Origin of the sequence: Aminobacter sp. HY435, assembly GCF_027568395.1 — a bacterium.
Classification (GTDB): domain Bacteria; phylum Pseudomonadota; class Alphaproteobacteria; order Rhizobiales; family Rhizobiaceae; genus Aminobacter.
The window spans coordinates 1-111,532 of the sequence record NZ_JANKZL010000003.1 but is presented as its reverse complement, the minus strand read 5'-3'; the positions used below and the strand labels follow the sequence as shown (position 1 = coordinate 111,532).

Below are 111,532 nucleotides of genomic sequence, written 5' to 3'. Positions count from 1 at the left end.
CAAGCCCCATCCGGGGCGGGCTATCAGAGGCCTCCAGAGGGAGTGCGGCAATGATAATCAAGGAAATGTCGCGGCAGGAATGCCTCGAATTGCTGGCCGCCGGGCGGCTCGGCCATCTCGCCTGCAGCCACGACGGCCAGCCTTACGTCGTGCCGGTCTATTACGCCTTCGCCAACAACAATCTCTACAGCTTCTCCGTGCCTGGGCAGAAGATCGACTGGATGCGAAGAAATCCGCGCGTCTGCCTGCAGGTGCAGGTGCGCGACGACAACCGGGGCTGGCGCAGCGTCGTCGTCGACGGCTTGTTTGAGGAACTGCCGGACCGCATCGGCTCCAAGATCGAGCGCGACCATGCCTGGTCGCTTCTGGAAAAGCATGCCAACTGGTGGGAGCCGGGCAGCCTGAAGCCGATCAACGAGGCGTTGCCGGGAGGCTCTGTCTTCTATCGCATCCGCATCGAAAACCTGACCGGCCGGCAGTCCGTCAACGAACAGGCCTGACATGGCTGCGACGGGCACAAGGTGCGGAGATCGCGGCGACCCGTAATCTTCTGTGATTTCATGGCGATGCGGCGACTTGTTGACTCGGTGTCGGAGCCCGCTGCGGTAGAACGCGCCGTACGTCGCCTCGCAGGGACAACCGGCACGCAGCAGTAGACTAGGACTTCGCGGGTTCGTCCGGCTTGGCCGCCGACGAAGTGCCGTCCAGCGGCAGCAACGGTGCGTCCGCGGATTTGACTGGCTTCGCCGCCTTGCGGGTGGTTTTGCGAGCCGGCTTCTTTGCCGTTTCCTTGGCGTCCGTCTCCGAAGCCTCCACGGGTGTCTTCGGCGCTGCCTTGGCAGGCGCGGTCGGGGCGGCGCCGGGCGCCTTTGTGGTGAAACGAATTGCCATGGGGTCCGCCGTGCAAGTGATCCGCGAGTCGCGGCTTTGGACCTTCCATACACCATTTGGTCGCCGGACAGCTGGCAAGTGCGTGTTTCAGCTTTGCCTTGTCGCGCAAATGTCAACGGGCGGAAAATCCGCCCGTTGCATGCAGTCCGACTTTGTTCGACGCTCTCAGTCTTCCTCGACGAAGACCTCGTCGCGCTTCTTGCGCACCGACGGCAGCAGCACGACGATCAGCACGCACGCAGCAAGCCCCAGCAGCAGGGCGCTGATCGGCCGCGTCACGAAGGTCGTGGGATCGCCGCGCGACAGGATCATCGCCCGGCGCAGGTTTTCCTCAAGCAGCGGGCCGAGCACGAAGCCGAGCAGCAAGGGCGCAGGCTCGCAGCGCAGCTTGAGCAGCAGGTAGCCGACGAAGCCGAAGAAGGCGACGGCGTAGAGGTCGAAGACGTTGGAGTTGACGCTGTAAACGCCGATCGAGCAGAAAGCCATGATGATCGGGAACAGCACGTAGTAGGGCACCGTCAGCAGCTTCACCCACAGCCCGATGAGCGGCAGGTTGAGGATGATCAGCATCAGGTTGCCGATCCACATCGAGGCGATGATGCCCCAGAACAGCGCCGGCTGTTCGGTCGCGACGTTCGGGCCCGGCACGATGCCCTGGATGATCATCGCGCCGATCATCAGCGCCATGACCGGGTTGGCCGGAATGCCGAGCGTCAGCATTGGGATGAACGAAGTCTGCGCACCGGCGTTGTTGGCCGATTCCGGTCCGGCGACGCCGGCAACTGCACCCCTGCCGAATTCCTCAGGGTTCTTGGAAACGCGCTTTTCGACCGTATAGGAGGCAAAGGCGGCGAGGATCGCGCCGCCACCGGGCAGGATGCCGAGCGCCGAGCCGATTGCCGTGCCACGCAGGATGGGCGCCGCCATCTGCTTGAAGTCTTCGCGCGAGGGCAGCAGGCCGGTGACCTTGGCCATCAGCACCTCGCGGGTCTTTTCGCTTTCCAGGTTGCGCAGGATTTCGGCGATGCCGAACACGCCGACCGCCACCGCCACGAAGTTCAGCCCGTCGGCATATTCGCGGATGCCGAGCGTGAAGCGTGGCGTGCCGGTGTAGATGTCGGTGCCGACAAGGCCGAGCAGCAGGCCCAGCACGACCATCGCCAGAGCCTTGACCACCGAGCCGTGGGCAAGCGCGATGGACGAGACCAGGCCGACGACCATCAGCGAAAAATACTCGGCCGCGCCGAATTGCAGCGCGATCGCCGTCAGCGGCGGGGCGAAGATCGCGACCAGGAAGGTCGAGACCGTGCCGGCGAAGAACGAGCCGATGGCGGCAATTGCAAGCGCCGAGCCGGCCCGGCCTCTGCGCGCCATCTGGTAGCCGTCGATGGCTGTCACCGCCGATGAGGATTCGCCGGGCATGTTGATCAGGATGGCGGTGGTCGAGCCGCCATATTGCGCGCCGTAATAAATGCCGGCGAGCATGATCAGCGACGACACGGGATCGCCGATCTGGAAAGTGATCGGCAGCAGCATGGCGATGGTTGCGGTGGCGCCAATGCCGGGCAGCACGCCGATCAGCGTGCCGAGCAGGACGCCGATCAGACAGAAGCCGAGATTGGCGATGGTTGTTGCGGTCGAGAAGCCGAGCGCGAGATTGCTGAACAATTCCATCTCATCCCCCTCAGAACGGCAGCCAGGGGCCGAAACGCTGGAACGGCAGGCCAAGCGCGTAGCTGAACACGATGACCGAAAACAGTGTGACGCCGGCGGAGAGGATGACCGCCGCCAGCGGTTTCATGCGCGTGCTGGCAAAGGCTGCGATCAGGCAGGTGAAGAAAAGCGATGGCACGAAGCCGAGCCCGCGCACGGTCAGCCCGAAGAAGACCGGTGCCGGCAGGATGAAGGCCATGCCGCGCCATGCGATCGGGCCGATGGGCTCGCCCTCGACGCGCGTCGCCTGGACGATGATGACCAGGCCGAGCAGCACCAGCACCAGCGAGAGCGCCAGTGGAAAGTAGCCTGGCCCCATGCGGAAGGCGGTGCCGAGCTCGAGGCCAAGCGACTGCACGGCGAAGAAGCCGCCGGTCGCCGCCAGCAGCGCGCCGCAGGCTCCGTTGGTGGGGTCTATGGATAGCTTGTTCATGTTGCCCTCTCTGGGGATCCATCAGGATGCGCCTCTCGTCCGACCACTGCGCCGCGGCCGTTTCCCGTGGGGCAGAGAGGAAGGCGCCTGCGCCGGCAGTGCTCTTCTGGGAAAGGTCGACCGAGCAAAGCGGAGGGTCGGGTGAAGGGGCCGGGTCGAAACCCGGCCCCCCATGACCGTTCAGCCCTCAGTCGGCGTATTGGCCGGCTGCTTCGATGATCGGCTTCCAGCGGCCGATCTCGCTTTCCAGCTTGGCCTTCAGCGCAGCCGGCGTGGCGTCGGCTTCCGACGACGGGATGGTGCCGAGTTCGGCGAAGCGGGCAACGACGTTGGGGTCCTTGAGCGCGACCTGCAGGGACTTCGACAGGCGCTCGGTCACCTCGGCTGGCGTGCCCTTTGGTGCGTAGAGGCCGTGCCAGATGCCGACTTCCATGCCGTCGAGACCGCCTTCCTTGGTGGTCGGAACGTCAGGCAGGACGTCGAGGCGTGCGGGCGAGGTGACCGCATAGGCCTTGATGGTGCCGCCCTTGATCTGCTTGGTGGTGTTGGTGGTCTGGTCGCACATGATGTCGACCTGGCCGCCGAGCAGGTCGGTCATCGCCGGGCCGGTGCCCTTGTAGGGAACGGTGACCAGCGGGGTGCCGATGGCGCTCATGAACAGCATGCCGCACAGGTGCGATGCCGCGCCGATGCCGGCATTGGCGACGGTGACGGTGTCCTTGTTGGCCTTGGCGTATTCGACGAGGCCCTTGAGGTCGCTCGGCGCCAAGTCCTTCTTGGCGACGATGGTCATCGGCACTTCGGTGACCAGGCCGACATATTCGAAGGCGTTCAGCGTGTCATAGGCGAGCTTGCGGTACAGCGTGGCGCTGGTGGCCATGCCGATGTGATGCAGCAGCAGCGTGTAGCCATCCGGATCGGCAGCCGCGACGCGCCCGGCGCCCAGCGTGCCGCCGGCGCCGCCGACGTTTTCGACGATGACCTGCTGGCCGAGGTCCTTCGACATCGATTCGGCGACGAGACGGGTGACGGTATCAGTCGGGCCGCCTGCGGCGAACGGAACGACAACGGTGATGGTGCGCTCGGGAAAGGCCTGCGCATTGGCGGCGAGCGGGAACAGCGCAAGCGTTGCGGCAGCCGTCAGCGTGGCGAACAGTGTCTTCATGAATTCCTCCCAGGGTCTGTGACTTTGACCATTATCCGCGCCAGACCTGTTCAGGGCGGCGCGGATGATGATGCGGACAATAGGAGGCAGCCGATTGGGCGACCGCAACGCCGTTGCCGGCCCAACGAAGCGGCAATTCGCTTTGCTGCGCTGCAAAACGGGTGGAAATCGTAACATTGCGGTTGCTGCGTGTGTGTGTTTCCACACACGGCCCGCGCCGGTCAGCCCCCGGTGCCTTCGAGATCGCCAAGCCTGTGCTTGTCGAGGCCGTAGCGCTGCATCTTCTCGTAGAGCGTCTTGCGCGAGATTCCGAGCGTTTCGTAGACCGGTTTCAGGCTGCCGCCATGGGCCAGAAGCGCCGCCGAGATCGTCTTCCTCTCAAAGTCGGCGACGCGTTCGGCAAGCTTCTCGCCGGTGCCGTTTGCGGCCTCTTGTTCCGTGTCCAGTTGCAGGCCGATGCCGAGCACGAAGCGGTCGGCTGCGTTGCGCAATTCGCGCACGTTCCCCGGCCAGTCGCGGCGGGCAATGTCCGAGACGATCTGCGGCGGCACGGTGACGTCGTCGCGCCGGTAGCGGGCGGCGGCCTCGCGCACCAGCTGGAGGAACAGCAACGGCACATCCTCGCGCCGCGCGGCGAGCGAAGGCATGCGCAGCGTCACCACGTTGAGCCGGTAGAGCAGGTCGGCGCGGAATCGCCCCGAGGCGGCCTCGGCGTCGAGATCGACCTTGCTCGTCGCGATAAAGCGGATGTCGAGTTCGATTGCTTCATTGGAACCGAGCCGGGTAATCACCCGCTCCTGGATCACCCGCAGCAGCTTGGCCTGAAGGTCTGCCGGCATCGAGCCGATTTCATCGAGCAGGACCGTTCCGCCGCGCGCATGCTCGAACTTGCCGTAGCGGGCGCGCAGCGCGCCGGGAAAAGCGCCGGCCTCGTGGCCGAACAGCTCGCTTTCGATAAGCGTGCCGGGCAGGGCGGCGCAGTTGATCGCGACGAAGGGCTTCGAGCCGCGTCCGCTGATGTCGTGCAGCGCGCGCGACGCCACTTCCTTGCCGGTGCCGGTGTCGCCGATGACCAATACGTCGGCGTCGGTTGCTGCGACCGCCCGCAGCTTGTAGCGCAGGTCGACCATCGATTGGCTACGGCCGGGCAGGCGGGCCTCGATGTCGTCGCGCTTGCCGGCAACGGCACGCAGCTCGCGATTTTCCAGCACGAGCTTGCGGCGGTCGATGGCGCGCGCCGCCATTTCGGCAAGGTGCTGGCCGACGAACGGCTTTTCGACGAAGTCGTAGGCGCCTTCGCGCATCGCCCGCACCGCGAGCTGGACGTCGCCATGCCCGGTGACCAGGATGACCGGGATGTCGGAGTCGATGTCGCGGATACGGCCCATCAGCGTCATGCCGTCGATGCCGGGCATGCGGATGTCGGAGATGACGACGCCATTGAAGCCCTGAGTGATGAAGTCGAGCGCGCGTTCGCCCGAAGCGCAGGCTTCGACCTTGAAACCGGCCAGATCGAGCGACTGGGCGCTCGATCTGCGCAGCTCGTCATCGTCTTCGACAAGCAGCACGATCGGCGGCTTCATTCCGCCGCCTCGCGCACCGTCATGCGGGCCAAATCGAGTTCGATGGTGAACAAGGCGCCGCCTTCCGGATGATTCACTACCCCAAGACTCCCACCGAAGTCCTTGACGATGTTGTATGAAATGGACAGACCCAAGCCAAGCCCCTTGCCCACGCCCTTGGTCGAGAAGAACGGATCGAAGATGCGGTCGGCGACAGCCGCCGGTACGCCAGGGCCATGGTCCCGCACGGTGATCGAGACCTTGCCGCCGCTGCGGCGGGCGATGAGTTCAATGCGGCGGTCGGGCAGCGTTTCGACCGCGTCCGCGGCATTTGTGATGATGTTGACCAGCACCTGCTGCAGCCGCACGGAGCCGGCCTTGACCGCGAGTGGCGTCGGGCCGAGGTCGATGATCAGCATCGCATCCGCCGCCTTGAGCCGCCAGGCGACGATTTCCTCGGTATCGCGTACCACTTCGTCGAGCGCCACCGAGCCGAGCTTCTGGTTGGGCTTGCGGGCGAAATTCCTGAGATGGCGGCTGATCGCGGCCATCCGGTCGGCCAGGCTTGAAATGCGGCTGACATTGTCGCGCGCCTCCTCGATGCGGTTCCGCTCGATCAGCAGGGCGGCATTGTCGGCGTAGGTCTTCACGGCGGCCAGCGGCTGATTGAACTCGTGCGAAAGGGCGGCCGACATCTGGCCCAGCGCCGCCAGCTTGCCCGCCTGGATCAGGTCGGCCTGGGTCTGGCGCAATTGCTGCTCGGCCGTGCGCCGTTCGATGACCTCGGTTTCGAGCCTGGTGTTGACCAGGGCAAGGTCCGCCGTGCGTTCCTCGACGCGCCGCTCGAGTTCCTGTTGGGCCGTACGCTGCATCAGCAGGCGCTCGGCAAGGCGCCCGCGCCGCTGCAGCACGATCGCGCCGCCAAGTGCAGCCAGTCCAAGCGCCAGAAGAGCGGAAACGACCGCCGTCAGCGCCTGCGCATGGGCCGACGCGGTGTCGGCCAGAACGCGCACCGTCCAACCCTCCGCGGGCATGGCCTCGGCGAGTTCGATGAACTCGCGCGAGTTGCCCTGGTCGGCAATGCGCATCAGCACGCGACCGTCTTCGCTGGTCCTTGTGGCCGACAAGGTGTGCAGCAGCGCGTTGGCGTAGCGGCGTGACGCTTCGGTCTTGTCGATGTTGGCATCGGTCAGCGGCCGAAGGCTGGCATACAGCCATTCCGGGCGTCCGCTCATGAAGATGATGCCTTCCGGGTCGGTGACGATGATTTCGTCCTCGCCGCCCTTCCAAGACGCCTCGATCGCGTCGATGTCGACCTTGAACACGACGACGCCACGGATCTCCATGCCGATGCGGATGGGGGAAGAGAAATAGTAGCCGCGCTTGAGCGAGGTCGTGCCCAGCGCAAAGAAACGTCCGAGGTCACCCCGGATCGCGTTCTGGTAGTAGGGCCGGTAGGCAAAGTTCTCGCCCACGAAGCTGATCGGCAGGTCATGGTTGGAGGCGGCGATGGTGTCGCCCCCCGGGATCATCACGTAGATGTCCGAAGACTTCAGCAGTGCGTTGATTTCCTTGAGGTAATCGTTGGCGCGGGCGCGCAGGGCAGGGTTGTCCGGGTCACTGACCAGGTCCTTGATGTCGTCGTGATCGGCGACCAGCTGCGGCAAGGGCTCGAAGCGGCTCATGTGTCCCGACAGCGCCGCGACCGCAAGGCGCAACGTCGTCTGGCCTCGCGCCGCCGCCTCGTCGAGATAGATGCGCGAAGCCAGCCGTCCGCCGAACACGGCGATCGCCAGCGCCAATGCCGCCAGGACAAGGCCCGGCAGCATCCAGCGGCGACCTCTGAGAAACTTCGACATCGATGTGGACCGGCCTCGAATTGCATGACGAGTATAGCGCTCGGACAAACTCAAACAACCAAGGCGCTGTTTTCCGGCGCGGCTTTCGCTAAAGTCGGGCAAACCACACAGGAATCTGAGAATGCCCGCCAAGTCCGTCTTCGCCAAACCCCGTCCCTGGACCGAAACCGCGCCGCAGCTGGTCGACGTCGCCATGGGCCGTCGTCCGGCCGATCTCGTCATCCGCAACGGCCGCTGGGTGAATGTGCATTCGGGCGAGATCATTCCGGGCACCGACGTCGCTGTCGTCGCCGGCCGCTTCGCCTTTTGCGGCCCGAACGCCAGTCACGCCATCGGCGAGGGCACCAAGGTTGTCGACGCCGGCGGCCGCTATCTCGTGCCCGGCCTGTGCGACGCGCACATGCATGTCGAAAGCGGCATGGTCACCGTCACCGAGTTCTCGCGCGCCGTCATTCCGCACGGCACCACCTCGATGTTCATCGATCCACACGAGATCGCCAACGTTCTGGGCTTGCCGGGCGTGCGACTGATGCACGACGAGGCCCTGGCCATGCCGATCAACGTTCATGTCCAGATGCCGTCCTGCGTGCCCTCGGCGCCAGGGCTGGAGAATGCGGGTGCTGTGCTGACCGTCGAGGATGTTGCCGAGGCAATGACCTGGGAGAACATCATCGGCCTGGGCGAGGTGATGAATTTTCCCGGCGTCGCGGCCAACAACCCCGTCATGTCGGGCGAGATCGCCGAGACGGTGAAGGCCGGAAAGACCGTCGGCGGCCACTACGCCTCACCCGACCTCGGACTGCCGTTCCACGGCTATGTCGCCGGCGGACCGGAGGACGACCATGAGGGTACCCGCGCCGAAGACGCCATTGCGCGCGTCCGCCAGGGGATGAAGGCGATGCTGCGGCTGGGCTCGGCCTGGTACGATGTCGCCAGCCAGATCAAGGCGGTGACCGAAATGGGCATCGACCCGCGCAACTTCATTCTGTGCACCGACGACAGCCACTCCGGCACGCTTGTCCATGACGGCCACATGGACCGCGTCGTCCGCCACGCAATCCAGCAGGGCCTGAAGCCGGTGACGGCGATCCAGATGGCGACGATCAACACCGCCCAGCATTTCCGTCTCGAGCGCGAGATCGGCTCGATCGCGCCCGGCAGGCTGGCCGACGTGCTGATCGTCTCGGATCTTGCCGGGATGAAGATCGACGAGGTCTATGCCCGCGGCGTGCGCGTCGCCAAGGCCGGCAAGCTCGACATCGACATTCCTGCCTATGCCTACCCCGCAGAGGCGAAAAGCACCGTCAAGCTCGGCAAGCAACTGGCCTCCGCCGACTTCGACATCAAGGCGCCGGAAGGCGCAAACGAGGTCCGGGTTCGCGTCATCGGCGTAATCGAGAACCAGGCGCCGACACGCGCTCTGGAAGCCGATCTCGGCGTGGAGGACGGGCTCGTCGCCATGGATCGCCGCAACGATGTCTGCCAGATCGCGCTTGTCGAGCGGCATCGCGCGACCGGGCAAGTGACCAATGCCTTCGTTTCCGGCTTTGGCTACATGAAGGACTGCGCGCTCGCCTCGACGGTGGCGCACGACAGCCACCACATGATCGTCGTAGGCACCAACAAGACCGACATGGCGCTGGCCGCGAACCGGCTGGGCGAGGTCGGCGGCGGTGTCGTGCTGTTTTCCGGAGGCAAGGAACTGGCGCTGGTCGAGATGCCGATCGCCGGCCTGATGTCGGATGAGCGCGCCGAGATCGTCGCCGCAAAGGCCGACAAGCTCGTCCAGGCAATGCGCGACATGGGCTGCAGCCTCAACAACGCCTACATGCAGCACTCGCTGCTGGCGCTGGTGGTGATTCCCGAACTGCGTATCTCGGATGTCGGGCTGGTCGACGTCAGGACCTTCGAGAAGGTCGACCTGTTCATCTGAGCGGCATTGCCGCCGAAAATGAAAGGGGCGCCGCGGGCGCCCCTTTCTTGTCCGATTGCCGGCTGGCTTACATAAGTCCGCCGCCGAGCATCTTGATGCGGTCGGTGACGTCGCGGTCGCTGGCGAAGCCGTCGTCGGCGCGCAGGCGCTGGCCCAGCAGCTTCACCATCTCCGGGTTGTCGGCGAACTTGGTGTGGTTGAAGGCGTCGCCGCTCTTGGCGTTCGACAGGTCGACGACGATGACGCCATATTCGGCGAGATCGGCGGCGTTCTTGTAGTCGCCGAGGCGCGGCTTCGAGCCCGCGATGATGCCCGAAAGCTTCAGCGCGCGGTCGTCGCCCGACATCATCAGGAAGAACGGCTTGGTCGGCTTGCCGTAGCGGCGCATCTGCGCCTTGAACACGTCGACGTCGATATCCGGCGAGGCGAGCACGACGTCGCCGAGCTTGCCGCCGAGGTCGCGGTCGCCGGTCAGCGCCAGCTGCCGCAGCGCCTCCATGGTCACCCAGGTGCCCATCGAATGGGCGACGATGTCGATGCGGCGCGCACCCGACTGGGCGAGCATGCGCAGCGTCACTTCGAGCTGGTCGCGGGCGGCAGCCGCACTTTCCTTGTCGTAGACATAGTCTGTGGTGCTGCCGCCGGAGGCCCAGGAAAACAGCACCGGCGTGCCGGTGTAGCCGCTGTCATGGGCGATCTGGGTGGCGCGGTACACTCCTGCGTCGAACGACGTGTTGTAGCCGTGCACGAACAGCATGGCGCGGCCACCGCGCGCCGCGATGTCGGCGCTCAGCGCCTTTGAGAACTCAGGCTGCGTCTGGTACCCGACAGCGTCGGTGGCGGTGAAATACTTGGTCGGGTCGGCATCCTTGCGGCTCTTGCGCAGTTCGATCTGGCCGGTCTGGTGGACCTTCGGCACCGTCACGTTGACGCGCGCAAAGTTGAGCGTGGCCGAGCGGCCGCGATCGAAGACCTGCTTTTCATCGGAGGCGTGTTCGCGTGTCGAGGCGATGAAGATGGCGTGGTTGCCCGCGATCTCCGACACCGGAACGTTCACGACCGCGCCGGTCAGCAACTCGCCGGAAGGCTGGTTGATGCAACCGGAAAGCAGGAGGGCGGCAATGGCTATGCAGTATTTCGACGGGGACACTTTGATATCTTCCTGACGGTCTAGGCGTGCAGCGTGCCTATCTCGGGACCGTCTGATAGTGGCGGAAGTAAGTCGGGTCCAGCCGAAAAGGCGATCTCCCTGGTCAGTCCACGTCCGACTGTTGCCCGAATACCAAAATCGTGGCGGAAACAGGCACTTCGCCATTCCTGTTCACGAAGTTAGCGACCCCAGAAAGTTGGCGTGAAGATCACCAGCACGGCGAGGATTTCCAGACGCCCCAGAAGCATCGCAGCCGAGCAAATCCACTTCGCGGTGTCGGGCAGCGAGGAGAAGTTGCCGACAGGCCCGATCACCGGGCCTAATCCGGGGCCGACATTGGTCAGCGAGGTCAAGGATCCGGTGACGGCGGTGATGAAGTCGAGCCCGGTGGCGCTGAGCAGCACGATGGTGATGGCCCAGAGCACCAGGAAGGAGGCGATGAACAACACCACAGCGCTTTGCATTTCCAGGCCGACGGTGCGGTCGCCGTAGCGGACCGGCGCCACGGTGTTGGGATAGATCAGGCGGCGCAGGCCGTTCGATAGCAGCTCGAACAGGATCAGGAAGCGATAAGCCTTGATGCCGCCGGTCGTCGAGCCCGAACAGCCGCCCAGGAAGGTGGCGACGAAGACGCAGCCGACGGCGAACGGCCCCCACAGGCTGTAGTCGTCGCTGGCAAAGCCGGCAGTGGTGATGATCGACAGCAGGTTGAATGTCGAATGCGTCAGCGCCTTGAAGAACGGCATGTCGAGGTGGACGCGGAGGTAGATGGCAACGGCGATCGAAAAGACGATGCAGTAGCCGGCATAGACCCGGATCTGCGGATCGCGCAGGGCATCGAGCCTGCCGCGTACGGCAAACAGGATCATGATCGAGAACGGCAATCCGCCGATGAACATGAAGATGATGCCGGTCCACAGGATGGCGGGATTGTCGGCGTAGCGCAGGAACGACGTATCGTGTGTCGAGAAGCCGCCGGTCGCAACCGTCGACATGGCATGGTTGATGGCGTGAAAGCCTTCCATGCCGGACGCCGTGTAGGCGATGGCGCAGGCCACGACCAGGATGCTGTAGATGCCGATCAGGCTCATTGTGAAGGTCTGGAAGCGCTCGAACGGGCGGTCTTCGATGTCGGACGATTCGATCTTGAAGTAGGTCACGCCGCCGATATTGAGGAAGGGCAGCAAGAACAGGCCGAGCGCGATGACGCCCAGGCCGCCCATGAAGCTCAGCAGCGAGCGCCACAGGATGATGCCGGGCGGCGCCGCGTCGAGGCCATTGATGACGGTGGAGCCCGTGGTCGTGACGCCCGACATCGATTCGAAAAAGGCGTCCGTCACGCTGAGATGCAGCGATGAAGTCATGAATGGCACAGCGCCCGCGATCGCCAGCGTGATCCAGAGGAAGTTGACCAGAAGGAAGGCAAATCGCGTGTTCGCTGGTGGCGTCCGCCCTTGGGTGGCGAGGGCGATGGCAAGAGCCAGCCCGCCCATGAACAGCGCAGTGAACGCGAACGAACGCCAGTCGTCGTTGCCGTAATACAGGTCGACGGCTGCCGGAATGAGCATTGCTACAGACAGGTAGATGGCAAAAACCGCGGCGACATGGATCGCTGCGCGGACGGCAATTCTGTTCACCGTGACGTATCCCCAAATGTATCGCGGCGAGCTGGCGCGGAAAGCCAGACAGTGGCTTCCCGGCACTGAATATGCAATAGCGGCCAGAAGCGGCAAGCAGCGGCGCCAGCCGCGCTGCGCAGAGCCGACGCGCGCCAACACACTGATTCCTGACACATCCTTGCGCCGGCATCGTTTAACATTGGCTGACTTGCACCAGTTTGGCATGAGCAGACCCAGGAGTAGCATCGCCATGACAGGTTTTGCCGAAAAGGTTGCGCGGGCGGCCGAAGCAGTGCGGCAGCTGTTTCCCGAAACGCCGCTGCAGGAGAACGACTACCTGTCGCGCAAGACGGGTGCCCGGGTTTTCCTCAAGCGCGAGGACCTGACGCCGGTTCGCTCCTACAAGATCCGCGGCGCCTTCAATTTCTTCCGCAAGGCGCTTTCCGCCGGCAACCAGGCCGAGCTGTTCGTTTGTGCTTCCGCCGGCAACCATGCCCAGGGTTTCGCCTTCGTCTGCCGTCATTTCGGGAAGAAGGGCGTCATTTTCATGCCGGTGACGACCCCGCAGCAGAAGATCGACAAGACCAGGCTGTTCGGCGGCGAGTTTGTCGAGGTGAAACTTGTCGGCGACTTCTTCGACGAGTGCTATCGCGCCGCGATCGAGTTTTGCGAAAGCTCGGGTGGCCACATGGTGCCGCCCTTCGACCACAAGGACATCATCGAGGGCCAGGCGACGGTCGCCCTGGAGATTGCCGCGCAGCTTCCGGCGGGGCGCGCGCCTGACATGGTGCTGCTGCCGGTCGGTGGCGGCGGCCTGGCGGCGGGGGTGACGCGCTACTTCGCCGAAACCGGCATGACATCGCGCTTCGTCTTCTGCGAGCCGGCCGGCGCGCCCAGCCTGCGCGACAGCCTGGCATCGGGCAAGTGGGTGAAACTGGCCAAGGTCGACAATTTCGTCGACGGCGCCGCCGTCGCCGAGATCGGCCGCGAGCCGTTGCGGCTGCTCAAGGAATTTCCCGCCGATGCCGTGCGGCTCGTGCCCGAAAACCGGCTCTGCGCGACGATGATCGAAATGCTCAATGTCGAGGGCGTGGTGCTGGAGCCCGCCGGCGCGCTGGCCATCGACGCGCTCAAGGATTTCTCCAGGAAGGAGCTCAAGGGCAAGACCGTCATCGCGGTGGTTTCCGGCGGCAATTTCGACTTCGAGCGCCTGCCTGATGTCAAGGAGCGCGCACTGCGCTTCGAGGGGCTGAAGAAATACTTCGTCATTCGCTTCCCGCAGCGCCCTGGCGCGCTGCGCGATTTCCTCGAGCTGCTCGGCCCCGACGACGACATCAGCCGTTTCGAATATCTCAAGAAGTCGGCGCGCAATTTCGGGTCTGTGCTGCTCGGCATCGAGTCCAAGGACAAGCGCAACTTCGATCTGCTCAAGGCGCGTTTCGATATCGAGGGCGTGCAGTACCACGATATCACCGACAACGAGACGCTCGGCGGCTTCATCATATGACGGTCTTCGTCGCGCTGTTTTCGGGCATCAATGTCGGCGGTAACCGCATCGTGAAGATGGCCGAGCTGAAGACCTTCTTCGAAAAGCTCGGCTTCACCGATGTCGCCACCTACATCCAGAGCGGCAATGTCGTGTTCAGGGGTGAAGGCGATGCGGCAGGGGTGACGGCGAGGCTGGAGCAGGCCTTCGAGCAGCACTGGGGATTTCGTTCGCGCATCATGGTGCGTGATGCCGAATGGTTCGAACGGCTGGTGGCGGAAAACCCGTACCCCGAGGTCGCAGGCGACCACACCAAGCTGCACGCCTATGCGCTGGAGCGTGTGCCGACGGCCGAAGAAGTGGCGCCGCTGACTGCGCGCGGCACCGGACCGGAGCGCTTCACGGTCAGGGGCGACGTGCTCTATCTGCACGCGCCCGACGGTCTCGGGAAGTCGAAACTAGCGGAAGTGCTGCCGCGAGTGCTCAAGGTCCCCGGCACGGCGCGCAACTGGCGCACCGTGCTGACCTTGCTTGAGATGGCCGCGAAGCTCTGAAGCCTTTCAGCGGCGCACCCTCCATTCCGCGACCGTCCGGTCGCGGACACTGGCTTACCAGCTGCCGGTGTTGGGCATCGACAGCCAGGGCTCGGCAGGGGCCTTGCGCTCGCCCTTCTGCAGAAGCTCGATCGAGATGCCGTCCGGCGACTTGATGAACGCCATGTTGCCGTCGCGCGGCGGACGGTTGATGGTGACGCCCTTGTTCATCAGGTCCTGGCACGCCGCATAGATGTCGTCGACCTCGTAGGCGAGGTGGCCGAAATTGCGCCCGCCCTTGTAGTCTTCCGGATCCCAGTTGTAGGTCAGCTCCAGCAGCGGTGCCTGCGCGGCGGTGCCGCTGGCGACATCTTCGGAGGCGGCGAGGAAGATCAGCGTGTAGCGACCCTTCTCGTTGGTGCTGCGACGAACTTCCTTCATGCCGAACTTGTTGCAGTAGAAGTCCAGCGATGCGTCGACGTCGGCGACGCGGACCATTGTGTGCAGATAGCGCATCTCGGTTCCTCGAAACGGTTTTGGGGTTCGCGCCGATACATAGGGCGTGCGGTACGGGCTCGGCAACCACCCCGGCCGCTTTTGGCCGTAACTGGTGCGAAGCTTGTGCCTATCTCCGGGCGAAGTTGAAAAATGGCCGGGCGGCCCTTGCGCAAGTCCAAAGTCGAAGTGTTAATCTTACGTCAAGAATCAGTAATGGCGTTTGCAAGGAAAGGGGGCGTTCCATGGGAGAAAAAGCCTCTCTCTTGGTGCAGGACAGCACCGGGCACGAAGCCTTCGAACAGGATGACGGCGTTGGCCTGGTCGAACTTGCCGGTGCCATCAAATGGTTCGATGTAGCCAAGGGCTACGGTTTCATTCTTCCCGATGGCGGCAAGACCAGCGACGTGCTTCTGCATGTCACCTGCCTGCGCCGCGACGGTTTCCAGACAGCACTCGAAGGCGCCCGCATCGTGTGCCTGGTCAAGCAGGGCGAGCGCGGCCTGCAGGCGTTCCGTGTGCTTTCCATCGACAATTCGACCGCAGTGCATCCCGCTGAAATGCAGGAGCAGCGCACCCATGTCGCCGTGACCGCCGAAAGCGGGCTCGAGCGCGCATTGGTCAAGTGGTTCAACCGAACCAAGGGCTTCGGCTTCCTGACGCGCGGCGACGGCACCGAAGACATTTTCGTGCATATGGAAACCCTGCGCCGCTACGGCGTCACCGAGCTGCGGCCCGGGCAGGTTGTCCTCGTGCGTTTCGGCAAGGGCGACAAAGGCCTTATGGCTGCCGAAATTCACCCCGATCTAGGAACCTTGCCGGTCTCGCACTAGGTCGAGGCCCAAGCAGGGGAATTCATGACCAGATATCGATCATTGTTGGCCGGGCTGACCGGCGTCGCGTTGCTTGCGGCGGCGGCGTTTGCCTTTGCACCGTCAGGCATCGCACCTGCCGCCGCGCAGGAAAAGGCGATGATGCTGCCGGCCGATCCCGAGCCGCTGATTGCGGTCACGGCGAAAGGCGAGGTGCCGTTTCGCATCGAGATAGCCGACGATCCCGGCGAACGCGCCATGGGGCTGATGTTCCGCAAGGACCTCGCGGCCGACCACGGCATGCTGTTCGTCTTCGAGGAAACCCGGCCGCTCGGCTTCTGGATGAAGAATACGCCCTTGCCGCTGGACCTCGTCTTTGTCGGCCGTGACGGCAGGGTGCTCGACGTCCAGCCCGGCACGCCGTTTTCGGAGGCGGTGATCGCCGCCGACGAACCGGCGCGCTTCGTGCTAGAACTCAACGCCGGCACCGCAGCAAGGTCGGGCATCGTCGACGGCGTCGTGCTCAAGCACCGCGCGATCGCAGCCGTTGCCGGCGAACCGGGCTAAGACGCGCCGCTGGCCTCAGACACATTCGGAGCGACGATGGCTATCGACCATTTCACCCATGACGGTTTCGATTTCGCTTTCCTCGACCAGCCGCCTGCCGCCGCCGGTTCCGGCGACCCGGTGCTGATGATCCACGGCTTCGCCTCCAGCCATTTCGTCAACTGGGTGTCGCCGGGCTGGTTCAAGACGCTGACCGAGGCCGGCTATCGCGCAATCGCGTTCGACAACCGCGGCCATGGCGGTACCTCCAAGAGCTATGAAGAAGCGGACTACACGCCATCCAAGATGGCCGGCGACGCGATCGCGTTGCTCGACCATCTCGGCATCGAGCGCGCCCATGTCATGGGCTACTCGATGGGCGCCCGGGTGTCGGCCTTTCTGGCGCTCGAAGCACCCCAACGTGTGGCGACCCTGGTTTTTGGCGGATTGGGCATCGGCATGGTCGATGGCGTCGGTGACTGGGATCCGATCGCCGATGCGCTCCTGGCCGAAGACCCCGAAACCATCACGCATCGCCGCGGCAAGTCGTTCCGCGCCTTTGCCGACCAGACGCGCAGCGACAAGAAGGCGCTCGCCGCCTGCATCGCCACCTCGCGCGAACTGCTGACCGAAGCCGACATGTCCCGCATCACCCAGCCAACTCTGGTGGCGGTGGGCACGACCGACGATATCGGCGGCTCGGCTTCGGAACTTGCCGCGCTTATGCCCAAGGCGGTGAGCTTCGACATCGAGAAGCGCGATCACATGCTCGCAGTCGGCGACCGCACCTTCAAGAAGCGCGTCCTGGAGTTTTATGCCGAGCATCCGCTCTGAGCATCAGCTTCCCAGCGTTTGCAGCGACCGCTCCATGTTCGCCCGCGCCTGTGCCTCGAAAAGTGCGGCGAAGGTATCGCTGAAATAGATGCGTGGCCGCGCCAGGAAGGTTTTCAGGACGGCAGTGCGGCCGGCGCGCCAGTCGGCTTCGCTGACCCAGCCATATTCGCGCCTGACAGCCGCCTCGTAGGCCTCGAAAGCGCCGGCTGGTGCGCCGAGGATGGAAAGGTCCATATCGAGGAACAGCGCCGCATCCTGCTCTGCCGCCCCGTCCGGCAGGCCGGGCAGATGGTGCGTGGCCGTCGCCTCGATCATCGCCGTGATGCGGGCGAGGCGAGTGGGATCGACCTTGCCGCCTAGCCTGTCGGCGGCGAGCGCGGCACTTTGCGCCTCGTTGTCCTTGGCGCGACTGTCGTAGATCGCGTCATGGAACCAGATGGCGGCCTCGACCGCCTCGGGATCGGCGAATTGGGCGCGGTATTCCGCAAGCAGGCTCAACGACGCCTCGATGTGACGGATGCCATGGTAATGACGGTCGCCGGCCCGGTAGAGGCCGCTCAGCTCCGCTTTCATTGCTGCATCAAGGAGAGACATCGCTACCGTCCCTTGAACACGGGCGTACGCCTGTTGGAAAAGGCCGCGCGGCCCTCCGCGTAGTCTTCGCTCAGGAATGTGGCGTCGCCGAATTGCTGCGCAAGCGCGACTTCGCCGGCTTCGTGGCTCAAGGCGGAGCGGATCGCAGCCTTGGACGCCCGCACCGACAGCGGCGCGTTGCGGGCGATGGTGCCGGCGATGTCGGCGATCCGGGCATCAAAACGCTCGGCCTCGACGATTTCGAGCAGGAAGCCGGCCGACAGGGCTGCCTGCGCGTCGATCCGGCCGGCCGTGTAGGCGAGATAACGCGCCGTCTGTTCGCCTGCCGCCCAGACGATGTCGGCCATGGCATCTTGCGGATAGGCCAGGCCCAGCCGGGCGACGGGCACGGCAAACTGCGCGTCGTCGGTGGCGATCCTGAGGTCGCAGGCGGCGGCAATTCCGAAGCCGCCGCCGAAGCAGATACCGCGGATCGCGGCGACGACAGGGACGAGGCAGTTGCGCAGGGCGGCGAAGGCAGCCGAATTGGTGGCTTCGTAGGCGCGGGCGCTTTCGGCCGTGCCGCGCAGGCTGTCGAATTCGGAAATGTCGGCGCCGGCGGAAAAATCCGCACCCGCGCCACGCAATACGATGACGCGCGTGCCATCGTCAGCGCCGAGTTCGTTCACGCGCTGGGCCAGGTCGACCCACATTGCCTGGGTGATGGCGTTTTTTCGTGCCGGGCGGCTGATGACGATTGTCGCGACGCCATCGGCCGTTGAGACCAGCAAGGGTTCAGTTTCCATGGCGCCTTGAATATCCGCGAACCAAATCCACTTGATCGAGCACTAAGGAAAATTGAGTTCAATCGTGCTAACATCTGGCTTATATGTCCCGCGCGGGATTGCACAAGCCGGCAGTGAACGGAGACCGTCGATGAATACCATATCCGCAGCGCGCCCGAGCTCGGTGAAGCCGGTCGATCCGATCTGGCGATCGGTGCGCGACGAAGCGACGGACGCGGTGGCGGGCGACCCGCTGCTGGCGGCGTTTCTCTACGCCACGATCCTGAACCAGGACACGCTGGAGGAGGCGGTGATCCATCGCCTCGCCGAGCGGCTGGCGCATCAGGATCTCGGCGCCGATCTCATTCGCCAGACTTTCTACGCGATGCTCGAGGACCGGCCGGACTGGAGCGACACCGTGCGCACCGACATCCAGGCCTATTTCGACCGCGACCCGGCCTGCGACCGCTATCTGATGCCGGTGCTGTACTTCAAAGGCTTCCATGCCATCCAGACCCATCGTCTGGCGCACTGGCTGTGGAACCGAGGCCGCAAGGACTTTGCGCTCTACCTGCAGAGCCGCTCGTCCTCGGTCTTCCAGACGGATATCAATCCAGCCGCGCGGATGGGCAAGGGTATCTTCATCGACCATGCCACCGGCCTCGTCGTCGGCGAGACCGCGGTCATCGAAGACGATGTCTCGATTCTGCATGGCGTCACCCTTGGCGGCACCGGCAAGGCTGGTGGCGACCGCCATCCCAAGATCCGCTACGGCGTGCTGATCGGCGCCGGCGCCAAGATCCTCGGCAACATCGAGGTCGGCCATTGTTCCAAGATCGCGGCCGGTTCGGTGGTCCTGTCGCCCGTGCCGCACAACAAGACGGTCGCCGGAGTGCCGGCGCGGGTCGTCGGCGAAACGGGCTGCGATCGCCCGTCGAGCCAGATGGACCAGCTGTTGCCGTCGCAGAGCATGGATCATGTCGTCAGCTTCGACATCTGACGCCGGAATTTCGCCGCCTTGCCCCTGACAGGGCCGCCGCCTCGCGCGAATTGCGCGGGGTAAGTATGCCTCGCCTTTACATCGCCCTGTTTGCCGTGTCAGAAGCGCGCCTCTAACTTGAAGCCGGAGAAGCCAGTTGAAGCCGGAAGAAATCCGAAAACTCGACGCTTATTTCAAGCGCCAGTTCCAAAACCCCAAGATCCAGGTCAAGGCGCGTCCGCGTAAGGACGACTCGGCCGAAGTCTACGTCGGCGACGAATTCCTCGGCATCGTGTTCAGGGATGAAGACGACGGCGACTACAACTTCTCGATGGCGATTCTCGACATCGATCTGGGCTGATTTCAGCCTGCGGCACTTTGGTGTCTGGATGCCGTGCCTGGCGCGGCATCATCACATGTGCAGCAGTGCGGTCGCCTTGGCCACTACGGCCTTGTCAAGCGACCGCCAATCCGCCAGCAATTCGCGTGGAAACCTGTAGGTCAGGCTCAGGTCCTTGCCCACGAACACGTCGCGCTCGCACGGCGCGAGCGATTCTTCCGCCGGTTCGCCGGACAGGCAGCGCGCGACAAACGGTGGTTCACCTGCCCGCGCCCCCACTGCCAGCACCTCGTTGAGATAGCCCGATGTTTCGGTGAAGCCGAACAGCGTCACCCCCTCGGGGCCCGGAACGCCCGGCTTGATCGTCAGCGCGTTGTAGATCGGGTCGAGACGATCGCTCATGTCGCGTGTCATGACGCGCGGTTCGAAGCTCAGGAAGACGATGCGCTTGTCGCCGTCGCTGTTGTTGAAGGCCGTCCGCCCCGCCTCGCTGTAGCCGTCCTGTTCGGGCCAGCGCATGTAGAGGTCGAGCCGGCTGGCCACGCCATTGCGCCGCGCCTTTTCGAACCGGATCATGTTGGCTGGCGCGGAAATGACGTCATTGTCGATGACGATTTCCTTGAGCGTGGTGTCGTCGGTGTAGCCGGCCATGGCAATGGTGTGACCGAACCAACGGCCGCCAAGGCTGATCGAGGCGGACAGCAGGGCGAGCGCCGCGAAGGCGCAAAACACCTTCATCATCATCGCGGAATTGACGATCTCGAAGTCGGGGCTTTCGCTCGCCTGTCGTGGCATGTCATTTCCCCTGGATCTCGGGCAGCACAACCTGCCCAAAAGGCACCGCGCCAACGCGCAAAAGGCCGCCAATGGTCGGCGCTGTGTGCATGTAGTCGCCCGACATTGCGCGAGCATGGTTAATGGTGCGTTAAGCCGGCGGGCGCTTGCCTTGGCGTCGTCGTCTCCATAGTTTGCGGCCGACCACACCGGAGGAGACCGACATGCCCCTATACGCACTCAACGGCGTCCAGCCGCAGTTCGAGGACCGCGACAGCGCCTGGGTGGCGCCCGATGCAGCCGTCATCGGTGATGTCAGGATCGGTCGCGATGTCGGCATCTGGTTCGGTTCGGCCATTCGCGGCGATCGCGAGACCATCACCATCGGCGCGCGCTCGAACGTGCAGGAGCACACGGTGATGCACACCGATCCGGGCTATCCGCTTGTTATCGGCGAAGGCTGCACGATCGGCCACCGTGCCATCCTGCATGGCTGCACGGTGGGCGACAATTCGTTGATCGGAATGGGGGCCATCGTCCTTAACGGCGCGAAGATCGGCAGGAATTGCCTTGTCGGGGCAGGTGCGCTGGTCACCGAAGGCAAGGAATTTCCGGACAATTCGCTGATTGTCGGCTCTCCGGCCAAGGTGATCCGCACGCTCGACGATGCCGCGGCCGACAGGCTGCGCAAGTCGGCTGCCGATTATGTCGCCAACCAGAAGCGGTTCAGCGGCGGGCTGGTGAAGGTGCCGGAGCAGGCGAGGTAGCCTGCCGCGAAAGGCAGCGCGAGCAGCAACGCCGTCCGCGCTTCTCGACGCGGCCGATCTTCGAGCCGCAACTCGTCAAGCGAGCTCTGTCGTCCCTTTTGCCCGACAATCGTGTTTTCCGCAAAACTGTCTCCGCCAGAAAGGCGGAGCCGGCCCGGGGACTTGGGCCGGCTCCTAGACCCGGTCGTTGGGGACGGGGAGGGTGGGGACGCGACCGGGTTTTTGGGTGGCGCACGACCCGGAGAAAGGGTGCGGACCGTGCGCCGGTTCGAAGCGCTGTGCGCGCCGGGAGGGCGCTGCGCTGCTAGCGGACCGAGGCGACTGCGTCGGCGCGGCCGTCGTTGATGGCGATCCATACGCCCGAATTCCGCTCGGACTGGCGCTTCAGGTAGGTGTACTCGGTCTCGTTCCAGGCGAGCACGCGCGTCTCCAGATTGTCTAGGATGAATTCGCCGAGGTTGGTGCGCATGGTCAGCACTGCGTGGCCTTCGCCATTGGCCTGGCGCACCACGGTCAAAAGCAGGTCGCCGGCCGGCACGCCGAGTTCCATCAGGCGGCGACGTTTTTCAAGCGCATAGTCCTCGCAGTCGCCCGCGCTGTTGGTCGGATACGACCAGTATTCTTCCTTGCCCCACATCTCCATGTCGGTCAGCGGGGTGACGGAGGTGTTGACGTCGTTGTTGATGGCGACGACCTTCTGCCACAGCGAGCGCGTCAGCTCGACGGGTGCGCGGCTGGACGTCTTCTGGGCGCATTCGACCGGCGAACGCTTGCACAGCTCATAGTGTCCGACGGGCTGCGTCGTGCGGCCGTTGGTCTGCATCACTGCCGGCGCAGCCACGGCGCTGGACAGCGCTGCAACCTGAACCGTCGCCGCCAGAACCAGCAGCCATCCCCGACGCTTGGACATGTTCTTGTCTCCCCGTTTGAGGTGACAATGACAGGTCCAAATTTATATCACGCAAAATGACGAAGTAGATGTTGAGTAAAAACCGAAGTGCATTTGGCAAAATCAAGAGTAAAACAAGAATAAAAGTTGAGGAAAATTCGACTACAATTTTATCGAAATGGTACAATGCCAGTTTGCGGCATGTGCCGTTCTGGCGCAGGGGCTTGCGAGGGTGTGCGAAAGTGGGCCAGCGGAAATCGGGACCGAATGGCCCTGTCGAACTTGTTGCGACGCGATGGCGCGCAAAAAGGAGCTGACTGGCGGAGGTGAGGCGGCAAAAAGAAAAAAACCGCATCGCCGGCGCGACACGAGGCTGTCTTCGGGATCGCCGAGGCTAGCGCATCGGCCCGAAAATCGGACCCGATTCTCGGAAAGCACGATGCGCCAACTCAATAAGTTAGAGCGCCGTGCGTCCATTCGGACGCACGGCGCTCTAGGTGCGCGGGCGGTTGAACTCGTTGTCGAGCGTTTCCGGGCGCTGCACGACGGCGAATTCGATGGCGACGCCGTCTTCGAAGTGGCGCACGATCTGGCCGCGCATGGTGCCGAGCGTTACCTGGACGCCGATTGCCGGCTTGACCTCGATCTCGATCGCCGCGCCCGAAAGCGACAGGTCGATGATGCGGCAAGGATACTGGCGGCCATCGGTAAGCTGCAGGGCGCTGATCGGGTTGCGCGGCGCGACGCGTTCGTGGCGGCGGTCTTCCGGCAGATCGAGTTCGTGCTTGTTGGCGAGCCAGGTCAGCTGCGCCGCGAGCTTGTCCTTCTTGCGCTCGGAGGCGATTACCGTCATGGCGAAGCCGTCGGGCAGGGTGCGGGTAACCACGCCCTCGACGCGGCCGATGTGGTCGATATACGCGATGACCTTTTCGCCGGGGGTGCCGGAGCGGTCGGCGCGGAAGGCGACGTTGCCGGGGGACATGTCGACCACCTGGCCGGCATGTTCGCTGCGGTCCTCAAGCATGAAGCGACCATAGATCTTCACGCGGACGCGCTGGAAATTGCGCCTCTCCGCCCGTGACGGCGCGTATTCGATCGCCGCTGGCCTCATGCTACCCTCATAAATTGACGGCTTCCTCGAACCGCACCGGGAAGCGATTGGAGAAAAATACCGCCAAACAGGTTAACAAAACGCGTAGTGGTTGCCGGAACGGCAGGCGAGGACAACTATTCCTCTCGCCCGCCTTCCAGGACAAACAGGTGGCGTATCCGGCGCGCGCCGTCGAGCGGGTTGGGCTCGCCATGCAGCGCGGAATCGCTGGGCGCGAGCGATGGTACGGTGACCTCGGGCCGGTTTGCCAGGAACACCGGTTCAAGGTCGGGATCGATCACCCGGACGCTGTCGATCGAGGCGTCGGTCAGCGGGTCGGATCCGAGCCAGAACGGGCGGTCGGCGCTGGACAAGACGCCCAGGCTGCGCGGGTTTTCGATACCGCCGTCGAGCGGCAGCAGCAGCATTTCGAACCTCGTCGACCGCAGGCTTGCGGTAAAGCCTTCGAAGGCGATGACGACGACCGACTTCTGCTGAAACACGCCGTAGGCGAGGCGGGCGATCAGTCGCTGGTCCTTCTGCCGCCACAAGGAGGGATACGAAAAACCCTTCAGTTCGCGGCCGAAGGTGGCGCACAGGCGCGTGCCGGCGAGGCGAAACACCGCTTCGCCGCGGCTGTCGCGTTCGAGGATGAAGGTGTCGGCGAGCAGGCCCTTGATGTCGGCGGGCTCTACCTCCGTGCGCTTGGGCGCGGGCCGACCGTTGCGTAGGCGGTTCCAGTACTGGAACAGTGCCAACGATCCTTTCTGTTTCATATTGCTCCGCTCCGAGCGGTTCTGCGCCTGATGTGCCATCGCTGGACAGAATCGCTTCAATCTTGAGGACTACATGAGGCGCGGAGCAGGATGCGTGCCAGCGACGGTAACAGTTGTTAACGGGTGGGGTCAGTTAAGGTTAACAAAGGGTTTACGTTGCCGCCCGGCGCGAACCGTGGCAATTTCACGCTACTTCTTGAAGTGGCCGCCGAGCGGTGGCCTGCAGCACTTCAGTCAAGGTTTTCGGGAGGGCATGGGGGCTCGACCAGCCGTTCAGGGGCGACCCTGGACGGCTTTCTTTTTTGCGCTTTGTGCGGCGCTGCTCTAGATGGGGCATGGGCTGGCTGTGCCGGTCGCAATCCGGATCAGAGGCGCAATGACCGAACCAGCAGGGCAGTACGACGAAGACAACCTGATGCCGGACGCCGAGCCCGAGCGGCGCGAGCCCGTCTTCAACCTGCCGGCAATCGTCATAGCCGCCATCGGTGCCTGCGTGGCAATCCACGTCGTGCGCGCCTATCTGTTGACGCCGGATCAGGATGTCTGGCTGCTCATTCGCGCAGCCTTCATTCCGATCCGTTATTCCGGGCAGTTCGATCTCGACGTCTACGCCTTCACCAGCCCTGTTACCTATGCCTTTCTGCATGGCGATTTCATCCATCTGGCAATCAACATGGTGTGGCTGGCGGCATTCGGTTCGCCGCTCGCCAATCGTCTCGGCGCGCTGCGCTTTTCGATCTTCTTTGCCGTCACCTCGATTGCCGCTGCCGCTCTGTTTTATGCTCTGCATCCGCTCGGCCAGGCGCCGCTGGTCGGGGCGTCTGGCGCAATCTCGGGCATGATGGGAGCTGCCGCACGCTTCAGCTTCCAGATCGACCGCTCGCACGGCAAGCCTGCCTTCGCCGGTCCGCCGCTGCCGATCGTCGATGTTTTCCGTTCGCGCACGGCGATTACCTTTCTCGGCGTCTGGATGATCGTCAACATCGTCACCGGGGTCGTCGGGTTCGTCCCGGGGATGGACAGCCAGATCGCCTGGGAAGCGCATATCGGCGGTTTCCTGGCCGGCTTCCTGGGCATCCGTCTGTTCGATCGCATGCCAGTCTACAGATGAGGTCTGCGCACTTGAAATGCGGCCTGATGCAGCGCACCATGCCCCGGACCGGAAGGAACTGCGCAGACCGATAGCAGAAGGAGCACCCCATGACTGTGAAGGCTATTCTGGACAAGAAGGGCCACGACGTTTTCACCATCGGGCCGAACATCAAGCTCTCGGAAGCTGCGCAAATCTTGGCTGAAAATCGCATCGGCGCACTGGTCGTCACCAATGGCGACCGCAAGATCGTCGGCATTCTTTCCGAGCGCGACGTCGTGCGGGTCGTTGGCAAGGAAGGCGCTGCGGCGCTCGACAAGGCTGTCCGCGAAGTCATGACCCCCAAGGTCAAGATCTGCAATGAAAACCATACCGTTAACGAAGTCATGCAGATCATGACCAACGGCCGCTTCCGCCATTTGCCGGTCGAGCGCGACGGCTATCTCTTCGGCATCGTCTCGATTGGCGACGTGGTCAAGCGGCGCATCGAGGATGCGGAGCGCGAGGCGGAAGAGATCAAGGCCTACATCGCCACGGCCTGAACTGAGACCGGCGCGCCGGAGACGCCAAAGGCGTATCCGGCGCGTGTCGACATCACCTGTTGTCGAGTTCGGAGCGGACCAGCATCAAGCCGCGTCTGGTGATCCGGTAGGGGCCTCCCTGCGATGACGATACGGCCTTTTTCCGCTTCAGTTTCCTGAACAGTTCGAGATCGAAGCCCGGGTAGCGCCAGCCGTCGCGGGTGAGGCAGACCACTGTCTCGATCTTCTTGTTGTCGTCTTTTTCGATTTCGATGCGCCCGCCTTGGGCCAGCAGATGCAGGATGCGCTGCTCTATGCGCGAGATGTCCATTTTTGGATGAGTCCCAGAAAACCTGGCCAGCCGCAAAAGCAGTTGGCCAAAACAAAAAGCCGCCGCCACGAATGCTCGCGGCACGGGGTTTCAGGTTTTCATGCCCCGCCTTCACAAGAAGGTCGGGGCTTTAGCGGGACTCACACGAGTGGAACATCCAAACTCCATAGGGATGACGCCGATATAGGATAGTCTGTTGGAAAGTGCCAGCGGTCGCAACTCGGGCGCGGAATTCCAACGGGAAGGTTGCAACGCGGCAACGATTGATCTAGCGAAACCATACGGTTTGTCGGCCGACATGGCTGACGAGACAGACAAACGATTCCGGATCACCATGACTCTCATCGATACCCGCACGCCCGACGCAAAGCGTCTCATCCCCGGCGCCACCGGCGACTGGGAAGTCATCATCGGCCTTGAGGTTCATGCCCAGGTCACCTCGGAGGCCAAGCTGTTCTCCGGCGCGTCGACGGCGTTTGGCGCAGAGCCCAATGCCAATGTCAGCCTCGTCGACGCGGCGATGCCCGGCATGCTTCCCGTCATCAACGAGCAATGCGTGCGCCAGGCCATCCGCACCGGCCTTGGCCTCAAGGCTCAGATCAACCTGAAGTCGGTCTTCGACCGCAAGAACTACTTCTATCCAGATTTGCCCCAGGGCTATCAGATCTCGCAGTTCAAGCAGCCGATCGTCGGCGAGGGCACCATCACCATCTCGGTCGGACCCGACCGCAAGGGCGAGTTCGAGGACATCGAAATCGGCATCGAGCGCCTGCATCTCGAGCAGGACGCCGGCAAGTCGATCCACGACCAGCACCCGACCATGTCGTATGTCGACCTCAACCGTTCGGGCGTGGCGCTGATGGAGATCGTCTCCAAGCCGGACATGCGCTCGTCGGATGAGGCCAAGGCCTATGTCACCAAGCTGCGTACGATCGTGCGCTACCTCGGCACTTGTGACGGCAACATGGACGAAGGCTCGATGCGCGCCGATGTCAACGTGTCGGTGCGTCGTCCCGGCGGCGAGTTCGGCACCCGCTGCGAGATCAAGAACGTCAACTCGATCCGTTTCGTCGGCCAGGCCATCGAATACGAGGCGCGCCGCCAGATCGCGATCCTCGAGGATGGCGGCAAGATCGACCAGGAAACGCGCCTGTTCGACCCCAACAAAGGCGAGACGCGCTCGATGCGCTCGAAGGAAGAAGCGCACGACTACCGCTACTTCCCCGATCCCGACCTCTTGCCGCTGGAGTTCGACCAGGCCTATGTCGACGAACTCGCCAAGGATCTCGTCGAACTGCCCGACGACAAGAAGGCGCGGCTGGTGTCGACGCTCGGTCTCTCCGTCTACGACGCCTCGATCCTCGTCTCGGAAAAGTCGATCGCCGACTATTTCGAGAAGGTCGCCGAAGGCCGCGACGGCAAGGCAGCCGCCAACTGGGTCATCAACGACCTGCTCGGTGCACTCAACAAGGCCGGCAAGGACATCGAGAGCGCGCCGGTTTCGCCTGAGCAACTCGGCGCCATCATCGACCTGATCAAGGAAGGCACGATTTCCGGAAAGATCGCCAAGGACCTGTTCGAGATCGTCTGGAACGAGGGCGGTGACCCCAAGGAACTGGTCGAGAGCCGTGGCATGAAGCAGGTGACCGATACGGGCGCCATCGAAAAGGCTGTCGACGAGGTCATCGCCGCCAATCCCGACAAGGCCGATCAGGCCCGCGCCAAGCCGACCATGGCGGGCTGGTTCGTCGGTCAGGTGATGAAGGCGACGGGCGGCAAGGCCAACCCCCAGGCGGTCAACGACCTGGTCAAGGCCAAGCTCGGCATCGAGGAATAGGCGATGTTTGTCCGCACGGCGAGCGAGCGCGATCTTGAGACGATCAAGGCGCTGCTCGCCGAGACATGGCACGCGACCTACGATACGATTTACGGCGTCGAACGAGTCAACGAGACAACGGCCGAGTGGCATTCGGTCGCCTCGCTCAAGGCGCGGCTGACGCGGCCGAACTCCGAATTCCTGGTTGCCGACGACGGCAAGCTGATCGCCGGCATGGCCTTTGCCGCAGCGACCAGCGACCCCAAGGTCGTGATGCTGCACCAGCTTTATGTGCGACCGGGCAAGCAGGGGGGCGGCATTGGCCGCATGCTGATCCAGGAAGTCGAGCAATGCTTCCCTGAGGCGCGCAGGTTGCGCCTCGAAGTCGAGGCGGCGAACGATCAGGCGATCCGCTTCTACCTTGCAAACGGCTTTGTCCGTGTCGGCGAGACGGCCAATTGCGGTGCCGAACAGTCCGGCATACCGGCGCTGATCTTCGAGAAGAAGCTGGGCTAGGCCCGGCCAGGCCGGCTTCTGCGGAACTGCCCCCTCATCCGGCCGCTTCGCGGCCACCTTCTCCCCGCTGGGGAGAAGAGCCAAGCGCCAGCGCCTCAGACCTCCTCTCTCCTCGGGGAGAGGTCGACCGAGCGAAGCGGAGGTCGGGTGAGGGGGTGTTAACGCGCCGCCACCTCGACATTGTCGATGAGCCGCGTCTTGCCGAGACGGGCCGCAACGAGCACGCGGCCTTCGCGGTCCTTCTGCCATGGCGCCAGCGTTAGGCTTTCGCGCGCCTCGACATAGTCGACGACATCGAAGCCGGCGTCGAGAACAGCCTGTCGTGCCGCAGCCATCGTCGACGCCTCGTCGGCGCCGCCTTCGAGGGCGGACGCTGCCTTGCGCAGGATCTTGTTCAGCTGGCGCGCGATGTCGAGTTCGTGGGCGCTGAGATAGGCGTTGCGCGACGACATTGCGAGGCCTTCGGCGTCTCGGATCGTCGGCGAACCGAGTATCTCGACTGGCAGGTTGAGGTCCCGGCACAGCTTCTTGACGACGCAAAGCTGCTGATAGTCCTTCTCGCCGAACACCGCGAGACCCGGTTCGGTCTGGATGAACAGCTTTGCCACCACGGTGGCGACGCCATCGAAGAAGGCGGGACGAAAATCGGTTTCAAGGCCGGCCGACGGCCCGCCGACCGAAATGGATGTGGCGAAGCCCTCGGGATAGACCTCCTGGACATCAGGCGTGAAGGCGAGGTGCACGCCGGCTCGCTCCAGCTTTTCGAGGTCGAGCGCCAGTTGGCGCGGGTATTTGTCGAGGTCCTCGGTCGGTGCGAACTGGCGCGGATTGACGAAGATCGAGACGACGCAGCGGTCGGCGCGGTTCAGGGCTGCCCGCATCAGCGAGACGTGGCCTTCATGCAGGGCGCCCATGGTCGGCACCAGCGCGACCTTCAGGCCTTCGGCGCGCCAGGCCCGCACCTGTGCGCGCAGTGCGGCGATGGTTTCGACGACAGCGGTCATGCCTTGTCCTTGGGGATGAAGAGGTGTTCGGGGGCGGGAAAGGCGCGGTTGCGCACGTCTGCCGCGTAGGCTGCCGCGGCCTCGGCGACGATGTCGCGCAAGTGCGCATATTCCTTGACGAATTTAGGCACACGGTCGACAGTCAGGCCGACTGCGTCATCTATGACCAGTACCTGGCCGTCGCATCTGGAGCTTGCGCCGATGCCGATTGTCGGAATGGCCAGCATGCGCGATATCTCGGCGGCGACCGGCTCCATTGTGCCTTCGATCACGACCGAGAAGGCGCCGGCGGCCTCGACGGCGCGCGCATCGGCAAGCAGGGCCGCGATGTTCTCGTCGGAACGGCCCTTGATCTTGTAGCCGCCTTCCTTTTCGACCCACTGCGGCAAAAGTCCGATATGGCCCATGACGGGGATGCCGGCGGCGACGATCGCTGCGATCTGGGCGGCGACGGCGGTCCCGCCTTCGAGCTTGACCGCATGGCAACCGGTCTCGTCGAAGATGCGCTGCGCCGAAGCGACGGCGTTTGCGACGGTATCCTCGTAGCTGCCGGCCGGCATGTCGACGACGACGCAGGCGCGAGCAGAGCCGCGCATCACCGCCTGGCCGTGGGCGACCATCATGTCCATCGTCGCACCCAGCGTGTTTGCATGGCCGTGCAGCACCATGGCCACGCTGTCGCCGACCAGGATCAGGTCGACATGCGGATCGAGCAGCCGGGCGATCGGGTATGTATAGGCTGTAAGGCACACGATAGGGACACCGCCCTTGCGGGCCAGAAGCTCGGCGGGCGTGATGCGGCGTGCGGCCACAGGCGCGTCGGAAGCCATGCTGTCTCCTCCCTCGGCACAACTGGCTTAGGCCAGTGCGCGTGCCCCGTAAGGCCAGTGTCCTTTACGGAGCGGCAATCCGTTTTGCAAGTGCGAGATCAAGGCGTGAGCAGCTGCAACATGGCATCGTCCATCAGGACGATTGGCGCCCTGCTTCCTCGTCCGCCAGGCGGCGGATATAGACCGCGAATGCGGGGTCTTCGCCGGGCAGAAGCTTGGGCAGGGCAGCCCGGAAGTCCGCGCGACGGCACCATTCGCGCATGAAGTCCTCCCACGAGGCCCAGCGCCGCCGCCTGCGCTCGGGCATGTCCGGCTCGTAGGCGACGAGATAGGCGCGTTCGAACAGCGAGATCAGGATCGAAAACATCGCCAGCAGCCTGTCGCGCTGGTCGCCGTCGAGATTTGTGGTGGCGTCTTCCGATTGGAGGCGCAGGTCGGGATGGTCGAGCGACAGCGTCAGGAAGTTGGTGTAGCCGTCGGCGAGCATCTGGTAGATTTCCTCCTCCTCGTTGATGCGCTCCTTGCGTTGTTCGAAGACGAAAAAGAAGATGGCCAGCGGCAGGCCGAAGATGGTCACCAGATAGCTCAGCATCTCGAGAATCTGCATCAATGGCATGGCCGTCGTCCCTGCGGGTGCACATCGAGACACTAGGTTGTGATTGGGCACCTGCCAATCGTCGCAGATGGCGCGTTGGGGCGTCTAGACCCTTGCCATTGGAGAAGGGCAGCGCCATAAGCAGGTAACATTCGACGCGCCTGTCGCGAGGACCCGATGAAGACTTTTTTTGTCCAGTTTTTCACCTGGTGGAACGGCCAGACCCTTGGAACGCGCTTCCACACCTGGCGCAAGGGCACCAAGGTCGGCCAGGACGAATTCGGCAACACCTACTATGAGGGCGGCAAGGATTCCGAAGGCCGCACCCGCCGCTGGGTGATCTACAACGGCTATGCCGAGGCCTCGATGATTCCTTCGGGCTGGCACGGCTGGATGCATCACCGTGTCGACGTGGCACCGCCGCAGGACAACTATATCCCGCGCGACTGGCAGAAGCCGCATCAGCCAAATCTCACCGGCTCCCCGGCGGCCTATCGCCCCAAGGGTTCGGTTCTCGGCAACAGCCACCGTCCGCAGGTTACCGGCGACTACGACGCCTGGACGCCCGGCAACTGAGACGTCCGTCGCGCTCGACGGACTTTTCTCGCCACAATTGGCGGCTAACTGCTTGCCCATCGGCGTCAGGAAACTAGCCTTGTCGCAAGGGGAATCACCGGGTGAAGGACGCTTCGGGCGCAATGGCGGTAACGACTGTATGACAACTCCAGGCCGTGTTCCGTCGAACCGACGTTTGAAGGCAAAGGCGCTGCTGACCGCCGTGGCGCTGTGCGCCGGGCTCGCGCAGGCCAGCGCCCAGGACAGCATCGAACGTCTGCCGCTCGACCAGCAGGTGGAGCAGGGCGACGATCTTCCCGCACTCGACGTTCAGCCGTTGCCGGGAGAGGCTGCACCGGCGCCTGAGCAGGCCCAGGCCGCGCCCAAGGTTGCAGCGCCGCCGCAGCGCATCAAGAACCCGATCGCCGAGTTCGCCGGCATCGACAAGATCACCGGCCGCATCATCACCTTCGACGTCTATGTCGACGAAACGGTCCAGTTCGGCGCGCTGCAGGTGACGCCGCGTGTCTGCTACTCGCGTCCGGAGAACGAGGAGCCGAAGACGGATTCTTTCGTCGAGGTCGACGAGATCACGCTCGACCGCAAGATCCGCCGCATCTTTACAGGCTGGATGTTCGCTGAAAGCCCGGGCCTCAATGCCGTCGAGCACGCGGTCTATGACGTCTGGCTGAAGGGCTGCAAGCAGAAGTCCGAAGTTCCCTCGCCGGAAGCCACCAAGACAAACTGAGCGTTTTTGCCGGAACGGTATCGGCCGCCTCACGTTGACCCATGGACAACGTGACGGAGGATGTTGCAGTGAGCGTCAATCGTGATGAACTGCTCGAACTCGAGCGTGAATTCTGGTCCGGCGATGAGGCATTTTTCGCCGAGAATGCCGACCGGGAGTGCCTGGTGGCGTTTCCCGACATGGCCGGGGTGATGAGCAACGCCGATCTCGCCGCCACCGCAAGGAAGCCCAACCGCTGGAAAAACCTCGAGATGAAGCTGAAAGGCATCGTCGAGCCCGCCAGCGACTTCGTCGTGCTGACATACGAGGCAAGGGGCGTGCGAGCCAATGGCGACCCCTATGCCGCGCTTGTCAGTACCGGCTACGTCCACCGCCTCCAGGGCTGGAAGATGATGTTCCATGCGCATGCGCCAATGCCGCCAGCCATCGGCAAGGGCTGAGCTTTCAGGCGAAGGCAGCATTGCCTTTGATCGCGGCGGCCAGCATCTTTTCATACTTGTCACGCGGCACGTCGAGGGCGCCGAAGCGCTTGAGATGGTCGGTGGTGAACTGGGTGTCGAGCAGGACGAACCCGCGCACGCGCAGCCGTTCGACCAGATGCACCAGGCAGACCTTTGAGGCGTCGGTCTCGCGCGAAAACATGCTTTCGCCAAAGAAGGCCCGGCCGAGCGACACGCCATAGAGCCCTCCGACCAGCTGTCCGTCGCGCCAGGCTTCGACCGAATGCGCATGACCGATCCTGTGCAGGCGCGTGTAGGCTTCGCGGATTGGACCGTTGATCCAGGTCGACATGCGGCCCGAGCGCCTTTCGGCGCAAGCGTCGATGACGCCGGCGAAATCGCTGTCGATACGGAGTTCGAAGCGGCCCTGTCGGATCACCTTGGCCAGGCTGTGCGGGACATGGAACGCGTCCAGTGGAATGACCCCGCGCGTTTCGGGTCTGACCCAGAAGACTTCCGGGTCAGAGGCGCTTTCGGCCATCGGAAACACGCCCGACGCATAGGCCTTCAGCAGAAGGTCCGTAGGTATGCTGTAGCCGGGCGCATAGGGACGGGTCACGTGACCGCCAGTCTACTCGCCTTTCGCGAGGTATTTTTCCAGCCAGTGAATGTCGTAGTCGCCATTGGCGACGTCGGGATTGCCGACGAGATCGCGGAACAGCGGCAACGTGGTCTTCACACCGTCTACCACGAATTCGTCGAGCGCGCGCCTGAGCCGCATCATGCATTCGACGCGGTTACGGCCGTGCACGATCAGCTTGCCGATCAGGCTGTCGTAGTAGGGCGGGATCTTGTAGCCGGAATACACGCCCGAATCGACGCGGATGCCGAGCCCGCCGGGCGTGTGGAAGTGCGTGATCGTGCCGGGCGAGGGCGCGAAGGTGCGCGGGTCCTCGGCGTTGATGCGGCACTCGATGGCGTGGCCGTGGAAGCGGATGTCGTCCTGTGTGACCGACAGCCCGCCGCCCGAGGCGACGCGAATCTGCTCATGCACCAGGTCGATGCCGGTGATCGCCTCGGTGATCGTGTGCTCGACCTGCAGGCGGGTGTTCATTTCGATGAAATAGAACTCGCCGTTTTCGTACAGGAACTCGATCGTTCCGGCGCCCGAATAGCCGAGATCGGCAATCGCCTTGGCGCAGATGTTGCCGATGCGGGTGCGCTCCTCGGCGTTCAGGGCCGGCGAATTGGCCTCTTCCCAGACCTTCTGGTGGCGGCGCTGTAGCGAGCAGTCGCGTTCGCCCAGATGCACGCCCTTGCCGGCGCCGTCGCCGAACACCTGCACTTCGATGTGGCGCGGCTTCTGCAGGTATTTTTCGATATAGACCGCGTCGTCGCCAAAGGCTGCGGCTGCTTCCGAGCGCGCAGTGGCCAGTGCCACGTCGATGTCCGCTTCGGTGAGGGCGACCTTCATGCCACGGCCGCCGCCGCCGGACGATGCCTTGATGATGACCGGGTAGCCGATCTCGGCGGCGATGCGCTTGGCTTCCTTCTCGTCGGTGACGCCGCCGTCGGAGCCGGGGACGACCGGGATGCCCAGGCGCTTTGCGGTGCGCTTGGCCTCGATCTTGTCGCCCATGATGCGGATGTGGTCACCCGACGGGCCGATGAAGGTGATGTTGTGCGCGGCCAGGATGTCGGCGAACTTGGCGTTTTCCGCGAGGAAGCCGTAGCCGGGATGGACAGCGTCAGCGCCGGTGATTTCGCAGGCCGCGACGATCTGGTGAATGTTGAGATAGCTGTCGCGCGACGGCGGCGGTCCGATGCAGACGCTTTCGTCCGCAAGCCGCACATGCATGGCGTCGGCGTCGGCCGTGGAGTGCACGGCAACCGTCTGGATGCCGAGTTCCTTGGCCGCGCGCAGAATTCTCAATGCGATTTCGCCGCGATTGGCGATCAGGATTTTTTGAAACATTGCGCCAGCCTTCCGGCTTATTCGATGACGACGAGCGGCATGCCGAACTCGACCGGCTGCGCGTCTTCGACCAGGATCGCGGTGACCGTGCCGCTGCGGGGTGCGGGAATCTGGTTCATCGTCTTCATCGCTTCGATGATCAGCAGGGTCTGGCCCTCCTTGACCGACGCGCCGACCTCGATGAACTGCTTGGCGTCGGGCGACGGCGCCAGATAGGCCGTGCCGACCATGGGCGAGGGCACCGCGTTCTTGGAGACGTCCACGACGGCAGGGGCGGCCGCAGCCACAGGCGCAGCGCTCGCTGCCACTGGCGCAGCCATCTGCATCGGCGCTGCCACGGCATGTACGGCCTGCGTCTGGCGCGACACGCGCACCTTCAGATCGCCGAGTTCGACTTCGATCTCGGTCAGGTTGGTGTCGTTCAGAATTCCTGCGAGGTCGCGGACGATCTGCTGGTCAAAACCATCGTTCTTCTTCGTCGCCATGTTCAAACCTTTTCTGTCTGTTGCCGGTCAGAGCCGGGCAGCCAGCGCTTGCAGCGCCAGCGTGTATCCGAGTGGGCCGAAGCCGCAGATCATGCCCACCGCCACCGGCGCCACCAATGACTTGTGGCGGAACGGTTCGCGGGCGTGGATGTTGGAAAGATGCACCTCGGCGACCGGCAAGGGCGAGACCGCGCGAATGGCGTCCTGCAAAGCGATCGAGGTGTGGGTATAGGCGCCTGCATTGAGCACGATGCCGGCCGCTTTTTCGCCAGCCTCGTGGATCCAGTCGACCAGATCGCCCTCATGGTTGGATTGGCGAAAATCGATCGCAAGCCCGAGCGATGCGCCGGCTGCCTTGCAGTCGGCGTCGATGTCGGCCAGCGTCTTGCCGCCATAAATGCCGGGCTCGCGTTTGCCCAGCATGTTAAGGTTCGGACCGTTGAGGACGAAAATCGTTTTCAATCTACAGACCTTTCCACCCGCCAGATCCTTTCTGGCGCGGCGGACCCTCTATAATCGGCATAAGCCGCCGCGAAAAGAGCGCAAGCAACTTCTTGCGCTGTCCACAGCGGTCGCGGCCGAACCATCCTGTTTAGCAGCTGGAATCGGCCAGGCAGGCTTTGGCGGCGGCGATCTTCTCGGACAGCACATCCTTGCCGAGCGCGCCGAAGACAACCTCGTTGCCCACGACGTAAGACGGTGTGCCGCTGATCTGCAGGCTGTTGGCCAGTTCGTAGGTGCGGTTGAACACCTCGACGATCTCCGGGGCCTTCATCGCTTCGCGCAGCTTGGCTTCGTCGGCGCCGAGTTCGAGCGCCAGCTTGATGGCGCTGTCTTCGCCGGCCCGGCCTTCGCCCGCCATCAGCTTGTCGTGGAACGAGCCGTATTTTTCGGGCATCAGGCTGCGGAAAGCCATCGAGACGACGTGGGCCTTCTGCGAATCCGGTCCGAGGATCGGAAATTCCTTGAGCACGAAGCGCAGGTCGGGGTTTTCCTGCGTCAGCGCATGCATGTCGGCCTGCGCGCGTTTGCAGTAGCCGCAATTGTAGTCGTAGAACTCGACGATGGTCACCTTGCCGTCGGGGTTGCCGACGATACCGTCGTACTTCGAGTTGAAGATCTCGTCCTTGTTCTGCTTGATCACCTCGAGGTGGGCGACGCGCTGCTCTTCCTTCTGCTTGGCTTCGAGCGCGCCCTGCATTTCAAGCAGCACCTCGGGGTTGTCGAGCAGGTATTCGCGAACGATCGTCTCGACCTGCTTGCGGTCGAGCGGCGCTGCGCCTTCGGCATGGGCGGTCACCGGAGCGGCGGCGAGATAGCCGAACGCAACCATGGCCATGGCCGCGGCAATCCCGCTGGTGCCAAGAAGAAGTGCTTTTTTCATTGTCTGGTCTCCGGCTTTCGGCTTGTGCGTGGCGCGAGAAGTTCGATCTTCCCGGACGTGCGCAAAATCTCAAGTTTCGTGGCGCTTTGCGCCTGCATCTAGGTGTTTGGGTCTGGCTTGGCCTTGAGCCGGGCGAAGCGTCACTTCTTCTTGCCCGGCTTCTTGTAGTTGATGATGTCCTGGGCGCGCACCCAGCCCGGCGAGCCGGGCTTGAGCTTCTGCTGCGCGCGCATCGCGAAGATCTTCGCATCCTGATAGGCGCCGCTGTAGTAGTGGCCATCGGCGGTGGCAAGGTCGGCGTCGGCGACATCGCCCTGCATGCCATAGGCCTGCGCCAGATAGCGGTAGCCGGCGGCGTTCTCACGGTCGCGGTCGAGGCCCTTGCGGATCTCGGCAACCGCCTTCTTGAGGGCGTCTGGCGTTCCCATGGCGAGATAGGCCTGGCCGAGCTGGATCGGCAGGATGCCTGACTTCGCCGGGTCGAGCCGAACCGCCGAAGCATACGCTTCCGCCGCCGCCGCAGGCTTGTTCGACTTCATCAGGATATCGCCGCGCAATTCGTGGAAATAGGGGTTCTTCGGCTGCGCCTTGACCAATGCATCGGTCTTGCCCAGTGCCGAGCGCAGGTCGCCGAACAGATAGGTCGCCTGGGCGTCGCCGTAGCGCGCAGCAGGGCTGCCCGGATTCTTACGCATCAGCCGCGACGCTTCGGCCTGGCCTTGCGTGTAGACGGCAATCTTGACCCGCATCATGTCGTGGCGCTGCTGCAGCGCTTCCGGATCGGCTTTGTTGAAGTACGGGCTTTCGTGGGCCAGCGTTTCGAGATTGGCGATGCGCTCGCGCGGCATCGGGTGGCTGACCTGGTAGGGATCGACCTTCGCGCCCGAAAGCGACAGGGCGCTCTGGAAGCGCTGGAAGGTCTTGATCATGCCCTGCGCCGACTGGCCGGTTGCATTGAGATAGGTCAGCGCCGAACGGTCCGCGGTGGTTTCTTCCGAGCGCTGGTAGCCGAGCAGGCCGCGCCGCGCCATTTCGGAGCCGCCGGCGACGATGCCGGCGCCAGCCGCACCAAGGCCGCGCGTATCGGTGGCAGCGCCTGCCACCATCGCGCCGGCGCCCAGCAGTCCGGCGACGATCGCCATGGTCTGCGCCCGCGCCAGCTGGTCGCGCAAGCGCTCCTGATGGCCTCCGGCGATGTGGCCGGCCTCGTGCGCCAGGACGCCGATGATCTCGTTTGGCGTTTCCGCCGTCATCAGCGCGCCGGTGTTGATGAAAATGCGCCGTCCCGCAACGAAGGCGTTGAACGCCGGATCATTCACGAGCACGATGTTGATGCCGGAGTTGCCAAGCCCGGCGGCCTTCAGGATCGGGCGGGCATAGTCGCGCACCAGCGCTTCGATCTCGGCGTCGCGGACGATCGGCACGCTTTGCGCATGCGCGTTGCCTGCCGCGCCGATGGTCAAACCGGCGGACAAGGCGGCTGCCGTGACGGCGCGCGCCGATCTTGCGATGAAACGCGAAAGACTATTTTGGCTCTGCATGGCAGGAAACACTCGTAAACGAGCCGTCGGGTTGTGAAAAGGCCGGTCCTTTGAACTCATAAACTTGTGATCCCCATATCAATCGGGCATTTGTGCGGCGCATCGGCGGGCGGACGACAAGGGAAGGTGACTGATATGGCTGTTGCGATTTCACGGCGGGGCGAGGTCGAGCCGTTCCATGCGATGGATGTTCTGGCGGAGGCCAACAGGCTCAAGGCCTTGGGAACGCCGGTCATTTCGATGGCGGTGGGCCAACCGTCGGACCCCGTGCCGCAGCGTGTGCGCGACGCAGCCGCAGCCGCGCTGAAGCTCGGCCGGATCGGCTACACCGACGCACTTGGTCTGGCCGACCTGCGCAAGGCGATTTCGGCGCATTATGCCGAACACTACCGGATCAAAGTGCCTGTTTCGCGAATCGCCGTGACCACCGGCTCTTCGGCTGCTTTCAATCTTGCCTTCCTTGCCATGTTCGATGCCGGTGACAGGGTGGCGATCGCCGCACCCGGCTATCCCGCCTATCGCAACATCATGGCGGCGCTTGGCCTCGACGTCGTCGAGATCGAGCTGGAGGGGGCAGCCTACCTTCATGCCGAACATCTGCGCGCCGCGCACAAGCAGAAGCCGCTGAAGGGCGTGCTGTTTGCGAGCCCGGCCAACCCGACCGGCGCGGTCGTGCCCGCCGGCGAGCTTAAGGCGTTGATCGACGCGGCGAAGGAACTTGGCGTCGCCGTCATTTCCGACGAGATCTATCACCGCTTGGCCTATGGCGCGCCCGATGTCACGGCGCTCGCCTTCGACGAGGACGTCACCGTCATCAACTCGTTTTCGAAATACTACTGCATGACCGGCTGGCGCATCGGCTGGATGGTGCTGCCGGAGCGCCTGGTGCGTCCGGTCGAGCGCATCGCACAGTCGCTGTACATTTCAGCTCCCGAGCTTTCGCAGGTGGCTGCCATCGAGGCCTTCAACGTCACGGACGAGCTCGAGGCGATCAAGGCGCGCTACGCCTGGAATCGCGAACTGCTGGCCAAGCGCTTGCCGGAACTCGGCTTCAGCTTTGCTGCCCCGATGGATGGCGCCTTCTATGCCTTCTGCGATGTGTCGCGGCTGACCAACGACAGCATGGCGTTTGCGGGGCGAATGCTGGCCGAAGCGCATGTCGCGGCGACGCCCGGCAGGGATTTCGATCCGCTCGCTGGACATCGCTACATGCGGTTTTCCTATGCGGGCAGCCATGACGAGATGATCGAGGCAATGGACCGTATCGAGCGCTGGCTGCGCTGACATTCACACGCCCGGTCCCAGGGCGCGACAAACCATCCGCCCCGCCGGCATGCCGACGGGGCGGGCAAGGGCAAGGGGAGGATGGCTTGCCCTTGACAGTCGAGACACGCGCCCCCCGGCCCGCATCCCGACGCTGCAACCAATGACTACGGTCCAAGCACTGCCGCGACGGCCTTGCCCGCGTCGAGCAGGCCGGCGCCGAAGAAATACGCCTTGCCTTTGGCGGGTTCGTCGTCGGCGTTCATCGGATCGGGCGTCAGCGGCGTCGTTCCCGGTTTGACGGCCGCGTCGTCGTCACAGGCGCCGACGAGAATCGCCTTGGCCGCCAGTCCGTCAAGCTTGGCTGACGGCCCGAGCTTGGCCTTGTTGGCGCGCGCCATAAGCGCCGCAACCCCGGCCACCTGTGCCGCCGCACCGGAGGTCCCGCCGAAGGCCGTGTAGTAGCCGCCGCCGATGCCGGGATTGTCGTAGGGCGGCAGGATCGTCGAGTAGGGGTCCGAACCTCCGGCATATCCGAACGTTCCGGGCAAGTCGGTGGTCAGCAGCGAGTAGTGACTGTGCGGAACGACCTTTCCCGACCCCGGCTGATAGCAATGCTGTTCGACCAGCGGATCGGTGCGATCGATGCGGGTCTGGTGGCGCGTATGGATTTCGAAGTCGTCAGAGGGTGCAACCAGCGTCAGCTTGACGCCGTAGTTGCTGTAGCCGGAGCGATAGCCGTTCGGCGTCACGGCGCCGACCGCGATGACGCCGTTGTTGGCAGCGGCAAGATTGGCCGGATAGATCAGTTGGCTTTCGCCATCGTTGCCCGCGGCGCAGACAACCGGAACCTTGCGGCTGATGGCGACGATCAGCTTGGCCAGCACATTCCACCCGATTTCGCGATTGGCGGTCTTGCCCACCGCATGCGGGCGCAGTTCGCTGGTCGGTGGCGTGGCTTCTTCCAGCCGTGCGAACAGGTCGGCCCGCTCCCAATTGGTGCGGTCATCCAGATCCTGTGACAGCTCCGCCTTCGGACCCAGCGCGCCCCTGACCGGATCCGGGATGCCGCGCGGCAAAAGGATGACATCGGCGCCGTTCGACCATGCATAGAGGAAGGCGGTGATGAACTGATTGGCGCATTGCTCGAACCCTGTCCGGATCGAAATCAGCTTCGACAAGGGGTCCACGCCGAAATAGGGAATGGTGTTGCGGTTGCGATTTGGAACCGCATCGCTGTCGTTGCCCAGCAAAGTCTCCGGCGGTGCTGCGGTCGGGTCGCCAGGTGGGGACGCCGCCGGCTCGCCAACCGCGAGGCCCGCGACGGCGGTGCCGTGGCTGCCAAATGTCTCGTCGCCCTCGATCAAGGTGCGCAGCACGCCTTCGGAGGGCACCAGTTCGGCGACAAGGCTGTTGAGGTAGTTCGCCTCGGCGGCGCTGAGGTTCATGACGCCGAGCCCATTGGTCGTCAGCCCGCCAAAAAAGGAAGCCTTCACTTCCGGGTCGAAGGGGCTGGCGGCCGGCGCAGCAACTGTCTTTGCCCCGTAAGGGTGGCTGACCAGGTCTATCGACTTGATGACGTCGAGCCTGCTCTTCAGGTTGGGATGGCTGCGGCTGACGCCGACGTCGATGAGGGCGACTGTCGCCGGCGTGTCGGCAGCTGGAAATTTGGCCGCGATTGCGTCCCAGACAGTTCCGGTGATCGTCGGCGAAGAAACGTCCGTGTCGCCGCCTGTCGCCAGCGGTCCGAATGTCGCGTCGATGACGCCAAGGGCCGCGAGATGCCACAGGTAATAATAGGACTGCGGCGGCTGGAATGAAAAAGGCTGGGTTCCGTTCGGCATCGCTGGTGTCCTCAAAGCCATTCGCGCTGGGCGGCCAGATAGTCGGCCATGAAGGCGTCGCGCAGGTAGGGCTGGAAGCGTTGCGCCAGGGCGCGGCCTCCGTTGGTGTCGCTTGGGTAGTGCAGGCCGGCCCATTCGCGATTTTCCGCGACCTTGCGGGCAATGCGGGTCAACTCCTCGGTGGCGGAATGTTCCGGCAGGATCGAGTTGAAGGCATAGGCGATCGAGTGGCATTGGAATGAATGGTTGCTTGGATAGGCCTGGTGCGCCGGGTTTGGCAGCATCAGGCGCAGCCTGGGCTCGATCTGGTTGGGGCGCGTCCGGTTGAATTTCGCCTTGTAGATCAGGCCGACATATTCGCAGGCGGTCAGGATGGCCAGGAACAGGCCCTCTGTCTGTTCGAATCCGGAAATACCGTCGATGCCCAGCGACTTGGTGAAGTCCGACACGTCGAGGCTCGCCTCGCGTTCGATGTCTTCCTTGCGTCGCGAGCGCTCGCGGTCGCGCGCCTGCAGCGAAAGCATGACGGTGGTTTCGAGACGCGTGACGTCGGGGCCGGGCGGCAACGGTATGTCGAGCTGCTCCCAGGTGAACTTCTTCGCCGCCGTGAAGGCGTGCAGCGACGGAAGCGTATGCAGCCGTCGCAATTCGAAGGCGGGTATCAGGCTGCTCTGCGTGCCGCCTCCGGAACCCGACTGAAGCGCGCTGCCCTTGTTCTTGTTTTTGTTCTTATTTTTGTTTTTGTTCTTGTTTTTGTTGAGCGACGCTTTGTTCTGGACGCCGGCATTCAGCACCATCGCCACACGCGCCATCATCACGGTTGCCGTCGCGCCCGAAGCGTCCTTCGTCTCGATTACGACTTGCGGACGGTCGCCCTGCGCGCAAGGTACCACGTCATCGCCGGCAATCTTGAACCGGTATTCATCGAGGAAACGGGACAAACCGCCTTCGCATTGCCCCAAACTGTCGTTGTCGGCCACGGCACACCTCTATTGATGTCGTCGAGATAGCGACGCCCGGTCGGCGATGCGTCGCTGGCTATTTCTTGACGCCGGCCTTGATGAGACCGGCGATCAGATTTGCGCCACCCTCGGTTCGCATGATCGGGTAGCGGGCATCGATCAGCGAACTGATCGTGAAATTGGGTTCAACCGCATTCAATCGCCCGAGCAATGAACGGGCGGCGCGTAGATCGCCGAGCTGCGCGTGGCTTGCCACGAGATAGCGCAGCAGCGAATTGAAGTCGGGTCGCTCGCGCAGCGCCGCCTCGCCAGCCTCAATGGCGACGCGGTGGTCGCCGGCAAGTGTCGCGTTGATCAGCCGCGACGTGTCGAAATAGTAGCGGTACGGGCTGTAGGCTCCGAGATGGCGCGCCCAGTTCGCCAGGCTCAGGCCCTTTTTGGGCTGGCCGGCATAAGCGTGCAGCATCGAATAGAGGTCCCACCCGAGGACCTGCGTCGGATTGGTGCGGATTGCGCGTTCGAACAGGCCCGAAGCGTAGTCGTACTCGCCGAAAAGGAACGAATGGACGTGGCCGACCAGCGCCAGCGTCACCGAATTGCCGGCGTCCAGCTCCAGCGCCTTGCGGGCATAGGTCTGTGCCTGCTCGATCGTCGAGGCATCGTCCGAGAACCGCTGGCCGACCTTGAAGGTCATCAGGAAGGCAAGCCAGGCGTAGGCTTGTGACGTCGGCCGCTGCGCAAGCATGCGCTTGAGCGAAGCCTCCGCGAGCACCAGGTCGTTGCGTGACAGGTGGAACATGGCGTTGACGGCGCCATACAGGCTTTCGGTCTCTGTCGCGTTGCCGCCCTCGGGCTGCTCGGTGCGCGCGATGAAATACTTGCGCAACTCGTCCATGGCCTCGTTGATCAGCTGGTGTGCGGCGGAAGTGTCGCCCATTTCAGTCGCCCGGCGCTCCAGCGTGGTCCCGCCCATCCACAACAGACCGCGATCTGCGGTGCGGTGGATGCTCACCCCGACATAGACCTGATGCGCCGAAAACTGGTAGCGCGCCTGGATGGCCAGTGCCACAGGGTCGAACCCCGCGTCGTCCTGGGGCAGCGAGGCAAGCTCGGGCCGCGACAGGTCGCAGATCGACAGCTCTCCGCCTTCGAGCAACGAGCGTACGAGGGATTCGGTGAACAGGTCGGGCAGCGATGCCGCTCCGAAAACATCTCCGGAAATGGATGGCGGCAGCAGCGCCACCGCCCAGCCGCTGCTGTTGCTGCGACCGGGCGCCGCCTTGCGGTTGCCGTCGTCGGGCGAGCCTGCGCCGGAAGGATGTTTGGACGCGCCGACATAGCCGTTGGCGCGGCGATCCTTCGGGCTGACGTCGCGCTGGCCGAGCGTGTTTTCGATGCGTCCGTGCCAGACCTGCCGTTCGAGCGTCAGCCATTCCTCGAATTCGGGGTCGCCGATATCGAGGCCTTCAAGCAGTTCCGGCCATGTTTCGGCACTGGCGTCGCGCAGCGCACTTTCATGCGCCGGATCGAGCAGCTGCAGCGCATCCACGGCAACGCGGTTGAGATCGAGCGAGATCGTGTGGTTGTCGGAAATGATGATGCGATCGGCGATCGGCCCAAGCGACTTGCGCACGTCGACCAGGGCCTGCCTCAGGCTTGCTGCTGCCTGTTCCTCGCCGCGGTCGCTCCACAGCTTGTCGCGCAACCAGATGCGTGAGCGCGAACCGCGGGGGGCGAGCGCCAGCATCGCCATCAAGGCGCGGGACTTCTGCGCCTTCGGCGTGCACGAAACCCCTTCTGTGTCGGTGACCGCAAGGGCGCCGAACAGATAGATATTGCATAGAGTGCTGGTGTCACCCGGCATTCCATCGACCTTCGCAAAGGGCATTTCGCCCCCGAAGCGAGAGTAGCACAAGTCGAATCGCTTGGGGTCTTGATACCGTAAGTTGGAATCACCCAATCGCAAGGCTACGGATGCGTGTATCGGCACACATTCGAAGCTTGGCGTTTGCTGCAGCATCTGCATTTCCCCAGCGGCGTCGGCGACCGGAAACTCCATCCCGGTCTTGCTTGTGCCAATTGATAGACCCGCGCAGTGATCGCGCCGTGAGCGAAACGTCAAAGCGCGAGAAAAAGCATCGTCGGGGGGAGGGCAGCCTTCAAAATGGCTGTGGGGGCGCCTGGAGGCAAATGATGCCCGAATGTCTTCGGGCATCGGTCAGGAAGGCGAGTACGCTGTTAGGATGGCCGCGTCAGGCGGAGCGTCCCGAAATGCTGCGGCGATGGGGCAAGGCGATCTCGTGTCCGAGTGCCAGAGCCTGTTCGAGATTGTTGGTGTAGCGGGCAGTGTCTTCAAGCCCGCCGAAATGATTGAGGCGGATGGTCTCGCCGCGTTTGCTGACGACCACGCCCATGGTCCTGAGAGTTTCACGCACCTCTGAAAATCGCATGACGGTTTCTCCGGTGTTATCCAAGCTAAATTAGCGGCCGCTTGTAACAGCCCCGTGTTGCCCGCATCGTGATTGATACGTGAAAAGTAGCGAAACAAGTTTCATGCTTCCGCCGCTTTGCAGGCGAAGGCGCAGCACAAAATGCGGTAGGGGTGGATCCCGGCGCATCAGGATGGATGCGCCGGGAGAGGCCGCTACTTCTTTTCGAGTACCGGGAACTTGATGCCCAACTGGTCGAGATAGCTCGGGTATTTCGACGGGTCGTAGTAGAACTTCTCCATCTGCGGCCGGAAGGTCGCCATGATCTCCACATTCTTCTGGATCTGCGGCTTGTCGTCGGCGCCCAGCATGGGGACGTATTTCTGGCCCTTCTGCTGTTCGTTCTGGAAGTACTCGTTTGCCTTGGCCAAAAGCTCCGGATTGGTCAAAAGGTCGATCGAGGTCATGGCTACCACCTTGGAGCCGGCGACCACGCCCTTGTGGGCGATCGGCGTTGCCATGGCCATGGCGCTCGACCAGTGGTGGCCGGGCAGTCCGGGGACGTTGGACGGGTAGTTCAATGTGATTGTCGGCACCACCCATGAGATATCGCCGATGTCGTCGGAGCCACCGCTCTCGGGCTTCTCCGGCGGGGGCATGAGTTCCTTCAGCTTGACTGCGAGGCCATCCTCCTTGGCGCTCACGGTCTTTTGCACCGCCTTGGCGAAGGCCTGATCGTCATCAGTCCATGTCGGCAAGCCGACGTCCTTGATGTTGGCGTAGGCGGCCTCCGCCATCGGCTTGTTGTAGTGGCGAGGGGCCGCCGTCCCGATGATCTGCCGCGACACGGTGGTGTTCGACATCTTGGCCGCCGCCTCGGCGATGGTGTTGGCGGTCTCGAAATTCTTCGAGATGTTGTCGAAATCCTGCTCGCGGATGAAGTACCAGACCGTTGCGGCAGATGGCACGACGTTGGGCTGGTCGCCGCCGTCGGGAATGACATAGTGCGAACGCTGCTCGGGGCGAAGGTGCTCGCGCTTCATGTTCCAGCCGATGTTCATCAACTCGACGCCGTCGAGTGCACTGCGGCCGCGCCATGGCGCGCCGGCGGAATGGGCGGATTCGCCCTTGAAGGTGTATTCGACCGAGACCATGCCGGTACCGTTGGCCTGGCCCCAGGAGGTCTGAAGATTGTTGCCGACATGGGTGAACAGCACGGCATCGACATCCTTGAAGACGCCGTCGCGCACCAGGTAGGCCTTGCCGGCAAGCAGTTCCTCGGCGACGCCCGGCCACAGCATGATGGTGCCGGCAATCTTGTCCTTCTCCATGATGTCCTTGAGCGCCAGCGCTGCGACGACATTCACCGCCTGGCCCGAATTGTGGCCTTCGCCATGCCCCGGCGCGCCTTCGATCATTGGATCATGATAGGCCACGCCCGGCTTCTGCGAGGCCTTGGGTATGCCGTCGATGTCGCTGCCGAGTGCAATGACCGGTTCGCCCGAGCCCCATTTCGCCACCCAGCCGGTGGGCAGTCCCGCAACCCCGCGCTCGACGGTGAAGCCAGCCTCCTCGAGAATGTCGGTGATGTATTTGGAAGTTTCGACCTCCTGGAAGGCCAGTTCGCCGAAGCTGAAGATCGAATCGGTCATTTCCTGCGCGAGCTTGGCCCGGGCTTCGACGCCTTCGACGGCGCGCTTCTTGAGGTCCGCGACCTGCTCGGCGCTCATCGCCTTCTGCTCGTTGGCCAGTGCATACGTGGAGGTGGAAGCCGCAAGCAACGCGGCGAAGGCCAGTCGTGAAAATGAGACGCGCTTCATGAAAAATCTCCCATTGATCGACATCGCCGCTGCCAGGCCCGTGTTCCCAGGGGTGCTTGACGTTACGGCAGCTGCGATGATGTGCGCTGCTGGAATGCTCGGCAAGAATATTTTCTACTTCTCGGGAATTTAGGAAAATATGTGCGCAGAATGGCTCGGGATTGCTGTCAGTAGTAAGCAAAATTGCTGCTGTATGCACATACCGGTTACTGAGGTGAATTTGCGTTCAACTCAAGGTAAGCAACTGGACCACTCGCGGCCACGGTCTGGATCACCTCCAGCTTTGAGTTAATTTGGGCGGCAAGGTCGAGTGCGCCCCTGAATTGCCAGGCAAGCCATAGGCGTGGCGTGGCCTGCTTCGCCTCGGCTAGAACAGGGGACGGGCGATTGTCGAATCGGCCGCGAGACAGCGGGGAAAGCGATGCCGGGCTTGCAGGACGTCCTTGACGAGATCGTTGCGGAAATGGCGACACGCCAGGGCCGCGGCGAGGTCGCCACCTATATTCCTCAGCTTGGCAAGATCGACCCGGCGAAATTCGGCATCGCGGTCGCTCTCAACGATGGCGAGGTGATGACGTCGGGCGATGCCGAGGAGCCGTTCTCTATCCAGAGCATCTCCAAGGTATTCACCTTGGCGCTGGCGCTCGGCCGGGTTGGCGACGTGCTGTGGCAGCGTGTCGGACGCGAACCGTCGGGGACGCCCTTCAACTCGATCGTCCAGCTTGAGATCGAGCACGGCATTCCGCGCAACCCGTTCATCAATGCCGGGGCGATCGTCGTTTCCGACATCCTGCTTGCCGGGCATCAGCCGCGCGAGGCGATCGGCGAGATATTGAGCTTCGTCCGTTCCGTTGCCGACGACGATTCGATCGTGATCGACCGCGATGTCGCCGCATCGGAGCGCGCCACCGGCTACCGCAATGTCGCGCTGGCCAGCTATCTCAAGGGATTCGGCAACCTCAACCACGAGCCGGATCTGACGCTTGGCGTCTATTTCCATCACTGCGCGATTGCGATGAGCTGTCGGCAGCTGGCGAGTGCCGGGCGATTCCTGGCCAATTCGGGCCGCAGCGAATCATCGGGCCATACGGTCGTGTCGAGCGAGCGCGCCCGCCGCATCAACGCGCTGATGCTGACCTGCGGTCACTATGACGGTTCGGGCGAATTCGCCTTTCGTGTCGGCATTCCGGGCAAGAGCGGCGTCGGTGGGGGAATCATGGCCGTGGTGCCGGGCGTCGCCTCCATCGCCGTCTGGTCGCCGGGATTGAACAAGAACGGCAATTCGATGCTGGGCTCGCTTGCCCTCGAGCAACTGACCAGAAGGATGAACTGGTCGATCTTTTCGTCCTGAGCGATGCGGATCGCGCTGAACGCCCAGGCCTTGCCGCCGAATTGCCGTGTGGCACGACGATTCTTGCGCGCCGCTACCGGGCAGCCTGCGGTTGGATTTTTGAGAAACGTTCTTGAGCAGAAAAGTGGCTCCCCGGGCCGGATTCGAACCAGCGACCAACCGGTTAACAGCCGGTTGCTCTACCACTGAGCTACCGGGGAACAGCGCTCTGTTGTGAACGAGGCGGCGTATAGCAACGGTAATTCGATTTGCAAAGCGCTAATCGAAATTTTTCCGAAGTTTTTCACCGGAGCATTTCTGGTAATCGTCGGAAAGCGCGCTCATATGTCGGCTTTGCAAGGATTTGCGCGCGGTCGGCGCGTCGTTCGGGCGCAGACAACGAACCGGGCATGCCAGGAAAATGAAGTCATACAAACCTCAACAGCAGCCGAGGCGGAAGATTTCCATCCTTGGCCGCGAGTTCGCCATGCCGCAATCGCGCGGCGTCCGCATAGGTCTCGGCATAGCCCTTTGCGTTCTGGGCTTGCTCGGTTTCCTGCCGGTGCTCGGCTTCTGGATGATTCCGCTCGGCCTGCTGGTCCTGTCGCATGAGTTCCACGTCGTGCGTCGCTCCCGCCGCAGGCTGATCGTCTGGTGGGAGCGGCGGAAGCGTCCGTTGTCCTGACGCTCGGCCGGGCAGGGGCATGATTGCGCGAACCGGATGTCCCGGCGTGTTGTCCAACCAAAACCATGGAGAAAAATTCTTCCCCGCTTGACGGAGGAATCCTGGCAACCTATTGGAGCCGTGTAGACGCCTGAAGCGGCGAGGCCTCGTGGCGGAGTGGTTACGCAGAGGACTGCAAATCCTTGCACCCCGGTTCGATTCCGGGCGAGGCCTCCAGCTTCCTCGACAACCGCCGTCGAGGACCGGATCAGGCGCACTACGGCGCCGCGTGCCAGGTCTGGTCACGCAATGACGCCGTAGCTTGTGGAGTTTGTGCATGGCCTGTATCATGCACTGGCAGCTGCGCATCTCGCGCCGAAGCCGGGCCGGTCAGGACATGAGCGCGGATTTTTCCGACCGTCGCGCAAAAAGGGCGGCCAGGTCGCAACGAACCTATGGCCGGGATGAGAGCCCGTCTAGTTTTGGCGTTGCCGCCATTTTCGGGACTTGTAACGCCATACCCAAGCTCTGACGGTTCGCTCAATCACCTTCGGGAACGTCGCAATGCGGCCAATCGCGGGTCTTTGGATGACCCACAGGAGCACAGCTACCCGACCCGCCTGACTGGCGAGCATTGTATCTTCGACGACGTTGGCGACATGATCTATGTTGATGAAATAGCTGTCTGAAAATCGCTTGTTTGTCGCTGTGTCTGAAAGCGACCCACGTGTTTGCTTGTGTTCGCGAAATTCTGCCAAAGATCTTAGCATGTAGTGGTTGTGCCACAGTTGCCCGTCCACCGGGGTGTCGACGCAACCTGGGTGTGGGCCTGTTGCCGTTCGCGCGGTTCCATCGGTCATGAGCACCATGCCGTCGCATTCCACCGAGTGTGAGGAGGTCCACTCCTTGATCCGCTCTGGCCTTGCGATAATCTTGGTCCAGTGGCTCATTGTCTCTTGCTTGGCACGTCGAGTGAAGCGCGAGATCACGAGTCCTTCAGTGTGCTCCTCATGTCCGTTGGAGCCAAAGACACGCTGGCAAGAAGCTACTGCCGCAGCGTCGCCGAATTGCTTCAGTGCCTTGGGCAATGACTGGAAGTCTTTTGCGATGAGAAATTCGTCCGGATCAATAAATGCGACAAATCTCGCTCGGCCGGAAAGGCATTTCGTCCCGTCTCGAAATCCGCACAGCTGAGTTCCGTCGCTGCCTGCTGGAGGCCAGGTGCCGATTTCAATGGGGATCGATTTGCCAATCCGTGACAGCAACTCCAGCGTGCCATCCGTGCTGCCCGTGTCGTAGATCCGAAACAGCGTGACCCCTTGTAGCCAGTGGTAAGAAATCCACTCTGCCAGGTAGGTCCCTTCATTCTTGACAACAGTACAAATTGCCAGTCGATGCATCGCTAGGTTGCATAGCGACTGGTTGCGCTACCGTCAACGCCGCCGGCGCCTGAATCTGTAACGCCAATCCGGTCAACCAGCTTCGTCAATTCTCTTTGCCTGATGTCAATCGCCGAAACGTCGCGTCCGGGCAAAGCGATCATGGGGGATAGCAATGCGCCGCGACGGCTGAGGCCAAGCGTGGTTTTTGTTCCGGCAGGGTGTGGGGTGGGGCGTCCAAGTCTTCGATTGACTGTGTTATGGATTTTTGCCAAACGGCCCATTAAGCAGGTGCTTGAATTCACTTTTGACGGCTCCGGGCGAGGCCTCCAGTTTCCTCGGCCTCCGCCGTCGAGGGCCGGAGTCAGGCGGATTGCGGCGCCGCGTGCCAGGTCTGGTCACGCAATGACGCCGTAGCTTATGGAGTTTGTGCATGGCCTGGATCATGCACTGGCAGCTGCGCATCTCGCGCTGAAGGCGGATCGGTCAGGACATGAACGCAGATTTTTCCGAACGTCGCGTCAAGATGGTGGACGGACAGGTCCGCACCACCGATGTGACCAACGCCGCCATTCTCTCGGCCATGCTCTCGGTGCCGCGCGAGGAATTCGTCGACAGCGCCCATCGCGAGCTTGCCTATATCGATGAGGACCTGCGCTACGCGGCGACCGCCGATGCCGAGCCGCGCTACCTGATGGAGCCGTCGCCCTTTGCCAAGCTCGCGCAGCTGGCGGAGATTCAGTCGAGCGACTTCGTTTTGGATGTCGGTTGCGGCACGGGCTATTCCGCGGCCGTGCTGTCGCGCATTGCAAGCTCGGTGATCGCGCTCGAAAGCGACGCCATCCTTTCCGAACGCGCGGCCTCGACCTTGTCGGCTTTGGGCTATGACAACGCTGTCGTTGTGTCGGGGGCGCTGGCTGCCGGCTATGCCGCCGAAGCGCCCTATGATGTGATTTTTGTCGGCGGTGCGGTCGAGCAGGTGCCCGAGGCGCTGCTCTCCCAGCTCAAGCAAGGCGGCCGCCTGGTTGCCGTCGAAGGGTATGGAAATGCCGGCGTGGCGGCCGTTTATCTCAAGAATGGCGCTACCGTGACGCCTCGCAAGGCCTTTAATGCGGCAGTTAAGCCACTACCCGGCTTCAATCGCGCACGCGAGTTTCAGTTCTGATCGCCTTTTTCTTGCGGTGCGCCACGCGTCGTGATGATCTAAGGACCGGACGTATGCGACTGATTCTGGACCGCAATAGTCTTGAATTGGCGTAATTGGCTGGGCTGGGCGAGGGGCATATTTGCTGTCTCCGGACAGTGCGCCGCAGAACGAATGAGGGACGCGTAGTGTCGTTTTTCCAAAAAAGCCTGTTTGCCGTAGCGCTGGTCTCTGCCACGGCGCTCTCGCCAATGACCGCATCGGCAGAAACGATCCTCGGCGCACTCGCCAAGGCCTACCAGAACAACTCGCAGCTCAATTCGGCCCGCGCCGGCGTGCGGGTCACCGACGAGAGCGTCGCCATTGCCAAATCCGGCTGGCGTCCGACCATCAACGGCTCGGCCAGCATTGACTATTCGACGACGCGTCGAAACTCATCGACCAGCCATCTGACGACGGGCTCGTTCGGCGTCGAAATTCGCCAGTCGGTGTTCGACGGCTTCCAGACCAAGAACAACGTCTCGGCCGCCGAAGCCCGCGTCCGCGCCTCCAATGAGAGCTTGCGCAACACCGAGCAGAACATCCTGTTCAACGCCGCCAGCGCCTACATGGATGTCATTCGTGATCGCCAGGTTGCCGCGCTGACCGAGCGCAACCTCCAGTTCCTTACCGAGCAGGTTCGTGCGGCCCGGTCGCGCTTCGATGTCGGCGAGGGCACCCGCACCGACGTGGCGCAGGCCGACGCGTCGCGCTCCGCGGCAATCGCCCAGCTTGCGGCCGCCCGCGCCCAGGCGCTCTCCAGCGAGGCCATCTATCGCCAGATCGTCGGCGACGCTCCCAAGAACCTGAAGGCCGCTTCGCCGCTCGGCAAGCTGCTGCCCAAGAGCCTCGACGGCGCCGCCGCCACTGCCGCCGAACAGCACCCGGCCATCCTGGCGACCGAACATCTGGTCGATGCGGCCGGGTTCTCGGTCAAGTCGGCCGAAGGCGCCCTGCTGCCGCAGCTGTCGGCATCGGCTGGCGTGTCGCAGATCAATCGCAACAACTCACCTTCCAACGCTCAATCGCCCGATGGCTGGTCGACGTCGGCAAGCATCGGTGCCACCTTGACCGTGCCGATCTACCAGGGTGGCCGCGTCTCGGCGCAGGTTCGCCAATCCAAGGAATCGCTTGGCCAGGCACGCATCGAAGTCGATGTCAGCCGCGACAGCGTGCGCGCCGCCGTGACGTCTGCCTGGACGCAGTACACTGCGGCACGAGAAAGCGTTGCCGCCAACCGCGCGCTTGTCGCGGCCCAGCAGCTTGCTCTCAACGGCGTCATCGAAGAACGCAATGTGGGTCAGCGTACGACGCTCGACGTGCTGAATGCGCAGGCTGACGTCATCACCGCCCAGATCAATTTGGCAACCTCGGAGCGCGATGTCGTTGTCGCGAGCTACGCCATTCTCTCGGCGGTCGGCAATCTGTCGGTCGAGCGTCTCGGTCTCCAGGTGGCCAAGTACAATCCGAAAGAGCACTACGACGCCGTCAAGGACAAGTGGATTGGCCTGCGCACGCCGGATGGCCGCTGAGCGCAGCTGAACTGACCAATCGCATTGCGGGCGCTCATCTGCATACGATGGGCGCCCGTTTTCGTTTGCCGCCCTGGTGACACGCTGCCGCGCCGAGGGCGCCAGATTTCGGGCTGCGACAGCCACGCGCAAGCCAGTCGCCTCTAATCTGTTGAAATCGACAGCGCTGCCGGATTGGGGATTCTCGCAAGGGAATCCGTAGGCTACGCTAAGAGTCTGATTCGAAGCCCGTTTTCTGCGGGCGGGTAGTGTGACTGTCACAAAGGCGGCGGATGTGACGATGGCCCAAGCTAGCAGCGTTCAGCGCGAACCTTCGATGGAGGAGATACTCGCCTCCATCCGCAGGATCATCGAGGACAACGACACCGGGCGGCGTCCGGCGGTCGATTTCGGTCAGATGCGGCCCGAGCCGGAAGAAGACCGCGCCGAGCGCAATGTCATCGAGGTCGAGGCGTTCAGGGCCGAACTGCAGGCCGGCAAGAATGCCGTACCAGCCGCTGAAACGCGCGCCGACGTTACTGCCAGGTCCGAGCCCGTCGAAGAGAAAGACGACAACGCGGCCACGCCGTGGCCGACGATCGAACCGAAGCGGCCGCTGGCGCCGGAAACCCGTGGGGCCGAGGCGCCGGTCGCTTCGCGCGTCGCCCAGAGCTGGGCGCCGACGTCGACTGCCGCAGTCGAGCAGATGGAGCGCCTTGCCGGCCCGGTTCGCGATCCGTCGCCAGAAGCCCTTGCCGCGCCTCAGCCGGTGGTCGCCACCCCGCCGGCTGCGAGCCCTGTCGAAGCCGCGCCTGCCATTGAAGCCGCAGGCAAGGCTGCGATCATCTCCGAACAGCCGGCCCGCCAGGTTACGGCGGCATTCGGCGAGCTCAACGATGCCTATGCGGCGCGCAGCCGCAAGTCGTTTGACGAGATCGCTGCCGACATGCTGCGTCCGATGCTCCAGGACTGGCTCGACAACAATCTGCCGACGCTGGTCGAAAGGCTGGTGCGCGAGGAGATTGAGCGCGTGGCGCGCGGCGCGCAATAAAATCGTCTGCTTGCGAATGGAACGCGCCGCCTTCGGGCGGCGTTGTCGTTTCTGGCTGCGTCAGGCCGTGCTGTTGACTCACTCCCACCCATCCGATTTACACCGGACCAGACAATCCGGACCAAACGGAACCCATTCCAATGCTTGAGAAGACCTACGACGCAAAGACCGTCGAACCGAAGATCGCCAAGACCTGGGAAGAAGCGGACGCCTTCAGGGCGGGTGCTGGATCCGTAGAGGGCGCCGAACCCTTTACCATTGTCATTCCGCCGCCGAACGTCACCGGCTCGTTGCATATGGGCCATGCGCTCAACAACACTCTGCAGGACATCCTGGTGCGTTTCGAGCGCATGCGCGGCAAGAACGTGCTGTGGCAGCCGGGCATGGACCATGCCGGCATCGCGACCCAGATGGTGGTCGAGCGGCAGCTGCGCGAGCGCCAGCAGCCGGGCCGCCGCGATATGGGTCGCGAGAAGTTCGTCGAACGCGTCTGGGAATGGAAGGACGAATCCGGCGGCATCATCTTCAACCAGCTGAAGCGGCTGGGGGCCTCGTGCGACTGGTCGCGCGAGCGCTTCACCATGGACGAAGGCCTGTCCAAGGCAGTTGTCGAAGTTTTCGTCACGCTGCACAAGCAGGGCCTGATCTACAAGGACAAGCGCCTTGTGAACTGGGATCCCAAGCTTCTGACCGCGATTTCCGACCTCGAGGTCGAACAGCACGAGGTCAATGGCAATCTCTGGCACTTCCGCTATCCGGTGGAAGGCAAGGTCTACGATCCAGAGGATTCGAGCACCTACATCACCGTCGCCACCACCCGGCCGGAAACGATGCTGGGTGACACCGCGGTTGCCGTTCATCCCGACGACGAGCGCTACGCGGCGCTCGTCGGCAAGAACGTCGTGCTGCCGATCGTCGGCCGCAAGATCCCTGTCGTCGCCGACGAGTATTCCGACCCCGAGAAGGGCACCGGTGCGGTCAAGATCACGCCTGCGCACGACTTCAACGACTTCGAGGTCGGCAAGCGCCACAACCTGCCGCAGATCAATGTCCTGACGGTCGAGGCCAACATCAACATCGTCGACAATGACGAGTTCCTCGAAGGCGTCGAACGCAACGAATTGCGTGAAGCGCTTTGGGCGCAACTGCATGGCCTCGATCGCTTCGAGGCGCGCAAACGCATCGTCAGGATCATGGAAGAGGGCGGTTTTCTCGACAAGATCGAGCCGCACAAGCACATGGTTCCGCATGGCGACCGTGGCGGCGTGCCGATCGAGCCCTTCCTGACCGACCAGTGGTACGTCAATGCCGCCGAGATGGCCAAGCCGGCGATCAAGAGCGTGCGCGAGGGCCGTACCAACTTCGTGCCCAAGAACTGGGAGAAGACTTATTTCGACTGGATGGAGAACATCCAGCCATGGTGCGTCTCGCGCCAGCTGTGGTGGGGTCACCAGATCCCGGCCTGGTATGGCCCCGACGGCCAGGTCTTTGTCGAACGCACCGAGGAAGAAGCGCTCGATGCGGCAGTCCAGCACTACCTCGCGCTCGAAGGGCCGTGGAAGGCATGGGTCGAGGAGCAGCTCGAGAACTTCGAGCCGGGCAAGATCCTGACCCGCGACGAGGACGTGCTCGACACCTGGTTCTCGTCGGCGCTTTGGCCGTTCTCGACGCTCGGCTGGCCCGACAAGACGCCGGAACTCGACACCTATTACCAGACCGATGTGCTGGTGACGGGCTTCGACATCATCTTCTTCTGGGTCGCCCGCATGATGATGATGGGCCTGCACTTCATGGAGGAAGAGCCGTTCCACACGGTCTACGTCCATGCGCTGGTTCGCGACAAGAACGGCCAGAAGATGTCGAAGTCGAAGGGCAACGTCATCGATCCGCTCGAGCTCATCGACGAATATGGTGCTGATGCGCTGCGCTTCACGCTCGCCATCATGGCGGCGCAAGGGCGCGACGTGAAGCTCGACCCGGCCCGCATTGCCGGCTACCGCAATTTCGGCACCAAACTGTGGAACGCAACGCGCTTTGCCGAGATGAACGGGGTTGCCCGCAATGACGAGTTCTGGCTCAACGACGCCAAGCTGACGGTCAATCGCTGGATCCTGACCGAGCTCAGCCGCGCGACGCAGGAAGTGACGACCGCGATCACCACCTACCGCTTCAACGAGGCGGCGGGTGCGGCCTACCGCTTCGTCTGGAACACCTTCTGCGACTGGTATCTCGAGCTGCTGAAGCCGATCTTCATGGGGGACGACGAGGTCGCCAAGGCCGAAAGCCATGCCGTCGCGGCCTTCGTGCTCGACGAGATCTACAAGCTGCTCCACCCGATGATGCCGTTCATGACCGAGGAGTTGTGGGCGCACACCGCCGGCGAGGGCAAGGAGCGTCCGTCGCTGCTGTGCCACGCGGCATGGCCGAAGCCGGACTTCGAGGACGCTGCTGCCGCCGCGGAGATCAACTGGCTGGTCGATCTCGTTTCGGGCATCCGCTCGGTGCGCTCGGAAATGAACGTGCCTCCGGCGGCAATCGCGCCGCTGGTCTTCGTCGGCGCCAACGAGGTAACGCTGGAGCGCCTCAAGCGCCATCAACAGGCGATCGCCCGGTTGGCGCGTGTCGGCGAGATCACACATGCCGACGCAGGCCCCAGGGGCTCGGCCCAGATCGTTGCCGGCGAGGCCACTGCCTGCCTGCCGCTGGGCAGCCTGATCGACCTGTCGGCCGAGGCCGCGCGTCTTCAAAAGGAACTGGCCAAGACGACCGAGGAAATCGCTCGCCTGCACAAGAAGCTGTCGAACGAGAAGTTCGTGGCGTCCGCGCCGGAAGAGATCGTCGCAGCCGAGCGCGAGAAGCTTGAGGAATATCGCCTCACGCAACAAAAGCTCGACACCGCGCTGATGCGCGTGCGCGAAGCCGGCTGACAAGTGCAAGTCGAAATGCCTGCCGCGGCATCACGTTGCGGCAGGCGCTCCGGCTGCCTCGCGGCCAGGTATGCCGTAGCGCAAGATGTGGCCGATGTAACCATTTTGCGCCTGATTGTTGCCAGAATGTAACAAGGGCCGAAATAGCCCCGAAATCACGTATTTTCCGCCATCTTCGACGAATTTCTCCGCGAAATTTCGTCGGCTCTCGATGAAAATCTTGAAAATTGACGTTTGCGTAAGGGGAAGAGTTTCCGGCCCCGGCGCATCCCCCGAAGCGTCGATGGCGTTTGCAAAAAATCAATGTTGCGTGAGTACGATGATTTCGTTCAATTCGACTCACGAGCATTTCGGGGAGAAGACTCAATGAACATTTCGCGTTTCAAGGCGCTGCTGGGGGCAACGGCGCTGACGATCGTAGCGGCCAGCGCCGCGCAGGCCGGCGGTTTTTCGCGTGGTACAGCTGACACGGATATCCTTTACGAAGAGGGCAATTTTAATCTTCGAACTGGCGTGACTGTTGTGAATCCGACCAGGAAGTTTACGGCAAATTCTCAGGCCGCACTCGTCGGTGTTGATTATGCCGACACTTATGCCGTTCCCTCTGCTGCGGTTAAGTTCAAGATCCTCGAGGATATGAGCTGTGCCGGGACGTTTACTCAGTCCTTTGGCGGCGATGCTACTTGGCCAGTTCCGAGTGGTCCGATCGGCAAGCTGAATGAAGATTTTGCCGTCAACGAGTTTGGGGCGACTTGCGGCTACAAGGTTGACTTGGGCAAAGGGCGCCTTTGGCTCCTTGGCGGGGTATTCATGGAAACGGTCAAGTATGACTTGGTCGCTCTCGCTGGAGCTCTCGATGGAACCCTTCGGGACACCAACGTCGGTTGGCGAGCGGGCATTGGCTACGACATACCTGAGATAGCCCTGCGAGCTCAATTGATGTATCGCTCAGGATTCTCCGTGGATGCGAATGGCAATGCCCTTCTTTTCGGTGGCAATCAAATTGCTACCGGTACGGCCGACCTACCCCAAAGCGTCGAAGTCAAGTTGCAGAGTGGCATAGCTCCCGGGTGGTTGGCATACGGTAGTGTTAAGTGGACCGATTGGTCGGTGACGAAAGAGTTGATCCTTCGTCTTCCCAATGCGGGGCTCCAGAGCAAGAATGACTACTTCTGGCGTGATGGATGGACTGTGACTGGCGGCGTTGGTCGTGCATTTACAGACCGCATTTCCGGAACTGCATTCGTATCTTGGGATCGTGGTGTTGGGACTGGTTGGGATTTGACGGCTGAGACCTATACGTTGGGTGTAGGCGCTTCGATGAAGGACAAGTGGGGCGAGTTGCGCCTCGGTGCGGCTGCGATCCACATGGGTGAAGTTTCCGAAACCCAACCGGGTAGCTTGATGCGTACAGTTGGGGCTGATTGGGGTTTTGCCTTTTCTGCTGGCTATGGGGTCAAGTGGTAATCCCACTTCCCTGACATCTCGAAAGCCGGGCCTTGTGCCCGGCTTTTTTGTGCTGCCCGCGCGCGTTTGCAAATGGGAAACCATGTGTGGCCGTGCGGCCACGGATTGTGACGATTCAGCAACAGTTTTCCGCCAAGCTTTCGGCTAGGGAGCACTGAGGCGGAGTTGCCAATTTCCCGCCATAAACACGGCGCACCCCGGATAGGTCTTTCGACGGCGCCCGGAGTGCGGGCGTGGAACCACCAGACGGCCGCGCCGCGGCAGGAACAGGAATGAACGTAGACGCGCCCAACGATGCCCAACTGCCGAACCGTCTTTCGACGGCGAACGGCGTTGGCGCGTCCCAGGCGCGGCAGCCTCTGGATCGCACCCCGCACCATGACGCGGCTGCAACGGCGAAGCGCGTTGCTTGGCGGCCGAAGACTTTGGCCGGTCACGTTTGCCTGTTCGAAGAAATTGCCGCTTCTGCTGGCCGTACTTTAGCCGAAAATACGTTGCACGTTCTCGCCAACAACGCCTCGAACAGCGCGCGCCAGCAAAGGTTGGCAATGTTCGCAGGCAATCTCGCGGAGAGGGCGAAGAACAGGAACATGCGTCGGGCCGCCGTGCGGCCGGGCGCAAACAGTGTTTATGCCCATGCCTTCAGGGTGCTCCGCAATGGTGCGGCGTCCGTTGGCGGGGCGAAAGAAATGAACTGCCATGCGGGTTTCTGAGTTGGTTAGGATATCTGCGCATTCGGCGCTTCTGGCGGTCGCCCTGCTTGGCGCGACGGGCAGCGCATTGGCGTTCGACGACAAGGTATTCGACGACAAGACCGGGGTGAAGCCGCAGTCCAGCCCGTGGGCGGTGTTTCAGTTCGGTTTCTCGGCCTACAAGAGCGGCCACAAGGACCAGGCTGTCGAAGCCTACCGCTACGCCGCCGAGAACGGCCAGATCGGCGCCACCTGGAAGCTCGCCCGCATGTATGCGGAAGGCGACGGCGTCACCCAGAACGACTACGAGGCCTTCAAGTTCTTCTCCGAGATCGCCGAGCAGGACGTCGAGCCTGGTTCGCCCGAGGAAAGCTATGTCTCGGATGCCTTGGTTGCCCTGGGCGGCTACATGAAGGAAGGCATTCCCGGCACTCCGGTCGCCGCCAACCAGGTTGCGGCGCAGGAATATTACATGCGCGCCGCCGCGAACTACCGCAATCCGAACGCCCAGTTCGAGATGGGCAAGATGTTCCTGAAGGGTGAGGGCGGGGTCAAGGCCAACGTCAAGCAGGCCGGCCGCTGGCTGCAGCTTGCCGCCGAGAAGGGCCATGCCGGCGCTCAGGCAACTCTAGGAAATCTGCTGTTCCAAAGCGGCAGGGTCGTACGCGGCCTCGCCATGATGACCGCGGCGCTCGAACGCGCCACCCCGCATGACCAGCCGTGGATCCGTGGTATGCAGGAAGAGGCCTTTGCGCTCGCCGCCGAGTCCGATCGCCGCACGGCGATATCGCTTGCCGAGGACATCCTTACCAAGGGCAACGAGTAACTCTTGCGCGCCTGTCACGGCGCGGGCGGTCTTACGCCCGGCCCGTGTCGGGATTGGCCATCCAAAGGGTTGTTTGGCAGTCAGTAGGCGTCCAGCGCCTGCTGGGGCTACGCCGCTGCCAGGTCCATCCGGATCGCTACCGGCACATGGTCCGATGGCTTTTCCCAGGCCCGCACATGCTTTTCGATCGACGCCGATGCGAAGCGGTTTGCGGCCTCCGGCGATAGCAGCAGGTGGTCGATGCGGATGCCGTTGTTCTTCTGCCACGCGCCGGCTTGGTAGTCCCAGAACGTGTAGACGTCGGGCCTGTCAGTGACGGCGCGAACGGCTTCGGTAAAGCCGAGATTCTTCAGCCTGCGGAAGGCGCGGCGCGTTTCCGGCTGATACAGCGCATCGCCCAGCCACAGCTCGATGTTGCGGGCGTCGATCGCCTCGGGAATGACGTTGTAGTCGCCGGCCAGCACCAAAGCCTCCTCGAGTGCAAGCCGCTCGGCAGCCCATCGCTCCAGCCTGTCCATCCACCCGAGCTTGTAGGGGAACTTCTCGGTGCCGACAGGATTGCCGTTGGGCAGATACAGCGACACGACACGCAACGCGCCCTTGTCGGTCGAGAACACGCCCTCGATGAAGCGCGCCTGTACGTCGGAATCGTCGCCGGGCAGGCCGCGATTGACTTCGTCAAACGGCAGCTTCGAAAGTATGGCGACGCCGTTGAAACCCTTCTGGCCGTGTGTCTCGACGTTGTAGCCGAGCGCCTCGATCTCGAAACGCGGAAACCCTTCATCGACCGTCTTGATTTCCTGAAGACAGACGATGTCCGGATCGCTTTCCTTGAGCCAGTGCACCAGGTTTTCGATGCGGGCGCGGACGCCATTGATGTTCCAGGTCACGATCTTCATGAAAATCACACTACAATTTCAAACAAATCTAGATAGTCGACGCGACTGTTCCGGACGATCCTGCACCATCCCTCGGGAGAAGGGAACCGGTCCTCTTTGGCATTCTTCGGACCGGCTGGCAAAAGGGGAACAAATGCCATGTCCAACAGTACTCATCCTGTGGACGAGGTGCTTCCAGCGCCTCGCCTAGCCGCGCTCGGCATCCAGCATGTGCTGGTCATGTATGCCGGCGCCATCGCCGTACCTCTCATCATCGGGCGCGCGCTCAAGCTCGATCCCGAGCAGGTCGCATTCCTGATTTCGGCCGACCTGTTCGTCTGCGGCGTCGTCACCATCATCCAGGCGTTCGGCGCCACCCAGTGGTTCGGCATCAAGCTGCCGGTCATGATGGGCGTCACCTTCGCCGCCGTCGGCCCGATGGTCGCCATGGCCAACGCCAACCAGGGGCCGGACGGGGCCCGCATGATCTTCGGCGCCATCATCGGTGCAGGTATAGTATCGCTGCTGATCGCGCCGCTGGTCAGCCGCATGCTGCGTTTCTTTCCGCCTGTCGTCACCGGCACCATCATCGTGGTCATCGGTGCGTCGCTGATGCGCATCGGCATCAACTGGATCTTCGGCAATCCCGTCGGCCCGACGGCACCCAGGCTGGTGTCGCCGGAACATGCCGCATGGCTGAAGTCTGTGTCTGAAATGGCCGCCGCCACCGGCTCGACCATTCCACCAATCCCGGACAAGCTGGCGCTCGCCGCAACCGTCCAGAACGTTGCCTATGCGCCGCTGACCAATGTCGGCATCTCGGCAATCGTTCTGCTTTCGATCCTGTTGATCGCCAGGTTCGGCAAGGGTTTCATGGCCAACATCGCCGTGCTGCTCGGTATCATCATCGGCGGCATCGTCACCGCTTCGATGGGCATGATGCACTTCGAGAAGGTCGCCACCGCCGGCTGGTTCGAACTGATCACGCCGTTGCGTTTCGGCATGCCGATCTTCGACCCGATCCTCATCGTCACCATGGTACTGGTCATGATCGTCGTGATGATCGAATCGACAGGCATGTTCCTTGCGCTCGGCGACATGACCGGCAAGAAGGTGACCCAGCCGATGCTGTCGGCCGGCCTGCGCACCGATGGTCTCGGCACCATCATCGGCGGCCTGTTCAACACCTTCCCCTATACTAGCTTCTCGCAGAATGTCGGCCTGGTCGGCGTCACCGGCGTCAAGAGCCGCTTCGTCTGCGTTGCTGGCGGCGTCATCCTGATCATTCTTGGCGTGGTGCCCAAGATGGGGGCGCTGGTCGAAGCGCTGCCGACGGTTGTGCTCGGCGGCGCGGGGCTGGTGATGTTCGGCATGGTTGCCGCAACGGGCATCCGGATCCTGTCGAATGTCGATTTCAAGACCAGCCGCAACAACCTGTTCGTGGTCGCCGTGTCGGTCGGCTTCGGCATGGTCCCGCTCGTCGCGCCCGACTTCAAGATGTGGATGCCGCACGCCATCCACCCGCTGATCGAGTCCGGCATCCTGCTGGCGTCGGTGTCGGCCGTTGTCCTCAACGCCTTCTTCAACGGCACCAGGGTCAACGAATCCGAGATCCGCGAAGCGGCGATGGCTGCGGAAGCCTGACGAACTGTACCCTGAGGCAGGCGAGGGCCCCGCAAGGGGCCCTTTGCCGACGCCATGCTCGCGGCCCCAATCCGCCTATTTGCGTTCGACCAGGGCGATCATGTTGCCGGCGGGGTCTTTCAGGAAGGCCATCCATTCGCTCTCGCCGGCCGGGCCGAATTCGCCCTCGGTATCGCGATGCACCAGCGTCGGCGTCGTGGTGAAGGCAATTCCCCGGTCGACGGCCTGCTCGTGGAATGCGTCGAGATCGTCGATGTCGAGATAGACCGTGCCCTGCGGCACACCGCCGGTGAAGAACAGCCTGATGCCGCCGACGACGATGAAGGCGATGCCGGGCGGATCGTAGCGCGCATGCACGGGCAGGCCGAACACGTCTTGCCAGAAGGCAAGCGTGGCGTCGATGTCCCGGCCTGCCGAGAGCGCAACCTGACGGAGCGCTCTGGGGCGGCGCATCTCAGATGGAGAAGCTGGTGCCGCAGCCGCAGCCGGCGACCGCGTTTGGGTTCTTGATCTGGAACGACTGTCCCATCAGGTCGTCGACGAAATCGACGACCGAGCCGCCCATGTAGACGAGCGAGAGGTCGTCGATCAGGAGCGTCGCGCCATCCTTTTCGATGGCGATGTCGTCCTCATTCGAGCCTTCCACGAGGTCGAACTTGTAGGAAAAGCCGGAACAGCCGCCGCCCTCGACCGAGATACGCAGCGCGGTCTTGCCCGGATCGCCGGCAACGATCTTGGCGATGCGCTTGGCAGCGGCATCGGTCATTTCGATTTTCATGGCGGTCTTGGCGTCAGCGCCCATCGGCGTCACCTTGCTTTCGGTTTCTTATGATAGGTATGAAGCGACCTCGGCTAAGTCAACGGGTGCAGTGCATGGACGGCGAGCGGGACCTTGGCGACATCGGCTTCGGCTACAGGCCGCGGGCGGCCTATGCCTGCGACCCGACCCGTTCGCGTGGCCGCCTGGTCGACGAGGTCGAAAGCCCGACGCGCACGCCATTCCAGCGTGACCGCGACCGTATCATCCATTCGACCGCCTTCCGCCGTCTCAAGCACAAGACCCAGGTCTTCGTTGCACATGAGGGTGACCATTTCCGCACCCGCCTGACCCATACGATCGAAGTCGCCCAGATCGCCCGCGCCCTGGCGCGTGCGCTGCGCTGCGACGAGGACCTCGCCGAGGCGATCGCGCTCGTCCACGATTTCGGCCACACGCCGTTCGGTCACACCGGCGAAGACGCGCTGAACGAGAAGATGGAACCCTGGGGTGGGTTCGATCACAACGCCCAGTCGCTCAGGGTGGTGACCAAGCTCGAACGCCGCTATGCCGAGTTCGACGGTCTCAACCTGACCTGGGAGACGCTGGAGGGCCTGGTCAAGCACAACGGGCCGCTGACCGATGCCGCCGGCAATTGCCTCAAGGGGCAGCTGCCGCAGGCGATCCGCGATTATTCCGAGCTGCACGACCTTGAACTCGACCGCTTCGCCAGTCTCGAGGCGCAGTGCGCGGCGATTGCCGACGACGTCGCCTACAACACCCATGACATCGACGACGGTCTGCGCGCCGGCCTGCTGACGCTCGACATGCTGGAACAGGTCTCGCTGCCGGCTGGCATCCTGCGCGGTGTGCGCGAGCGCTACCCGGCGCTCGACCCGGTGCGCGCCGGGCATGAGCTGATGCGCCGGCAGATCACCCTCTTTGTCGAGGATGTGATTGCGACCGCCACCGCCCGGCTTGCTTTGGTGAAGCCAGGCAGCGCCGACGAGGTGAGGGCGGCGGGCGAGGCGATGGTGACGTTTTCGACGGCGATGGCCGTCCAGGAAAAGGAGCTGAAGGCGTTCCTCTACCGCAATATGTACCGGCATCCGGAGGTCATGCGGGTGCGCGCCAATGCCGACACCATCGTGCGCGACCTCTTCGACGTCTATCTGGCCGATCCCAAGGCGATGCCGGAAGGCTGGCGCGAGGGCCTCGACAAGGCGAGCGACCGCGTCAAGGCGCGCCACGTCGCCGACTTCCTGGCCGGCATGACCGACACCTATGCGCTCAAGGAGCACCGTCGCTTGTTTGACCATACGCCCGATTTGGTTTAGGCCGGGCGCACATTTCCGGCTTCTATGCCGGTTGCCACGCAATGCCACCCAGAGCCGAGCAGATGAATATTTTCGCCGATTTCAACGAGCGGATCACCAAAGCCGTCGAAGCGCTTGAATTGACTCCGAAAGATGGCGGTGTGCTCGACCTGACGCGCCTCGCCGTGGAGCCGCCGCGCGACGCGACCCACGGCGATCTGGCGACAAACGCGGCGATGGTTCTTGCCAAGCCGACGGGCCAGAACCCGCGCGCATTGGCCGAGCGGCTGGTGGTGGAGCTTGCCAGGGATGCCGACGTCGCCAAGGCCGAGGTTGCCGGTCCCGGCTTCGTCAATCTCAGGCTCAAGGACGAATTCTGGCACAAGCATCTCGCCGGCATGCTCGAGAACGCTGCCGATTACGGCCGCTCGGGATACGGCAAGAACAAGCGCGTCAACGTCGAATACGTCTCGGCCAATCCGACAGGTCCGATGCATGTCGGCCATTGCCGCGGCGCCGTGGTTGGTGACGCGCTCGCCAACATCCTCGGATTCGCCGGCTACGACGTGACCAAGGAGTACTACATCAACGACGCCGGCGCCCAGATCGACGTGCTGGGCCGTTCGGTGATGATGCGCTATCGCGAGGCGCTCGGCGACGCGGTCGGCGAAATCCCTGCGGGGCTTTACCCGGGTGATTATCTTGTGCCGGTCGGGCAGGCCCTGGCAGAGGAATTCGGCCGTGGCCTGCTTGAGATGCTCGAGGATGAGGCGCTGGCGATTGTCAAGGATCACACCATCGATGCCATGATGGCGATGATCCGCGAGGACCTGGCGTTGCTCAACGTGCGTCACGAGGTGTTCTTCTCCGAGCGCGCGCTGCATGCCGACAACGCCAAGGCGATCCGCTCGGCGATCAACGACCTGACGCTGAAGGGCCACATCTACAAGGGCACGCTGCCGCCGCCCAAGGGCGAAAAGCCGGACGACTGGGAGGACCGCGAACAGACGCTGTTCCGCTCGACCGAGGTCGGCGACGACATGGATCGCGCTCTGGTCAAGTCGGACGGCGCCTTCACCTACTTCGCCGCCGACGTTGCCTATCTCAAGGACAAGGTCGATCGCGGCTTTGAGGAACTGGTGTTCGTGCTCGGCGCCGACCATGGCGGCTATGTCAAGCGCATGGAGGCGCTGGCGCGCGCGGTCACCGATGGTTCGGTAAAGCTCGACGTGCTGCTCTGCCAACTGGTGAAGCTGTTCCGCGACGGCGAGCCTGTGCGCATGTCCAAGCGGGCAGGGGAGTTCATCACCCTGCGCGACGTGGTCGAGGAAGTCGGGCGCGACGCCATCCGCTTCATGATGCTTTACCGCAAGAGCGACGCGCCGCTCGATTTCGACTTCGCCAAGGTCACCGAACAGTCCAAGGACAATCCGGTGTTCTACGTGCAATACGCTTCGGCGCGCTGCCATTCGGTGTTCCGCCAGGCCAAGGAGCAGCTCGGCGACATCGGTTTTGATCGCGTGCAGCTGATTGCTGGCGTCGAGCGTTTGACCGATGAAGGTGAAATCGGACTGATCAAGAAACTGGCCGAGTATCCGCGCCTGATCGAGTCCGCGGCACAGTCCATGGAGCCGCACCGGCTGGCCTTTTATCTCTATGATCTGGCAAGTGCGTTCCATGGACATTGGAATCGCGGCACGGACAACCCCGACTTACGGTTTGTTAAGGTTAACGATCCAGAATTGACCCATGCCAGACTCGGGCTGGTGCAGGCTGTTTCGGACGTCTTGACGTCGGGCTTGGCGTTGATCGGCGCGGATGCGCCGACTGAAATGCGCTAGGTTTTCCGGGACTTCATGTCACCTTTTGCCCACATTGCGCTGGTAAGGGCCAACCTTACGCGACGTTCATTGCGTCCGAAAAAAGTGCGAGAGTTCGGGAAAAAGAATGGCAGACGGAACCCAGCTGAAGATCGCAGACAAGAATAATTTCGCCGAAGAAGACCCGTTCGCGGAACTGACGAGGATCATGGGCTTCGATCCGCGCCAGCCTGTGGTGCGCCAGGATGTTGGCGCGTCCGCTGGTCGCGTCGAGCCGGCGATGGATGACGATTTCGGCATCGATCTGGAAAAGGAACTGCTGGGCGAATTGGCTGGCGACGAACAGGTTGCCGCCTCCGCGCAGCCGGCTTCCTATGTCCAGGCCGAACCGGTTCATCAGCCGGAGTTTGAGGTCGATGCCTCGTTCGACGATGCCTTTGCCGCATCGTTCGAGCAGGGGCTTTCGCTCGAAAACGAACTGATCCCGGCAGCGTCCCATGCCTATGCCGAGCCTGTTGCCTACGCGCAGCCCAACGATCACGCCCACGTGACGGTCGATGCGCCTGCCTACGCGCAGACCCATCAGCCGGATTTCGAGGTCGGCGCCTCCTTCGACGACGCCGTCGCAGCGAGCTTCGAGCAGGGCATGTCGCTGGAAAACGAGCTGGTTGCCGAGATGCCGGCCTATGCCGCTGCTCCGCGGATGGCGTTCGAGCCTGAAGCCGATTTTGGTTCGGTGGAGCGCTACGCTACCGATGGGGACCATGCCGACGAACCGACCTTCGAAGCCGAAGCGCCATCGGTCGCCGACGAGGACGTCCACTACGCCGCTCCGGTGCGCAGCGAGGCTGAACTCGACGCCGAGTTCGATGCCGCCATGGCCGACGTCGACATGGATTTCGCAGCTTCCGACGAAACCGACATCACGGCCGGTGGCGAGATGACGCTGGGCGGCTATGAGCCTGCCGAAGCCGAATTGGCGTTCTCGCATCATGACCTGTCGGTCGAAGCTGAGGTCGAAGCGCCTGCGGCGGTGTCGCATGACTATGACGAGTTCGAGCGCAGCCTGCAGAGCGCGCTGAGCGACGAAGATCAGGCTGGCGAAGACGTGCAGGCCTTTGAGGTTCCTGTCGCTGCCTTCGAACCTGTGGCTGAGCCGGTTGCTGCGGTGCCGGCCGCTGCCGAAGTCGACAGCCTTGAGGATGAACTGAATGCGCTGCTCGGCACGATGAGCAGCCAGGCCAAGGCTTTGTCGGAACCCGTCGTTGTGCCGTTGCGCCCGGAGCCCGCGGCTGTCGCGTTGGAACCCGTTCACTCGCTGTGGGCGGCCGAGCAGCCGGTCGACGATGCGCAGGAAACTTATGTCGAAGAGACCGCTGCCTATGAGCCCGAGACCTACGAGTCCCAGGTTCATGAGGTCGAGGACTATGCCGACGAGCTGGCGCCGGTCGAGGCTGGTGCAAGCCCTTATGCCGAGCCGACCTACGACCACCAGGCCGACGACGATGTGAGCTTCGACGACGACGCGTTCGACATGGCGCTTGAGCGCAGCGCCGAAGTTGCGGCACCGGCTGCGGCAACGGCAGCAGCAGCCATACAGCCTGCCGCCGAGCGTCCGCTTGCAGCGTCGCGCTATGAGCAGGCCCGGAGCTGGGGCCTTGGCACCCCGGTCGCGCCGCGTGCCGCACCGGTGGTCACTGCCGCGCCTGTCGCGGCTGCCGCCTCGAGCTACGCGCCCGCTCCATCCTATGAGCCAGAGCTGTCCTACGCGCCCGAGCCGACCTACGAGCCTGCTGCGTCCTACATTGCAGAGCCGGAGTATTCGGCCGATCCAGCCTATGCGCAGCACGAGCCCGAGCCCTTTGCGGACGAGGCCGACAACGCGGCGGACATGCACGACGATCTCGAAGCCGAACTGTTCGCAGCCGTTTCGTCGTTCGACGACGCGCCTGAGATCGAAACGGTCGACGTGCCTGAGAAGGCTGTCGCCCTGGCCGACGATCTGGATATCCCGGAACTGGCCTTCGAAGACGATACGCCGCCCGCGCAGGCGTTCGATGATCTCGACGGCGAATTCTCGAACCTGATGAACGAGATGAATGCCGGCGACAGCAAGCAGCCTGCGTCGAGCTACGCTTCGAACCCATATGCTGCGGGCTTCGATCGCAAGGAACTGCGCGAGGGCGATGCCCCAGCACAGCGGATCGAATTCCCGGCAGCAGCCGCCGCAGCAGTGACGGCCGGGGCTGGTGCGATGTATGCCGGCCGCCAGTCGGCTGCGCAGGGGGGCGATGATCGTCTTTCCGGCTTTGATCTCGGCATGACCGCGCATCCGGCCGGCAGGCACGCCCAGGATGCGGCTGACGATTTCGCCTACGATCCCGAATTCGACGAAGCCATGGCCTCTTCCGGCCTGGCTGGTTCGCCTGCGCGTCCGGCGCGTCGCGGCATGACCATCGCTGCGGTTGTCGCCGCGGTGGCTGTTGTCGGCGGCATAGGGGCGTGGGCGCTGTCGTTTGGCGGCTCCGACAACGCTGGCCCGCCGGTTCTGGTCAAGGCCGACGACAGCCCGATCAAGGTTCGCCCGGAAAACCCCGGCGGCATCACCGTTCCCAACCAGGACAGCAAGGTCTACGACCGTGTTGCCGGTGGCGGCAACGGCGCTCCTGCCCAGGAGAAGCTTGTCACCAACGTTGAAGAGCCGATCGACGTCGCCGCCAAGGAAGCCGAGGCGCTCGCCAACGACAGCCTGCCCGTCGATGCGGAAGACACAGCGGACGGTATGGCGCCGAAGTCGGAAGAACGCGTCGCCCAGGTCGATCAGCCCGACGCCAGCGCCGAAACGGCTGCCGTCGCGCCGCGCAAGGTGCGCACGATGGTTGTCCGTCCCGACGGCACGCTGGTGCCGCGCGAAGAGCCGGCGCCCGCGGCGGTAGCCGCTGCCGAGCCGACCGACCCGGCGCCGCAGCGCGTCGCTGAGCCGGCATCCGAGGCGACCGGCACTGTCCCGGCCAAGCCCGCCTTGGCGCCCGTCGCCGAGGCCAAGCCGGCAGCGAACCAGTCGGCAAGCACGCCGGCCAGCGCCCCGATCGCGCCGCAGCGTCCGTCCGAGCAGCCGGTAAACGTCGTCGGCGAGGTCAAGCCTGACCAGGTCGTGGCGGTTGCCCCGGCTGCCCCGACCGCTGCCGCATCCGGTGCCTGGGCGATGCAGATCGCCTCGCAGCCGAGCGAAGCAGCCGCCAAGTCTACCTATGACGATCTGCGCCGCCGCTACGGCAGCGTCCTCAATGGCCGCGAAGTCAGCATCGTCAAGGCCGAGATCGCCGGCAAGGGCACGTTCTGGCGCGTTCGCGTCCCGGCTGGCACCCGCAACGATGCGGTCAGCCTGTGCGAAAGCTACAAGGCCGCAGGCGGCAACTGCTTCGTGTCGAAGTAAGTTCCCGGCAAAAAAGATCGAGGACGGCGCGGCTTGGCTGCGCCGTTTTCGTTTCTGGCCCGGTTTCGCAAGCCACGGCCGATTCTATCCCTTTGAAAAAGGCGCTAAGCTCCCGTCATGACCGAATCAAAGTCCATCATCCTTGGCTGCGCTGGCCTGTCGCTCACCCCCGAAGAAGTGGCCTTCTATCGCCGTGAGCGGCCATGGGGCTTCATTCTCTTCGCCCGCAACGTCAAGGAGCCGGAGCAGATCCGCGATCTGGTCGCCTCCATGCGCGACAGCGTCGGCCGGCCCGAAGCGCCTGTGTTCATCGACCAGGAAGGCGGAAGGGTTCAGCGCCTGCGTCCGCCGCTGGCGCCGAACTACCCTGCCGGCGGCGCGCTCGGCGCGCTCTATCGCAGCGACCGCGAAGCCGGACTGCGCGCCACATGGCTGCATGCCAGTCTGCATGCCTTCGATCTGGCGCGTTATGGCATTACCGCCGACTGCCTGCCCGTTCTCGACGTGCCGGTGGAAGGGGCGAGCGAGGTGATCGGCGCACGCGCCTATGGCCAGGACCCAACAACTGTTGCAGCGCTCGGGCGCGCGGCCGCCGAAGGTCTTTTGTCGGGTGGCATCCTGCCCGTCATGAAACACATTCCCGGCCATGGCCGCGCCTTCGCCGACACGCATTTCGAGTTGCCGACGGTCGATACGCCGCTCGATGAATTGCGCGCGCACGATTTCGCGCCGTTCAAGTCGCTCAACCATCTGCCGATCGCCATGACCGCGCATGTCATCTTCAGCGCCGTAGATCCGCACAACCCTGCAACCACCTCGCGCAAGGTGGTAGAGGAGATCGTGCGCGGCGAGATCGGCTTTGACGGGCTTCTGGTCAGCGACGACACTTCGATGAAGGCGCTTTCTGGGGATTTCCCGTCAAAATCGGCGGCAATCCTTGCGGCGGGGGTCGATCTTGTCCTTCACTGCAATGGCGTGATGGAGGAGATGGAGGGCATCGCCTCGCGGGCCACCGCGCTGACCGGCAAGCCACTTGAACGCGCCGAAAAGGCGCTGGCCGCGGTGAAGGCGGGCGATGGTCACGACGAAGTGTCGCTGCGGGCGGAATTCGGACAATTTTTCGAGGCAGTTGCTTAGCCTCTCAACGAGAAGGCACCATTTTGGCGGACGCATTGGAAAGCAAGGCTGCTAAGCCCGCACCGATGGACCGCCTGTGGGCGGAGAACGTCGAGGATCGAACCACCGACGATCCGTCGCTGGTCGTCGACGTCGCCGGCTTCGAAGGCCCGCTTGATCTGTTGCTGCACCTCGCGCGCAGCCAGAGGGTGGACCTCTCGCGCATTTCCATCCTCGCATTGGTCGAGCAATATCTCGCGTTTGTATCGCAAGCCAGGGCGCTGCGGCTCGAACTGGCCGCCGACTACCTGGTCATGGCGGCATGGCTCGCCTTCCTCAAGTCGAAGCTGCTGATTCCCAAGATGCCGGGCGATGAAGGCGAAAGCGGCGAGGAACTGGCAGCGGTCCTGCAATTCCGCCTCAAGCGGCTCGAAGCGATGCGCGATGCGGCAGCCCGTCTCGTCAACCGCAATCGGCTCGGGCGCGACGTGTTCCAGCGTGGCGCGCCGGAAATGGTCATCATCGACAAGCGCAACGAGTATTCCGCGTCGCTCTACGACCTTTTGAGCGCCTATGCCGGACAGCGCCAGCGCCAGGCCATCACCAACGTCCAGATCGCCAAGCGCGGCGTGTGGTCGCTCAAGCAGGCGCGCGACATCCTCATGCGCATGGTTGGCGAGCTGAAGGACTGGGCCGCGCTCGACCATTTCCTGATCCGCTACATGACCGGACCGGAGGAGCGCCGGACGGCGATCGCCAGTTCCTTTGCCGCCAGCCTCGAAATGGTCCGCGACGGCAGCGTCGAAATCCGCCAGCACGAAGCGTTTGCGCCGATATACCTGCGCGAGCGCCAGCCTGCCGGTGTGCAGACCGAAGGTGCTTCATGAACGAAGGATCAAACGTGGTCCCGTTTTCGCTCGAAGGCGATGACGGCGAGACCGTCAACCAGAATCCTGCCGCCCGGCTCCATCTGGCCGAAGCCGTGCGGATGGCCGAGGCGATCGTCTTCGCCAGCGCGAGCCCCGTCAGCGAGCGGCAACTGACCGCGCGGCTGCCCGAAGGCGTCGATGTGCGCGAAGCGATGGTCGAGCTGCAGCGCATCTACGAACGTCGCGGGGTCAATCTCGTCAGGATTGCCGATGCCTGGGCGTTCCGCACCGCCGGCGACCTGGCGTTCCTGATGAGCCGCGACACGGTGCAGCAGAAGAAGCTGTCGCGCGCCGCCCTCGAGGTGCTGTCGGTGATCGCCTACCATCAGCCGGTGACCCGCGCCGAGATAGAGGACATCAGGGGCGTCGAGACTTCCAAGGGTACGCTCGATACGCTGATGGAAACCGAATGGGTGCGCATGCGCGGACGGCGCAAGACCCCCGGCCGTCCGGTAACCTATGGCACGACCGAGGGCTTCCTCGACCATTTCGGCCTGGAGGAAATCCGCGACCTGCCGGGTATCGAAGAGCTGAAGGGGGCAGGGCTGTTGTCCACCCGCATGCCGCCCGGGTTCTCGGTGCCGCTACCGCCATCCGATACGGATGTGCTTACCGAGGACGAAGATCCGTTGACGGACATCGATCTCGAAGAGCTTGGCCTGTTGACACCCCGCGTCACAGATGATTGACCCGCGCCGGTGTGGAACCGGCCCCCGGAGGTCCATCCTGTGACGACCAATCAAGCCCAGACGGCATCCCGCGTGACGGCGGGGGTTACTTTTGCCGCGCGCCTGGCGTTCGAGAACATTCGCCATTCCTTCGCCAACGGCGCCGAAACGCTGCGTGACGTCAGCCTTGCGGCCGAGCCGGGCGAGGTGCTGTGCCTGCTCGGGCCATCGGGCTCGGGCAAGACCACGCTGCTCAGGATCGCGGCGGGCATCGAGGCGCAGAACTCCGGCAGCGTGCGGCTCAATGGCAGGGAAATCGCCGGACCGTCCGTGTTCTTGCCGCCGGAACAGCGCTCGATCGGCTTGGTTTTCCAGGATTTCGCGTTGTTTCCGCATCTGACCATTCTCGACAATGTTCGCTTCGGCTTGACCGCCTTGTCGCGCGAGGAAAGCCGCAAGGAAGCGCTGATCGCGTTGGCCCGCGTCGGACTCGAGCACTACGCCGACAACTACCCGCATGCCCTGTCTGGCGGCGAGCAGCAGCGCGTTGCGCTGGCGCGGGCGCTCGCTCCGCGCCCGGCGGTCCTGCTCATGGACGAGCCGTTTTCCGGCCTCGATTCGCGGCTCAAGGACTCGGTCCGGGCCGAAACGTTGGCGATCCTGCGCGAAAGCCGCGCTACCGCCATAGTCGTGACCCACGATGCTGAAGAGGCGATGCGCATGGGCGATCGCATCGCATTGCTGAAAGACGGCAGGCTCGTACAGGCAGGCAAGGCCGAAGATCTCTACCTTCGGCCCGAAAATCTCTTCGTTGCCGGCTTCTTTTCAGAGCTGAACGTGTTCTCGGCGAAGGTCGCTGGTGGATACGCCGATACGCCGGTCGGCGAGGTTTCGACCGAAATCGCCAATGGCACCGATGTATCGGTGGCCGTGCGTCTTACCGGCATCGATGTCGACGAAACGGCCGGCGAAACACAGGCGCGCATCGTCTCCCGGCGCTATCTCGGCGTCGTCGAGTTGCTGGAGCTTGCCGTGCCTGGAGCCGAGAAGCCGGTGAGGGCACGCGTACGCTGCGGCGCTTTGTCCGCAAAAGCTCGTGATATATGGCTGTCGCTTCGGAAAGCCGATGTTCTAGTGTTTGAATCCGGAAGCGAAAGAGCCTAGATCAATCGCAGGGTAACAGTTCGAAACAGTTCGAAAGAGAGTTCAATGGGATCCTTTTCTATCTGGCACTGGCTGATCGTGCTGGTCGTCGTGCTGCTGCTGTTTGGCCGCGGCAAGATTCCCGAGCTGATGGGCGACATGGCCAAGGGCATCAAGAGCTTCAAGAAGGGTATGTCGGACGACGAAGCCGATGACTCCAAGACGGTTGAGCACCGCAACGACGAGACCGTGAACTCGACCAAGGAAAAGGCCAGCAAGAGCTGACCGTCATCTCTTGCTAGCCGGATCGCACCGACATGTTTGAAATCGGCTGGACCGAAATGCTGGTGATCGCGGTCGTGATGATCGTGGTCGTCGGCCCCAAGGATTTGCCCAAGATGCTCCGCACCATCGGGCGGATGACGGCGAAAGCGCGTTCGATGGCTGGCGATTTCCAGCGCCAGTTCAACGACGCGCTGAAGGAGGCGGAGCTCGACGACGTCAAGAAGACGGTCGATGATCTGCGCAGCCTGAACCCGGCTCAGCAGATCCGGAAGCAGCTCAACCCGTTCGAGCAGGCGGCAGCCGACGTGCGCGCCGGCTTCGATTCGGCGATGAAGCCGTCGCAGCCCGCGGCATCCGCGGATACTGCGGCAGCCGACGTGCATCCGGCCGAGCCATTGAAGAATGGCGCGACGGCAATGCCCGACCTTGCCGGGCCGCAGGCCATGCCCGAGCCGCCGGTGTTCCCGGCAGGCGAGGTCAGGTCGACGCCCGTGCCCCAGCCTGCTGTGGCCGCTGCCGCCAAGACGGAAGCTTCTGTCAAGCCGAAGGCGCCGGCCAAGCCCAAGCCGGCGGCTGTGGCCAAACCGGCGGCCAAAGCCAAGTCGAGCGCTGCGCCGGCAAAGGCTGCGGCACCCGGGACGGTTGACGCCAAATCAGTGGCCGCCAAGCCCGGCGCGCCCAAGAAGACCGTCGCAAAGACGACGACCAAAGCAGGGAAGTCCTCGTGAGCGGTGAAGACGACGAGATCGAAAAGTCATCGGCCCCGCTGATCGAGCATCTCATCGAGCTGCGCACCAGGCTGATGTGGTCCATCGGTGGCTTTTTTGTCGCCTTCCTGGTCTGCTTCTTCTTTGCCAAGCAGCTGTTCAACCTGCTGGTCATCCCGTTCAAATGGGCGACAAGCTGGGCCGGACTCGACCCGCACAAGGTCGAGCTGATCTACACCGCGCCGCAGGAATTCTTCTTCACCCAGATCAAGCTGGCCATGTTCGGCGGCCTGGTGATCGCATTCCCGCTGATTGCCACGCAGATCTACAAGTTCATCGCACCCGGCCTGTACAAGAACGAGCGCTCTGCCTTCCTGCCGTTCCTGATCGCATCTCCGATCCTGTTTTTGATGGGCGCGGCGCTGGTCTATTTCTTCTTCACGCCGATGGTGATGTGGTTCTTCCTCGCCATGCAGCAGACGGGCGGCGAAAACGAGGTCCAGATTTCGCTGCTGCCCAAGGTGTCGGAGTATCTCAGCCTCATCATGACGCTGATCTTTTCCTTCGGCCTGGTGTTCCAGCTTCCGGTCGTCACCACGCTGATGGCGCGGGTAGGCATGGTCAGCTCGCAGGGGCTCGCCGACAAGCGCAAATGGGCGATCGTCATTGCGTTTGTGGTGGCAGCGGTTCTGACCCCGCCGGACCCGGTCAGCCAGATCGGCCTTGCCCTTCCCACGATCCTTCTTTACGAGATTTCCATCTGGACCGCCCGGATGATCGAGAAGAAGCGCGAGCAGGAGCGCGTGGCGAGCGAGACGCAGAACGCGGGTGACACCCCGGCCGATCAGCAGACGCAAGCAGCACCAGCCCCGCTCGAAGGCACAGGCAGCGGCACCAACGCCGGCTGACAGCTTGATCCGCCGTCGCGGTCGTTTCGACAACCGCCGCGACCGGAAACTTTTTAAATGCTTGATATCAAATGGATTCGCGAGAACCCTGAGGCTCTGATCGAAGCGCTGGTGAAGCGCAATCAGTCGGCGGAGGCTGCTCGGTCGACGGTAGAGGACCTGGTCGCCAAGGACGAGGCGCGCCGTGCCCACGTTTCCCAGCTGCAGGAGGCGCAGGAGCGCCGCAATGCCGCATCCAAGGAAATCGGCAACGCCATGCGCAATGGTGATTCCGCGCTGGCCGAGAAGCTGAAAGCCGAAGTCGCTGAGATCAAGGGTTTCATCCAGAGCGGCGAAGGCCGCGAACGCGAGCTCGACAAGGCGCTTGATGATGCGCTGGCGGTCATCCCCAACGTGCCGCTGGAGGGCGTTCCGCTCGGCAAGGACGAAAACGACAATGTCGAGCTGCGCAAGGTCGGCGCCGTCCAGACACGCCCCAACTGGGTGAAGGAGCATTTCGAGATCGGCGAGGCGCTCGGCCTGATGGATTTCGAGCGCGCCGCAAGGTTGTCCGGCTCGCGCTTCACCGTGCTGAAGGGGCAGCTTGCCCGTCTTGAACGCGCGCTCGGCCAGTTCATGCTCGACCTGCACACGACCGAGCACGGCTACATGGAGGTGCAGCCCCCGCTTCTGGTGCGCGACGAGGTGCTGTTCGGCACCAACCAGCTGCCCAAGTTCGAGGAAGACCTGTTCTTTGTGCCGCATGGTGACAGCCGCCTTGGCCTGATCCCGACCGCCGAGGTGCCGCTGACCAATCTGGTGCGCGAGGAAATCCTTTCCAGCGAGCAGTTGCCACTACGCATGACGGCCCTGACGCCGTGCTTCCGCTCGGAAGCCGGATCGTCGGGCCGCGACACGCGCGGCATGCTGCGCCAGCACCAGTTCTACAAGGTCGAGCTGGTTTCCATCGTCGATCCCGAAAGCGCGCTTGCAGAGCACGACCGCATGACCGAGTGCGCCGAGGAGGTGCTGAAGCGCCTCGGCCTGCCGTTCCGCACCGTCGTGCTGTGCACCGGCGACATGGGCTTCGGCGCGCGCAAGACCCATGACATCGAAGTCTGGCTGCCCGGCCAGAACACCTATCGCGAAATCTCGTCCTGCTCGGTCTGCGGCGATTTCCAGGCGCGCCGCATGGATGCGCGCTACCGGCCCAGGGAAGAGAAGGGCACGCGCTTCGTTCACACATTGAACGGTTCGGGCGTCGCCGTCGGCCGTGCGCTGATCGCCGTGATGGAAAACTACCAGAACGAAGACGGCAGCGTAACGATTCCTGAAGTGCTGCGCCCTTACATGGGTGGCCTGGCCAAGATCGAAATGAACTGACATGCGCATTTTGCTGACCAACGATGACGGCATCCACGCCGAGGGCCTAGCCGTCCTGGAGCGGATCGCCAACCAGCTGTCCGATGATGTCTGGGTGGTGGCGCCCGAGACCGACCAGTCGGGCTACGCGCATTCGCTGTCGATCTCAGAGCCGCTGCGGCTGCGCAAGATCAGCGACAAGCACTACGCGGTGAACGGCACGCCGACCGATTGCGTCATCATGGGCGCGCGCAAGATCCTGCCGGAGCCGCCGGACCTGATCCTGTCTGGCATCAATTCGGGCCTCAACGTCGCCGACGACGTGACCTATTCGGGCACGGTTGCCGGCGCCATGGAAGGCGCGCTGATCGGCATCCGCTCGATCGCGCTGAGCCAGGCCTATGTCTACGAAAACGACGAGCGCATCGTGCCCTATGAAACGGCCGAGGCGCTGGCGCCCGACCTGCTGCGCAAGCTGATCGCCACGGAACTGCCGATCGGCGTGCTGCTCAACGTCAACTTCCCCAACTGCCCGCCACAAGAGGTGACTGGTCCCGTTGTCGCCAGCCAGGGCAAGCTGTCCTACGGCATCTGGGTCGAGGAGCGCCGCGATGGCCGCAGCCTGCCATACTATTGGCTGCGCTTTGGCCGCGAGGAGCCGGACCTCAAGCCGGGCACAGATCTCCACGCCGTGCGCAACAGGCAGATTTCCGTCACGCCGCTGAAGCTCGACATGACGGCCCATGAACTGCGCGATCAATTGGCCAAGGCTATCGCATGAACATGATGTCGGACGACCGTGAAGGCTTCGCTGCCTTTCTCCTTCGCTTGCGTGGGCGCGGCATCGTTCCGAAAAACCTCATCGCAGCCTTCGAGGCGACGCCGCGGCGCGAGTTCATTTCAGGGCAGTTCCATTCGCTGGCCTGGTCCGACCGCATGCTGCCCATCGAGTGCGGTGAGGCCATCGAAGGTGCGGACGTTCAGGCGGCGATCATCGCCGCCCTGAACATCGAACCCGGCAACCGTGTGCTCGAGGTCGGCACCGGCACCGGTTACAGTGCGGCTGTCATGGCGCGGCTTGCCGCGCGCGTCGTTACCGTAGACCGCTTCAAGACTCTCACCGAGCAGGCGCGCCAACGTTTCGAGATGCTCGGCATCTCCAATGCGATGGTGCGTCAGGCCGACGGCTCGAATGGTCTGCCGGGCGAGGGCCCCTTCGACCGCATCGTCGTCTGGGCGGCGTTCGACAGCTATCCGCGCACCTTCGTCGAGCAGCTTTCGAGCGGCGGCACGATGATTGCGCCGATCGGCCCCGAAGAGGGCGAGCAGGTGCTTTGCAAGCTGACCAAGATCGGCAGCCGATTCGAGCGCGAGGACATCGGCGTCGTTCGCCTGCAGCCTCTGGCGCGTAGCGTCGCCGCCATTCTCTGAATTTTCCACGGTCGGAGCGCTGCTTCCGGTGCTGTTTCGCCAGGTCCGGGAGAGAGGCGCGCGTGCCTTTCTCCGTGCGCGAAAATGACGACGATTTATTTGCACCCCTTAACTGACCAGTAACATTAACGCGCTTTAATCATACCCAGTTGGTATCGGGTAAAAGCGCGGGTCAGTGCTATGCGTTTCAGTATTTTGAAGGCTAATGGACGCTCTTTGGCGCGCGGTGGCGCTGTTCTTTTGGTTGCCGGCATGGCGGCCGGATGCAGCTCCAGTGTCTCGCGATTCGGCGGTGGCGGTGTCGACGACATTTTCACCAGCGCGACACCCAATCAGCGCGAGATCATCAATCAGCAGCAGCCTCAGCCTTATCCAGGCACGCAGGCGGCGCCTCTGGCGGCGTCGAGCGCCGGCACGGTGAGCCGCGGCAGCCTTGACCCGGTTTCCTCGCAGCCGCTGCCGGCTCCTGCCGCGCCAGCCCCGGTCTACGCAGCGCAAGCGCCGGCATTGGCTCCGGCCGTCGACCGCAGCGCAACCGTGGCTACAGCCCAGCCGAAGGCAGCACAGGCGCAAGACAATGTGCTGAAGGTGCCCGGCGCCGCCGGCAAGAAGCCCCTGCCGGCCCAGTTGCCCGCGACAGGTGACAAGGTCGCCGTCCTGCCCAGCACGCCGAAGGCGAGGGAGGGTGCCGCGTCGGCACAGCTCGACGCCACCGCTGCCAATGCCAAATCCGCCGGATCGGGTGGAGGCTACAAGGTTGTTGAAGGCGACACGCTCAATCGCATCGCCGGCAAACTGGGGGTCACCACGGCCGCGCTGAAGCAGGCCAACGGTCTGCAGGATGGTCGCATACGAATCGGCCAGACGCTGAAGGTTCCTTCAGCCGGTGCGGCGACCGTCGCCAAGGCAGCGCCAGCGGTCGATCCCGTGACGACCGCCACGCCGGCGCCGGCCAAGCCCGCAGTGGCTGCCGCCAAGCCGGCCGATGCGCCTGCCGTAGCCTCCTACACGCCGCCCAAGAAGGACAATCTTGCGGCACAGGCCGAGGCTTCGACCGAAGCCGCGCCCAATTCGACCGGCATCGACCGCATGCGTTGGCCGGTTCGCGGCCGCGTGGTGTCGACCTACGGCAAGGGTGGCGGCAAGTCCAACGACGGTATCGACATCTCCGTGCCGGAAGGTACGCCGGTCAAGGCCGCTGAAAATGGTGTCGTCATCTATGCCGGCGACGGACTGAAGGAGTTCGGCAACACCGTCCTGGTGCGGCACGAGAATGGCCTTGTGACCGTCTATGGTCACGCCAGCCAGCTCAAGGTCGAGCGTGGCCAGAAGGTCAAACGTGGCGACGAGATTGCGCTTTCGGGCATGAGCGGCACGACCGACGCACCGAAGCTGCATTTCGAGGTCCGCAAGAATTCCTCGCCCGTGGATCCGAGCGGCTACCTCGAATAGCTGCCTTGAACTTAGGCGTCCGGTTGCGAAAATCGTTCCCTTTCGAACCGACGCTCTTGCGGGCTCCCTGACCTCCAATTCGTCCGCCAGCTCCGCCCGTCCCGTAAAGGGGCGGGCGTTTTCGTTTGTGGCGGCGCGTCCTGGCAAGCTCTGGCTAGGCGCCGGTCAGTCCTTGAGCGGCTTGCCGAGGCGTCCGGCGAGGTCCTGGATGAACTGCCAGGCGACGCGACCCGAGCGGCTGCCGCGCGTTGTCGCCCACTCCAGAGCCTCGGCGCGCAGGACCTCAGCGTCGCCGTCGAAGCCGTGATAGCTGGCGTAGCCGCTGACCATCTCCAGATACTCGTCCTGCGAGCACTTGTGGAAGCCGAGCCACAGGCCGAAGCGGTCGGACAGCGACACCTTCTCCTCGACGGCTTCGGATGGGTTGATGGCGGTCGAGCGCTCATTGTCGATCATGTCGCGCGGCAACAGGTGCCTGCGGTTCGACGTCGCATAGAAGATGACATTGCCCGGACGACCTTCGACGCCGCCTTCAAGCGCCGCCTTGAGCGACTTGTAGGAGGTGTCGTCGTGGTCGAACGACAGGTCGTCGCAAAACAGGATGAAACGATAGGGGGCAGCCTTCAGCAGGTTCATCAGCTTGGGCAGGGTGTCGATGTCTTCGCGATGAATTTCGATCAGCTTCAGCGGCGTGACGTACTTGCCGGAGGCGTTGATGGTGGCGTGCGCCGCCTTGACCAGCGACGACTTGCCCATGCCGCGCGCACCCCACAGCAGCACGTTGTTGGCCGGCAGCCCCGCGGCAAATCGCTCGGTGTTGTCGACCAGGATGTCACGGACGCGGTCGACTCCCTTGATGAGCCCTATGTCGACACGGTTGACGCGCTGAATCGGTTCAAGGAAGCCGGGATCGGCCGCCCAGACGAAGCAATCCGCTCCGCCGATATCGGTTTCGGGCACCACGGGCGGGGCGAGGCGGGCAATCGCGGCGATCAGAAGATCGAGCTTTTGGTTCAGCGCTTCGCTGGTTTTGTCCATGTCTGTCCGTCCATTGCTGCATTTCGATGTGCGTAGCCGCTGTAACATGCTCGAATTGCGCGGAAAAGCGCCGCCGCTTGGGCCACGCGGAGTTGCAATGATGGCTTTAGCGACTATATTCCGCGCACCTTTCAGGGGGACCGATGTGCGGTATCCCGATACGTTTTCAGGAGACATTCATGTTCGTGACGCCGGCATACGCACAGGCCACCGGGGCAACGCCAGACGTTCTCGTCAGCATTCTGCCGTTTGTGCTGATCTTCGTGATCATGTATTTTCTTATCATTCGTCCGCAGCGCACCCAGCTCAAGAAGCGTGGCGAGATGCTCTCGGCGATCCGTCGCGGCGACACCGTCGTCACCGGCGGCGGCTTCGTCGGCAAGGTGACCAAGGTCATCGACGACAATGAGCTCGAAGTCGATCTGGGCAATGGCGTCAAGGTGACGGCGCTGCGTGCGACGATTTCCGACGTTCGGGTCAAGGGCGAGCCGATCGCCAACCAGAACGCCAAGAAATAACCGTATCCAAGGCGGAACGCACCGCTTTCACGCCTTAACGGACGAGGCCCAATGCTTTATTTTTCGCGCTGGAAGACGATCTCGATCTGGGCCGTAGTGCTCCTCGGGGTGCTCTTCACCGTTCCGAACATGCTGAGCCAGTCTCAGATCGACTCCCTGCCGGGATGGTTTCCAAAGCGCACGCTGACGCTGGGCCTCGATCTTCAGGGGGGGTCTCACATCCTCCTGGCGATTGACCGGCAGGACCTCGTCGATGAGCGCCTTCAGGCGACACGCGACGACATCCGCACCATGCTGCGCGATGCCAAGATCGGCTACACGGGCCTCACCGGCACCGGGACGACCATCCAGGTCAGGATCACCGATCCGGCCGAGGTCGAGGCCGCAAAGACCGCACTTGCCTCGCTGATCGCGCCGGTCGCTTCCGGCGTCTTCGGCGGTGGCGGCGTGCAGGAACTCTCGTTGACTGAACCCGAGCCCGGCCTGCTGCGCTACACCCTGACCGAGGCCGGCATTGACTATCGCGTGGCCAACGCTGTCACCCAGTCGATCGAAGTCGTCGGTCGTCGCGTCAACGAACTGGGCACCACCGAGCCGATCATCCAGCGCGCTGGCGCCGATCGCATACTCGTCCAGGTCCCGGGCCTGCAGGATCCTACGCGCCTCAAGGAAATCCTCGGCAAGACCGCCAAGCTGACCTTCCAGATGGTCGATCAGTCGATGTCGGCCCAGGAAGCCTTGCAGGGCCGTCCGCCCGCCGGCTCGACCGTCATGTATTCGCAGGACGATCCGCCCGTTCCCTACCTCATCGAGAACCGCGTCATCGTTTCGGGTGAAAACCTCGTCGATGCGCAGGCGACGTTCGATCAGCGCAACAGCGATGCCGTGGTTTCGTTCCGCTTCGACGGCAAGGGTGCATCGCGCTTTGGCCAGGCGACGCAGCAGAACGTCGGTCGCCTGTTTGCCATCATCCTCGACAACCAGGTGATTTCGGCGCCGCGCATCAATGAGCCGATCCTCGGCGGATCAGGCCAGATCTCCGGCAACTTCACCGCCCAGAGCGCCAACGACCTTGCCGTTCTGCTGCGCGCCGGCGCACTGCCCGCCGATTTGACGATCGTCGAGGAACGCACCGTCGGTCCGAGCCTAGGCGCCGACTCCATCGCCGCCGGCAAGATCGCCTCGATCATCGCTGGCACGCTCGTCGTCGGCTTCATGCTCGTCGCTTATGGCACGCTCGGCATCATCGCGAACCTCGCCCTTGCCGCGAACGTGGCGCTGATTATCGCCATCCTGTCGCTGCTTGGTGCAACACTGACGATGCCTGGCATCGCCGGTATCGTGCTGACCGTCGGCATGGCCGTCGACTCCAACGTCATCATCTACGAGCGCGTGCGCGAAGAGCGACAACTAGGGCGATCGCTCGTCCAATCGCTGGACCAGGGCTTCGCAAGAGCGCTGGCGACAATCGTCGACGCCAACTTCACGACCTTCATTGCCGCTCTCATTCTGTTCTATCTCGGTTCGGGCCCGGTACGCGGCTTTGCCGTCACGCTCGCCATCGGTATCGTGACCACCGTCTTCACCGCCTTTACGCTGACTCGCTGGCTCGTGGCATTCTGGCTGCGTCGCGCCAAGCCGAAGGAACTGCCCAAGGGCCTCGTGCGCTTCGTGCCGGACAACACCAACTATCCGTTCATGTCGTGGCGGCGTTACGCCTTCACGCTGTCGGCTGCGGCCTCCATTGCTGCGACGGTGTTGTTCTTCTCGGTGGAAATGAACTACGGCATCGACTTCCGTGGCGGCACCTCCATCGAGGTGCAGGCCAAGTCAGGCGACGCGAGTTCGTCGGAGGTGCGCGCCCGTTTGAGCGAGCTCAACATCGGCGACGTCCAGGTTCAGGAGTTCGGCGCGCCGAACACGCTGTTGATCCGCGTCGAAGGCCAGAAGGCCGGCGATAACGCCGAGCAGAGCGTCGTCGAGAAGGTGCGTGGCGAACTGGCCAGCGACTACGACTTCCGTCGTGTCGAATCGGTCGGTCCGACGGTATCGAGCGAACTGGCATGGTCGGGCACCATCGGCGTTCTTGCCGCGATGATGGCGATGCTTGTCTACATCTGGTTCCGCTTCGAGTGGCAATTCGCGCTCGGCGCGATCATCGCCACCGTCCACGATGTGACGATGATGGTCGGCCTTTATGTCGTCACCGGCATCGAGTTCAACCTGACCAGTATCGCGGCTATTTTGACGATCGTCGGTTACTCGATCAACGATACGGTGGTCGTCTATGACCGCGTCCGCGAAAATCTGCGCAAGTACAAGAAGATGCCGATCGAGCAGTTGCTCGACCTGTCGATGAACCAGACGCTGTCGCGTACGGTGCTGACCGGCGTGACCACGCTTCTGGCCCTGATTTCGCTCTACCTGTTCGGTGGCGAGGTCATCCAGTCGTTCACGCTGTCGATGATCTTCGGCATCCTGGTTGGTACCTACTCGTCGATCTTCGTCGCCGGTCCGCTGCTGATCCTCTTCCGGTTGCGTCCGGAAGGTGTCGAAGCAGACGGCAAGGACAAGCCGCCAGTGCCGGCCGGCGCGCAGCCGACCAAGTCGTAACGGGCCATGGTTGGACTGGTCATTCGCGAGGCGCACTATCCCGGGCGGGCGCCTGTCGACGCTTATGGCGACGGCGGCTTCCGTTTCGCGGACATGTCGCATCGCGGGTCGATCCTGTGCCTGCCGTCCGGCATCTATGGCTGGGACCCGGCCGATCCGCAGGCGCTGCAGCCTGCGGACTTTGCCAGGCTGCTGGCCGAGGCCGGCGATGTCGAAATCCTGCTTGTCGGCATGGGCAAGGAATTGCGGCCGTTGCCGGCCGAGCTTCGTTCTGTCCTGAAAGAGGCCAGGATTTCCGCCGACCCGATGTCGACGGGCGCCGCAGTGCGCACCTACAATGTGTTGCTGGCCGAAGACCGCGCCGTGGCAGCCGCGTTCATTGCCGTCGACTGAGGTGGGCGACACAGGCCAGAGCGTCATGGAGCAGGTTCGCGGTGCCGACCGCGACCGCTATCTGACAGCACTCTACGCGCCCGAAGACAAGCGCCAGGCCTTGCTTGCGCTGTATGCCTTCAATGCCGAAATCGCCGGCGTCCGCGACCGCATCCGCGAGCCGATGCCAGGCGAGATCAGGTTGCAATGGTGGCGCGATGTCATCAAGGCCGCAGATCCCGAGGCAGGGGCCGGGCATCCGGTGGCCGAAGCCCTGGTTGCAGCGATTGCCGCCCACAAGCTGCCCGCCGCCGCGTTCGACAATTATCTCGAAGCGCGCATTTTCGATCTCTACGACGATCCGATGCCCTCGCGCACCGACCTTGAGGGGTATTGCGGCGAGACCGCTTCGGCGGTCATCCAACTCGCGGCACTGGTGCTCGACCCGGAGGAGGCGCCGGGATGCTCCGAACTGTCCGGCCACGCCGGCTGCGCGCAGGCGATCACCGGCCTGCTCAGGCTGCTGCCGATCCATCGCAGCCGCAGCCAGTGTTTTGCACCGCAAGACATGCTGGCTTCGGTCGGCATCGGCGCACAGGAGTTGATCGCGGGCGAGGGGCAGGGGGCAACACTTGCCGTTCGGGCCATGGCCGCTCTGGCGCGCGAGCACCTTGCTGCCTTCGAGAAGGACGCTGTGCACCTGCCCGAGAGCCTGCGGGCGGCCTATTTGCCGCTGGCGCTGACCAGTTCCTACCTCGACCGCATCGAGGCCGATCCCGCTGCTGCGCTGCGCCGCACGGCAAATATCGGCGGCCTGCGCAGCCAATGGCTGGTCTTCCGCAAGGCGACGCGCGGTTGGCGCTAATTTGCTGTTGGCGCTAAAGGACGTTGGCTTTCGTGTCGGCAGTATCGGGCCGCATCGCGGCTTGGCGCTGCCGGGATAGGCAAGCGAGCACAAAGAACGCGTTGGACCCGTGCGCGGAGGAAGCGCCACTACGGACGGATCAGGCGGCTGCGACTGATTGACGTGAGAGCATACGAAACATATATGGTGCGTATCAAAAAACATGTATGAGCAACGTTCATGGGCATCGTAAAAATCGACGAAGACCTGCATGAGGAAGCCCGTCGCGCCAGCGCGGTGATGTGCCGTTCGATCAATGCGCAGGCCGAGTTCTGGATGAAGGTCGGCATGCTGGCGGAAGCCAATCCGACCCTGTCGTTCAACGACATCGTCAAGATGCAGTTTGCGGCGGCACAGGTGCATGTCCGGGATCTGGCGGTCGCCTGACATGGTCAAGACCTCGGACGAACTGGCGCTGATGCGCGTGGCCGGCAGGATGCTCGCGTCGGTCTTCGAGATGCTCGACGAGCAGGACCTCGTGGGCATGTCGACCTTGCAGGTCAACGATCTGGTCGACCGTTTCATAACGGTGGACCTCGCGGCGCGGCCGGCGAGCAAGGGACAATACGGTTTCAGATATGTCCTGAACTGCTCGATCAATCATGTCGTCTGTCATGGCGTGCCCGATGCTGACGAAATCATCCGCGACGGCGACATCATCAACCTCGACATCACGCTCGAAAAGGGCGGCTATATCGCCGATTCGAGCAAGACCTATCTGGTTGGCGATGCGTCGCCGGCCGCGCGAAGGCTGGTGCGGGTAGCGCAGGAGGCGATGTGGAAAGGCATCGGGCAGGTCCGGCCCGGCGCGCATCTCGGCGACATCGGGTTCGCCATCGAGCGGCACGCGAAAAAGAACGGCTATTCGGTGGTGCGCGAATATTGCGGCCACGGTATCGGTCGCGAGATGCATGAGGAACCGCAGGTGCTCAACTTCGGAAAGCCGGGAACCGGCATGAAGCTGCGTGAAGGCATGGTCTTCACCATCGAGCCGATGGTCAACCAGGGCACGCGCAGGGTCTCGACCGGGAGCGACGGATGGACGGTCGTGACCAATGACCGGAAACTCTCGGCCCAGTTCGAGCATACGGTCGCCGTCACCGCGAGCGGCGTCGAGGTCTTGACGCTGCGACGCGACGAGGCACCGGTTCTGGACAGCAGGCCGTAACAGCCGCTTGCGCCAGCCCTGGACGCCGCTGGGCTCCAGAAATCGTAGGGGCCAGGCCGGAGTGCTCAAGAATCCGGCGCGCGCTGGTCCCGCCTGGTAAAGAAGAAAAAGCGGTCGAGCCCCCGCGCATTGACGTAGCGGCGCACGTCGCCGTGCAGCCGCCGCGCGACACTTGCCGAAGCGACATTGTCCGGTGCCACGATCGAGCCGATCTCGGGCTCTTCTGTTGTGGCAAAGCCGTAGGCCATGGCCGCACGCGCGGCCTCGAGCGCCAGGCCGCGCCCACGCCAGGCCGGTGCCACATGATAGCCGATTTCCAGAACGCGTTGTCCGCCGGCGTCCTGCCAGGTCGGGCCACAGTCGCCGATCAGTGCGCCGCTTGCCCGGTCGATCATCGCCCATAGGCCGAAACCGGCCTGCCGATAGCGCTTGAGATTGCGCTCGACCCATTCGGCCGCCGCCGCCTCACTGGTCATTTCGGGATAGAAGCGTTGCGCATATGGGTCCGAAAACACCGCCAGCAGGTCGGCGGTGTCGCTCATGCGCAATTCTCGCAGGATCAGGCGCGCCGTTTCGGGGGGAGCCATGATCCGCAGAGCCTATTCGGCGGCCTGCGCCACTGGGCCGAGGCCGAGCCAGGCGCGGCAGTCGGCCAGCGCGCGTCCGGTCATCGCCTTCTTCTTGGCGATGGTCTTTTCCTTGCCGCGCAGGCGCTTGCCTTCGACCCTGGGCGCCTCGATCTCGGGGAACAGGCCGAAATTGACGTTCATCGGCTGGAATGAGCGCTTGCCGGGCTCGTCATGGGAAACCAGGTGCCCGCCGGTGATGTGGTTGAGCAGCGCGCCGAAGGCCGTGGTGGCAGGCGGCGGCGTCATCGTCCGGCCAAGGCGCTCGGCCGCGGCGAAGCGTCCGGCCAACAGGCCGATGGCGGCGCTCTCTACATAGCCCTCGCAGCCGGTGATCTGGCCGGCGAAGCGCAGGCCGGGGCGCGACCTCAACTGCAGCGACGGGTCGAGCAGCGTCGGCGAATTGAGATAGGTGTTGCGGTGCAGGCCGCCGAGGCGCGCGAACTCGGCATTCTCCATGCCGGGGATCATGCGGAAGATGCGTACCTGTTCGCCATGCTTCAGCTTGGTCTGGAAGCCGACCATGTTGTAGAGCGTGCCGAGCGCATTGTCCTGACGGAGCTGAACCACCGCATAGGCCTTGACCTCGGGGTTGTGCTCGTTGGTCAGGCCCATCGGCTTCATCGGGCCGTGGCGCAGCGTTTCCGGACCGCGTTCCGCCATCACCTCGATCGGCAGGCAGCCGTCGAAATAGGGTGTGCCTTCCCATTCCTTGAATTCGGTCTTCTGGCCGTCCATCAGTGCCTGCACGAAGGCCTCGTATTGCGCCTTGTCCATCGGGCAGTTGATGTAGTCCTTGCCGGTTCCGCCGGGCCCGACCTTGTCGTAGCGCGACTGGAACCAGCAGGTGGTCATATCGATGCTGTCGAAATGCACGATCGGCGCGATCGCGTCGAAGAAGGCGAGCGCATCCGACGAGGTTCCGGCGGCGATGGCCTCGGCCAGGGAAGGCGCCGTCAGCGGGCCCGTGGCGATAATCGTCTGGTCCCAGTCGGCTGGCGGCAGGCCGGTGATTTCCTCGCGCACGATGGTGATCAGCGGGTGCGCCTCGAGCCGCGCGGTCACGGCATCGGAAAAGCCGTCGCGGTCGACGGCCAATGCGCCGCCGGCCGGAACCTGGTTGGCGTCGCCCGACGACATGATCAGCGAGTTGGCAAGCCGCATTTCGGCGTGCAGCAGCCCCACCGCGTTGGTTTCTGCGTCATCTGAGCGGAACGAATTGGAGCAGACCAGTTCGGCAAGGCCATCGGTCTTGTGGGCGTCGGTGCCGCGCGCGCCACGCATTTCATGCAGGATGACGGGTACACCAGCCTCCGCCGCCTGCCATGCTGCTTCCGAACCGGCGAGGCCGCCGCCGACGATGTGAATAGGTTTTGTGCTCATGGGGCCGGAATAATCCCTTGGTGTTGGGAATGCAACGATTGCGCTTCGCTCGGAGGTCCACAGCCTTGCGGATGATGCGCCGCGCCTCCTATGATGCGCCCATGACGATGATCGCAATTCCTCATCTGTCGCTTGTTGCCGCACTTGCAATGTCCGTCGCCGGCAGCTTTTTCCAACCAGCCAATGCGGCGTCCGGCGCAGCCCGCCTGACTATTTGCCACGGTTATGGCTGCGCCTTTCGCGCCAGGCTCGACCTTGGGCCGGCCGACGCCAGGCGCCTTGCCGCGATCCTTTCTGCCGGCAGGGCCTCGCCCGCCGCCGAACGCGCGGCGATTGCCAAAGCGGTGAGCTATTTCGAAAAGCGCGCGCAGCAGGTGACGGGCGTGCGTGACCAGCCGAAATCCGAGTTCGGGGCGTCCAAGATCAAGGGCCAGATGGATTGCGTCGACGAGTCGACCAACACCGATGCATTGCTGCGCTATCTCCAGGGGCGCGGGCTACTCAAGCATCACAAGGTCCAGTCGCGCACCTCGCGCGGATTTCTGCTCGATGGAAGATACCCCCACTGGACGGCGGTGGTCAGTTCGCCCGACGGCGTCAAATGGGCAGTCGATTCTTGGTATGCGCCGATGGGTGGCGCGCCGGACATCCTTCCACTCAATGAGTGGAAGCAGCGCGGCGTTCTCGAAAGCGGCGCGCTGGACTGACGATCGTGGACTTACCAGACCACCAGACACGACAACGCCCGCCGGAGGGAGGAGAGCCGGCGGGCGTCGTTATGGTGGTCAGCCTCAGGGAGGAGGAAGAAGCTGACCTATTCGCCTTTGCCGGGGAGGAGGTCGGCGCAGGCAAAATTCTTTTCGCCAGATGAAAGAGGACGAAGCTCTTTTGGAGAACAACGCCCGCCGGAGGGAGGAGAGCCGGCGGGCGTCGTTATGGTGGTCAGCCTCAGGGAGGAGGAGGAAGCTGACCTATTCGCCTTTGCCGGGGAGGAGGTCGGCGCAGGCAAAATTCTTTTCGCCAGATGAAAGAGGGCGAAACTCTTGTCGGAAACGACACCCGCCGGGGGAGGAGATCCGGCGGGTGTGTTAGGGTGGTCAGCTCGTTGGGAGGAGGAGTAAGCTGACCGATCCGGAAGGGTCGGGGAGGAGGTCGACCCTGGCGGAAACCTTGAATTAGATGGCGCGACGAGCGATCGCCGAGATTTCACCGCGGTTGATGCCGAGGTCGGCAAGCTGGCGGTTGGACAGACGGCCCAGCTCGTTTACCGTCTCGCGATAAGCGCGCCAGTTACGGTAGGTGCGGAGCAAGTTCATTTTCGTTCTCTTTTCGGTTCGTACGGTTGGTTCGGTGTAGGGCTATCAGACGGCCTTGCGCGCGACGAAATGAATGTCGCTGCGGGTGATGCCCAGGTCGGTCAATTCACGGTTCGACAGGCGGCTCAGCTCGGAGACGGTTTCACGGTAGCGGCGCCAGTTGCGGTAGTTGCGGATCAGGTTCATCTTCGTATCCCGTTCGTCTTTTTTCGCTCTTCTGTGTACGGGGCGTAGATAGGATGGCCTTGCACAAAAATGAAGCGCTATGCTCGCATGGCAGCAATGCGTTTTGTGCAATGCAACATTAATGGACATTTACGGTTTGGTCATAATTGTGACCGAGGCGAGATTCCGCCATAATAGCCAACGGCTTGGACCGATACCGCAGTGCATGATGGGGGACAGTGACGCATGGCAAGCTATGCCACCAAGGTGAAGAAGGACATTGCTCGCTGGGTCGAAAGCGGGCTTGTCGATGGCGCAACCGCCGATACGCTGGTCCGCGACGTCGAAACCAGGGAACGCAGCGGCCTCGATTTCGGTTCGATCCTGGCGATCATGGCTGCGCTGTTGTTCGGCGCGGCGATACTCATTCTTGTCGCCGCGAACTGGGAAGCCATCCCGCGCGCGGTGCGCGTGGCCGCGCTGTTTGCGGTCATCCTTGCCGGTTATGTCGGCGGCGCGGCAATCAAGCTGCGTGGCAACCTTGGCTTTGGCGAAGCGCTGTGGCTGGTTGCTGCGGCTGCCTTTGGCGGCTCGATCGCGTTGATCGGCCAGATGTATCACTTCTCCGGCGACGAAGCCTCGGCAGTCCTGACCTGGGGCATAGGCACGGCAATCGCCGCTGCGGCATTGCGCTCGCATGCCCTGACGGTCGCCGCGGTCGGCATCGCCGATGCATGGCTGGTGCTGAAGGGTTTCGAGTTCTTCCGCCGAGAGGCATTCCCGCACCTGTTTCCGGTTCTGATGGCGGTGCTGTGGGGGTTGTCGCTGTGGACGCGTAGCATGGCTGCCCGCCACCTGATCGTGCTGTCTCTCATCTTTTACGCGCTCCTGCTGGCGCTGCACTACGATACGTTCGAGATCGCGACCGTCCTTGCCGTCGTATCGGCGGCCGTGCTGGCCGTTGCCGCGCTGGCGCCGGTCCAGGTCGAGCACATCTTGCAACTGGGAGGCCGGCTGCCGCTGCATGGGCTGATCGGCTTCCTCACCGGCATCGGCATCTTGCAGGTCGACCTGGCCGACGACGGCGGTTTTGTAGTTGCTTCGGCTATTGCGCTTGCGGTGATCGCGGCGGTCATTGTCTTCCTGGGGCGCGAAAGCCGTGCGCTGCGCTGGATCGCCTATCTCGGCTTCGCGTTCCAGTTGGCGATCGTCTACGGCGTGACCGTCGGCTCCATGCTGGGCACTGCGGGCTTCTTCTTCGCGGCTGCAGTCATCCTGGCCGGGCTCGCCTATGCGATCATCCGGATCGAACGCCGCATGAGGCCTCAACTCGCTGGAGGAAACGCATGATGTCCCGCTACAGGCTTGTTGTTGCCGCCATCGCACTGGCGCTTGTGCAGATCGGTTTTCTCGGCTGGATGATCGCTGGGCGGGCTGCCGTTCTTCGGGATGGTGCGGAAGTGCTGCTCAAGGTCGAGCCCGTCGATCCGCGCGACCTGCTGCGCGGCGACTATGTCCGGCTCGGCTATGACATCTCGCGCATTCCGGTCGAAAAGGTGGAAAATCTGCCTCAGGGCGAACTCGCCTCGGCCGAAGGCCCGATTGTCGTCAGGCTCAAGAAGGGTGCCGATGGTTATTGGAGCGCCAGCACGGCCTGGCTCGGCATCGATTCAACCGTTGCTGGCGCCGACGAAGTCGACATCCGCGGCACTGTCTCCAGTGGCTGGAGCCTGTCGCCCGGCTCGACCATCGCAGTCGACTACGGCATCGAACGCTATTATGTGCCGGAAGGCGAAGGTTTGGCGATCGAGGAAGAAATGCGTCGGCGCAATGCCGGGGCGGAGCCCGAATTGCGCAGCTTCGGCGTCAAGGTCGCGGTGGACAGAGATGGCAGTGCCCAGATCAAGGCGCTGATGGACGGCGATACGATGCTCTTCGAGGAGCCGCTCTACTAAGGCGGCTGGCTCACCAGGGAACATGCAGGACCTCGACCTGCGGCAGGCCGAGCGGCACGATGCCGAGGTCGTTGGCGATAGCTGCGAGTCCCTCGGTTTCAATCAGGAACTTGTAGGGGATTTCCGGGAAACGCAGACCGCCGCGATGTAGTGCTGCGTCGACGAGAAGCATGGCCCCGCCGACGCCGTCGAGATTGACGCTGGATACTTCGCGAAGGTCGCTCAGGTAGAGCCGGCTATTTTCCTTGGCCGGAGGTTGATAAAGCCCGTTGCGGATTGCCCGGTAATATCGATAGTCCTTCCGCCTATGAACGGCGACAAAACTGTTCAGGTCGAAGCTGGCGCCCCCGGGGGTCACCGTGCAATTTGGCACGACGATCCGGCCGCCTGAATTCACAAGACTCGTTATGACGTCGGTTGGATAGCGCCAGACATCAACATCGATCCACAGCGCCCAATCGTCGTCGGCATCGATGCCATGGTCGATAAGGTGGTTTCGCACCGAAGCAAGCGCGGCGCGGCGTTTTCGCTGCAGCTTGGGTTTCCAGCGCTTCGCACGGTCCATCTTGTTGCCGAGGTCTTTCCTCAACAGAACGATATCGCGATAGATGGTTTTCAGTGGCGCTGTCGCCTCGACCAGCCGTTCCCAGCTGTCATCGACGCTGTCGCCTTCGCAAAACACCAGCTTGATGCGTTCCTTGGGATGCTCGATCCGGGCCAGGGCGGCAAAGAACGGCGCGATATGTTCGCTCGCGTCGCGCAGCGGCACCAGTATCGCAATGTTCTTTCCTGAGGGCGCCGGTCGGGTGATGGCGGCTTGATCCACAGCCGATTGGGCCGCGGCTACATCAAGTTGCTCACCCTTGGTCAACTCATGTCGAGCTTGGTAATAGAGGCGTCGCAGGTGCGCCAAAGCCGAGGCAGGCTTGGGGCGAATCCACCAGGTGCCGGCCCAGTGATGCACGGAAAGGGTCGAAGGATCGGGTGGTCCCGGCGTTCCCCCCTCGCGGTCGGCCGGGGCAAACAGCGAACTGGGATGGATCGCGAATGCCGCCTGGTCTGCGTAGCTGAGTTGGGATGCCGTCAAAAGGCATGGGCCTGTCGCGTCCAGCACGTCCTTGGCATCCTTGACCAGGGGAAGGTAGGTCAGCAGGTGGCGCCAGAAAGGGTGGCCCGCGGGGCTGGCCATCGTGCCGTTGAACAGCAGGTAGGGCAGGTTTCGCACCTTGGTCTGATCTTTTGCGTGAACGTCAGGCTCTCTACAGACGACGATGCGGTTTTCCTGGGTAATGAGCTCGAACGAACCAACGCATTCGCAGTCCAGGTCAGCGTAGACCCCGCCGAAATGGTGCAGCAGCATGTAACGCGCGGCATCGGCGCGCTGTACGCCGTTCCAATAGCTGCAATAGATCGCCAGATATTCCGGATAGTGCTCGGCAACGAAGTCGAGCAACATCCGGTCGCTCCACAGTATCCGTTGCCATCCTGGGTTATGCTTGTCCCAACTCTCTGACCAAGCTAGGAATTTTTCAGGAATTCTGTCCGTCTTCCAAGTTTGATGAAGAATGCGTGGAATTGTCATGCAATACCAGTCAAATCCAAGGGAGCGGATATTCCATTGGCTTCATCGCATCTTTAGCTGGACCTAATCAAGGTGCGAAATAACAGGTCTCAGCCCAGGCTCTTTTTCACCGCGGCATCAATCGCGTCTGGGCCGAAGCGCTGGACTGCAGTCTTTCGGGCGTGGGTTCGACGTCGCTGCCACAACTCCTCGTCACGGCAGAGCGCCGCCGCATTTGCCGCCAGTTCGTCTTCGGTGACGGCGAAGTCGATATCGGCTCCATCGACCAGACCAAGGCCTTCGGCGGCAAGCCGTGTTGCGACCACCGGCAATCCCCAAGCCATGGCTTCAAGGATCTTGAGCCTTGTACCGCCACCGCTGTCCAGAGGCACGATGGTGACGTGCGCCTGCCTGTAGAGCGGAGCCAGGTCCTGTTGGTCGGGGATCAGCACGACGTCGGGCAGTCCGGCGAGGTCGAGAACTCGCTGATTGGGGTCGCGGCCTGCTATGATCAGCCGCGCGTCGCCCAGTCGCGCCCGCAAGCGTGGCATGACTTGTGTCGCCAGCCTTGTCGCTGCGTCGATATTGGGCGGATAGTTGAGATGGCCGACGAACAGCACCACCGCTTGCCCGTTGGTCATCACGGGCCTGTCAATGAGCCTGTGCGGGATCTGGTCGAAGCGCGGTATGCCGTTGGGCACGACATCGGCCGACACGCTGCCGCCGCAAAGCCTGGCGAGACGTTCGCGGTCCTGGACCGAGCAAACCCATACCTTGTCGACCATGCGCAAGGACCGCAATTCCATGTCACGCATGCGCCTGACACGGCGGCCTGGCTTGGAAAAGCGTGTCGAAAGCCACCCCATCTTCGGCAGCATCTGCCGCGCCAGATCCGACTCTATGTTGTGCATGTCGAGCACGATGGTCGGGGCGAGCGCCCGCACGTGCGCAAGCAGCGGAAACAGCGGAATCCCTTCGACGACTATGGTGTCCGGCTGGAAGTCTCGCGCGACAGCATTCAGTCTGGCCAGCGAAATCTCGGAGACGCGTGTGTCGATACCTGTCCGTCGTCTGGCCAGCCGCGGCGAGCTTGCGTTTTCGGCTGCCGTGGCGAGGGGCATCAGGCGTATGCGCGGATCCGCAAGCGTCGCAGGAGTTGTTGGCTCATAAACGGATACGGCCACGACGTCGCCCAACGCTGCAAGCGCCTTGATATTCTGCCAGTTTCGAAGGTCTCCTCCCGAAATCGGCGGCCATGCGGCGTCGGACGAGATGTGCAGGGTTCTCGACGCCTGCCCGGAAGGCTGGTTCGCGCGCGCGGCTAATATGGCTAACTGGCTTGGTTCTTCCACGGCAACAACGCTCTTGGCACGAGGTCTGTTTTTACCGCTGGGCAGAGCGACTATGGTGCGGATGATAGGAGTCGAACCTACACGCCTCTCGGCACTGGAACCTAAATCCAGGGCGTCTACCAGTTCCGCCACATCCGCATGCGAACGCCAATCTCACGCTGCCATCATTCTGTCAATGTCGCAGCCAATTGAGCGGAGCCGGGAGAAACCGCGAAGATGGTTGAAAATTCGGCCCGCCTGTGACAAAAGGCCAGTCGAATATGATGGGACGCAAGAATCCGTCTTTGTTTGATGTGATAAGAAGTAGGAATAACAACAACTTATCTGCATCTACGGAGAACGGCGGCACAATCGGACCGCAAGTGGCGGAGCCCGGACACCGAATTGCGAACTTGAAGCCACCCCGGCAAACGATTTCCGGCAGGCGTAGCGGCGGTAGAGCCGTTATGTCGCGCCATACCTGAAAACAAAGGTTTGATGATGCAGGTCACCGAAACGCTCAACTCCGGTCTCAAGCGCGAGATCAAGGTCACGGTTCCCGCCGGCGACATGGAAGCCCGTCTTGCCAAGCGCCTTTCGGATGCCAAGGACAAGGTCCGCATCAACGGCTTCCGTCCCGGCAAGGTGCCGATGCAGCACATCCGCAAGATGTACGGCAAGTCGTTCATGGCCGAAGTCGTCAACGAGATCCTGACCGACTCGACCCGCACGATCATTGCTGACCGCGGCGAAAAGGCTGCGATGCAGCCCGACGTCGTGATGACCGAAGACGAGAAGGAAGCCGAGAAGATCCTCGCCGGCGGCGCCGACTTCGAATTCTCGCTGAGCTACGAAGTGATCCCGGCGATCGAGATCAAGGACTTCTCCGACATCAAGGTCACGCGCCCGGTCTACGACGTTCCGGAAAGCGAGATCGACGAGCAGGTCAACCGCGTCGCCGAGTCGGCGCGTTCGTACGAGACGAAGGAAGGCAAGGCCGCTGAAGGCGACCGCGTCACCATCGACTACGTCGGCAAGATCGACGGCGTCGCCTTCGACGGCGGCACCGGTGGCGACCAGCCGCTGGTCCTCGGCTCGAAGGAATTCATCCCGGGCTTCGAAGATCAGCTGATCGGCGCCAAGGCTGGCGACGAGAAGCTCGTCACCGTGACCTTCCCCGAGAACTACCAGGCCTCGCACCTGGCCGGCAAGGAAGCGACCTTCGACGTCACCGTCAAGGAAGTCGCGGCTCCCGGCAAGCTCGAAGTCAACGACGAGACCGCCAAGAACCTCGGCCTCGAGTCGCTCGAAAAGCTGCGTGAAATCGTGCGCGGCCAGATCGAGAACCAGTTCGGCGCCATGACGCGCCAGAAGGTCAAGCGCCAGCTGCTCGACCAGCTCGACGCCAACTACAAGTTCGAGGCTCCCTCGAAGCTCGTCGAAGCTGAGTTCAACAACATCTGGACCCAGGTCAGCCGCGATCTCGAAATCGCCGGCCGCACCTTCGCCGACGAAGAGACGACGGAAGAAGAGGCCCGCGCCGAGTACCAGCGCCTGGCCGAGCGCCGCGTGCGCTTGGGCCTGGTCCTCGCCGAAATGGGCGAGAAGGCCGGCGTAACCGTCACTGACGAAGAACTGCAGCGCGGCCTGTTCGACACGATCCGCCGCTATCCGGCCAGCCAGCAGCAGGAAGTGTTCGACTTCTACCGCAACAACCCGTCGGCGATGGTCAACCTGCGCGCGCCGCTGTTCGAAGAGAAGGTCGTCGATCACCTGCTGTCGCAGATCTCCGTCACCGACAAGAAGGTGAGCAAGGAAGAACTGCTCGCCGACGACGAAGAAGAAGGTTCGGAAAAGCCGGCCAAGAAGGCTTCGGCCAAGAAGGCCGACAAGGCTGAGGGCGAAGAGCCCAAGAAGAAGGCCGCTCCGAAGAAGAAGGCCAAGGAAGGCGACGCCGAATAAGGCGACGCGACCGATCGGAACGCCAAGGGCCGCCGGGGAAATCCGGCGGCCCTTTGGTTTTCGCGTGTAGCAGCGCGCCGGCGGCTAGAGCGCCGTGCGTCCGAATGGACGCACAAAGGACGCTCTAACTTACTGGGTTGGCGCATCGTGCTTTCCGAAAATCGGGTCCGATTTTCGGGCCGATGCGCTAGATCAGCAGCAGGCCCTTCATGCTGGCAAAACCTTTCTTGCCGATGATGATGTGGTCGTGCACGGCGATGCCCAGAGGCTTGGCCGTCTCGATGATGGTCTTGGTCATATCGATGTCGGCGCGCGATGGCGTCGGATCGCCGGAGGGGTGGTTGTGCACGAGCACGATTGCCGTTGCCGACAGTTCCAGCGCCCGCTTGATCACTTCGCGGGGATAGACCGGGGTGTGGTCGACAGTACCCTGCTGCTGGACCTCGTCGGCGATCAGCACGTTCTTCTTGTCAAGAAACAGGATGCGGAACTGTTCTCGCTCCTCGAACGCCATCGCGGCGCGGCAATAATCGAGCACCAGGTTCCACGATGACAGGATCTCGCGGCCGCTGATTTCGCCGCGCGCCATGCGCCTGGCGGACGCCGCGATGATCTTCAGGTCGAGCGCGACCGCCGGGCCGATGCCCTTTGTCTCCTGCAGCAGGCTGGCCGGCGCGCCAAGAACCTCGGCCAGCGTGCCGAAGCGGCCGAGCAGGGCCTTGGCCACCGGCTTGGTGTCGGCGCGTGGGATCAGCCTGAACAGGAGGAGTTCCAGCAACTCGTAGTCGGCAAGCGCGTCTCCGGATGCGGAAAAGCGTTCGCGCAGCCTGTCGCGATGCCCGAGATAGTGGGGTTTTTCCGGTGCGGGGTCGCGCTTGATTGGTGCAGCGGCTTGCTCGCCGAAAAAACCGCGCTCGTCATGATCGCTGTTCGCCATTCGCCGGTGCCACCCCCACCGGCGCCAGGCCTGTCTGCGCAGGATGAGCGCCAAACGGCTGGCCGATCACCGGCCAGGCGATATTATGCGGGCAAGCCCGGGCGGTCGAGCCCCTTGGGCGACAGCGTGAAGATCTCGCAGCCGGTGGCCGTGACGCCCACGGTATGCTCGTATTGCGCCGACAGCGAGCGATCCCGCGTCACCGCGGTCCAGCCGTCGGAAAGCACCTTCACATGCGGGCGGCCGAGATTGATCATCGGTTCGATGGTGAAGATCATGCCTTCGCGCATCTCCACGCCTTCATTGACCGTGCCGTAATGCAGGATGTTTGGCGCGTCATGGAAGAGGGCGCCAACGCCATGGCCGCAGAAGTCTCGGACGACCGAGCAGCGCTCGGCTTCGGCATAGGTCTGGATCGCCGCGCCGATGGCGCCGGTGCGTGCGCCTGGGCGCACCGCGGCAATGCCGCGCATCAGGCACTCGTGGGTGACTTCGAGCAGGCGCTCGGCGGCGCGCTTGATGTTGCCGACCGGGTACATGCGGCTTGAATCGCCGTGCCAGCCGTCAAGGATATAGGTCACGTCGATGTTGACGATATCGCCGTCCTTGAGTGGCTTGTTGTCGGGAATGCCGTGGCAGACAACGTGGTTGATCGAGGTGCAGCTCGACCTGGTGTAGCCACGGTAGTTGAGCGTGGCCGGCATCGCGCCATTGTCCATGCCGAATTCGAACACGAAGCGGTCGATGGATTCGGTCGTAACGCCGGGAGCGACGCGATCGGCGACCTCGTCGAGGCACAGCGCTGTGAGCTGGCAGGCCTTGCGCATGCCTTCGAACGCTTCCGTGCCATAGAGACGGATCTGGCCCGTATTCCTGAGGGGCGCCGTGGCGGCGTCGAGATAGCTGACCATGAACTTCTGCCGGTGTTTCTTTGTCGCAAGGACTTGCGAACTGTTGCCGCAGATTTGGCACCGGACGCTTTAGGATTCAACCCGCAATGCCAAATCCATGGTCAAATGCGCCGATTTGCGCCGCAAAAGCCGGGGCCTAGCCCGGATTGGCTGGCCTGGCCGGGGCCGCCAGCGCTTCCTTGGGGCGAGGCGCCGCCGGATCGGCGGGCTTCAACACGTCGTCGTGCAGCCAGCCCTTGCGCCCGGACGCCGAAACCAGGGTCCAGTTTCCGTCGCGGGCAAACACGCGAACGCTTTCGCCCTGCTTGAGCTTGTGCAGTACCGGCGATGCAGTCTCAGGGCGCTTGCGCAGATAGGCTGTCGTGCTGGTGTACAGAACGTTCAGGCTCGTGGCCGGCGACGGTTTGGCGGTGGTTTTCGCCGTTTCCGGGCGAGGCGCGGGCTTAGGTTCCTTCGAAATCGAGGCAGTCTTGAGCTCGGATTGCGGACGTGTTGCGCGCCGGGCTTTCTGCTGGGACGAAACTGCGGATTTGGGCCGCTCCACGCCCGCTGTCTGGCGCACAGGTTCGCTCTTTGGGCGTTGCGCAGTCGCCGTCTTTTGTGGAGCAACCTTTGTGGGACGCGGTTCGACATCCGCCTTTGGGCGAACGACGGCAGTGTCAGTCCGTGGCGCCACGTTGAGCTTGGGGCGAGGGGCGGTCGCCTCCTTGCGGGGAGCCGGGTCGTTACGTGTCCGGCTTGCGGTTCGCGTCGGGCCGTCGTTCAGAGGAGCCTTGCTCGGGACCTCCTGGGTCATGGCCCAGCCGCCCGCCGCAAGCGCGCCGAGCAGCAGCCATCTCAACCTTGGAAGCGCGAATCCAGACATGCGTCGAGTCTGGACCCGAGAGCTTAAAGTCGCGTTGACGAAGGCGGCTCAGGCCTTTTTCAGAAACTCGGTTTTCAGCACCAGGCCCTTGACCTGCTTGGTATTGCATTCGATCTCGCCGGGGTTGCCGTTGAGGCGGATGTTCTTGACCATCGTGCCGCGCTTGATCGTCTCGGAAGTGCCCTTGACCTTCAGGTCCTTGATCAGCGTGACCGAGTCACCCTCGCTCAGTTGGGTGCCGTTGCTGTCTCGAACAATGATCTCGTCTGACATGGTCTGATCCTCAGGCTGCAAGATTGCTGTCGGGCCGAACTAGGATGCCAGCGCCATGGCGTAAACCCCCATGGGCAAAACAGCCGCATTTGTCGCTGGCGTCCCGCGGCTGAGCACCTCCGTCACGGCTTGCCCGGCTCGGCGTCGCTGTGGTCGCATGGGGCGTGTCCCTTGAAGTCCCGTGCCAGGCAGCCGTACTTGTCGAAGGTCTGACCGCCGACCCGCGCGGCCTTGGCCATGCCACATGCGGACAAGGCAAGGCAGGCGAGGATGATGATTGCGATTCTCATGATGCAAGGCGCCCCGGCAAGGTTCTCTGCGCCACAGCGGTACGTGACCGCCAAGGCTTCGTGCCAACATACGGCACGGAGCCGGGGTAACTCCAGCATGCATATGCCGACGCCACGGCCGAGGAGCCGTGGCGTCGGTCTTCGAGGTCTTCGGCTCGCCTACTGCTGGGGGGCGGCGTCCGGCTCTGTCTTCGGAGCGGCATCGCCGGCCGGCGCAACCGGGCGGCGGCCGCCGCGATCGTCGGCGTTCAGCTTGCCGTCGCCGTTGCGGTCGAGGCGCTCGACCAGGCCGTTGAAACGCTTGTTGAACTCGTCGAGCGTCACCTGGCCGTTACCGTCATTGTCGTGCTCCTGGAAGGCGTCGACCATGCGCTCGCGCATTTGGTCCATCCACAGCGCCTGGTATTCGTCGAGCGACAACGTGCCGTCCTTGTTGGCGTCAAACTTGTCAATCTGCGCCTTGCGGAACTGGTCGACCTCGTCCTGCGTGACCGTACCGTCCTTGTTCAGGTCGAAGGTTTGGATCTGGCGCATCATCTTGCCGCCGCGGCCTTCGCCGCGATCGTCGCCACGCTTGCCGCCGCGGCCGTGGCCATCCCTGTCACCGCCGTGGCCGCCGAACCAGTTCGCCAACTGGGCGACGGGCTTTGCGGTGGAGGCGTCGGATGCGTTCTGCGCCATTCCGGCGCTGGCGCCGATGGCTGCGATGGCGACGGCCAGTGCGGAGATCGTTGCTGTCTTTTTCATCGTGTCTCTCTTTTGTCGAGTTGCGATGAACATGAGATAGGCGGCGCAAGTCGCAGAAGTATCCCAGCAACGCCGCCAAAGTGTAATGCATTGGTGCAAGCCGGCCCGTTGCGACAAACTGATACAAATTTCCAAGCCCGGGCCGCACCTGGCCCCTAGGCGCGCGCGCAAGCTGCGATAGAAATCAGGTCATGGATGCAACGCCTCACATACTCGTCGTCGACGATCAGCGCGACATTCGCGAACCGCTTGGCCGATACCTCGAAAAGCAGGGTCTGCGCATCTCGCTTGCAGCCGGTGCGGCCGAAGCGCGCGAACTCCTGCGGTGCAGCGCCGTCGATCTCGTCATCCTTGACGTCATGATGCCGGGGGAGGATGGGCTGTCGCTGTGCCGGCATCTGCGCGAGAGCCTCAATATCCCGATCATCATGCTGACCGCGATGGCCGACGACGCCGACCGCATCGTCGGGCTGGAGATCGGCGCCGACGATTATGTCGTCAAGCCGTTCAATCCGAGGGAGTTGCTGGCGCGGATCAAGGCGGTGCTGCGGCGGGCGACGACGCTGCCCCGCGCCAGGGAGGCCGCGCCTGAGAAGAAGATTGTCTTCGACCGCTGGGTGTTCGATCTGGCGCGGCGGGAGGTGGTGAGCGGGGACGGTGTCGCCGTCCCCTTGTCCACCGCCGAGTTCCGGCTGCTTTCCGCGCTGGTGCAACGGCCGCGCATGGTGCTGACGCGCGATCAACTCATGGACCTGACCAGCGGGCGCGACGCGCAGCCCTTCGACCGGTCGATCGACAATCAGGTCAGCCGCCTGAGGAAAAAGCTCGAGACCGATCCGAAGAACCCGAACATCATTAAGACGGTGTGGGGCGGGGGCTACGTGTTCAGCGCCGACGTGAGGGACGCGTCGTGAGGCTGCTGCTGCCCAAGAGCCTTGGCGGCCAACTCGCCGCACTCCTGGTCGCGGGGCTGGTGACGGCCTATGTCGCAAGCTTCCTGGCGTTTTCGGGGGAGCGAAACCGCGCAGTCGCGGCGGCCGTCCAGTTCGGTCTGCTCGAACGGATCGCCACCTTTGTTGAAGTGATCGACCAGGCCACACCGGAAATGGCGAGCCGCCTGGCCGATGCCCTCAGCTCGCGGCGCGTTCGTCTGGTCATCGCTGACCAGAGCACGCTGCCGGCAAATGGCATGACCACGGCCGAGGCGCGCTTTGCCGGAGAATTGAGCGAAGAGCTGTCCCTGCATGGAGGAATGCCCCGGGTGCGCTTTGCCAAGTCGCCTACCGACGAAGGTGGCAAGCGCAGCGCCCAGCAACGCCGGCGCAGCCACCTGCCTGGCGTGTCGATCTCGATCCCGCTCGAGGACGGCAAATGGCTCAATGCGTCGTCGGAGCTCAGGACACCGACAATTGGCTGGTCGTGGCCATGGCTGATGTCGCTGGGGAGCACCGCGATCATCACCTTGATAGCCGTGGCGTTGCTGGTTCGGCGCATCACCGGGCCGATGCGCGCGCTGGCAGCTTCAGCCGATAGGCTCGGGCGCGGCGAGGTGGTCGCGCCGATCCCCGTAGCCGGACCGGCGGAGATACGCACCACCGTCGAAGCCTTCAATGCCATGCAGGAGCGGCTGTCGCGCTTCATCCGCGACCGGACGCGCATGGTGGCGGCGATCAGCCACGATTTGCGCACGCCGATCACCTCGCTTCGGTTGCGCGCCGAGTTCATCGAGGAGGATCAGCTGAAAGCAGATGTCGTGCGCACCCTCGACGAGATGCAGGCGATGACCGATTCGACGCTCGCCTTCGCGCGCGAGGACAGCAAGGGCGAGGAGACACGCAGCGTCGATCTGGCGGCAATGATCGAAGGCCTTGTCGAGGATCAGGTCGCGCTCGGCCACAAGATTGTCTATTCCGGTCCCGAGCGCTTGGTCTGGCGTTGCCGTCCGGTCGGCCTGAAGCGCGCCATCTCCAACCTTGTCGAAAACGCCATTCGCTATGCCGGTTCTGTCCGGGTCGAACTCGCCCAAGAAGACGGCCAAGCCACTGTCAGGGTCGAAGACGACGGGCCGGGTATCCCGGAGCAAAGCCTGGAAGACGTGTTCGAACCGTTCATTCGATTGGAAAGCTCACGCAACCGCGAAACTGGCGGGGTAGGCCTCGGGCTGTCCATTGCCAGGTCGATCGTGCATGCTCATGGCGGTGAACTTGCACTGGCCAACAAGGGCGAAGGCGGATTGGTCGCGACCGTCAAGCTGCCGTGAAGGAGGGCAAACGGCGCAGATTTTGCGCCGACTAGACGATCCCGAAGAAGCGTACTGCTGCCCACAGTGCGACCACTGCGGTGAAGATACCCATCCAGACCGATTCCTGCCGGGCAAAGGAAACGATCGCGAGAGCGACAAGCGCCATCACGGCGATTGCGTCGATTGCAGCAAAAATAGTCGGCAATGAAGTTCATTGGGACCTCTGCTTTGGAATAGGGGCACGTGCCGGTGCTCCTGGCATCTGACTGCGAATGATTGGTCACGGACTGGCTGTCGCCTCGGACCACCTGTTCCGGGAACTAGCGCACTGGCACTTGAGATCAACTTCGGCAGCTTTCCGTCCTGTGCCGAAATGATTGGAACCGGGAACGGGTGGAGAACTGCGCGGTAGAGCGGAATCCCAGGCAAGATCTGGGTGCGCCATGAATAGACGATCGCCGCTTGCTACCCGTCGTCCGTATCTTCTTAGCGCTTGAAAAGCCTGGTACGCCCAAGGGGAATCGAACCCCTGTTACCGCCGTGAAAGGGCGGTGTCCTAACCGCTAGACGATGGGCGCGCTCAGGTGAGGTGGTGTATAGTTGGCTTGTTGGCGACAGGCAACCCGGAAACTCTACGGATTGCAGCCAGTTTCACCACAAAGTTTGTTGAGCGCCAGTGTGCCATAGGTGAAGACGCCGGCGATTCACCAGACAGGGAAATACTGCCGAAGCATCAATGAAAAAGGAAAAAACCTGGTACGCCCAAGGGGAATCGAACCCCTGTTACCGCCGTGAAAGGGCGGTGTCCTAACCGCTAGACGATGGGCGCGCTCAGGTGAAGCGGTCTATAATTGGGTTGTTTGCGGCAGGCAACCCGTCTTTTGCTGCGCCGCGCAATTTTTTCGCATTATCCACTGCGGCGGCCGCAGCGCCAGTTCCAGTCGCGCTCCGGACCGACGTCCACATGCACGGAATTGGTGTGGCAATAGGTGCCGACGCCGCCGCGGCCCGGCATGGAGCGCAGGAAGGTCGCCAGTTCCCACTTGCTGACGCCGGGCACCTGGATGTCGGCTGCCGCGCAGTACATGTGCTGCGAGTTCTTGGCGCCCCGCGCCCGGCGATTGCGCTCGGGATTGCGGTAGCCGGAAGTGACGATCATCTTCTTGCCGAATCGCTGCTCGACCGTCTTGAGGACGCGCACCAGCGACGGCTTGAGGCAGGCGACATCGACGCCCTCGGTCTGCTTGAGCAGGCCGTTTGGCGCCAGCCGCGCCATGCCTGCAGCCGAGGCGAGCTGCAGGCCCGGATCCTCGTCTTCGTGCAGGTCGACGTCGCTGTCGTCGTTGATTCCGGACTTGCGCTTGATCTCGAACAGGTCGGTGGTGCGAACGCCCGGCAGCGCCCAGTCCGAATCGCCGCCCGATCCGCCGCCGAGCGATGCCAGTTCGAGCGGCTTGGAATCGGCCTTGGCGGACGCGAGCGTGATGAGTGGCTTGGCCTTCTCCGGGGCCGGTTTCGCTTTCTCTGCGGTTTCGGCAGCGGGCGCCGAGGTCGCAATCAGCGGCTTGGCCTTCTCGGGCGTGGCTGCCTTGGCTGGAGCCGAGCCGAACAGGGATGCGAACAATCCCTTCTTCTTCGGCGCCTCCGGTTCGGCTGCGGGGCCATTGGTGAGATAGAACCCGGTGTCTTGCTGCGCTGGAAGCTTGCCCGGCTTCGCCTCGGCGGTCTTTGGTGCGTCCGCTTCGGTCTTGGCCTGCTCCGCGGCGGCTGCCTGTGCCGGCTGCGCCACCTGCTCTGCAGTCTCGATCGCCACTTCCGCTGGGCTTTCCGAGCCCGGCTTGGCAATCGGCACGTAACCGACCTGGTCGGGCAGCGCCGTCGAGCCTTCGATATTCGTCGCCACCGTGGCGTCGGCAGGAACGGCTTGCCCGGTCGCAGTCTCGGCGGTCGTTGCCTGGCCTTGGGTCGTCGCTGTCAGGGCCGGGTTGGCCATGTTGAGGTCGGGTTCGCCGGTCGCAGTGCATGATGCGGCGAACAGCGAAACCAATACGGTTAGCGCAACGCCGCATCGCCGGTCTGCGAATCGCAGTCGTCCTGACGTCAAGCCGGTCCCCTCTCACGCACTGCAGGCCAAAAACTACGCTTGGCGAATGAATTCGAACTTCAACGCAAACGACGTTTCCGCGAAAGAAACGGCGCCCGATCACGTGGCTGTGATCCCCCAATTGTTGGGCTAGGCCTCGATTGAGGCAAGATCATGTTTGGGCGCCACCTTTTCGCCCTCTTTGCCAAGAGGGTCAACTCACCCTGGATTACAGGTGGTTACACGCGGACCTTTACATAGCTGCCGGGTGCATCCTCTAGCACGCGGCCCCTTACGCCAGGCTTGCGCGCCGCCACGCGCTCGCCGTCCTTGGCCTCGATCCAGCTCTGCCAGTGCGGCCACCATGATCCCGGCGTCTCGTTGGCTCCGGCAAGCCATGTGTCGTAGTCGCCTGAAGGCTTGCCGCTGAACCAGAACTGATACTTGCCGGCGGAGGGCGGATTGACCACGCCCGCGATATGGCCGGAACCCGAAACCACGTAGTCGACGTCGCCGCCAAAATACCGGCAGCCCAGGAAGACCGAGCGGGCAGGGGCGATGTGATCCTCGCGCGCCGCAAGGTTGTAGACAGGTATGGTTATGTCGGCGAGCGACACGGTGCGCCCAGCGAGTTCCATCCGCCCCTGCGAGAGATTGTTCTCGAGGTAGCAGTTGCGCAGATAGAAGGAGTGGTTGGCCGCGGCCATGCGTGTCGAATCGGCATTCCAGTAGAGCAGGTCGAACGGCGTCGGTTCCTTGCCGCGCATGTAGTTGTTGATGACATACGGCCAGATCAGATCGCCCGAGCGCAGCATGTTGAACGCCGTCGCCATCTTGGTGCCGTCGAGATAGCCCTTGTCGCGCATCGCGCCTTCAAGCGCCCTGATCTGGTCTTCGTCGACAAACACCTTGAGGTCGCCGGCATGGGTGAAGTCGACCTGTGTGGTGAAGAAGGTCACCGAGCGGATGCGATGGTCGCCTTCCTGGGCGAGGAGCGCCAACGCCGCCGCGAGCAGCGTCCCGCCAACGCAATAGCCGATGGCGTTGACCTCGCGCTCGCCGGTCGCCTGTTCCACCGTGTCAAGGCCATATTGCAGCCCCTCGCGGATATAGGCTTCCCAGTCCTTGAGGCCGTGGCGCTGGTCCGGGTTGATCCATGAGATGACGAAGACCGTATGGCCCTGCTCGACGGCCCAGCGGATGAACGATTTCTGCGGGTTCAGGTCGAGGATGTAGAACTTGTTGATCCATGGCGGGCAGATCAGCAGCGGTCGCTTGAGCACCTTATCGGTGGTCGGCGCATACTGGATGATTTCAGCGACGTCGCTGCGGCCCACCACCTTGCCCGGCGTGGTCGCGATGTTCTTGCCGATTTCGAATGGCGTGTAGTCGGCCTGGCGAAGCTTGAGATCGCCTTTTCCGGCGGCGATGTCTTCGGCCAGCATCTTCATGCCGCGCACAAGATTTTCGCCGTTCGACGCCACTGTTTCGCGAAACAGCTCCGGATTCGTCAGGATGAAGTTGGATGGCGCCAGCGCATTGGTGACCTGCTTGACGTAGAAACCGGCCTTGTGGCGCGTATGTTCGTCCAGCCCGTCGGCATGCTCGACCAGGTCGCCGGCCCAGCGCGCGGTGACCAGGTAGGCTTGCTTGAGAAAGTCGAAGAAGGCGTTGCGGCCCCACTCGGGGTCGAGGAACCGCTTGTCGCCGCGTTCCGGCTTGATCGCGTCCTCGATCGGTTCGCCGCCCATGCGCTGGATCGAGTTGCCCCACACCTCCATATAGCCGGCAAACAGCCTTGTTTGGGCTTCGAGCGCGCGTTGCGGATCAGACAGCCAATATTCGGTGAGCTTGGAGAACGTCTTGACCACGTCGGTCATCGGCTCGGCGACGGTGTCGCGCATCTCGCCTTTTTCGCGCGGTTCGGCCCAGGCGGAGGCCGCCTTGCCTGCCTGTTCGATCATCCGTGCGAGATTGAGCGCGAAGCGCTCGGGGTCCTTCACCAGATACTGCTCGACTGAGGAGGGGGAATCGCCGCTCGGCTTGTCCGAATCGTCTGCCTTCGCCATGGTCCTCGCAGGTCCTCCCAAAGGGCCTTTTATTGACATAATGTCTCGCGTGGCGGCTTCCTTTTGAGCATTTCCGCTAGGTTGCGCATTTTCCTTGACATTTGGCCCCCGAACTGTCGTACAAGGCTGTCATACATCATCACCACAGATGAGGCGACCCTTGAAGCGTTCCGGCACTGCCAATCACCAGTTTGTCCAGCGCATTCCTACCGACGTTGCCACCAAGGCCATCGGCCAAAAACTCTATATCCCAGTTGATGGCGAGACCGTGACACTAACGGTATCACCCAAGATGCGGGCTGTGCAAATCTCATTGCGCACCACCGTGGCGCGTGAGGCCAAGACACGACAAGCCCAGGTGGCCGCATATCTGGCGACCGTATGGCACGCCCTCAGATCGCAGCACCTCCTCCCAATCTCGCCCAAGGAAGCGCACGGCATGGCCAAGCGTTTCTATACGGCATGGCGTGAAGATCACGCAAAGGAGCGCACCACGGCGCTGGACTACGACCGAGCAACGGGTGGGTGGGTGCCCGCAAGCCTAGACCCCGAGTTGCCCGAGCTGGCGGCCGAGGGCTGGGAGGCGGCAAGCGAGGGGCTCATAGCTGCGGCCGAAAAGGACCTTGATGCCGCCTTCGGGCCGCACCTGGACCGCTTGTTGATGGCGGAGGGGTATGCAGGAACGGACAGGGCCTCCCGCTATCTGGCGCTTAATGCCTTCCTCCAGGCAATGAAGGATGGTCTTGCCAATCGCCAGCGCCAAGCGGCTGGGGACTTCACGCCCGACCCTAATGCTAACCGCTTCCCGGAGTGGACACCACCCGCCAAGCCAGAGGCTTTGAGCACGGGGTCTGCCACCTCCCTGATGGACCTCCTTGATGGCTGGTGGAAGGAGGCGGAGCCCCTCGGCCACTCACCCAACACCTATCGCACTCGCAAGAACACGGTGCTGCGCTTTAAGGAGGTCCTAGGGCATGACGATGCGCAGCGGATCACGAAGGACGACGTGATTGCCTTCCGTGATGCCCGCCTCGCTGAGGGCAAATCGTGGAACACCGTGTACATGGGCGATATGGCCACCTTGCGGGCCCTCTTTGCGTGGGCACTGGCGCACCCACGGCTTGGCATCACGGCCAACCCAGCGGAGGGCATCAAGGCTCCCGTGAAGTCGAGGCCCAAGGTCACCCGCTCAAAGGGCTTTACGCCCGAGGAGGCAAGTGCCCTGCTGGCGCATGCGGATGGCGTCAAGGCGGGCAACAAGGATACCGCATGGACAGTGCGGGCCAAGCGCTGGGTGCCGTGGCTCTGCGCCTACACTGGGGCCCGCGTTAGCGAGGTGGTCCAGATGCGCAAGCAGGACCTCCGCAAGGAGGGAGACAACTGGGTGCTCACCATCACCCCGGACGCAGGCTCCGTGAAGACCGGGCAGTACCGTGAGGTTGTGCTTCATGCCGACTTGGTGGAGCAGGGTTTCCCCGGCATGGTGGAGGGCCTCAAGTCCGACGCCGTGTTTACCAAGGGCGGGACACCGCTTGAGGTTTCCAACATGAACACCGTGCTTGTGGCGTTTGCCCGCAAGGTTGTCACTGACCCAGCCGTGCGGCCAAACCACGGGTGGCGGCACCTGTTCAAGACGGTGGGTCGTGAGGTTGGCATATCGGACAGCATCCTTGATGCCATCTGTGGGCATGCCGCAAAGTCTGTTGGGCAGGGTTACGGTTCGGTTACCATAAGGGCACAGGCGGAGGCATTAGGGAAGTTCCCGAAGTTCCGCCTGGCTGCTGTCGAAAAAGCTTGACATTTCGTTAAGTTTCGGCCTATGGCTTGCGACGTGGGGGGAGGACCCCCGCTTTGCAAAGTGATGAAAACCCTGAAAGGTTATATGACCATATGAAGAAACTGTTTCATGCCAACCTTGCGCTGTTCGCAGCGGTCGCCCTCGCTCCTGAAGGCCTTTCTTCGGTTGCCGGTGCGTCGGAAGCGGTGGCCCTCGGGCTGACCGGAAAGGTTGCGTTCGTCCACAAGAAGGACGCAGAAGGCATGCTTCAGATTGACGCCTTTACCGGGCAGGTTGTCCCGGGACAGCACGACCGGCCCGAGTGGGCTGATGGACTGGTTCTTGCACAGTTGGCGGCACGGCACATTTTCTACGCCTCCCGCCTTGGCGAGAAATACGCCGATGCGCACAAGTCGCCCGAAGTCTTCGCCTATGAAGACCTCGACTGGCTCGGCCTCGACATGGAGACCGGCGACGAAATCACCCTTGAGGCGGACAGCGAGTTCCGCATGGAGGTGATGTCCACCGTGCTCGACATCGACCGCGAAACCGGCGACATCAAGGGCGTCCTTGCTGAGACCGAAATCGCGAGCGACCACACCCGCACCGCTGCCGAACTGGCGGCGCTCGAAGAGGCCCAGGCGGCCCGCTTCGCAGCAACGGGCACGGGCGAGTAACCCTCCCTCCTCACCACGAGGATTGAGCATTGGGGGTCGGCCTTAGGGTCGGCCCCTTTGTTTTCCACATAGGGTAGGGGGATCATTCATGTCCGAGACACTCCAGGAAGCCTTGAAGCGAACCTATCGCCAGCGCTGGGCCACAGCCCGCGATAACGGCAAGACGCTCCTGTCCCAGGCTGAGCGTGCCCTTGTAGACATCGCGGTACTCATTACGCACGACGAGCACGATGATGACGCCGAGCTTCTATCCGAGGTTCGGGTCGCAGCGGTCACCCCAGAGAAGATCGAACAGGCCACCTCGCACTGGTATGGCGAGGGGCTGGCACCGGCCACCATCACCAAGCGCCTCAACTGCCTGTCCGCCATGGGCATCCAGGTCAACGGCATGCGGCCCAAGAAGCAACGCAAGCTTCAGTGGTGGTTGCGACCCGAAGACGCCGAGCGCCTTAGGGTGTGGCTTGATGAACTGTACAACGGCGGCCAAGGGAACCACCAAGCTCGGCAGGTTGCGCACTTCATCTTTTGGACGATGCGGACAGGCTTCCGCGTTGAAGAGACGCTCCGCCTTTGTCGCTCGCATTTCGTGGGGCTTGATGGACTGCCCGAGGACATGGCCGTTACCGTGCCCGGCACCAAGACGGCAAGCGCAGGCAACATAACGCTCCCCCTCTCGGAGGAGGCCGCAGAGCTGGCCATCGCGCAGTTCGAAGACGCCCCCGAGCAGCCCGGGGCTACGATGTTCACCCTAACCTATGAGCAGCTCGTATGGTGGTGGGGTCAATGCCGAGCACACATCGGCGCGGCGGACACACATGGGGCAACCCTCAAGGCCCTCCGCCGCTCGGCTGCACGCTACCTGCACGTGGACTGCAACATGCCCTTGGACATGGTGAGGCAGTACCTCCGCCATGAAGACATTGCGACCACCATGGGTTACCTTAGGTTGACTGGTGGCTATGGCACCGAGGAAATGCGGAGGTTCTTGAAATGATACGCCGGGCATTCTGGAAGGTTTTGGACACCATCTTTGAAGGAATGCCCTTGCTTGCACCCTTCCTCATCCTGTTGGCTTTGGGGGCTGTTTACCAGAGCCATACGAAGATGATTGAGGACAGAACACGACAGGAGGTCATGTGGGATACCCCGCGCGGCAAGTGGTAGACACCTTCGCCACCCTCCCCTTGATTGGCACCTACACCGACTTGGATTTGGCGGAGGGGTGTCTCTACAGATACGAGGTCAGAAGAGACCCGGCCACCGGGCTGACCTTGAGGAAGAAGTTTCGGACAACAGACACGGAGACGACAAGCAAATGAACGCCAAAGCCGCCGAAAAGCGCTCCTTCAATTTCGAGGCCAGCTTCAGCACGCCCATCCCGGAAACGCTGGGCCGCGCTCCACGCTCCAATGAGCTGCCGTTCCGGGGCCTGTTCGACCGCTACGAGGCCGACGCCAACGAAGGCAAGCAGCCCCACGTGTTCATCCCGCACGCCTACTGGGTCATGGAGCGGGACGTTGCGGCCGACAAGGTGACGGACAGCTACGTCAAGACCAAAATCCGTGACCAGTTCAACGCCTGGAAGAAGCTCGCCAAGGGTCGTGAGGCCATCACTCTGGTGACGCTCGGCCGCACCGGCAAGGAGGGCATCAAGGAAGCCCCCGAGGCCGGCGTGTCGTTCTGGCTGACCAAGGCAAAGTAGGACCCATCAGGGGACACCGCCTCCCGGCATAAGGGAGGCATGAAGGCTGCGCCACGCGACTACGGCGCGGCCTTTCCTTTGTGTGCTTCACATTGACTGCCTAATGGAGAACTCCATGAACATCCATGCCAACCTCTCCCTGCTTCATAAAGAGTGGACCCCCGGGGACGCCCCCGAGAGCCACCCGATGTGGGAGACCCAGGTTGAGCTTGAGCGCGGTATGATGCGGGCTGGTGCCGACAAGATGCGGGACCGCGTAATCATTGCCGAGAGCCGGGGCCAGATGACGCGCGTTAATGCCGTCAGGGGCCTCATGACCGAATGGTTGCCTGAGGTGGCCGCCGCAATCAAATCGTGGGTCAAGGACGTGGAGCGGACCCGTGGCGTGAAGCCCATTGCGCTCCCCTACGTGAAGGAGCTTGACGCCAACGTGGCCGCATTGGTCACGCTGCGGGCTGTTCTTGATGGTATCGCCAAGGAGCGCCAAAAGCTGGTGACGCTGGCGATGGAGATTGGGCGCACCTGCGAGTATGAGCAGCGGGTCCGCCATTGGGAGGCCACAGAGCCCGGCCTGTTCTACCATTACCAGGACGAAATGGACCGCAACAAGTCCACAGCAACGCATCGCCGTCGCGTGAACATCAATAGGTTCAACCACCTGCTCAAAGAGAAGGACAATAGCCTCACGTGGGATACATGGACCGAGGAAGTGAAGTTCCGCGTAGGGGTTGCTTTGCTTGATTGCTTGATCCGAAAGACGGGTTGGTTTGAACTTCAGCCAGACCCCGAACACACGTATTCATCTAGGGGCAAGTTCAAGGGTCCGCAACTGGTTGTTGCCCCTAAGGAAGGTTTGCTTGCGTGGGTCGGCCAGGCCTTGGAAGAGGCCGAGCTTAACTCCCCGGACATGAAGCCAACCGTCATGCCACCCAAGCGGTGGCGTGGCCACACTACCACCCACGGGGGGGGGGGGGGGGGGGGGGGGGTGTTGGCCCCCCAAAGGACGGACCCAAAAAACATGTAGAATCGGGGG

General features: G+C 63.1%; 110 protein-coding genes and 5 tRNA genes. 61 read left to right on the top strand and 54 right to left on the bottom strand.

Features of this window, described 5'->3' with window-relative positions:
* Positions 1–50: 50 nt before the first annotated feature.
* The gene (locus PCJ21_RS03965; protein WP_269930085.1) at positions 51–500 is read left to right on the top strand and encodes a pyridoxamine 5'-phosphate oxidase family protein; all 450 of its coding nucleotides are present in this window, start codon (positions 51–53) and stop codon (positions 498–500) included.
* 157 nt (positions 501–657) lie between these two features.
* On the opposite strand, the gene PCJ21_RS03960 is transcribed toward PCJ21_RS03965, so the two are convergent.
* The 6 genes from PCJ21_RS03960 to PCJ21_RS03935 all read right to left on the bottom strand — a co-directional run bounded on the left by PCJ21_RS03960 (position 658) and on the right by PCJ21_RS03935 (position 7,623).
* The gene (locus tag PCJ21_RS03960) at positions 658–891 is read right to left on the bottom strand and encodes a hypothetical protein (RefSeq protein ID WP_269930084.1); all 234 of its coding nucleotides are present in this window, start codon (positions 889–891) and stop codon (positions 658–660) included.
* A gap of 165 nt (positions 892–1,056) precedes the next feature.
* Positions 1,057–2,565: a tripartite tricarboxylate transporter permease gene (locus PCJ21_RS03955; protein WP_269930083.1), complete on the bottom strand. Its 1,509-nt coding sequence runs from the start codon at positions 2,563–2,565 to the stop codon at positions 1,057–1,059.
* Between the two features lie 10 nt (positions 2,566–2,575).
* On the bottom strand, positions 2,576–3,037 hold the full coding sequence (locus PCJ21_RS03950) for a tripartite tricarboxylate transporter TctB family protein (RefSeq protein ID WP_269930082.1): 462 nt from the start codon (positions 3,035–3,037) through the stop codon (positions 2,576–2,578).
* A gap of 187 nt (positions 3,038–3,224) precedes the next feature.
* Positions 3,225–4,202, bottom strand: a complete 978-nt coding sequence (locus tag PCJ21_RS03945) for a tripartite tricarboxylate transporter substrate-binding protein (RefSeq protein WP_269930081.1) — start codon at positions 4,200–4,202, stop codon at positions 3,225–3,227.
* A gap of 221 nt (positions 4,203–4,423) precedes the next feature.
* The gene (locus tag PCJ21_RS03940; protein ID WP_269930080.1) at positions 4,424–5,785 is read right to left on the bottom strand and encodes a sigma-54-dependent transcriptional regulator; all 1,362 of its coding nucleotides are present in this window, start codon (positions 5,783–5,785) and stop codon (positions 4,424–4,426) included.
* Positions 5,782–7,623 (bottom strand): sensor histidine kinase, encoded by a 1,842-nt coding sequence (locus PCJ21_RS03935; protein ID WP_442865954.1) that lies wholly within the window; start codon positions 7,621–7,623, stop codon positions 5,782–5,784. The genes PCJ21_RS03940 and PCJ21_RS03935 overlap by 4 nt, the downstream gene beginning before the upstream one ends.
* A gap of 121 nt (positions 7,624–7,744) precedes the next feature.
* Between PCJ21_RS03935 and ade the strand changes: the two genes are divergently transcribed.
* Entirely contained in the window at positions 7,745–9,556 is a 1,812-nt protein-coding gene (gene ade / locus PCJ21_RS03930) for an adenine deaminase (protein ID WP_269930079.1), read from the top strand.
* Positions 9,557–9,623: 67 nt separating this feature from the next.
* On the opposite strand, the gene PCJ21_RS03925 is transcribed toward ade, so the two are convergent.
* Positions 9,624–10,685, bottom strand: coding sequence for an alpha/beta hydrolase (locus tag PCJ21_RS03925; RefSeq protein ID WP_442865963.1), 1,062 nt, complete (start codon positions 10,683–10,685; stop codon positions 9,624–9,626).
* A 200-nt stretch (positions 10,686–10,885) separates the two neighbouring features.
* Positions 10,886–12,343 (bottom strand): TrkH family potassium uptake protein, encoded by a 1,458-nt coding sequence (locus PCJ21_RS03920; RefSeq protein ID WP_269930077.1) that lies wholly within the window; start codon positions 12,341–12,343, stop codon positions 10,886–10,888.
* A 232-nt stretch (positions 12,344–12,575) separates the two neighbouring features.
* Between PCJ21_RS03920 and ilvA the strand changes: the two genes are divergently transcribed.
* Positions 12,576–13,832, top strand: a complete 1,257-nt coding sequence (gene ilvA / locus PCJ21_RS03915; protein WP_269930076.1) for a threonine ammonia-lyase IlvA — start codon at positions 12,576–12,578, stop codon at positions 13,830–13,832.
* Positions 13,829–14,365, top strand: coding sequence for a DUF1697 domain-containing protein (locus PCJ21_RS03910; RefSeq protein WP_269930075.1), 537 nt, complete (start codon positions 13,829–13,831; stop codon positions 14,363–14,365). The genes ilvA and PCJ21_RS03910 overlap by 4 nt, the downstream gene beginning before the upstream one ends.
* A 54-nt stretch (positions 14,366–14,419) precedes the next feature.
* Here the strand turns inward: PCJ21_RS03910 and gloA are convergent, their stop codons facing one another.
* A complete protein-coding gene (gene gloA, locus PCJ21_RS03905) occupies positions 14,420–14,860 on the bottom strand; it encodes a lactoylglutathione lyase (protein WP_269930074.1) in 441 nt (146 codons plus the stop codon).
* Positions 14,861–15,084: 224 nt separating this feature from the next.
* Between gloA and PCJ21_RS03900 the strand changes: the two genes are divergently transcribed.
* Genes PCJ21_RS03900 through PCJ21_RS03890 form a run of 3 tightly spaced genes read left to right on the top strand, consistent with a single transcriptional unit; the run spans position 15,085 to position 17,031 of the window.
* Positions 15,085–15,672: a cold-shock protein gene (locus PCJ21_RS03900; protein ID WP_269930073.1), complete on the top strand. Its 588-nt coding sequence runs from the start codon at positions 15,085–15,087 to the stop codon at positions 15,670–15,672.
* A gap of 24 nt (positions 15,673–15,696) precedes the next feature.
* Complete coding sequence (locus PCJ21_RS03895) at positions 15,697–16,218, top strand: DUF192 domain-containing protein (RefSeq protein ID WP_269930072.1); 522 nt, start codon at positions 15,697–15,699, stop codon at positions 16,216–16,218.
* A 42-nt stretch (positions 16,219–16,260) separates the two neighbouring features.
* Positions 16,261–17,031, top strand: coding sequence for an alpha/beta fold hydrolase (locus PCJ21_RS03890; RefSeq protein WP_269930273.1), 771 nt, complete (start codon positions 16,261–16,263; stop codon positions 17,029–17,031).
* A 3-nt stretch (positions 17,032–17,034) separates the two neighbouring features.
* Here PCJ21_RS03890 and PCJ21_RS03885 read toward each other — a convergent pair whose 3' ends face one another.
* Positions 17,035–17,625, bottom strand: coding sequence for an HD domain-containing protein (locus PCJ21_RS03885; protein ID WP_269930071.1), 591 nt, complete (start codon positions 17,623–17,625; stop codon positions 17,035–17,037).
* A 2-nt stretch (positions 17,626–17,627) separates the two neighbouring features.
* Positions 17,628–18,410: an enoyl-CoA hydratase-related protein gene (locus tag PCJ21_RS03880; RefSeq protein ID WP_269930070.1), complete on the bottom strand. Its 783-nt coding sequence runs from the start codon at positions 18,408–18,410 to the stop codon at positions 17,628–17,630.
* A 130-nt stretch (positions 18,411–18,540) separates the two neighbouring features.
* Between PCJ21_RS03880 and cysE the strand changes: the two genes are divergently transcribed.
* Together cysE and PCJ21_RS03870 are read left to right on the top strand one after the other, a co-directional pair.
* Positions 18,541–19,389, top strand: coding sequence for a serine O-acetyltransferase (gene cysE / locus PCJ21_RS03875; RefSeq protein WP_269930069.1), 849 nt, complete (start codon positions 18,541–18,543; stop codon positions 19,387–19,389).
* 136 nt (positions 19,390–19,525) lie between these two features.
* On the top strand, positions 19,526–19,729 hold the full coding sequence (locus PCJ21_RS03870) for a DUF3126 family protein (protein ID WP_269930068.1): 204 nt from the start codon (positions 19,526–19,528) through the stop codon (positions 19,727–19,729).
* A gap of 51 nt (positions 19,730–19,780) precedes the next feature.
* Here PCJ21_RS03870 and PCJ21_RS03865 read toward each other — a convergent pair whose 3' ends face one another.
* Positions 19,781–20,503, bottom strand: a complete 723-nt coding sequence (locus PCJ21_RS03865) for a hypothetical protein (RefSeq protein WP_269930067.1) — start codon at positions 20,501–20,503, stop codon at positions 19,781–19,783.
* Between the two features lie 203 nt (positions 20,504–20,706).
* Here PCJ21_RS03865 and PCJ21_RS03860 point away from each other — a divergent pair, with 203 nt between their 5' ends.
* On the top strand, positions 20,707–21,249 hold the full coding sequence (locus PCJ21_RS03860) for a gamma carbonic anhydrase family protein (protein WP_269930066.1): 543 nt from the start codon (positions 20,707–20,709) through the stop codon (positions 21,247–21,249).
* Positions 21,250–21,553: 304 nt separating this feature from the next.
* Here the strand turns inward: PCJ21_RS03860 and PCJ21_RS03855 are convergent, their stop codons facing one another.
* The 3 genes from PCJ21_RS03855 to PCJ21_RS03845 all read right to left on the bottom strand — a co-directional run bounded on the left by PCJ21_RS03855 (position 21,554) and on the right by PCJ21_RS03845 (position 24,004).
* On the bottom strand, positions 21,554–22,159 hold the full coding sequence (locus PCJ21_RS03855) for a transglutaminase-like cysteine peptidase (protein WP_269930065.1): 606 nt from the start codon (positions 22,157–22,159) through the stop codon (positions 21,554–21,556).
* Between the two features lie 472 nt (positions 22,160–22,631).
* Complete coding sequence (locus PCJ21_RS03850; RefSeq protein WP_269930064.1) at positions 22,632–23,249, bottom strand: PilZ domain-containing protein; 618 nt, start codon at positions 23,247–23,249, stop codon at positions 22,632–22,634.
* Positions 23,250–23,365: 116 nt separating this feature from the next.
* Positions 23,366–24,004, bottom strand: coding sequence for a PAS domain-containing protein (locus PCJ21_RS03845; RefSeq protein ID WP_269930063.1), 639 nt, complete (start codon positions 24,002–24,004; stop codon positions 23,366–23,368).
* 376 nt (positions 24,005–24,380) lie between these two features.
* Here PCJ21_RS03845 and PCJ21_RS03840 point away from each other — a divergent pair, with 376 nt between their 5' ends.
* Together PCJ21_RS03840 and PCJ21_RS03835 are read left to right on the top strand one after the other, a co-directional pair.
* The gene (locus PCJ21_RS03840; RefSeq protein WP_269930062.1) at positions 24,381–25,115 is read left to right on the top strand and encodes a rhomboid family intramembrane serine protease; all 735 of its coding nucleotides are present in this window, start codon (positions 24,381–24,383) and stop codon (positions 25,113–25,115) included.
* An 89-nt stretch (positions 25,116–25,204) separates the two neighbouring features.
* Positions 25,205–25,636: a CBS domain-containing protein gene (locus PCJ21_RS03835; protein WP_269930061.1), complete on the top strand. Its 432-nt coding sequence runs from the start codon at positions 25,205–25,207 to the stop codon at positions 25,634–25,636.
* A 52-nt stretch (positions 25,637–25,688) separates the two neighbouring features.
* Here the strand turns inward: PCJ21_RS03835 and PCJ21_RS03830 are convergent, their stop codons facing one another.
* Entirely contained in the window at positions 25,689–25,946 is a 258-nt protein-coding gene (locus PCJ21_RS03830; protein ID WP_269930060.1) for a YjhX family toxin, read from the bottom strand.
* A gap of 334 nt (positions 25,947–26,280) precedes the next feature.
* Between PCJ21_RS03830 and gatB the strand changes: the two genes are divergently transcribed.
* Together gatB and PCJ21_RS03820 are read left to right on the top strand one after the other, a co-directional pair.
* Positions 26,281–27,783 (top strand): Asp-tRNA(Asn)/Glu-tRNA(Gln) amidotransferase subunit GatB, encoded by a 1,503-nt coding sequence (gene gatB / locus PCJ21_RS03825; protein ID WP_269930059.1) that lies wholly within the window; start codon positions 26,281–26,283, stop codon positions 27,781–27,783.
* Positions 27,784–27,786: 3 nt separating this feature from the next.
* Positions 27,787–28,278, top strand: a complete 492-nt coding sequence (locus tag PCJ21_RS03820) for a GNAT family N-acetyltransferase (protein WP_269930058.1) — start codon at positions 27,787–27,789, stop codon at positions 28,276–28,278.
* Between the two features lie 158 nt (positions 28,279–28,436).
* On the opposite strand, the gene panC is transcribed toward PCJ21_RS03820, so the two are convergent.
* From panC to PCJ21_RS03805, 3 genes are all read right to left on the bottom strand, one after another.
* Positions 28,437–29,282, bottom strand: coding sequence for a pantoate--beta-alanine ligase (gene panC / locus PCJ21_RS03815; RefSeq protein WP_269930057.1), 846 nt, complete (start codon positions 29,280–29,282; stop codon positions 28,437–28,439).
* Positions 29,279–30,112 (bottom strand): 3-methyl-2-oxobutanoate hydroxymethyltransferase, encoded by an 834-nt coding sequence (panB, locus tag PCJ21_RS03810; protein ID WP_269930056.1) that lies wholly within the window; start codon positions 30,110–30,112, stop codon positions 29,279–29,281. Before panB ends, panC begins: the two co-directional genes overlap by 4 nt.
* A gap of 133 nt (positions 30,113–30,245) precedes the next feature.
* On the bottom strand, positions 30,246–30,728 hold the full coding sequence (locus tag PCJ21_RS03805; RefSeq protein WP_269930055.1) for a hypothetical protein: 483 nt from the start codon (positions 30,726–30,728) through the stop codon (positions 30,246–30,248).
* 156 nt (positions 30,729–30,884) lie between these two features.
* Between PCJ21_RS03805 and PCJ21_RS03800 the strand changes: the two genes are divergently transcribed.
* From PCJ21_RS03800 to PCJ21_RS03790, 3 genes are all read left to right on the top strand, one after another.
* Positions 30,885–31,283, top strand: a complete 399-nt coding sequence (locus PCJ21_RS03800) for an NADH:ubiquinone oxidoreductase subunit NDUFA12 (RefSeq protein WP_269930054.1) — start codon at positions 30,885–30,887, stop codon at positions 31,281–31,283.
* Between the two features lie 316 nt (positions 31,284–31,599).
* Positions 31,600–32,010 carry a DUF2155 domain-containing protein gene (locus PCJ21_RS03795; RefSeq protein ID WP_269930272.1) on the top strand — a complete coding sequence of 137 codons (411 nt, stop codon included), beginning with the start codon at positions 31,600–31,602 and terminating at the stop codon, positions 32,008–32,010.
* A gap of 68 nt (positions 32,011–32,078) precedes the next feature.
* Complete coding sequence (locus tag PCJ21_RS03790; protein ID WP_333474381.1) at positions 32,079–32,450, top strand: hypothetical protein; 372 nt, start codon at positions 32,079–32,081, stop codon at positions 32,448–32,450.
* A gap of 4 nt (positions 32,451–32,454) precedes the next feature.
* Here the strand turns inward: PCJ21_RS03790 and aat are convergent, their stop codons facing one another.
* From aat to PCJ21_RS03760, 6 genes are all read right to left on the bottom strand, one after another.
* The gene (gene aat / locus PCJ21_RS03785; RefSeq protein WP_269930052.1) at positions 32,455–33,069 is read right to left on the bottom strand and encodes a leucyl/phenylalanyl-tRNA--protein transferase; all 615 of its coding nucleotides are present in this window, start codon (positions 33,067–33,069) and stop codon (positions 32,455–32,457) included.
* Between the two features lie 12 nt (positions 33,070–33,081).
* Positions 33,082–34,425, bottom strand: coding sequence for an acetyl-CoA carboxylase biotin carboxylase subunit (gene accC, locus PCJ21_RS03780; RefSeq protein WP_269930051.1), 1,344 nt, complete (start codon positions 34,423–34,425; stop codon positions 33,082–33,084).
* A gap of 17 nt (positions 34,426–34,442) precedes the next feature.
* On the bottom strand, positions 34,443–34,910 hold the full coding sequence (accB, locus tag PCJ21_RS03775) for an acetyl-CoA carboxylase biotin carboxyl carrier protein (protein WP_269930050.1): 468 nt from the start codon (positions 34,908–34,910) through the stop codon (positions 34,443–34,445).
* 27 nt (positions 34,911–34,937) lie between these two features.
* Positions 34,938–35,372 (bottom strand): type II 3-dehydroquinate dehydratase, encoded by a 435-nt coding sequence (gene aroQ / locus PCJ21_RS03770; RefSeq protein ID WP_269930049.1) that lies wholly within the window; start codon positions 35,370–35,372, stop codon positions 34,938–34,940.
* A 130-nt stretch (positions 35,373–35,502) separates the two neighbouring features.
* Positions 35,503–36,294, bottom strand: a complete 792-nt coding sequence (locus PCJ21_RS03765; RefSeq protein ID WP_269930048.1) for a DsbA family protein — start codon at positions 36,292–36,294, stop codon at positions 35,503–35,505.
* A gap of 140 nt (positions 36,295–36,434) precedes the next feature.
* Positions 36,435–37,835, bottom strand: a complete 1,401-nt coding sequence (locus tag PCJ21_RS03760; RefSeq protein WP_269930047.1) for a M48 family metalloprotease — start codon at positions 37,833–37,835, stop codon at positions 36,435–36,437.
* A 135-nt stretch (positions 37,836–37,970) separates the two neighbouring features.
* On the opposite strand from PCJ21_RS03760, the gene PCJ21_RS03755 reads away from it, so the two are divergent.
* Complete coding sequence (locus PCJ21_RS03755; protein ID WP_269930046.1) at positions 37,971–39,119, top strand: pyridoxal phosphate-dependent aminotransferase; 1,149 nt, start codon at positions 37,971–37,973, stop codon at positions 39,117–39,119.
* 146 nt (positions 39,120–39,265) lie between these two features.
* Here the strand turns inward: PCJ21_RS03755 and PCJ21_RS03750 are convergent, their stop codons facing one another.
* The 5 genes from PCJ21_RS03750 to PCJ21_RS03730 form a co-directional block, all read right to left on the bottom strand.
* Positions 39,266–40,942, bottom strand: a complete 1,677-nt coding sequence (locus PCJ21_RS03750) for a S8 family serine peptidase (protein WP_269930045.1) — start codon at positions 40,940–40,942, stop codon at positions 39,266–39,268.
* A gap of 11 nt (positions 40,943–40,953) precedes the next feature.
* Entirely contained in the window at positions 40,954–41,922 is a 969-nt protein-coding gene (locus PCJ21_RS03745; RefSeq protein ID WP_442865953.1) for a phospholipid phosphatase, read from the bottom strand.
* A gap of 58 nt (positions 41,923–41,980) precedes the next feature.
* Positions 41,981–43,768 (bottom strand): SARP family transcriptional regulator, encoded by a 1,788-nt coding sequence (locus PCJ21_RS03740; RefSeq protein ID WP_269930044.1) that lies wholly within the window; start codon positions 43,766–43,768, stop codon positions 41,981–41,983.
* Between the two features lie 388 nt (positions 43,769–44,156).
* Positions 44,157–44,354: a hypothetical protein gene (locus PCJ21_RS03735; protein WP_269930043.1), complete on the bottom strand. Its 198-nt coding sequence runs from the start codon at positions 44,352–44,354 to the stop codon at positions 44,157–44,159.
* 194 nt (positions 44,355–44,548) lie between these two features.
* Entirely contained in the window at positions 44,549–46,153 is a 1,605-nt protein-coding gene (locus tag PCJ21_RS03730; RefSeq protein ID WP_269930042.1) for an amidohydrolase, read from the bottom strand.
* Between PCJ21_RS03730 and PCJ21_RS03725 the strand changes: the two genes are divergently transcribed.
* Together PCJ21_RS03725 and PCJ21_RS03720 are read left to right on the top strand one after the other, a co-directional pair.
* A complete protein-coding gene (locus PCJ21_RS03725) occupies positions 46,152–46,286 on the top strand; it encodes a hypothetical protein (RefSeq protein WP_269930041.1) in 135 nt (44 codons plus the stop codon). The genes PCJ21_RS03730 and PCJ21_RS03725 overlap by 2 nt on opposite strands.
* A gap of 288 nt (positions 46,287–46,574) precedes the next feature.
* On the top strand, positions 46,575–47,504 hold the full coding sequence (locus PCJ21_RS03720) for a glutaminase (RefSeq protein WP_269930040.1): 930 nt from the start codon (positions 46,575–46,577) through the stop codon (positions 47,502–47,504).
* 125 nt (positions 47,505–47,629) lie between these two features.
* Here the strand turns inward: PCJ21_RS03720 and PCJ21_RS03715 are convergent.
* A tRNA-Asn gene (locus PCJ21_RS03715) sits at positions 47,630–47,704 on the bottom strand.
* Positions 47,705–47,904: 200 nt separating this feature from the next.
* Between PCJ21_RS03715 and PCJ21_RS03710 the strand changes: the two genes are divergently transcribed.
* On the top strand, positions 47,905–48,168 hold the full coding sequence (locus tag PCJ21_RS03710) for a hypothetical protein (RefSeq protein ID WP_269930039.1): 264 nt from the start codon (positions 47,905–47,907) through the stop codon (positions 48,166–48,168).
* Positions 48,169–48,310: 142 nt separating this feature from the next.
* Positions 48,311–48,384 (top strand) — tRNA-Cys (locus PCJ21_RS03705).
* Between the two features lie 239 nt (positions 48,385–48,623).
* On the opposite strand, the gene PCJ21_RS03700 is transcribed toward PCJ21_RS03705, so the two are convergent.
* Positions 48,624–49,547 carry a glycosyltransferase family 92 protein gene (locus tag PCJ21_RS03700; protein WP_269930038.1) on the bottom strand — a complete coding sequence of 308 codons (924 nt, stop codon included), beginning with the start codon at positions 49,545–49,547 and terminating at the stop codon, positions 48,624–48,626.
* 472 nt (positions 49,548–50,019) lie between these two features.
* Between PCJ21_RS03700 and PCJ21_RS03695 the strand changes: the two genes are divergently transcribed.
* The 7 genes from PCJ21_RS03695 (at position 50,020) to PCJ21_RS03665 (ending at position 59,183) form a co-directional block, all read left to right on the top strand.
* Positions 50,020–50,691: a protein-L-isoaspartate O-methyltransferase family protein gene (locus PCJ21_RS03695; protein ID WP_269930037.1), complete on the top strand. Its 672-nt coding sequence runs from the start codon at positions 50,020–50,022 to the stop codon at positions 50,689–50,691.
* 230 nt (positions 50,692–50,921) lie between these two features.
* On the top strand, positions 50,922–52,241 hold the full coding sequence (locus tag PCJ21_RS03690; RefSeq protein ID WP_442865952.1) for a TolC family outer membrane protein: 1,320 nt from the start codon (positions 50,922–50,924) through the stop codon (positions 52,239–52,241).
* A 280-nt stretch (positions 52,242–52,521) separates the two neighbouring features.
* The gene (locus tag PCJ21_RS03685; protein ID WP_269930035.1) at positions 52,522–53,271 is read left to right on the top strand and encodes a PopZ family protein; all 750 of its coding nucleotides are present in this window, start codon (positions 52,522–52,524) and stop codon (positions 53,269–53,271) included.
* 140 nt (positions 53,272–53,411) lie between these two features.
* Positions 53,412–56,198 carry a valine--tRNA ligase gene (locus tag PCJ21_RS03680; protein WP_269930034.1) on the top strand — a complete coding sequence of 929 codons (2,787 nt, stop codon included), beginning with the start codon at positions 53,412–53,414 and terminating at the stop codon, positions 56,196–56,198.
* Positions 56,199–56,564: 366 nt separating this feature from the next.
* Positions 56,565–57,665 carry an outer membrane protein transport protein gene (locus PCJ21_RS03675; RefSeq protein ID WP_269930033.1) on the top strand — a complete coding sequence of 367 codons (1,101 nt, stop codon included), beginning with the start codon at positions 56,565–56,567 and terminating at the stop codon, positions 57,663–57,665.
* A gap of 272 nt (positions 57,666–57,937) precedes the next feature.
* The gene (locus PCJ21_RS03670; RefSeq protein ID WP_269930032.1) at positions 57,938–58,378 is read left to right on the top strand and encodes a hypothetical protein; all 441 of its coding nucleotides are present in this window, start codon (positions 57,938–57,940) and stop codon (positions 58,376–58,378) included.
* On the top strand, positions 58,365–59,183 hold the full coding sequence (locus PCJ21_RS03665; RefSeq protein ID WP_269930031.1) for a tetratricopeptide repeat protein: 819 nt from the start codon (positions 58,365–58,367) through the stop codon (positions 59,181–59,183). Before PCJ21_RS03670 ends, PCJ21_RS03665 begins: the two co-directional genes overlap by 14 nt.
* Positions 59,184–59,290: 107 nt before the next feature.
* On the opposite strand, the gene xth is transcribed toward PCJ21_RS03665, so the two are convergent.
* Positions 59,291–60,082, bottom strand: a complete 792-nt coding sequence (gene xth, locus PCJ21_RS03660; RefSeq protein ID WP_269930030.1) for an exodeoxyribonuclease III — start codon at positions 60,080–60,082, stop codon at positions 59,291–59,293.
* Between the two features lie 138 nt (positions 60,083–60,220).
* Between xth and PCJ21_RS03655 the strand changes: the two genes are divergently transcribed.
* A complete protein-coding gene (locus PCJ21_RS03655) occupies positions 60,221–61,705 on the top strand; it encodes a nucleobase:cation symporter-2 family protein (RefSeq protein WP_269930029.1) in 1,485 nt (494 codons plus the stop codon).
* A 75-nt stretch (positions 61,706–61,780) separates the two neighbouring features.
* Here PCJ21_RS03655 and PCJ21_RS03650 read toward each other — a convergent pair whose 3' ends face one another.
* Both PCJ21_RS03650 and erpA read right to left on the bottom strand, forming a co-directional pair.
* Positions 61,781–62,158, bottom strand: a complete 378-nt coding sequence (locus PCJ21_RS03650) for a VOC family protein (RefSeq protein WP_269930028.1) — start codon at positions 62,156–62,158, stop codon at positions 61,781–61,783.
* 1 nt (position 62,159) lies between these two features.
* Entirely contained in the window at positions 62,160–62,507 is a 348-nt protein-coding gene (erpA, locus tag PCJ21_RS03645; RefSeq protein WP_269930027.1) for an iron-sulfur cluster insertion protein ErpA, read from the bottom strand.
* Positions 62,508–62,578: 71 nt separating this feature from the next.
* On the opposite strand from erpA, the gene PCJ21_RS03640 reads away from it, so the two are divergent.
* The 14 genes from PCJ21_RS03640 to PCJ21_RS03575 all read left to right on the top strand — a co-directional run bounded on the left by PCJ21_RS03640 (position 62,579) and on the right by PCJ21_RS03575 (position 79,014).
* On the top strand, positions 62,579–63,799 hold the full coding sequence (locus PCJ21_RS03640) for a deoxyguanosinetriphosphate triphosphohydrolase (protein WP_269930026.1): 1,221 nt from the start codon (positions 62,579–62,581) through the stop codon (positions 63,797–63,799).
* A 62-nt stretch (positions 63,800–63,861) separates the two neighbouring features.
* Complete coding sequence (gene argS, locus PCJ21_RS03635) at positions 63,862–65,619, top strand: arginine--tRNA ligase (RefSeq protein ID WP_269930025.1); 1,758 nt, start codon at positions 63,862–63,864, stop codon at positions 65,617–65,619.
* A 106-nt stretch (positions 65,620–65,725) separates the two neighbouring features.
* A complete protein-coding gene (locus PCJ21_RS03630) occupies positions 65,726–69,034 on the top strand; it encodes an SPOR domain-containing protein (protein WP_269930024.1) in 3,309 nt (1,102 codons plus the stop codon).
* A gap of 117 nt (positions 69,035–69,151) precedes the next feature.
* Complete coding sequence (gene nagZ / locus PCJ21_RS03625) at positions 69,152–70,171, top strand: beta-N-acetylhexosaminidase (protein WP_269930023.1); 1,020 nt, start codon at positions 69,152–69,154, stop codon at positions 70,169–70,171.
* 65 nt (positions 70,172–70,236) lie between these two features.
* On the top strand, positions 70,237–71,037 hold the full coding sequence (locus PCJ21_RS03620) for a segregation and condensation protein A (RefSeq protein ID WP_269930270.1): 801 nt from the start codon (positions 70,237–70,239) through the stop codon (positions 71,035–71,037).
* Positions 71,034–71,768, top strand: a complete 735-nt coding sequence (gene scpB / locus PCJ21_RS03615; RefSeq protein WP_269930022.1) for an SMC-Scp complex subunit ScpB — start codon at positions 71,034–71,036, stop codon at positions 71,766–71,768. The genes PCJ21_RS03620 and scpB overlap by 4 nt, the downstream gene beginning before the upstream one ends.
* Positions 71,769–71,807: 39 nt before the next feature.
* Positions 71,808–72,911: an ABC transporter ATP-binding protein gene (locus PCJ21_RS03610; RefSeq protein ID WP_269930021.1), complete on the top strand. Its 1,104-nt coding sequence runs from the start codon at positions 71,808–71,810 to the stop codon at positions 72,909–72,911.
* Positions 72,912–72,956: 45 nt separating this feature from the next.
* Positions 72,957–73,175, top strand: coding sequence for a twin-arginine translocase TatA/TatE family subunit (locus PCJ21_RS03605; protein WP_115732237.1), 219 nt, complete (start codon positions 72,957–72,959; stop codon positions 73,173–73,175).
* A 32-nt stretch (positions 73,176–73,207) separates the two neighbouring features.
* Positions 73,208–73,903 carry a Sec-independent protein translocase protein TatB gene (gene tatB, locus PCJ21_RS03600; protein ID WP_269930020.1) on the top strand — a complete coding sequence of 232 codons (696 nt, stop codon included), beginning with the start codon at positions 73,208–73,210 and terminating at the stop codon, positions 73,901–73,903.
* The gene (tatC, locus tag PCJ21_RS03595; protein ID WP_269930019.1) at positions 73,900–74,790 is read left to right on the top strand and encodes a twin-arginine translocase subunit TatC; all 891 of its coding nucleotides are present in this window, start codon (positions 73,900–73,902) and stop codon (positions 74,788–74,790) included. Before tatB ends, tatC begins: the two co-directional genes overlap by 4 nt.
* Before the next feature lie 57 nt (positions 74,791–74,847).
* Positions 74,848–76,152: a serine--tRNA ligase gene (gene serS, locus PCJ21_RS03590; protein WP_269930018.1), complete on the top strand. Its 1,305-nt coding sequence runs from the start codon at positions 74,848–74,850 to the stop codon at positions 76,150–76,152.
* Between the two features lies 1 nt (position 76,153).
* Positions 76,154–76,912: a 5'/3'-nucleotidase SurE gene (gene surE, locus PCJ21_RS03585; protein WP_269930017.1), complete on the top strand. Its 759-nt coding sequence runs from the start codon at positions 76,154–76,156 to the stop codon at positions 76,910–76,912.
* Positions 76,909–77,562, top strand: a complete 654-nt coding sequence (locus PCJ21_RS03580; RefSeq protein ID WP_269930016.1) for a protein-L-isoaspartate(D-aspartate) O-methyltransferase — start codon at positions 76,909–76,911, stop codon at positions 77,560–77,562. Before surE ends, PCJ21_RS03580 begins: the two co-directional genes overlap by 4 nt.
* A gap of 252 nt (positions 77,563–77,814) precedes the next feature.
* A complete protein-coding gene (locus tag PCJ21_RS03575; RefSeq protein WP_442865951.1) occupies positions 77,815–79,014 on the top strand; it encodes a peptidoglycan DD-metalloendopeptidase family protein in 1,200 nt (399 codons plus the stop codon).
* A gap of 165 nt (positions 79,015–79,179) precedes the next feature.
* On the opposite strand, the gene PCJ21_RS03570 is transcribed toward PCJ21_RS03575, so the two are convergent.
* On the bottom strand, positions 79,180–80,052 hold the full coding sequence (locus PCJ21_RS03570; RefSeq protein ID WP_269930014.1) for an ATP-binding protein: 873 nt from the start codon (positions 80,050–80,052) through the stop codon (positions 79,180–79,182).
* A 179-nt stretch (positions 80,053–80,231) separates the two neighbouring features.
* Here PCJ21_RS03570 and yajC point away from each other — a divergent pair, with 179 nt between their 5' ends.
* The 6 genes from yajC (at position 80,232) to map (PCJ21_RS03540) (ending at position 85,627) form a co-directional block, all read left to right on the top strand.
* A complete protein-coding gene (gene yajC, locus PCJ21_RS03565) occupies positions 80,232–80,570 on the top strand; it encodes a preprotein translocase subunit YajC (RefSeq protein ID WP_018427683.1) in 339 nt (112 codons plus the stop codon).
* A gap of 51 nt (positions 80,571–80,621) precedes the next feature.
* Positions 80,622–83,183 carry a protein translocase subunit SecDF gene (secDF, locus tag PCJ21_RS03560; protein WP_269930013.1) on the top strand — a complete coding sequence of 854 codons (2,562 nt, stop codon included), beginning with the start codon at positions 80,622–80,624 and terminating at the stop codon, positions 83,181–83,183.
* A 6-nt stretch (positions 83,184–83,189) separates the two neighbouring features.
* On the top strand, positions 83,190–83,576 hold the full coding sequence (locus PCJ21_RS03555) for an Mth938-like domain-containing protein (RefSeq protein WP_269930012.1): 387 nt from the start codon (positions 83,190–83,192) through the stop codon (positions 83,574–83,576).
* A gap of 25 nt (positions 83,577–83,601) precedes the next feature.
* Complete coding sequence (locus PCJ21_RS03550; RefSeq protein ID WP_269930011.1) at positions 83,602–84,420, top strand: phytoene/squalene synthase family protein; 819 nt, start codon at positions 83,602–83,604, stop codon at positions 84,418–84,420.
* A 219-nt stretch (positions 84,421–84,639) separates the two neighbouring features.
* Positions 84,640–84,846: a ParD-like family protein gene (locus PCJ21_RS03545; protein WP_269930010.1), complete on the top strand. Its 207-nt coding sequence runs from the start codon at positions 84,640–84,642 to the stop codon at positions 84,844–84,846.
* Position 84,847: 1 nt separating this feature from the next.
* A complete protein-coding gene (gene map, locus PCJ21_RS03540; protein WP_269930009.1) occupies positions 84,848–85,627 on the top strand; it encodes a type I methionyl aminopeptidase in 780 nt (259 codons plus the stop codon).
* A gap of 65 nt (positions 85,628–85,692) precedes the next feature.
* On the opposite strand, the gene PCJ21_RS03535 is transcribed toward map (PCJ21_RS03540), so the two are convergent.
* Positions 85,693–86,214: a GNAT family N-acetyltransferase gene (locus tag PCJ21_RS03535; RefSeq protein WP_269930008.1), complete on the bottom strand. Its 522-nt coding sequence runs from the start codon at positions 86,212–86,214 to the stop codon at positions 85,693–85,695.
* Between the two features lie 12 nt (positions 86,215–86,226).
* Positions 86,227–87,636: a methylenetetrahydrofolate--tRNA-(uracil(54)-C(5))-methyltransferase (FADH(2)-oxidizing) TrmFO gene (trmFO, locus tag PCJ21_RS03530; protein WP_269930007.1), complete on the bottom strand. Its 1,410-nt coding sequence runs from the start codon at positions 87,634–87,636 to the stop codon at positions 86,227–86,229.
* 101 nt (positions 87,637–87,737) lie between these two features.
* Here trmFO and PCJ21_RS03525 point away from each other — a divergent pair, with 101 nt between their 5' ends.
* On the top strand, positions 87,738–88,343 hold the full coding sequence (locus PCJ21_RS03525; protein ID WP_269930006.1) for a hypothetical protein: 606 nt from the start codon (positions 87,738–87,740) through the stop codon (positions 88,341–88,343).
* 468 nt (positions 88,344–88,811) lie between these two features.
* Here the strand turns inward: PCJ21_RS03525 and PCJ21_RS03520 are convergent, their stop codons facing one another.
* Positions 88,812–88,952, bottom strand: a complete 141-nt coding sequence (locus PCJ21_RS03520) for a DUF1127 domain-containing protein (protein ID WP_269930005.1) — start codon at positions 88,950–88,952, stop codon at positions 88,812–88,814.
* A 45-nt stretch (positions 88,953–88,997) separates the two neighbouring features.
* Positions 88,998–89,138 carry a DUF1127 domain-containing protein gene (locus PCJ21_RS03515; RefSeq protein WP_109577422.1) on the bottom strand — a complete coding sequence of 47 codons (141 nt, stop codon included), beginning with the start codon at positions 89,136–89,138 and terminating at the stop codon, positions 88,998–89,000.
* A 225-nt stretch (positions 89,139–89,363) separates the two neighbouring features.
* Between PCJ21_RS03515 and PCJ21_RS03510 the strand changes: the two genes are divergently transcribed.
* The gene (locus PCJ21_RS03510; protein ID WP_269930004.1) at positions 89,364–90,467 is read left to right on the top strand and encodes a DUF2157 domain-containing protein; all 1,104 of its coding nucleotides are present in this window, start codon (positions 89,364–89,366) and stop codon (positions 90,465–90,467) included.
* Positions 90,464–91,072 carry a GDYXXLXY domain-containing protein gene (locus PCJ21_RS03505; protein ID WP_269930003.1) on the top strand — a complete coding sequence of 203 codons (609 nt, stop codon included), beginning with the start codon at positions 90,464–90,466 and terminating at the stop codon, positions 91,070–91,072. Before PCJ21_RS03510 ends, PCJ21_RS03505 begins: the two co-directional genes overlap by 4 nt.
* Before the next feature lie 10 nt (positions 91,073–91,082).
* Here PCJ21_RS03505 and PCJ21_RS03500 read toward each other — a convergent pair whose 3' ends face one another.
* The 3 genes from PCJ21_RS03500 to PCJ21_RS03490 form a co-directional block, all read right to left on the bottom strand.
* On the bottom strand, positions 91,083–92,654 hold the full coding sequence (locus tag PCJ21_RS03500; protein ID WP_269930002.1) for a glycosyltransferase: 1,572 nt from the start codon (positions 92,652–92,654) through the stop codon (positions 91,083–91,085).
* Between the two features lie 89 nt (positions 92,655–92,743).
* Positions 92,744–93,985, bottom strand: coding sequence for a glycosyltransferase family 4 protein (locus tag PCJ21_RS03495; RefSeq protein WP_269930001.1), 1,242 nt, complete (start codon positions 93,983–93,985; stop codon positions 92,744–92,746).
* 53 nt (positions 93,986–94,038) lie between these two features.
* Positions 94,039–94,123: transfer RNA gene (locus PCJ21_RS03490), tRNA-Leu, on the bottom strand.
* A 342-nt stretch (positions 94,124–94,465) separates the two neighbouring features.
* Here PCJ21_RS03490 and tig point away from each other — a divergent pair.
* Positions 94,466–95,926: a trigger factor gene (gene tig, locus PCJ21_RS03485; protein WP_269930000.1), complete on the top strand. Its 1,461-nt coding sequence runs from the start codon at positions 94,466–94,468 to the stop codon at positions 95,924–95,926.
* Positions 95,927–96,113: 187 nt separating this feature from the next.
* Here tig and radC read toward each other — a convergent pair whose 3' ends face one another.
* The 6 genes from radC to PCJ21_RS03455 all read right to left on the bottom strand — a co-directional run bounded on the left by radC (position 96,114) and on the right by PCJ21_RS03455 (position 99,949).
* Complete coding sequence (gene radC, locus PCJ21_RS03480) at positions 96,114–96,863, bottom strand: RadC family protein (RefSeq protein ID WP_269929999.1); 750 nt, start codon at positions 96,861–96,863, stop codon at positions 96,114–96,116.
* An 83-nt stretch (positions 96,864–96,946) separates the two neighbouring features.
* Positions 96,947–97,774, bottom strand: a complete 828-nt coding sequence (gene map / locus PCJ21_RS03475) for a type I methionyl aminopeptidase (protein WP_269929998.1) — start codon at positions 97,772–97,774, stop codon at positions 96,947–96,949.
* Positions 97,775–97,910: 136 nt separating this feature from the next.
* Positions 97,911–98,336: an SH3 domain-containing protein gene (locus PCJ21_RS03470; RefSeq protein ID WP_269929997.1), complete on the bottom strand. Its 426-nt coding sequence runs from the start codon at positions 98,334–98,336 to the stop codon at positions 97,911–97,913.
* Between the two features lie 351 nt (positions 98,337–98,687).
* Positions 98,688–98,912, bottom strand: a complete 225-nt coding sequence (locus PCJ21_RS03465) for an alkylphosphonate utilization protein (protein WP_269929996.1) — start codon at positions 98,910–98,912, stop codon at positions 98,688–98,690.
* Positions 98,913–99,034: 122 nt separating this feature from the next.
* A complete protein-coding gene (locus PCJ21_RS03460; RefSeq protein WP_269929995.1) occupies positions 99,035–99,202 on the bottom strand; it encodes a hypothetical protein in 168 nt (55 codons plus the stop codon).
* Positions 99,203–99,361: 159 nt separating this feature from the next.
* Positions 99,362–99,949: an EF-hand domain-containing protein gene (locus tag PCJ21_RS03455; protein ID WP_269929994.1), complete on the bottom strand. Its 588-nt coding sequence runs from the start codon at positions 99,947–99,949 to the stop codon at positions 99,362–99,364.
* Between the two features lie 191 nt (positions 99,950–100,140).
* Between PCJ21_RS03455 and PCJ21_RS03450 the strand changes: the two genes are divergently transcribed.
* Both PCJ21_RS03450 and PCJ21_RS03445 read left to right on the top strand, forming a co-directional pair.
* Positions 100,141–100,863 carry a response regulator gene (locus tag PCJ21_RS03450; protein WP_269929993.1) on the top strand — a complete coding sequence of 241 codons (723 nt, stop codon included), beginning with the start codon at positions 100,141–100,143 and terminating at the stop codon, positions 100,861–100,863.
* The gene (locus tag PCJ21_RS03445; RefSeq protein ID WP_269929992.1) at positions 100,860–102,209 is read left to right on the top strand and encodes an ATP-binding protein; all 1,350 of its coding nucleotides are present in this window, start codon (positions 100,860–100,862) and stop codon (positions 102,207–102,209) included. The genes PCJ21_RS03450 and PCJ21_RS03445 overlap by 4 nt, the downstream gene beginning before the upstream one ends.
* A 31-nt stretch (positions 102,210–102,240) precedes the next feature.
* Here PCJ21_RS03445 and PCJ21_RS03440 read toward each other — a convergent pair whose 3' ends face one another.
* From PCJ21_RS03440 to PCJ21_RS03420, 5 genes are all read right to left on the bottom strand, one after another.
* Positions 102,241–102,396, bottom strand: a complete 156-nt coding sequence (locus PCJ21_RS03440; protein WP_269929991.1) for a hypothetical protein — start codon at positions 102,394–102,396, stop codon at positions 102,241–102,243.
* A 298-nt stretch (positions 102,397–102,694) separates the two neighbouring features.
* Positions 102,695–102,769: transfer RNA gene (locus PCJ21_RS03435), tRNA-Glu, on the bottom strand.
* A gap of 176 nt (positions 102,770–102,945) precedes the next feature.
* Positions 102,946–103,020 (bottom strand) — tRNA-Glu (locus PCJ21_RS03430).
* A gap of 78 nt (positions 103,021–103,098) precedes the next feature.
* Entirely contained in the window at positions 103,099–104,184 is a 1,086-nt protein-coding gene (locus PCJ21_RS03425) for a YcbK family protein (protein ID WP_269929990.1), read from the bottom strand.
* 329 nt (positions 104,185–104,513) lie between these two features.
* Positions 104,514–106,343: a PHA/PHB synthase family protein gene (locus PCJ21_RS03420; RefSeq protein ID WP_269929989.1), complete on the bottom strand. Its 1,830-nt coding sequence runs from the start codon at positions 106,341–106,343 to the stop codon at positions 104,514–104,516.
* Between the two features lie 160 nt (positions 106,344–106,503).
* On the opposite strand from PCJ21_RS03420, the gene PCJ21_RS03415 reads away from it, so the two are divergent.
* The 5 genes from PCJ21_RS03415 to PCJ21_RS03395 all read left to right on the top strand — a co-directional run bounded on the left by PCJ21_RS03415 (position 106,504) and on the right by PCJ21_RS03395 (position 111,523).
* A complete protein-coding gene (locus PCJ21_RS03415; protein WP_269929988.1) occupies positions 106,504–108,141 on the top strand; it encodes a tyrosine-type recombinase/integrase in 1,638 nt (545 codons plus the stop codon).
* Between the two features lie 92 nt (positions 108,142–108,233).
* Positions 108,234–108,797 carry a hypothetical protein gene (locus PCJ21_RS03410; RefSeq protein WP_269929987.1) on the top strand — a complete coding sequence of 188 codons (564 nt, stop codon included), beginning with the start codon at positions 108,234–108,236 and terminating at the stop codon, positions 108,795–108,797.
* Positions 108,798–108,885: 88 nt separating this feature from the next.
* Positions 108,886–109,791: a tyrosine-type recombinase/integrase gene (locus PCJ21_RS03405; RefSeq protein WP_269929986.1), complete on the top strand. Its 906-nt coding sequence runs from the start codon at positions 108,886–108,888 to the stop codon at positions 109,789–109,791.
* Positions 109,792–110,112: 321 nt separating this feature from the next.
* Complete coding sequence (locus PCJ21_RS03400; RefSeq protein ID WP_269929985.1) at positions 110,113–110,499, top strand: hypothetical protein; 387 nt, start codon at positions 110,113–110,115, stop codon at positions 110,497–110,499.
* A gap of 115 nt (positions 110,500–110,614) precedes the next feature.
* Entirely contained in the window at positions 110,615–111,523 is a 909-nt protein-coding gene (locus PCJ21_RS03395; RefSeq protein WP_269929984.1) for a hypothetical protein, read from the top strand.
* Positions 111,524–111,532: the final 9 nt, after the last annotated feature.

Excerpts from the sequence above, each read along its gene's own strand:
- PCJ21_RS03965 (WP_269930085.1), top strand. The coding sequence starts at position 51 with ATGATAATCAAGGAAATGTCGCGGCAGGAATGCCTCGAATTGCTGGCC.
- PCJ21_RS03960 (WP_269930084.1), bottom strand. The coding sequence starts at position 891 with ATGGCAATTCGTTTCACCACAAAGGCGCCCGGCGCCGCCCCGACCGCG.
- PCJ21_RS03955 (WP_269930083.1), bottom strand. The coding sequence starts at position 2,565 with ATGGAATTGTTCAGCAATCTCGCGCTCGGCTTCTCGACCGCAACAACC.
- PCJ21_RS03950 (WP_269930082.1), bottom strand. The coding sequence starts at position 3,037 with ATGAACAAGCTATCCATAGACCCCACCAACGGAGCCTGCGGCGCGCTG.
- PCJ21_RS03945 (WP_269930081.1), bottom strand. The coding sequence starts at position 4,202 with ATGAAGACACTGTTCGCCACGCTGACGGCTGCCGCAACGCTTGCGCTG.
- PCJ21_RS03940 (WP_269930080.1), bottom strand. The coding sequence starts at position 5,785 with ATGAAGCCGCCGATCGTGCTGCTTGTCGAAGACGATGACGAGCTGCGC.
- PCJ21_RS03935 (WP_442865954.1), bottom strand. The coding sequence starts at position 7,623 with ATGTCGAAGTTTCTCAGAGGTCGCCGCTGGATGCTGCCGGGCCTTGTC.
- ade (WP_269930079.1), top strand. The coding sequence starts at position 7,745 with ATGCCCGCCAAGTCCGTCTTCGCCAAACCCCGTCCCTGGACCGAAACC.
- ilvA (WP_269930076.1), top strand. The coding sequence starts at position 12,576 with ATGACAGGTTTTGCCGAAAAGGTTGCGCGGGCGGCCGAAGCAGTGCGG.
- PCJ21_RS03910 (WP_269930075.1), top strand. The coding sequence starts at position 13,829 with ATGACGGTCTTCGTCGCGCTGTTTTCGGGCATCAATGTCGGCGGTAAC.
- gloA (WP_269930074.1), bottom strand. The coding sequence starts at position 14,860 with ATGCGCTATCTGCACACAATGGTCCGCGTCGCCGACGTCGACGCATCG.
- PCJ21_RS03900 (WP_269930073.1), top strand. The coding sequence starts at position 15,085 with ATGGGAGAAAAAGCCTCTCTCTTGGTGCAGGACAGCACCGGGCACGAA.
- PCJ21_RS03895 (WP_269930072.1), top strand. The coding sequence starts at position 15,697 with ATGACCAGATATCGATCATTGTTGGCCGGGCTGACCGGCGTCGCGTTG.
- PCJ21_RS03885 (WP_269930071.1), bottom strand. The coding sequence starts at position 17,625 with ATGTCTCTCCTTGATGCAGCAATGAAAGCGGAGCTGAGCGGCCTCTAC.
- PCJ21_RS03880 (WP_269930070.1), bottom strand. The coding sequence starts at position 18,410 with ATGGAAACTGAACCCTTGCTGGTCTCAACGGCCGATGGCGTCGCGACA.
- cysE (WP_269930069.1), top strand. The coding sequence starts at position 18,541 with ATGAATACCATATCCGCAGCGCGCCCGAGCTCGGTGAAGCCGGTCGAT.
- PCJ21_RS03865 (WP_269930067.1), bottom strand. The coding sequence starts at position 20,503 with ATGCCACGACAGGCGAGCGAAAGCCCCGACTTCGAGATCGTCAATTCC.
- PCJ21_RS03860 (WP_269930066.1), top strand. The coding sequence starts at position 20,707 with ATGCCCCTATACGCACTCAACGGCGTCCAGCCGCAGTTCGAGGACCGC.
- PCJ21_RS03855 (WP_269930065.1), bottom strand. The coding sequence starts at position 22,159 with ATGTCCAAGCGTCGGGGATGGCTGCTGGTTCTGGCGGCGACGGTTCAG.
- PCJ21_RS03850 (WP_269930064.1), bottom strand. The coding sequence starts at position 23,249 with ATGAGGCCAGCGGCGATCGAATACGCGCCGTCACGGGCGGAGAGGCGC.
- PCJ21_RS03845 (WP_269930063.1), bottom strand. The coding sequence starts at position 24,004 with ATGAAACAGAAAGGATCGTTGGCACTGTTCCAGTACTGGAACCGCCTA.
- PCJ21_RS03840 (WP_269930062.1), top strand. The coding sequence starts at position 24,381 with ATGACCGAACCAGCAGGGCAGTACGACGAAGACAACCTGATGCCGGAC.
- PCJ21_RS03835 (WP_269930061.1), top strand. The coding sequence starts at position 25,205 with ATGACTGTGAAGGCTATTCTGGACAAGAAGGGCCACGACGTTTTCACC.
- PCJ21_RS03830 (WP_269930060.1), bottom strand. The coding sequence starts at position 25,946 with ATGGACATCTCGCGCATAGAGCAGCGCATCCTGCATCTGCTGGCCCAA.
- gatB (WP_269930059.1), top strand. The coding sequence starts at position 26,281 with ATGACTCTCATCGATACCCGCACGCCCGACGCAAAGCGTCTCATCCCC.
- PCJ21_RS03820 (WP_269930058.1), top strand. The coding sequence starts at position 27,787 with ATGTTTGTCCGCACGGCGAGCGAGCGCGATCTTGAGACGATCAAGGCG.
- panC (WP_269930057.1), bottom strand. The coding sequence starts at position 29,282 with ATGACCGCTGTCGTCGAAACCATCGCCGCACTGCGCGCACAGGTGCGG.
- panB (WP_269930056.1), bottom strand. The coding sequence starts at position 30,112 with ATGGCTTCCGACGCGCCTGTGGCCGCACGCCGCATCACGCCCGCCGAG.
- PCJ21_RS03805 (WP_269930055.1), bottom strand. The coding sequence starts at position 30,728 with ATGCCATTGATGCAGATTCTCGAGATGCTGAGCTATCTGGTGACCATC.
- PCJ21_RS03800 (WP_269930054.1), top strand. The coding sequence starts at position 30,885 with ATGAAGACTTTTTTTGTCCAGTTTTTCACCTGGTGGAACGGCCAGACC.
- accC (WP_269930051.1), bottom strand. The coding sequence starts at position 34,425 with ATGTTTCAAAAAATCCTGATCGCCAATCGCGGCGAAATCGCATTGAGA.
- accB (WP_269930050.1), bottom strand. The coding sequence starts at position 34,910 with ATGGCGACGAAGAAGAACGATGGTTTTGACCAGCAGATCGTCCGCGAC.
- PCJ21_RS03765 (WP_269930048.1), bottom strand. The coding sequence starts at position 36,294 with ATGAAAAAAGCACTTCTTCTTGGCACCAGCGGGATTGCCGCGGCCATG.
- PCJ21_RS03760 (WP_269930047.1), bottom strand. The coding sequence starts at position 37,835 with ATGCAGAGCCAAAATAGTCTTTCGCGTTTCATCGCAAGATCGGCGCGC.
- PCJ21_RS03755 (WP_269930046.1), top strand. The coding sequence starts at position 37,971 with ATGGCTGTTGCGATTTCACGGCGGGGCGAGGTCGAGCCGTTCCATGCG.
- PCJ21_RS03750 (WP_269930045.1), bottom strand. The coding sequence starts at position 40,942 with ATGCCGAACGGAACCCAGCCTTTTTCATTCCAGCCGCCGCAGTCCTAT.
- PCJ21_RS03740 (WP_269930044.1), bottom strand. The coding sequence starts at position 43,768 with ATGCCGGGTGACACCAGCACTCTATGCAATATCTATCTGTTCGGCGCC.
- PCJ21_RS03735 (WP_269930043.1), bottom strand. The coding sequence starts at position 44,354 with ATGCGATTTTCAGAGGTGCGTGAAACTCTCAGGACCATGGGCGTGGTC.
- PCJ21_RS03725 (WP_269930041.1), top strand. The coding sequence starts at position 46,152 with ATGAAAAATCTCCCATTGATCGACATCGCCGCTGCCAGGCCCGTGTTC.
- PCJ21_RS03730 (WP_269930042.1), bottom strand. The coding sequence starts at position 46,153 with ATGAAGCGCGTCTCATTTTCACGACTGGCCTTCGCCGCGTTGCTTGCG.
- PCJ21_RS03720 (WP_269930040.1), top strand. The coding sequence starts at position 46,575 with ATGCCGGGCTTGCAGGACGTCCTTGACGAGATCGTTGCGGAAATGGCG.
- PCJ21_RS03710 (WP_269930039.1), top strand. The coding sequence starts at position 47,905 with ATGAAGTCATACAAACCTCAACAGCAGCCGAGGCGGAAGATTTCCATC.
- PCJ21_RS03700 (WP_269930038.1), bottom strand. The coding sequence starts at position 49,547 with ATGCATCGACTGGCAATTTGTACTGTTGTCAAGAATGAAGGGACCTAC.
- PCJ21_RS03695 (WP_269930037.1), top strand. The coding sequence starts at position 50,020 with ATGAACGCAGATTTTTCCGAACGTCGCGTCAAGATGGTGGACGGACAG.
- PCJ21_RS03690 (WP_442865952.1), top strand. The coding sequence starts at position 50,922 with ATGACCGCATCGGCAGAAACGATCCTCGGCGCACTCGCCAAGGCCTAC.
- PCJ21_RS03685 (WP_269930035.1), top strand. The coding sequence starts at position 52,522 with ATGGCCCAAGCTAGCAGCGTTCAGCGCGAACCTTCGATGGAGGAGATA.
- PCJ21_RS03680 (WP_269930034.1), top strand. The coding sequence starts at position 53,412 with ATGCTTGAGAAGACCTACGACGCAAAGACCGTCGAACCGAAGATCGCC.
- PCJ21_RS03675 (WP_269930033.1), top strand. The coding sequence starts at position 56,565 with ATGAACATTTCGCGTTTCAAGGCGCTGCTGGGGGCAACGGCGCTGACG.
- PCJ21_RS03670 (WP_269930032.1), top strand. The coding sequence starts at position 57,938 with ATGAACGTAGACGCGCCCAACGATGCCCAACTGCCGAACCGTCTTTCG.
- PCJ21_RS03665 (WP_269930031.1), top strand. The coding sequence starts at position 58,365 with ATGCGGGTTTCTGAGTTGGTTAGGATATCTGCGCATTCGGCGCTTCTG.
- xth (WP_269930030.1), bottom strand. The coding sequence starts at position 60,082 with ATGAAGATCGTGACCTGGAACATCAATGGCGTCCGCGCCCGCATCGAA.
- PCJ21_RS03655 (WP_269930029.1), top strand. The coding sequence starts at position 60,221 with ATGTCCAACAGTACTCATCCTGTGGACGAGGTGCTTCCAGCGCCTCGC.
- PCJ21_RS03650 (WP_269930028.1), bottom strand. The coding sequence starts at position 62,158 with ATGCGCCGCCCCAGAGCGCTCCGTCAGGTTGCGCTCTCGGCAGGCCGG.
- erpA (WP_269930027.1), bottom strand. The coding sequence starts at position 62,507 with ATGGGCGCTGACGCCAAGACCGCCATGAAAATCGAAATGACCGATGCC.
- PCJ21_RS03640 (WP_269930026.1), top strand. The coding sequence starts at position 62,579 with ATGGACGGCGAGCGGGACCTTGGCGACATCGGCTTCGGCTACAGGCCG.
- argS (WP_269930025.1), top strand. The coding sequence starts at position 63,862 with ATGAATATTTTCGCCGATTTCAACGAGCGGATCACCAAAGCCGTCGAA.
- PCJ21_RS03630 (WP_269930024.1), top strand. The coding sequence starts at position 65,726 with ATGGCAGACGGAACCCAGCTGAAGATCGCAGACAAGAATAATTTCGCC.
- nagZ (WP_269930023.1), top strand. The coding sequence starts at position 69,152 with ATGACCGAATCAAAGTCCATCATCCTTGGCTGCGCTGGCCTGTCGCTC.
- PCJ21_RS03620 (WP_269930270.1), top strand. The coding sequence starts at position 70,237 with ATGGACCGCCTGTGGGCGGAGAACGTCGAGGATCGAACCACCGACGAT.
- scpB (WP_269930022.1), top strand. The coding sequence starts at position 71,034 with ATGAACGAAGGATCAAACGTGGTCCCGTTTTCGCTCGAAGGCGATGAC.
- PCJ21_RS03605 (WP_115732237.1), top strand. The coding sequence starts at position 72,957 with ATGGGATCCTTTTCTATCTGGCACTGGCTGATCGTGCTGGTCGTCGTG.
- tatB (WP_269930020.1), top strand. The coding sequence starts at position 73,208 with ATGTTTGAAATCGGCTGGACCGAAATGCTGGTGATCGCGGTCGTGATG.
- serS (WP_269930018.1), top strand. The coding sequence starts at position 74,848 with ATGCTTGATATCAAATGGATTCGCGAGAACCCTGAGGCTCTGATCGAA.
- surE (WP_269930017.1), top strand. The coding sequence starts at position 76,154 with ATGCGCATTTTGCTGACCAACGATGACGGCATCCACGCCGAGGGCCTA.
- PCJ21_RS03580 (WP_269930016.1), top strand. The coding sequence starts at position 76,909 with ATGAACATGATGTCGGACGACCGTGAAGGCTTCGCTGCCTTTCTCCTT.
- PCJ21_RS03575 (WP_442865951.1), top strand. The coding sequence starts at position 77,815 with ATGGCGGCCGGATGCAGCTCCAGTGTCTCGCGATTCGGCGGTGGCGGT.
- PCJ21_RS03570 (WP_269930014.1), bottom strand. The coding sequence starts at position 80,052 with ATGGACAAAACCAGCGAAGCGCTGAACCAAAAGCTCGATCTTCTGATC.
- yajC (WP_018427683.1), top strand. The coding sequence starts at position 80,232 with ATGTTCGTGACGCCGGCATACGCACAGGCCACCGGGGCAACGCCAGAC.
- secDF (WP_269930013.1), top strand. The coding sequence starts at position 80,622 with ATGCTTTATTTTTCGCGCTGGAAGACGATCTCGATCTGGGCCGTAGTG.
- PCJ21_RS03555 (WP_269930012.1), top strand. The coding sequence starts at position 83,190 with ATGGTTGGACTGGTCATTCGCGAGGCGCACTATCCCGGGCGGGCGCCT.
- PCJ21_RS03550 (WP_269930011.1), top strand. The coding sequence starts at position 83,602 with ATGGAGCAGGTTCGCGGTGCCGACCGCGACCGCTATCTGACAGCACTC.
- PCJ21_RS03545 (WP_269930010.1), top strand. The coding sequence starts at position 84,640 with ATGGGCATCGTAAAAATCGACGAAGACCTGCATGAGGAAGCCCGTCGC.
- map (WP_269930009.1), top strand. The coding sequence starts at position 84,848 with ATGGTCAAGACCTCGGACGAACTGGCGCTGATGCGCGTGGCCGGCAGG.
- PCJ21_RS03535 (WP_269930008.1), bottom strand. The coding sequence starts at position 86,214 with ATGGCTCCCCCCGAAACGGCGCGCCTGATCCTGCGAGAATTGCGCATG.
- trmFO (WP_269930007.1), bottom strand. The coding sequence starts at position 87,636 with ATGAGCACAAAACCTATTCACATCGTCGGCGGCGGCCTCGCCGGTTCG.
- PCJ21_RS03525 (WP_269930006.1), top strand. The coding sequence starts at position 87,738 with ATGACGATGATCGCAATTCCTCATCTGTCGCTTGTTGCCGCACTTGCA.
- PCJ21_RS03520 (WP_269930005.1), bottom strand. The coding sequence starts at position 88,952 with ATGAACTTGCTCCGCACCTACCGTAACTGGCGCGCTTATCGCGAGACG.
- PCJ21_RS03515 (WP_109577422.1), bottom strand. The coding sequence starts at position 89,138 with ATGAACCTGATCCGCAACTACCGCAACTGGCGCCGCTACCGTGAAACC.
- PCJ21_RS03510 (WP_269930004.1), top strand. The coding sequence starts at position 89,364 with ATGGCAAGCTATGCCACCAAGGTGAAGAAGGACATTGCTCGCTGGGTC.
- PCJ21_RS03505 (WP_269930003.1), top strand. The coding sequence starts at position 90,464 with ATGATGTCCCGCTACAGGCTTGTTGTTGCCGCCATCGCACTGGCGCTT.
- PCJ21_RS03500 (WP_269930002.1), bottom strand. The coding sequence starts at position 92,654 with ATGACAATTCCACGCATTCTTCATCAAACTTGGAAGACGGACAGAATT.
- tig (WP_269930000.1), top strand. The coding sequence starts at position 94,466 with ATGCAGGTCACCGAAACGCTCAACTCCGGTCTCAAGCGCGAGATCAAG.
- radC (WP_269929999.1), bottom strand. The coding sequence starts at position 96,863 with ATGGCGAACAGCGATCATGACGAGCGCGGTTTTTTCGGCGAGCAAGCC.
- map (WP_269929998.1), bottom strand. The coding sequence starts at position 97,774 with ATGGTCAGCTATCTCGACGCCGCCACGGCGCCCCTCAGGAATACGGGC.
- PCJ21_RS03465 (WP_269929996.1), bottom strand. The coding sequence starts at position 98,912 with ATGTCAGACGAGATCATTGTTCGAGACAGCAACGGCACCCAACTGAGC.
- PCJ21_RS03460 (WP_269929995.1), bottom strand. The coding sequence starts at position 99,202 with ATGAGAATCGCAATCATCATCCTCGCCTGCCTTGCCTTGTCCGCATGT.
- PCJ21_RS03455 (WP_269929994.1), bottom strand. The coding sequence starts at position 99,949 with ATGAAAAAGACAGCAACGATCTCCGCACTGGCCGTCGCCATCGCAGCC.
- PCJ21_RS03450 (WP_269929993.1), top strand. The coding sequence starts at position 100,141 with ATGGATGCAACGCCTCACATACTCGTCGTCGACGATCAGCGCGACATT.
- PCJ21_RS03425 (WP_269929990.1), bottom strand. The coding sequence starts at position 104,184 with ATGGCCAACCCGGCCCTGACAGCGACGACCCAAGGCCAGGCAACGACC.
- PCJ21_RS03420 (WP_269929989.1), bottom strand. The coding sequence starts at position 106,343 with ATGGCGAAGGCAGACGATTCGGACAAGCCGAGCGGCGATTCCCCCTCC.
- PCJ21_RS03410 (WP_269929987.1), top strand. The coding sequence starts at position 108,234 with ATGAAGAAACTGTTTCATGCCAACCTTGCGCTGTTCGCAGCGGTCGCC.
- PCJ21_RS03405 (WP_269929986.1), top strand. The coding sequence starts at position 108,886 with ATGTCCGAGACACTCCAGGAAGCCTTGAAGCGAACCTATCGCCAGCGC.
- PCJ21_RS03400 (WP_269929985.1), top strand. The coding sequence starts at position 110,113 with ATGAACGCCAAAGCCGCCGAAAAGCGCTCCTTCAATTTCGAGGCCAGC.
- PCJ21_RS03395 (WP_269929984.1), top strand. The coding sequence starts at position 110,615 with ATGAACATCCATGCCAACCTCTCCCTGCTTCATAAAGAGTGGACCCCC.